109 protein-coding genes, 1 tRNA gene and 6 pseudogenes (2 of these 116 only partly in view) are annotated in these 112,085 nt (G+C 59.0%); 48 read left to right on the top strand and 68 right to left on the bottom strand.

All coding sequences use genetic code 11. The annotated features are described in order from the left end of the window. The 7 genes from AACY52_RS02815 to AACY52_RS02850 form a co-directional block, all read right to left on the bottom strand. A protein-coding gene (locus tag AACY52_RS02815) for a hydantoinase B/oxoprolinase family protein (protein WP_339416171.1) crosses the window boundary here: on the bottom strand, window positions 1-578 show its beginning. The gene continues 1,081 nt to the left of window position 1, outside the view; only the first 578 of its 1,659 coding nucleotides appear in the window; the start codon lies at window positions 576-578; the stop codon falls past the left edge of the window. 12 nt (window positions 579-590) lie between these two features. After that, on the bottom strand, window positions 591-2,669 hold the full coding sequence (locus tag AACY52_RS02820) for a hydantoinase/oxoprolinase family protein (RefSeq protein WP_339416173.1): 2,079 nt from the start codon (window positions 2,667-2,669) through the stop codon (window positions 591-593). 165 nt (window positions 2,670-2,834) lie between these two features. After that, window positions 2,835-5,477 carry a LuxR C-terminal-related transcriptional regulator gene (locus AACY52_RS02825; protein WP_339560231.1) on the bottom strand — a complete coding sequence of 881 codons (2,643 nt, stop codon included), beginning with the start codon at window positions 5,475-5,477 and terminating at the stop codon, window positions 2,835-2,837. A 222-nt stretch (window positions 5,478-5,699) separates the two neighbouring features. Further along, window positions 5,700-7,604: an FAD-dependent oxidoreductase gene (locus AACY52_RS02830; RefSeq protein ID WP_370468002.1), complete on the bottom strand. Its 1,905-nt coding sequence runs from the start codon at window positions 7,602-7,604 to the stop codon at window positions 5,700-5,702. Between the two features lie 61 nt (window positions 7,605-7,665). Next, window positions 7,666-8,613 (bottom strand): dihydrodipicolinate synthase family protein, encoded by a 948-nt coding sequence (locus AACY52_RS02840; RefSeq protein WP_339560232.1) that lies wholly within the window; start codon window positions 8,611-8,613, stop codon window positions 7,666-7,668. A 42-nt stretch (window positions 8,614-8,655) separates the two neighbouring features. Next, window positions 8,656-9,582, bottom strand: coding sequence for a 4-hydroxyproline epimerase (locus tag AACY52_RS02845; RefSeq protein ID WP_339416178.1), 927 nt, complete (start codon window positions 9,580-9,582; stop codon window positions 8,656-8,658). A 12-nt stretch (window positions 9,583-9,594) separates the two neighbouring features. Then, window positions 9,595-9,765, bottom strand: coding sequence for a hypothetical protein (locus tag AACY52_RS02850; RefSeq protein WP_339416343.1), 171 nt, complete (start codon window positions 9,763-9,765; stop codon window positions 9,595-9,597). Window positions 9,766-9,952: 187 nt separating this feature from the next. On the opposite strand from AACY52_RS02850, the gene AACY52_RS02855 reads away from it, so the two are divergent. The 4 genes from AACY52_RS02855 (at window position 9,953) to AACY52_RS02870 (ending at window position 15,074) form a co-directional block, all read left to right on the top strand. Further along, entirely contained in the window at window positions 9,953-10,720 is a 768-nt protein-coding gene (locus AACY52_RS02855) for an AraC family transcriptional regulator (RefSeq protein WP_339416179.1), read from the top strand. A 149-nt stretch (window positions 10,721-10,869) separates the two neighbouring features. Next, the gene (treS, locus tag AACY52_RS02860) at window positions 10,870-12,933 is read left to right on the top strand and encodes a maltose alpha-D-glucosyltransferase (protein ID WP_339416180.1); all 2,064 of its coding nucleotides are present in this window, start codon (window positions 10,870-10,872) and stop codon (window positions 12,931-12,933) included. 210 nt (window positions 12,934-13,143) lie between these two features. Next, complete coding sequence (locus AACY52_RS02865; protein WP_339560233.1) at window positions 13,144-13,923, top strand: GNAT family N-acyltransferase; 780 nt, start codon at window positions 13,144-13,146, stop codon at window positions 13,921-13,923. Between the two features lie 32 nt (window positions 13,924-13,955). Further along, entirely contained in the window at window positions 13,956-15,074 is a 1,119-nt protein-coding gene (locus tag AACY52_RS02870; protein WP_339416183.1) for an acyl-CoA dehydrogenase family protein, read from the top strand. Here AACY52_RS02870 and ppk2 read toward each other — a convergent pair. Continuing rightward, window positions 15,071-15,988 carry a polyphosphate kinase 2 gene (gene ppk2, locus AACY52_RS02875; RefSeq protein WP_339560234.1) on the bottom strand — a complete coding sequence of 306 codons (918 nt, stop codon included), beginning with the start codon at window positions 15,986-15,988 and terminating at the stop codon, window positions 15,071-15,073. The two genes, AACY52_RS02870 and ppk2, sit on opposite strands and share 4 nt — an antisense overlap. 184 nt (window positions 15,989-16,172) lie before the next feature. On the opposite strand from ppk2, the gene pstS reads away from it, so the two are divergent. From pstS to AACY52_RS02905, 6 genes are all read left to right on the top strand, one after another. Continuing rightward, window positions 16,173-17,201, top strand: coding sequence for a phosphate ABC transporter substrate-binding protein PstS (pstS, locus tag AACY52_RS02880; protein ID WP_339416185.1), 1,029 nt, complete (start codon window positions 16,173-16,175; stop codon window positions 17,199-17,201). 74 nt (window positions 17,202-17,275) lie between these two features. Further along, the gene (gene pstC / locus AACY52_RS02885) at window positions 17,276-18,244 is read left to right on the top strand and encodes a phosphate ABC transporter permease subunit PstC (protein WP_339427542.1); all 969 of its coding nucleotides are present in this window, start codon (window positions 17,276-17,278) and stop codon (window positions 18,242-18,244) included. Next, window positions 18,241-19,134 (top strand): phosphate ABC transporter permease PstA, encoded by an 894-nt coding sequence (gene pstA / locus AACY52_RS02890; protein WP_339416188.1) that lies wholly within the window; start codon window positions 18,241-18,243, stop codon window positions 19,132-19,134. The genes pstC and pstA overlap by 4 nt, the downstream gene beginning before the upstream one ends. Window positions 19,135-19,210: 76 nt before the next feature. After that, a complete protein-coding gene (gene pstB, locus AACY52_RS02895) occupies window positions 19,211-19,972 on the top strand; it encodes a phosphate ABC transporter ATP-binding protein PstB (protein ID WP_339416337.1) in 762 nt (253 codons plus the stop codon). A 27-nt stretch (window positions 19,973-19,999) separates the two neighbouring features. Further along, window positions 20,000-20,698 (top strand): hypothetical protein, encoded by a 699-nt coding sequence (locus AACY52_RS02900; RefSeq protein ID WP_339416190.1) that lies wholly within the window; start codon window positions 20,000-20,002, stop codon window positions 20,696-20,698. Further along, window positions 20,698-21,288 (top strand): hypothetical protein, encoded by a 591-nt coding sequence (locus AACY52_RS02905; protein ID WP_339416191.1) that lies wholly within the window; start codon window positions 20,698-20,700, stop codon window positions 21,286-21,288. The genes AACY52_RS02900 and AACY52_RS02905 overlap by 1 nt, the downstream gene beginning before the upstream one ends. Before the next feature lie 70 nt (window positions 21,289-21,358). On the opposite strand, the gene AACY52_RS02910 is transcribed toward AACY52_RS02905, so the two are convergent. Continuing rightward, window positions 21,359-21,964 (bottom strand): cysteine hydrolase, encoded by a 606-nt coding sequence (locus tag AACY52_RS02910; protein ID WP_339416192.1) that lies wholly within the window; start codon window positions 21,962-21,964, stop codon window positions 21,359-21,361. A gap of 260 nt (window positions 21,965-22,224) precedes the next feature. On the opposite strand from AACY52_RS02910, the gene AACY52_RS02915 reads away from it, so the two are divergent. The 3 genes from AACY52_RS02915 to AACY52_RS02925 all read left to right on the top strand — a co-directional run bounded on the left by AACY52_RS02915 (window position 22,225) and on the right by AACY52_RS02925 (window position 23,471). Further along, window positions 22,225-22,485: an imm11 family protein gene (locus AACY52_RS02915; protein WP_339416194.1), complete on the top strand. Its 261-nt coding sequence runs from the start codon at window positions 22,225-22,227 to the stop codon at window positions 22,483-22,485. A gap of 168 nt (window positions 22,486-22,653) precedes the next feature. Further along, window positions 22,654-22,851 (top strand): hypothetical protein, encoded by a 198-nt coding sequence (locus AACY52_RS02920; RefSeq protein WP_339416196.1) that lies wholly within the window; start codon window positions 22,654-22,656, stop codon window positions 22,849-22,851. Window positions 22,852-23,384: 533 nt separating this feature from the next. Further along, window positions 23,385-23,471: transfer RNA gene (locus AACY52_RS02925), tRNA-Leu, on the top strand. A 492-nt stretch (window positions 23,472-23,963) separates the two neighbouring features. On the opposite strand, the gene AACY52_RS02930 is transcribed toward AACY52_RS02925, so the two are convergent. From AACY52_RS02930 to AACY52_RS02960, 7 genes and pseudogenes are all read right to left on the bottom strand, one after another. After that, on the bottom strand, window positions 23,964-26,444 hold the full coding sequence (locus AACY52_RS02930) for a fimbria/pilus outer membrane usher protein (RefSeq protein ID WP_339427540.1): 2,481 nt from the start codon (window positions 26,442-26,444) through the stop codon (window positions 23,964-23,966). An 85-nt stretch (window positions 26,445-26,529) separates the two neighbouring features. Further along, on the bottom strand, window positions 26,530-27,279 hold the full coding sequence (locus tag AACY52_RS02935; RefSeq protein WP_339427539.1) for a molecular chaperone: 750 nt from the start codon (window positions 27,277-27,279) through the stop codon (window positions 26,530-26,532). A 72-nt stretch (window positions 27,280-27,351) separates the two neighbouring features. Then, window positions 27,352-27,942: a fimbrial protein gene (locus AACY52_RS02940; RefSeq protein ID WP_339427538.1), complete on the bottom strand. Its 591-nt coding sequence runs from the start codon at window positions 27,940-27,942 to the stop codon at window positions 27,352-27,354. 109 nt (window positions 27,943-28,051) lie between these two features. After that, a pseudogene (locus AACY52_RS02945) lies at window positions 28,052-28,700 on the bottom strand (response regulator). A gap of 21 nt (window positions 28,701-28,721) precedes the next feature. Further along, on the bottom strand, window positions 28,722-31,889 hold the full coding sequence (locus tag AACY52_RS02950; protein WP_339496965.1) for an ATP-binding protein: 3,168 nt from the start codon (window positions 31,887-31,889) through the stop codon (window positions 28,722-28,724). A gap of 86 nt (window positions 31,890-31,975) precedes the next feature. Continuing rightward, on the bottom strand, window positions 31,976-33,163 hold the full coding sequence (locus tag AACY52_RS02955) for an EAL domain-containing response regulator (protein WP_339427535.1): 1,188 nt from the start codon (window positions 33,161-33,163) through the stop codon (window positions 31,976-31,978). Next, window positions 33,150-35,963, bottom strand: a complete 2,814-nt coding sequence (locus AACY52_RS02960) for an ATP-binding protein (RefSeq protein ID WP_339530191.1) — start codon at window positions 35,961-35,963, stop codon at window positions 33,150-33,152. Before AACY52_RS02960 ends, AACY52_RS02955 begins: the two co-directional genes overlap by 14 nt. Before the next feature lie 66 nt (window positions 35,964-36,029). Here AACY52_RS02960 and AACY52_RS02965 point away from each other — a divergent pair. Both AACY52_RS02965 and AACY52_RS02970 read left to right on the top strand, forming a co-directional pair. Continuing rightward, window positions 36,030-36,266 (top strand): annotated as a pseudogene (locus AACY52_RS02965) (hypothetical protein); the annotation flags it as partial. A 630-nt stretch (window positions 36,267-36,896) separates the two neighbouring features. Beyond that, window positions 36,897-37,331, top strand: a pseudogene (locus tag AACY52_RS02970) (IS5/IS1182 family transposase); the annotation flags it as partial. On the opposite strand, the gene AACY52_RS02975 reads toward AACY52_RS02970, so the two are convergent. Then, window positions 37,325-38,737 (bottom strand): IS1182 family transposase, encoded by a 1,413-nt coding sequence (locus tag AACY52_RS02975; protein WP_339427611.1) that lies wholly within the window; start codon window positions 38,735-38,737, stop codon window positions 37,325-37,327. The pseudogene AACY52_RS02970 and the gene AACY52_RS02975 overlap by 7 nt on opposite strands. 262 nt (window positions 38,738-38,999) lie before the next feature. On the opposite strand from AACY52_RS02975, the gene AACY52_RS02980 reads away from it, so the two are divergent. Genes AACY52_RS02980 through AACY52_RS02990 form a run of 3 tightly spaced genes read left to right on the top strand, consistent with a single transcriptional unit; the run spans window position 39,000 to window position 39,560 of the window. Next, window positions 39,000-39,155: a hypothetical protein gene (locus tag AACY52_RS02980; RefSeq protein WP_339427533.1), complete on the top strand. Its 156-nt coding sequence runs from the start codon at window positions 39,000-39,002 to the stop codon at window positions 39,153-39,155. Continuing rightward, on the top strand, window positions 39,148-39,399 hold the full coding sequence (locus tag AACY52_RS02985) for a hypothetical protein (protein WP_339427532.1): 252 nt from the start codon (window positions 39,148-39,150) through the stop codon (window positions 39,397-39,399). The genes AACY52_RS02980 and AACY52_RS02985 overlap by 8 nt, the downstream gene beginning before the upstream one ends. Next, a complete protein-coding gene (locus tag AACY52_RS02990; RefSeq protein WP_370468003.1) occupies window positions 39,396-39,560 on the top strand; it encodes a hypothetical protein in 165 nt (54 codons plus the stop codon). Before AACY52_RS02985 ends, AACY52_RS02990 begins: the two co-directional genes overlap by 4 nt. 420 nt (window positions 39,561-39,980) lie before the next feature. Here the strand turns inward: AACY52_RS02990 and AACY52_RS02995 are convergent, their stop codons facing one another. Further along, window positions 39,981-40,133: a hypothetical protein gene (locus AACY52_RS02995; RefSeq protein WP_370468004.1), complete on the bottom strand. Its 153-nt coding sequence runs from the start codon at window positions 40,131-40,133 to the stop codon at window positions 39,981-39,983. Between the two features lie 138 nt (window positions 40,134-40,271). Here AACY52_RS02995 and AACY52_RS03000 point away from each other — a divergent pair, with 138 nt between their 5' ends. Next, window positions 40,272-40,475: a hypothetical protein gene (locus tag AACY52_RS03000; protein WP_339496967.1), complete on the top strand. Its 204-nt coding sequence runs from the start codon at window positions 40,272-40,274 to the stop codon at window positions 40,473-40,475. On the opposite strand, the gene AACY52_RS03005 is transcribed toward AACY52_RS03000, so the two are convergent. Further along, window positions 40,445-40,816: a hypothetical protein gene (locus tag AACY52_RS03005; RefSeq protein ID WP_339416198.1), complete on the bottom strand. Its 372-nt coding sequence runs from the start codon at window positions 40,814-40,816 to the stop codon at window positions 40,445-40,447. The genes AACY52_RS03000 and AACY52_RS03005 overlap by 31 nt on opposite strands. Window positions 40,817-40,875: 59 nt before the next feature. Then, on the bottom strand, window positions 40,876-41,157 hold the full coding sequence (locus AACY52_RS03010) for a hypothetical protein (RefSeq protein ID WP_339439040.1): 282 nt from the start codon (window positions 41,155-41,157) through the stop codon (window positions 40,876-40,878). A 195-nt stretch (window positions 41,158-41,352) separates the two neighbouring features. Here AACY52_RS03010 and AACY52_RS03015 point away from each other — a divergent pair, with 195 nt between their 5' ends. Next, window positions 41,353-41,826 (top strand): GFA family protein, encoded by a 474-nt coding sequence (locus AACY52_RS03015; protein ID WP_339416200.1) that lies wholly within the window; start codon window positions 41,353-41,355, stop codon window positions 41,824-41,826. Here AACY52_RS03015 and AACY52_RS03020 read toward each other — a convergent pair. Further along, window positions 41,798-42,325, bottom strand: a complete 528-nt coding sequence (locus AACY52_RS03020) for a DinB family protein (RefSeq protein WP_339416202.1) — start codon at window positions 42,323-42,325, stop codon at window positions 41,798-41,800. The two genes, AACY52_RS03015 and AACY52_RS03020, sit on opposite strands and share 29 nt — an antisense overlap. A gap of 125 nt (window positions 42,326-42,450) precedes the next feature. On the opposite strand from AACY52_RS03020, the gene AACY52_RS03025 reads away from it, so the two are divergent. After that, a complete protein-coding gene (locus AACY52_RS03025) occupies window positions 42,451-43,143 on the top strand; it encodes a tellurite resistance TerB family protein (RefSeq protein ID WP_339416204.1) in 693 nt (230 codons plus the stop codon). 76 nt (window positions 43,144-43,219) lie between these two features. On the opposite strand, the gene AACY52_RS03030 is transcribed toward AACY52_RS03025, so the two are convergent. The 4 genes from AACY52_RS03030 to AACY52_RS03045 form a co-directional block, all read right to left on the bottom strand. Then, the gene (locus tag AACY52_RS03030; protein ID WP_339416206.1) at window positions 43,220-43,831 is read right to left on the bottom strand and encodes a LysE family transporter; all 612 of its coding nucleotides are present in this window, start codon (window positions 43,829-43,831) and stop codon (window positions 43,220-43,222) included. Window positions 43,832-43,904: 73 nt separating this feature from the next. Next, complete coding sequence (locus AACY52_RS03035; RefSeq protein ID WP_339436382.1) at window positions 43,905-44,375, bottom strand: arsenate reductase ArsC; 471 nt, start codon at window positions 44,373-44,375, stop codon at window positions 43,905-43,907. Window positions 44,376-44,388: 13 nt separating this feature from the next. Next, window positions 44,389-45,672, bottom strand: coding sequence for an arsenic transporter (locus tag AACY52_RS03040; RefSeq protein WP_339436381.1), 1,284 nt, complete (start codon window positions 45,670-45,672; stop codon window positions 44,389-44,391). A 19-nt stretch (window positions 45,673-45,691) separates the two neighbouring features. Further along, the gene (locus AACY52_RS03045; protein ID WP_339416212.1) at window positions 45,692-46,048 is read right to left on the bottom strand and encodes a metalloregulator ArsR/SmtB family transcription factor; all 357 of its coding nucleotides are present in this window, start codon (window positions 46,046-46,048) and stop codon (window positions 45,692-45,694) included. Window positions 46,049-46,225: 177 nt separating this feature from the next. On the opposite strand from AACY52_RS03045, the gene AACY52_RS03050 reads away from it, so the two are divergent. The 3 genes from AACY52_RS03050 to AACY52_RS03060 all read left to right on the top strand — a co-directional run bounded on the left by AACY52_RS03050 (window position 46,226) and on the right by AACY52_RS03060 (window position 47,516). Then, window positions 46,226-46,441, top strand: coding sequence for a hypothetical protein (locus AACY52_RS03050; protein WP_025856028.1), 216 nt, complete (start codon window positions 46,226-46,228; stop codon window positions 46,439-46,441). A 71-nt stretch (window positions 46,442-46,512) separates the two neighbouring features. Beyond that, window positions 46,513-47,208 carry an AzlC family ABC transporter permease gene (locus AACY52_RS03055; RefSeq protein ID WP_339427527.1) on the top strand — a complete coding sequence of 232 codons (696 nt, stop codon included), beginning with the start codon at window positions 46,513-46,515 and terminating at the stop codon, window positions 47,206-47,208. Beyond that, window positions 47,205-47,516 (top strand): AzlD domain-containing protein, encoded by a 312-nt coding sequence (locus AACY52_RS03060; RefSeq protein WP_339416217.1) that lies wholly within the window; start codon window positions 47,205-47,207, stop codon window positions 47,514-47,516. The genes AACY52_RS03055 and AACY52_RS03060 overlap by 4 nt, the downstream gene beginning before the upstream one ends. Window positions 47,517-47,668: 152 nt before the next feature. Here the strand turns inward: AACY52_RS03060 and AACY52_RS03065 are convergent, their stop codons facing one another. Continuing rightward, window positions 47,669-47,884, bottom strand: coding sequence for a hypothetical protein (locus AACY52_RS03065; protein WP_065873020.1), 216 nt, complete (start codon window positions 47,882-47,884; stop codon window positions 47,669-47,671). 243 nt (window positions 47,885-48,127) lie between these two features. On the opposite strand from AACY52_RS03065, the gene AACY52_RS03070 reads away from it, so the two are divergent. Beyond that, on the top strand, window positions 48,128-48,481 hold the full coding sequence (locus AACY52_RS03070) for a hypothetical protein (RefSeq protein ID WP_339416221.1): 354 nt from the start codon (window positions 48,128-48,130) through the stop codon (window positions 48,479-48,481). Window positions 48,482-48,625: 144 nt separating this feature from the next. On the opposite strand, the gene AACY52_RS03075 is transcribed toward AACY52_RS03070, so the two are convergent. From AACY52_RS03075 to AACY52_RS03110, 8 genes are all read right to left on the bottom strand, one after another. Continuing rightward, on the bottom strand, window positions 48,626-49,330 hold the full coding sequence (locus AACY52_RS03075; RefSeq protein ID WP_339416223.1) for a YoaK family protein: 705 nt from the start codon (window positions 49,328-49,330) through the stop codon (window positions 48,626-48,628). A 69-nt stretch (window positions 49,331-49,399) separates the two neighbouring features. Beyond that, window positions 49,400-51,022: an ABC-F family ATP-binding cassette domain-containing protein gene (locus AACY52_RS03080; RefSeq protein ID WP_339560235.1), complete on the bottom strand. Its 1,623-nt coding sequence runs from the start codon at window positions 51,020-51,022 to the stop codon at window positions 49,400-49,402. A 124-nt stretch (window positions 51,023-51,146) separates the two neighbouring features. Next, window positions 51,147-52,184, bottom strand: coding sequence for a DNA topoisomerase IB (locus tag AACY52_RS03085; RefSeq protein ID WP_339427525.1), 1,038 nt, complete (start codon window positions 52,182-52,184; stop codon window positions 51,147-51,149). Window positions 52,185-52,262: 78 nt separating this feature from the next. Beyond that, window positions 52,263-53,342, bottom strand: coding sequence for a molybdenum ABC transporter ATP-binding protein (gene modC, locus AACY52_RS03090; RefSeq protein WP_339427610.1), 1,080 nt, complete (start codon window positions 53,340-53,342; stop codon window positions 52,263-52,265). 5 nt (window positions 53,343-53,347) lie between these two features. Continuing rightward, the gene (gene modB, locus AACY52_RS03095; RefSeq protein ID WP_339494005.1) at window positions 53,348-54,028 is read right to left on the bottom strand and encodes a molybdate ABC transporter permease subunit; all 681 of its coding nucleotides are present in this window, start codon (window positions 54,026-54,028) and stop codon (window positions 53,348-53,350) included. Next, window positions 54,029-54,787, bottom strand: coding sequence for a molybdate ABC transporter substrate-binding protein (gene modA, locus AACY52_RS03100; protein WP_339560236.1), 759 nt, complete (start codon window positions 54,785-54,787; stop codon window positions 54,029-54,031). Between the two features lie 119 nt (window positions 54,788-54,906). Beyond that, window positions 54,907-55,965 carry a nitronate monooxygenase gene (locus AACY52_RS03105; RefSeq protein ID WP_339494001.1) on the bottom strand — a complete coding sequence of 353 codons (1,059 nt, stop codon included), beginning with the start codon at window positions 55,963-55,965 and terminating at the stop codon, window positions 54,907-54,909. A gap of 109 nt (window positions 55,966-56,074) precedes the next feature. Next, window positions 56,075-56,953: an alpha/beta hydrolase gene (locus AACY52_RS03110; protein ID WP_339560237.1), complete on the bottom strand. Its 879-nt coding sequence runs from the start codon at window positions 56,951-56,953 to the stop codon at window positions 56,075-56,077. 172 nt (window positions 56,954-57,125) lie between these two features. On the opposite strand from AACY52_RS03110, the gene AACY52_RS03115 reads away from it, so the two are divergent. Further along, on the top strand, window positions 57,126-57,704 hold the full coding sequence (locus tag AACY52_RS03115; RefSeq protein WP_339416230.1) for an ABATE domain-containing protein: 579 nt from the start codon (window positions 57,126-57,128) through the stop codon (window positions 57,702-57,704). Here AACY52_RS03115 and ada read toward each other — a convergent pair. From ada to AACY52_RS03135, 4 genes are all read right to left on the bottom strand, one after another. After that, window positions 57,701-58,747: a bifunctional DNA-binding transcriptional regulator/O6-methylguanine-DNA methyltransferase Ada gene (gene ada, locus AACY52_RS03120; RefSeq protein WP_339496976.1), complete on the bottom strand. Its 1,047-nt coding sequence runs from the start codon at window positions 58,745-58,747 to the stop codon at window positions 57,701-57,703. The two genes, AACY52_RS03115 and ada, sit on opposite strands and share 4 nt — an antisense overlap. Window positions 58,748-58,822: 75 nt before the next feature. Beyond that, complete coding sequence (alkB, locus tag AACY52_RS03125; RefSeq protein WP_339416232.1) at window positions 58,823-59,488, bottom strand: DNA oxidative demethylase AlkB; 666 nt, start codon at window positions 59,486-59,488, stop codon at window positions 58,823-58,825. Window positions 59,489-59,492: 4 nt separating this feature from the next. Then, a complete protein-coding gene (locus tag AACY52_RS03130) occupies window positions 59,493-59,660 on the bottom strand; it encodes a hypothetical protein (RefSeq protein WP_098467678.1) in 168 nt (55 codons plus the stop codon). A 20-nt stretch (window positions 59,661-59,680) separates the two neighbouring features. Further along, window positions 59,681-59,983, bottom strand: a complete 303-nt coding sequence (locus AACY52_RS03135) for a DUF1883 domain-containing protein (protein ID WP_027606593.1) — start codon at window positions 59,981-59,983, stop codon at window positions 59,681-59,683. A 213-nt stretch (window positions 59,984-60,196) separates the two neighbouring features. Between AACY52_RS03135 and AACY52_RS03140 the strand changes: the two genes are divergently transcribed. Then, window positions 60,197-60,550 (top strand): hypothetical protein, encoded by a 354-nt coding sequence (locus AACY52_RS03140; protein WP_339427519.1) that lies wholly within the window; start codon window positions 60,197-60,199, stop codon window positions 60,548-60,550. Between the two features lie 11 nt (window positions 60,551-60,561). On the opposite strand, the gene AACY52_RS03145 is transcribed toward AACY52_RS03140, so the two are convergent. After that, entirely contained in the window at window positions 60,562-60,822 is a 261-nt protein-coding gene (locus AACY52_RS03145; RefSeq protein WP_339416237.1) for a hypothetical protein, read from the bottom strand. On the opposite strand from AACY52_RS03145, the gene AACY52_RS03150 reads away from it, so the two are divergent. Continuing rightward, window positions 60,821-61,051, top strand: coding sequence for a hypothetical protein (locus tag AACY52_RS03150; protein ID WP_339416238.1), 231 nt, complete (start codon window positions 60,821-60,823; stop codon window positions 61,049-61,051). The two genes, AACY52_RS03145 and AACY52_RS03150, sit on opposite strands and share 2 nt — an antisense overlap. A gap of 9 nt (window positions 61,052-61,060) precedes the next feature. Here the strand turns inward: AACY52_RS03150 and AACY52_RS03155 are convergent, their stop codons facing one another. From AACY52_RS03155 to AACY52_RS03205, 11 genes are all read right to left on the bottom strand, one after another. Further along, window positions 61,061-61,342 (bottom strand): hypothetical protein, encoded by a 282-nt coding sequence (locus AACY52_RS03155; protein WP_339560238.1) that lies wholly within the window; start codon window positions 61,340-61,342, stop codon window positions 61,061-61,063. A gap of 167 nt (window positions 61,343-61,509) precedes the next feature. Then, complete coding sequence (locus AACY52_RS03160; protein WP_339416239.1) at window positions 61,510-62,481, bottom strand: fimbrial protein; 972 nt, start codon at window positions 62,479-62,481, stop codon at window positions 61,510-61,512. A gap of 101 nt (window positions 62,482-62,582) precedes the next feature. Then, a complete protein-coding gene (locus AACY52_RS03165; protein ID WP_339416240.1) occupies window positions 62,583-63,131 on the bottom strand; it encodes a fimbrial protein in 549 nt (182 codons plus the stop codon). Window positions 63,132-63,142: 11 nt separating this feature from the next. Further along, window positions 63,143-63,622, bottom strand: a complete 480-nt coding sequence (locus tag AACY52_RS03170) for a fimbrial protein (RefSeq protein ID WP_339427517.1) — start codon at window positions 63,620-63,622, stop codon at window positions 63,143-63,145. Window positions 63,623-63,635: 13 nt separating this feature from the next. Further along, window positions 63,636-64,130 (bottom strand): fimbrial protein, encoded by a 495-nt coding sequence (locus AACY52_RS03175; RefSeq protein ID WP_339436373.1) that lies wholly within the window; start codon window positions 64,128-64,130, stop codon window positions 63,636-63,638. 10 nt (window positions 64,131-64,140) lie between these two features. Next, window positions 64,141-64,713 carry a fimbrial protein gene (locus AACY52_RS03180; protein WP_339416243.1) on the bottom strand — a complete coding sequence of 191 codons (573 nt, stop codon included), beginning with the start codon at window positions 64,711-64,713 and terminating at the stop codon, window positions 64,141-64,143. Window positions 64,714-64,734: 21 nt separating this feature from the next. Next, a complete protein-coding gene (locus AACY52_RS03185; RefSeq protein ID WP_339427516.1) occupies window positions 64,735-65,493 on the bottom strand; it encodes a fimbria/pilus periplasmic chaperone in 759 nt (252 codons plus the stop codon). After that, window positions 65,490-68,093: an outer membrane usher protein gene (locus AACY52_RS03190; RefSeq protein WP_339436372.1), complete on the bottom strand. Its 2,604-nt coding sequence runs from the start codon at window positions 68,091-68,093 to the stop codon at window positions 65,490-65,492. Before AACY52_RS03190 ends, AACY52_RS03185 begins: the two co-directional genes overlap by 4 nt. Before the next feature lie 19 nt (window positions 68,094-68,112). Further along, complete coding sequence (locus tag AACY52_RS03195; protein WP_339416247.1) at window positions 68,113-68,673, bottom strand: fimbrial protein; 561 nt, start codon at window positions 68,671-68,673, stop codon at window positions 68,113-68,115. Window positions 68,674-68,722: 49 nt separating this feature from the next. Then, window positions 68,723-69,232: a fimbrial protein gene (locus tag AACY52_RS03200; protein WP_339427609.1), complete on the bottom strand. Its 510-nt coding sequence runs from the start codon at window positions 69,230-69,232 to the stop codon at window positions 68,723-68,725. A 515-nt stretch (window positions 69,233-69,747) separates the two neighbouring features. Beyond that, window positions 69,748-69,933, bottom strand: coding sequence for a hypothetical protein (locus AACY52_RS03205; protein WP_049713265.1), 186 nt, complete (start codon window positions 69,931-69,933; stop codon window positions 69,748-69,750). Window positions 69,934-70,240: 307 nt separating this feature from the next. On the opposite strand from AACY52_RS03205, the gene galU reads away from it, so the two are divergent. Then, window positions 70,241-71,080 carry a UTP--glucose-1-phosphate uridylyltransferase GalU gene (gene galU / locus AACY52_RS03210; RefSeq protein WP_046068218.1) on the top strand — a complete coding sequence of 280 codons (840 nt, stop codon included), beginning with the start codon at window positions 70,241-70,243 and terminating at the stop codon, window positions 71,078-71,080. 105 nt (window positions 71,081-71,185) lie between these two features. Further along, window positions 71,186-72,544 (top strand): glutathione-disulfide reductase, encoded by a 1,359-nt coding sequence (gorA, locus tag AACY52_RS03215; protein ID WP_339560239.1) that lies wholly within the window; start codon window positions 71,186-71,188, stop codon window positions 72,542-72,544. Here gorA and AACY52_RS03220 read toward each other — a convergent pair whose 3' ends face one another. After that, a complete protein-coding gene (locus tag AACY52_RS03220) occupies window positions 72,545-73,552 on the bottom strand; it encodes a DNA-binding protein (RefSeq protein WP_339416249.1) in 1,008 nt (335 codons plus the stop codon). It abuts the gene before it with no gap. 170 nt (window positions 73,553-73,722) lie between these two features. Between AACY52_RS03220 and AACY52_RS03225 the strand changes: the two genes are divergently transcribed. The 3 genes from AACY52_RS03225 to ahpF all read left to right on the top strand — a co-directional run bounded on the left by AACY52_RS03225 (window position 73,723) and on the right by ahpF (window position 77,052). Beyond that, on the top strand, window positions 73,723-74,655 hold the full coding sequence (locus AACY52_RS03225) for a tyrosine-type recombinase/integrase (protein WP_339416250.1): 933 nt from the start codon (window positions 73,723-73,725) through the stop codon (window positions 74,653-74,655). A gap of 144 nt (window positions 74,656-74,799) precedes the next feature. Further along, on the top strand, window positions 74,800-75,363 hold the full coding sequence (ahpC, locus tag AACY52_RS03230; protein WP_339416252.1) for an alkyl hydroperoxide reductase subunit C: 564 nt from the start codon (window positions 74,800-74,802) through the stop codon (window positions 75,361-75,363). 123 nt (window positions 75,364-75,486) lie between these two features. Then, complete coding sequence (gene ahpF / locus AACY52_RS03235; RefSeq protein WP_339416253.1) at window positions 75,487-77,052, top strand: alkyl hydroperoxide reductase subunit F; 1,566 nt, start codon at window positions 75,487-75,489, stop codon at window positions 77,050-77,052. A gap of 51 nt (window positions 77,053-77,103) precedes the next feature. On the opposite strand, the gene gloA is transcribed toward ahpF, so the two are convergent. Beyond that, window positions 77,104-77,625, bottom strand: a complete 522-nt coding sequence (gene gloA / locus AACY52_RS03240) for a lactoylglutathione lyase (protein ID WP_339416254.1) — start codon at window positions 77,623-77,625, stop codon at window positions 77,104-77,106. A 195-nt stretch (window positions 77,626-77,820) separates the two neighbouring features. Between gloA and AACY52_RS03245 the strand changes: the two genes are divergently transcribed. Next, window positions 77,821-78,357, top strand: coding sequence for a DUF4946 domain-containing protein (locus AACY52_RS03245; protein ID WP_339416255.1), 537 nt, complete (start codon window positions 77,821-77,823; stop codon window positions 78,355-78,357). 113 nt (window positions 78,358-78,470) lie between these two features. On the opposite strand, the gene AACY52_RS03250 is transcribed toward AACY52_RS03245, so the two are convergent. The 3 genes from AACY52_RS03250 to AACY52_RS03260 form a co-directional block, all read right to left on the bottom strand. After that, window positions 78,471-78,836, bottom strand: a complete 366-nt coding sequence (locus AACY52_RS03250) for a histone-like nucleoid-structuring protein, MvaT/MvaU family (RefSeq protein ID WP_339416256.1) — start codon at window positions 78,834-78,836, stop codon at window positions 78,471-78,473. Between the two features lie 198 nt (window positions 78,837-79,034). Then, on the bottom strand, window positions 79,035-80,576 hold the full coding sequence (locus AACY52_RS03255; RefSeq protein ID WP_339439031.1) for an EAL domain-containing protein: 1,542 nt from the start codon (window positions 80,574-80,576) through the stop codon (window positions 79,035-79,037). A 98-nt stretch (window positions 80,577-80,674) separates the two neighbouring features. After that, on the bottom strand, window positions 80,675-81,544 hold the full coding sequence (locus AACY52_RS03260) for a LysR family transcriptional regulator (protein WP_339427514.1): 870 nt from the start codon (window positions 81,542-81,544) through the stop codon (window positions 80,675-80,677). 107 nt (window positions 81,545-81,651) lie between these two features. Between AACY52_RS03260 and AACY52_RS03265 the strand changes: the two genes are divergently transcribed. Both AACY52_RS03265 and hppD read left to right on the top strand, forming a co-directional pair. Beyond that, on the top strand, window positions 81,652-82,545 hold the full coding sequence (locus AACY52_RS03265; RefSeq protein WP_339416259.1) for a DMT family transporter: 894 nt from the start codon (window positions 81,652-81,654) through the stop codon (window positions 82,543-82,545). Between the two features lie 245 nt (window positions 82,546-82,790). Beyond that, the gene (hppD, locus tag AACY52_RS03270) at window positions 82,791-83,867 is read left to right on the top strand and encodes a 4-hydroxyphenylpyruvate dioxygenase (protein ID WP_339560240.1); all 1,077 of its coding nucleotides are present in this window, start codon (window positions 82,791-82,793) and stop codon (window positions 83,865-83,867) included. Between the two features lie 60 nt (window positions 83,868-83,927). Here hppD and rarD read toward each other — a convergent pair whose 3' ends face one another. The 3 genes from rarD to AACY52_RS03285 form a co-directional block, all read right to left on the bottom strand. Further along, window positions 83,928-84,809, bottom strand: coding sequence for an EamA family transporter RarD (rarD, locus tag AACY52_RS03275; protein WP_339416261.1), 882 nt, complete (start codon window positions 84,807-84,809; stop codon window positions 83,928-83,930). A gap of 214 nt (window positions 84,810-85,023) precedes the next feature. After that, window positions 85,024-86,034: an aldo/keto reductase gene (locus tag AACY52_RS03280; protein WP_339416262.1), complete on the bottom strand. Its 1,011-nt coding sequence runs from the start codon at window positions 86,032-86,034 to the stop codon at window positions 85,024-85,026. Between the two features lie 80 nt (window positions 86,035-86,114). After that, complete coding sequence (locus AACY52_RS03285) at window positions 86,115-87,017, bottom strand: LysR family transcriptional regulator (protein ID WP_339416263.1); 903 nt, start codon at window positions 87,015-87,017, stop codon at window positions 86,115-86,117. A 100-nt stretch (window positions 87,018-87,117) separates the two neighbouring features. Between AACY52_RS03285 and AACY52_RS03290 the strand changes: the two genes are divergently transcribed. Beyond that, window positions 87,118-87,822 carry an SDR family oxidoreductase gene (locus AACY52_RS03290; protein ID WP_339427513.1) on the top strand — a complete coding sequence of 235 codons (705 nt, stop codon included), beginning with the start codon at window positions 87,118-87,120 and terminating at the stop codon, window positions 87,820-87,822. Window positions 87,823-87,873: 51 nt separating this feature from the next. Here AACY52_RS03290 and AACY52_RS03295 read toward each other — a convergent pair whose 3' ends face one another. Together AACY52_RS03295 and AACY52_RS03300 are read right to left on the bottom strand one after the other, a co-directional pair. Then, window positions 87,874-88,026 carry a hypothetical protein gene (locus tag AACY52_RS03295; protein ID WP_339436366.1) on the bottom strand — a complete coding sequence of 51 codons (153 nt, stop codon included), beginning with the start codon at window positions 88,024-88,026 and terminating at the stop codon, window positions 87,874-87,876. 22 nt (window positions 88,027-88,048) lie between these two features. After that, a pseudogene (locus AACY52_RS03300) lies at window positions 88,049-88,249 on the bottom strand (MFS transporter); the annotation flags it as partial. Window positions 88,250-88,409: 160 nt separating this feature from the next. On the opposite strand from AACY52_RS03300, the gene AACY52_RS03305 reads away from it, so the two are divergent. The 4 genes from AACY52_RS03305 (at window position 88,410) to AACY52_RS03320 (ending at window position 92,439) form a co-directional block, all read left to right on the top strand. Then, window positions 88,410-89,516 carry a sugar diacid recognition domain-containing protein gene (locus tag AACY52_RS03305; RefSeq protein ID WP_339530167.1) on the top strand — a complete coding sequence of 369 codons (1,107 nt, stop codon included), beginning with the start codon at window positions 88,410-88,412 and terminating at the stop codon, window positions 89,514-89,516. 91 nt (window positions 89,517-89,607) lie between these two features. Beyond that, the gene (locus AACY52_RS03310) at window positions 89,608-90,747 is read left to right on the top strand and encodes a glycerate kinase (protein ID WP_339416269.1); all 1,140 of its coding nucleotides are present in this window, start codon (window positions 89,608-89,610) and stop codon (window positions 90,745-90,747) included. A gap of 53 nt (window positions 90,748-90,800) precedes the next feature. Next, window positions 90,801-91,865: a DUF1176 domain-containing protein gene (locus AACY52_RS03315; RefSeq protein ID WP_339560241.1), complete on the top strand. Its 1,065-nt coding sequence runs from the start codon at window positions 90,801-90,803 to the stop codon at window positions 91,863-91,865. Window positions 91,866-91,926: 61 nt separating this feature from the next. After that, window positions 91,927-92,439, top strand: a complete 513-nt coding sequence (locus AACY52_RS03320) for a GNAT family N-acetyltransferase (RefSeq protein ID WP_339416273.1) — start codon at window positions 91,927-91,929, stop codon at window positions 92,437-92,439. On the opposite strand, the gene AACY52_RS03325 is transcribed toward AACY52_RS03320, so the two are convergent. From AACY52_RS03325 to AACY52_RS03335, 3 genes and pseudogenes are all read right to left on the bottom strand, one after another. Continuing rightward, on the bottom strand, window positions 92,436-93,128 hold the full coding sequence (locus AACY52_RS03325) for an aspartate/glutamate racemase family protein (RefSeq protein ID WP_339496983.1): 693 nt from the start codon (window positions 93,126-93,128) through the stop codon (window positions 92,436-92,438). The two genes, AACY52_RS03320 and AACY52_RS03325, sit on opposite strands and share 4 nt — an antisense overlap. 107 nt (window positions 93,129-93,235) lie before the next feature. Further along, window positions 93,236-93,382 (bottom strand): annotated as a pseudogene (locus AACY52_RS03330) (cbb3-type cytochrome c oxidase subunit 3); the annotation flags it as partial. 1 nt (window position 93,383) lies between these two features. Further along, a pseudogene (locus AACY52_RS03335) lies at window positions 93,384-94,484 on the bottom strand (cbb3-type cytochrome c oxidase subunit I); the annotation flags it as partial. A gap of 199 nt (window positions 94,485-94,683) precedes the next feature. Between AACY52_RS03335 and AACY52_RS03340 the strand changes: the two are divergent. Both AACY52_RS03340 and AACY52_RS03345 read left to right on the top strand, forming a co-directional pair. Then, window positions 94,684-95,178 (top strand): hypothetical protein, encoded by a 495-nt coding sequence (locus AACY52_RS03340; RefSeq protein ID WP_339416277.1) that lies wholly within the window; start codon window positions 94,684-94,686, stop codon window positions 95,176-95,178. A gap of 76 nt (window positions 95,179-95,254) precedes the next feature. Then, window positions 95,255-95,926 carry a DUF3313 domain-containing protein gene (locus AACY52_RS03345; protein WP_339416278.1) on the top strand — a complete coding sequence of 224 codons (672 nt, stop codon included), beginning with the start codon at window positions 95,255-95,257 and terminating at the stop codon, window positions 95,924-95,926. 55 nt (window positions 95,927-95,981) lie between these two features. On the opposite strand, the gene AACY52_RS03350 is transcribed toward AACY52_RS03345, so the two are convergent. Further along, window positions 95,982-97,382, bottom strand: a complete 1,401-nt coding sequence (locus tag AACY52_RS03350) for a DUF1254 domain-containing protein (RefSeq protein ID WP_339416280.1) — start codon at window positions 97,380-97,382, stop codon at window positions 95,982-95,984. Between the two features lie 156 nt (window positions 97,383-97,538). Then, window positions 97,539-97,904, bottom strand: a complete 366-nt coding sequence (locus AACY52_RS03355) for a response regulator (protein WP_339416282.1) — start codon at window positions 97,902-97,904, stop codon at window positions 97,539-97,541. A gap of 238 nt (window positions 97,905-98,142) precedes the next feature. Here AACY52_RS03355 and AACY52_RS03360 point away from each other — a divergent pair, with 238 nt between their 5' ends. The 5 genes from AACY52_RS03360 (at window position 98,143) to AACY52_RS03380 (ending at window position 104,716) form a co-directional block, all read left to right on the top strand. Next, window positions 98,143-101,640: a response regulator gene (locus tag AACY52_RS03360; RefSeq protein ID WP_339416283.1), complete on the top strand. Its 3,498-nt coding sequence runs from the start codon at window positions 98,143-98,145 to the stop codon at window positions 101,638-101,640. Further along, window positions 101,641-102,471 carry a protein-glutamate O-methyltransferase CheR gene (locus AACY52_RS03365; protein WP_370467866.1) on the top strand — a complete coding sequence of 277 codons (831 nt, stop codon included), beginning with the start codon at window positions 101,641-101,643 and terminating at the stop codon, window positions 102,469-102,471. Continuing rightward, window positions 102,468-103,073 carry a chemotaxis protein CheB gene (locus AACY52_RS03370; protein WP_339416285.1) on the top strand — a complete coding sequence of 202 codons (606 nt, stop codon included), beginning with the start codon at window positions 102,468-102,470 and terminating at the stop codon, window positions 103,071-103,073. The genes AACY52_RS03365 and AACY52_RS03370 overlap by 4 nt, the downstream gene beginning before the upstream one ends. Beyond that, complete coding sequence (locus AACY52_RS03375; RefSeq protein ID WP_339416286.1) at window positions 103,067-104,260, top strand: hybrid sensor histidine kinase/response regulator; 1,194 nt, start codon at window positions 103,067-103,069, stop codon at window positions 104,258-104,260. The genes AACY52_RS03370 and AACY52_RS03375 overlap by 7 nt, the downstream gene beginning before the upstream one ends. Before the next feature lie 78 nt (window positions 104,261-104,338). Then, window positions 104,339-104,716 carry a response regulator gene (locus AACY52_RS03380; RefSeq protein WP_339416288.1) on the top strand — a complete coding sequence of 126 codons (378 nt, stop codon included), beginning with the start codon at window positions 104,339-104,341 and terminating at the stop codon, window positions 104,714-104,716. Between the two features lie 30 nt (window positions 104,717-104,746). Here the strand turns inward: AACY52_RS03380 and AACY52_RS03385 are convergent, their stop codons facing one another. The 3 genes from AACY52_RS03385 to AACY52_RS03395 all read right to left on the bottom strand — a co-directional run. Next, entirely contained in the window at window positions 104,747-109,489 is a 4,743-nt protein-coding gene (locus tag AACY52_RS03385; RefSeq protein WP_339560242.1) for a hypothetical protein, read from the bottom strand. A gap of 150 nt (window positions 109,490-109,639) precedes the next feature. Further along, entirely contained in the window at window positions 109,640-111,283 is a 1,644-nt protein-coding gene (locus AACY52_RS03390) for an ATP-binding protein (RefSeq protein ID WP_339560262.1), read from the bottom strand. 44 nt (window positions 111,284-111,327) lie between these two features. Next, on the bottom strand, window positions 111,328-112,085 hold the 3' portion of the coding sequence (locus AACY52_RS03395; RefSeq protein WP_339416293.1) for an ATPase domain-containing protein. Its footprint extends 745 nt past the window's final position; only the last 758 of its 1,503 coding nucleotides appear in the window; its start codon lies off the right edge, out of view — the gene reads right to left on this strand; it ends in the stop codon at window positions 111,328-111,330.

Genomic DNA, 112,085 nt, shown 5'->3' on the forward strand with positions numbered 1-112,085 from the left:
ACTGCCGCTACGCCGGCCCACAGGTCACCCTCCATGAAGTCCGGCATGCGTGTGTTGGCGCGCAAAATCTGTAATACCGAGCGGATCGGCTGGCCTTTGCTGATCAGCTTGACCGACGCCAGGCGCAGGCCTTCCTGGAAAATATCCGTGGCGTCCGTGGACAGCGATCCCGGTACTCGGCCGCCTACATCATTCCAATGGGCGATGTTGGCGGTCCAGGCAACCAACTGGCCGTCTGCAAATACGGGCATGGCCAGCACTACATCGTTGAGGTGTGTCACGGCGCCATCATGGGGGTCGTTGCTGATGAAAACGTCGCCGTCTTCAATGTCTTGGGGCAGAGGGTGATGCAGTAGGATCTTTTTTACCGCTTTGTCCAGTACCCCCACAAAAGCCGGAATGCCTGCGCCGGAGCTGGCGATCTCGCCCTGGGCATCGGTGATGCCGGTGCCCATGTCCAGCACTTCATAGATCACCGGGCTCATGGCGGCATTGCGCATTGAGGTGAACATCTCGTCGGCGATCGCCTGGAGCGAGTTCTGGATGATGTCTCGGGTGAAAATGTCGAGCGTAGTCATGGCAATGTTCCTTCAGCCGTTGATCATGATGTGCAGGTTGCCAAGGCGATCCACGTGCACGCGATTGCCGGGATGTACCACCACGGTGGTTCCGGCATCCTCGACGATGGCCGGACCGGAAAAGGTCATCAGTGGCTCAAGCAAGTCGTAGTCGTAGAGGAGCGCTTCATGGATGCCCTCCTGCGCGTAGTCCACCCGCCGCAGGCCTTTACAGGCCTCGCTGACCAGTCGACCAGTGATTGGCAGCGCCGTGGGTTGTAACTTGCCAATCTGGGCGGCAGCGACCAGGTGAAAGCCGATGATTTCCAGCGGGGCTTGCAGTTGGTAGGTGTAGTGCTGCTCGTAAACGCTGTGGAAGCGTTGTTCGATGGCTGCCCAGTCTGCGTCCAGGCGCTCTTGTGGGTTGAGCAACACCTCCACGGAATGCTCCTGGTTCTGGTAGCGCAATTTGCAATGCACTTGAAGCTCAACCTGCTGTGGGGGAATCGCTTCTGTGACGAATTGCTCGCGAGCGGCGCACATCAGCTCTTCGAGAAACTGTTGGGCTTGGTCAAGATTGTTGGAGTCTGCGGTTTCAACGAAGCGGTTGATAAACAGGTCACGGCGCAAGTCCGACAGGGTCATGCCCCAGGCAGAGAACACCGAGGCGCTTCGCGGCACGATGACTTTCTTTACGCCCAGTTCCTGGGCCAGGGCCACGGCATGCATCGCGCCTCCGCCGCCAAATGCCATCAACGTCAGCTCCCGTGGGTCGTGGCCTCGGCTCAACGAAACCAGTTTCAACGCATTGACCATGTTGTCGTTGGCCAGACGCACGATGCCGCGCGCCACCTCATCCACCGGTAACTGCAGGCGTTGGCAGAGCTCGTTCAGGCCCTGCTCCACTGCCGACAGGTCAGCTACCACATTGCCACCGCAGAAGTATTCCGGGTTGATACGCCCAAGCATCAAGTTGGCATCGGTCGTCGTGATCTGCGTCCCACCGTTGCCATAGGCCGCTGGGCCCGGCATGGCGCCGGCAGATTGAGGGCCGACGTGCAACTTCTCGAAATCGTCGACCCAGGCGATGGAGCCTCCGCCATTGCCAATTTCCACCAGGTCGACCACCGGCACCATGATTGGGTACCCCGCGTTGATCCGGTTACGCTCGATCCAGTAATCGGTCTTGATCGACACTTGCCCGTTGCGGATCAACGCGCATTTTGCGGTGGTCCCGCCAATATCCAGACCCAGCACATTGGGCTCGTCGATCAGTCGTCCCAGTTCGGCGGCCGCCCAGAATCCACTGGCCGGGCCGGATTCGACCATGGTGATCGGAATATCCCTGGCGTGCTCCACACTGTCGACACCGCAGTTGGATTGCATGATGTACAAGGGCGCCTTATAGCCACCTTCGCGCAACCCGCTCGCCAAGTCGTCGAGGTAGCGTGCAGCAATGGGCTGCACGTAGGCTGACAGCACGGTGGTGCTGGAGCGTTCGTACTCGCGCCATTCGCGGGTTATCTGATGGGAGGCCACCACCGAAACTTCTGGCCAGAGCTCACGCACATGCGCCAGTACCGCTTGCTCGTGTGCGGGGTTGGCGTAGGCGTGCAGCAGGCAGATTGCGACAGCCTCTACCTGGTCTGCGCGGAAGGCCTCAAGGATCCCGGCGATCTGCGAGAGGTCCAGAGGCTCACGCTCCTGTCCGTTGGTGTGCAGGCGCCCGGATATTTCGCGGCGCAGATAGCGGGGTACAAACGGCGCGGGCTTGACCCATTTGAGATTGAAATAATCGGGACGATTGGCCCGGGCGATTTCCAGTACATCGCGAAAGCCCTGGGTAGTGATCAACCCAGTCTTGACACCGCGTCGTTCGGTCAGCGCATTGATCACCACGGTGGTGCCGTGCGCCAGGAAGTCCACGGTGCCCAGGTCGATTTCGGCTTTACGGATAACGTTAAGCACACCCTGTGCAAAGTTCGGCGGGGTGGTGTCGACTTTGGCGGTGCGAATCCTCTGCTCTCCGGTGGCTGGGTCGTTTTCGAAATACACGAGGTCGGTGAAAGTACCGCCGACGTCGGTGGCCACGCGCACTGTTTTGCCGTCCATACCCACTGGGCATCTCCTGCTGTTTTTATGATTTTTTGACCAGGAGAGCGCCTCTCGCTGGTGTTGAGAAAGGCTAGGGCGCGCCGTCCACGGACGGCTACGCGCAGCGCGGGTAGGTGAGGGGGGAAGCAGCGTAGGGACTACCCGTGTGGGTAGGTTGGTGGCTTAACGCGAGGGGCCTACCAGTCCCAAACGCAATGCGGCCGCCATGGCTGCGGTCCGGCTATCCACGCCGAACTTGGCAAATATGTGTTTGAGGTGGAATTTCACGGTGTTCTCGGAAATATCCATACCTTGGGCAATCGCTTTATTCGATTGGCCTTCGGCAAGCAAGGAGAGGATTTGCGTTTCTTTTGCGCTGAATGGCATGCGCGGACGAACAGGGTGGGCACGCCAACCGCGCAGGCGGGTGATGATTGCAGCGAGGCGGGTATTGAGATCGGCGCTGGCTTCCAACGCTGGCAGCAAACATGGCCCGGCCTCCATTAACAGGCCTGGCAATGCCTGGGCAGGGACCGATGCGAGTGTCGCGTTGTGCTCAATCGGGTGGCCTTTGCCATATGCCGCCAAAGTCATTATATGCAGGCGCCAGGCAGGTAAATGCAAACCGCGCTGTTGCAGTGATCGAGCACCGTGCACGAGGCGATTGAGTGCCGCACTGGAGGTGCCCGTGGCGAACTGCAACCTGGCCAGCGCCAGTATCGCCGCCTCCTGATTGCGCCAATCGTCGGGACTATCTGCAGCACTTTCCAAGTGGGCGGTGCGCGATTCATGGCGTGCCTGTGACAGGAATCCCGCTTGTACCAAGAGGTCCACACGCCAAGCGCTGACCAGCCGTGTCAATCGTTGCCAATTGCGCGCCGTGGCGAGTTGCGCGACATGCTCCAACTCAAGCAGCGCTGGTTGCATGCCTTGGGACCGCAGTACCGTGCGCCATGCCACGTCGGCGGTGGCCGCGGCGATATCCAGCCAACCGTCTGTGTGGTTCAGCGAGGCCCAGCCGTCGCGAAACCAAGGTATCACTTCGGCCCAGGTGCCTTGCCAATACAGGTGTTGTGCTTTGAGACACCCCACCAAAGCCCTCACAGAGCTTTCGTTACCGAACTGGTCGACGGCAATCGATAAAGCGTTTTCGACCATCTGCGCTGATGCTGGAATATCGCCCGCCAACGCCAGGACTTGTGCTTCATGGATCCGGCAATAGTTCTCGCCCCGCGGGCTCGCAATCAGGCGCATCTTGATGTGCGCTGAACGAATGATCTGTAGCGCCAATGCCAGTTGGCCTTGGGTCAACGCCTGCAAGGCATTGACGCATTCAAGCGTGCCGGTAGCCAGCAGGTTATCGTCTGGGATGCCATCGTAGTGGGGCAGTTCGAAGCAGTCTACATAGGCGCAAGCGAGGGTCCGAACGACATAGAAATCGCCCGCCAAACGTCGATCGTTTTGAACACGTCCCTGGACAAGATCGAGGAGTTGGCCGGCGAGCGCGTGCTCGCCGAGCTTGGCGTGCAAGTACGCCTGGAGCAGTAGCAGGTCCGGTTCAGTACCCAGGGTTCGCTCGTCAAACTGCTGCAGCAGGCTTTGGGCGTACCGGATGCCGTTGTAGAGCACCACTTGCCAGCTTCCTGCGCGAACCACCAGATCCACCGCCAACCGCGTATCACGCGCACGCAGTGCATAAACGATCGCTTGAATCCAATCCTTTTCCTGGGCCAGCCATTGGGCTGCGCCATAGTGAATATCCCGTGCTGCACTCGCATCAATGCTCTGCTTGAGAAAGTCCTGAAGCAGGCGGTGATGGCGAAACCACTGACGGCCGGCATCCAGCGGTACCAATAGAGCGTCAAGGTGGGTCAGTTGCATCAATAACCGTGCACTGTCGCTGCGCCCACGCACCGCATCAGCCATTTCGGCGTTGAAGCGCTCCAGCAGCGCCATGTCGCGCAAAAAAGCCTGGCATTCTGCTGACAGGCGTTGCACCACCTGCCCAGTCAGGTAGTCGGCGATATCGGCGACGCGTCCAGAGAACGCGGTGAGACCGTACAGCGAAGCATCGCCACTGGCCCGCCACAGGCGCGCCAGCTGCACGGCCACCGCCCACCCCTCCGTTCTTTCATGCAAGTACGTGAGTTCTGCGGGGAGGATATCGGGCCCCAGTATGGCTGCGGTTTCTGCCTGCGTTAGCATCAGTGCGTGTGCGGACACTTCATGCACCCAGCCATTGGCTTTCCACTGAGTCAAGGGCCAGCCAGGGCGGATGCGCGCAGCGACTATCCACTCCAGCCAGGGGGTCGCCTGTTCAAGCAGCGCCTGTACGAGGGTGTCGAGTTGAGGATTGGCTGCTGCATGGTAGTCGTCAAGGAACAGCGTGACCTGGCTGTTTTCCCTGGCAAGTGCGTGGAGCAGGGCGGTGATCGTGCGTTGCGGTTGGGCATCCAGCGCTTGGTCTTGCGCAAGCCGCGTCAGGTGCCCGAGATCAAGGCCCGCACGGTCTAGCGTAAGGATCAAATAGGAGAGGAAGCGATTGGGATCGCTGTCGGCCTCATCCAATGAAAGCCAGGCAATGACTGGCGACGTCGTTGCTGATAGCAGGGTTTGGCGCCATTGCATCAACAACGTTGTCTTGCCGTAGCCGGCCGGGGCGACCACCAGAACCAACGGACCTTTGGTTCGCGTACTAAAAGCGTCCAGCAGTGATTGCCGAGGCAAAGCTGTCAGCAGCGTCAACGGTGGCGTCAGTTTGCCAACCCAACACCAAGCGCTGAGTGTGGCGATAGAAAGCTGTTTTTTCACGGTGGCGGGTCTCATGCAGGAGGGTCCGCTTCTGATTAAACAGCTGAGTTTTCCTGGGCGGCGCGCTGAATCGTCACGCGATGTTTATGGAGCCAGATATGTACGAGTCAGGTCCTTGCGTTCGTATAAATGGGCTGCACCACTGTAACCTGTAACCCGCATTCCAGAGGGATTGAGTTAAGCGATAGAACATATCTTGCGTGCCTTGTAGGATCCCTCTGATTTTGGGGTCATCAATCAAAATCGGCTCAGAGCGTAAGGCATGGGCGTTGGTACAAGGGTTGATGACGCCAACCCCCCAACGATCTCCGCCGTCACCGCCGCCTGCGTCAACCCCAAATGCTGATGCCCAAACGCAAGCAGCACCTTCCCGTCGCAGACCCGGTCAATCACCGGCAGCGAATCCGGCAACGACGGCCGGAATCCCATCCACGGCGTTGCACCTTCCGCACTCAGGTCCTGCCTAAACAACCCTTTACTCAACCGATGCAACTGCCAGGCGCGCTCCATATTCGCCGGGCGGTCGAGGCCGGCGAATTCCACAGTGCCGGCCAGTCGCAGGCCGTCGGCCATAGGCGTCAGGATGAATTTGCGTTCCAGGGAGGTGACGGCAAACGGCAGGCGCTGCTGTTCGTGAGGCAGCATGAGGTGATAGCCGCGCTCGGTGTCCAGCGGGACTTTTTTACCGGTCAGTGCGGCGGTGAGTTTGGCTGAGTGGGCACCGCAGGCGACCAGCACCTGCCGTGCGGTCAGCGGGCCTTGGTCGGTGGTGAGTGAGACGCCGTGTTGTTCCAAGCGTCCATCCAGCACCTGGCGCTTCAGGAATTGCACGCCACTGGCCTTGGCTGCCTGGACCAGTTCGCACACCACTTGGTAGGGGTCAAGGAAGTGCCCGGTGCTGGGAAAGAACAGCCCGCCTCGGATGTTGTCGCTCAACTGCGGTGCAGCCTGGCGTATCGCGTCGCCGGACCAGAATGCGACGGGCACCTGTTGCGCTTGCATACGCTGCTGCAAGGCATCCAGGGCGTCCCGTGAATCCGCCCGTTCAAACATCAGCAGTGAGCCCTCTTCGCGCAACAACTCCGGGCGCCCGATGCTGTGCAGCAGGCGCTGCCAAGCGCCCTGGCTGCCCTCGTTCAGCGCGCGGATACCCGCGACCGTGCGCTGATAGCTGGCCGGGCGCAGGTTCAATAACAGGCGCAGGAACCAGGGCAGGGCGCGCGGCAGGTATTTCCAATCCAGGCGCAGCGGGCCCATGGGGTCGAGCAGCATGCCGGGCAAGCGTTTGAGGATCGACAGGTCGGCAATCGGAAACACCTGTTCGGTCGCCAGGTGCCCGGCGTTGCCATAGGACGCGCCCATGCCGGGTTCCTGCTGGTCGACCACCACCACGTGCCGGCCCTGACGCGCCAGTTGCAGTGCACAGGCGACGCCGATAATGCCGGCGCCGACCACTACGATATCGGGATCGGACATGGTCTGCGCTGCACAGTTCGGCAGTCGATCAGCCGCCCTGCGGATGAAGCGATCCAGATCCGGCCCTTGTACCGCGATCACCAGCCCTGGGTTGGTACAAAATTGTCCGGCCCCCTGGGTCAAGGAACTCACAAAACCCTGGGCCAGTGCCTCACTCCGAGCCGCCAGCGCTGCCGGGAACAGGTACACCGGGTTGATCGAGCTCATTTGCGCATACACCGGAATCGGCTCGGGCCGCGCCTGCGCCACCGCCCGGCCCACCACCCCACTGGTGTCCGGGTGAGCACCATGGGCCTTGACCACTACCGGACAACCGGCGGCCAGTGCCGAAGCGGTGTCGCCACCGGCCACGGAAAACGCCAGCGGAAAGTTACTTGCACCAAACCCGGCCACCGGGCCCAACGCGATGTGGCGCTGACGCAGGTCTGGCCGAGGCAGTGGCTGACGCTGCGGCTGCGCGGTATCTACCCGCACATCCAGCCATTCCCCGGCACGCACGGTGCGGGCAAAGGTGCGCAGTTGCCCGCAGGTGCGGCCGCGTTCGCCGTCGCCGCCCAGGTAGGCGGGCTCCAGGGCTGCGTGGGTGGCGGGATTGATCGCCCGGATCGCTTCGCGATTGCCGCAAATGAGTTGCTGACCGATCAGCATCTTGCCCGTCAGAGTCATGGAATCGTCCTGGAAAAAAGTGGGTTTGGCCGCTACGAGAACCACAGCGGCGCGCAAGGGGTCAGGCGACGTTCTGTTCTGCTGACCAGTTGGCGTACCACTGGCGGAACAGCGCGTACTGGTGCTCGGCGTAACGGCGCTGGGCGTCGCTGAGGGCGTCGGTCTCGTTGAAGTGCAGCGTGTAGCCCTGGTCGCCGTTGAGCACCATCAGGTGCTTGTAATACAGCACCAGGTCGCAGCCTTCATCGAACGATGACAGCACTGCCAGCGCGGCTTCCAGTTCACGGGCCTGTCGGCGCGCCTTGGCATCGCCCTTGGCGGCTTTTTTGCTCAGCGCCACCAGTTGCAGAACTTCCCGAGGCAGTGCATTGCCGATACCGGTGATGGCGCCGGTCGCGTTGCAGTTGACGAAGCCGTGCACCACCTGGGTGTCTACGCCAACCATCAGCGTCACGTTATCGTCCTGGGAGGTGATGTGTTCGGCTGCGTAGCGCAGGTCGGCAGCGCCACCGAATTCCTTGAAGCCGATCAGGTTCGGGTGTTCGCGGCGCAGTTCGAAGAACAGGTCGGCGCGGGTGGCGAAGCCGTAGTACGGGCTGTTGTAGATCACCGCCGGCAGGTTGGGCGCAGCCTTGAGGATTGCCGAGAAGTGCGCCTTTTGCGCGGCGGCGCAGGCGCCTCGGGACAGGACGCGCGGGATCACCATCAGGCCATGGGCGCCGACTTTGGCGGCGTGGGCCGCATGCGCTACCGCTTCACGGCTGTTCACTGCGCCAGTGCCAACGATGGTCGGCACGCCCGCCGTCACCAGGCGTGCCACGCCTTCCTGGCGTTCCGCTTCGGTCAGCAGCGGCCAGTCGCCCATGGAGCCGCAGTACACCACGGCGCTCATGCCGATATCGATCAACTCGCGGCCCTTGGCGACCAAGGCGTCGAAGTCCGGTTTGCGCTCAGCGGTGCACGGGGTCATCAGGGCGGGGATGCAGCCGGTGAAAATGTTGTCGCTCATTGTTCTAACTCCTGAAGTCGATCAGTTGAATACGGTCGGGGCTTATATGCCCCAGGCAAAAGGGTCGCGCTCGTCGATCAGCAAGGTGCTGTCGGCGGTCATGTAGGCGCTGCCGGTGATGAAGGGGCGGATGCGCTCGCCGTCCCATTCGTAGCGAGCGTCGAATTGGCTGCCGGTGATGCTGGCTTGAGTCCAGGTTTCACCGGGCGCGAGTTTTCCATCGGCGGCCAGGCAGGCCAGCTTGGCGCTGGTACCGGTGCCGCAGGGTGAGCGGTCGTAAGCTTTGCCGGGGCATATCACGAAGTTGCGGCTGTCGGCCAGGTCGTCGTCGGCGAACAGTTCGATATGGTCGATCAGCGCGCCGCCTTCACCGTGGATGCCCTGGTCTTCAAGGGCCTTGAGCATTGCCCAGGTGTAATCGGTCAGCGCGTCGACGTTGTCCATCTGCAACAGCTGGCCGTGCTGCGACACCAGGAAAAACCAGTTGCCGCCCCAGGCGATATCGCCGTAGACCACGCCATGGCCCGGCACGTCCACCGGCACCTGTTGGCGAAAACGGTAGGCGGGCACGTTGCGCAGGGTCACGCTGCCGTCCTCGTGCAACGTTGCCGCAACCGGGCCGACCGGTGTGTCGATGGTATGTACGCCGGGCTGGATGCGACCCAAGTGATGCAGGGAGGCGACCAGGCCGATGGTGCCGTGGCCGCACATGCCGAGGTAGCCGGCGTTGTTGAAGAAGATCACCCCACAGACCGCGCCGGGGGTGACGGGCTCGCAGTACAGCGCACCGACCAGTACGTCATTGCCACGCGGCTCCAGCAGGCAGGCGCGGCGCCATTGATCGTGCTCGGTACGCAGGTGCCCCCGTTGTTCAGCGATGGTGTCGCCGTTCAGCGCAGGGAAGCCGCTCATCACTAGGCGCGTCGGTTCGCCGCCAGTGTGGGAGTCGATCACATGCAATCGCTTCATAAAACGCTCCAATCAATGGGTGGCTGGGGTCAGCGCGGCGACGGTGACAGGGGCGACCGCGCCGGCCGACACCGCCATCTCGATGCCCGACAGGCGAAACGGCGCGAAACCCTGGACCTGGAAGTTCGCTGGCTTGAAGAAGGTGAACAGCACGACAATTTTGAACTTGCCTTGACCTGACATAGCGTCGCCTTCTTGTGAGTTATTGGATAGTTATGCAGTGGCCCTACAATGAACTCATGGACGGCGGCACTATTGATGTTTTTTGCCCGCATCGGTGACGAAATCAGCACAGTTTGCACCGCTCGACAGCGCCCAGGGCATCGGGCAATCTGCTACGCATCGAGGCAATTTGCGTGGGGCGACAGTCATGATGCAGAGCGCGTTTGTGACCCTTTGCCAAGGGAGCGAGGCGAGTCGCCCCCACACTATCGAGCAATTATTGGCCGGTGTGATGCAGCTATTGCCGATGCTGGATGTGATCCCCAATGCGGCGATTTTCATCAAGGACACCCACGCCCGTTACGTCCTCGCCAACCGCACCCTGGTGCAACGCTGCGGCCTCAAACACCTGCAACCCCTGCTGGGCAAGACCAGCGCTGAAGTCTTCCCCGCGCAGTTGGGACCGGGTTACACCGAACAGGACCGGCGCGTGCTGGAGCAGGGCTTGGTGCTGGGGGACCAGCTTGAATTGCACCTGTACGGCACCCGAGAACCCGGCTGGTGTTTGACCCACAAGTGGCCTTTATACAACCACGCGGGCGAGATCATTGGCCTGGCGGGTATCTCCGTAGACCTGCAAACCGCCAGCGAAAGTCACCCGACCTACCAACGCCTGGCTGCCGTGGACGCGCATATCCGCGCGCACTTCAACCGCCGCGTCACGCTGGGTGAACTGACACGCATCGCCGGGATTTCTGTCGCGCAGCTGGAGCGTTACTGCAAACGCGTGTTCCACCTGACACCTCGGCAAATGATCCAGAAAGTGCGACTGGAGCACGCCCATCGGTTGCTGCATACCGACATGCCGATTACCGAAGTCGCGTTGCAGTGCGGGTATACCGACCACAGCGCGTTCACCCGGCAGTTCAAGGCCTCGACAGGGTTTACGCCGAAGCAGTACAGGGAAACCTGCTAAGTCTCCAGACGGTGCTTTTCTGTGGGTGGCTTGCCTGCCAAGCAGAGAATTCGCTCAAGTGGGCAGGGGGCTAATCCCAATGCAACGAATGGCCCACACAACCCTCATATGTTCACGAGTAATGCTTCACGACGACAGGTAACAGGCTTATGACGGCGGCTGAAAACAACCATGTGAACTGGCTGGTGGAACAATCGATGCTGCACGCGGCACGCCAGCGCGCCAAGCTCTATTCGGGGCAGGGGCGGTTGTGGCAGCAGCCTTACGCACAGACCCGGCCCCGTGATGCCACGGCTTTGTCGTCGGTGTGGTTCACCGCCTACCCGGCCTCGATTGTGACCCGCGAGGGTGGCACGGTGCTGGAGGCGCTGGGGGATGAGGCGCTGTGGCACGCCCTGTCGAAGATCGGCATTCAAGGTATACACAACGGCCCGCTGAAGAAGTCTGGCGGACTGAGCGGTACCGAGCACACGCCGACCATTGATGGCAATTTCGACCGTATCAGCTTTGAAATCGACCCTGAATTGGGCACCGAAGCGCAGTTACAGGCGTTGACGCGCATGGCGGCGGCGCACAATGCGGTGATCATCGACGATGTGATCCCGTCCCACACCGGCAAGGGCGCGGACTTTCGCTTGGCCGAGATGGCGTACGAGGACTATCCCGGCCTTTTCCACATGGTGGAAATCCGCGAAGAAGACTGGCCGTTGCTGCCCGACGTGGTCGAGGGGCGCGATGCGCAGAACCTCAGCCCAGTGCAGGTCGATGCGTTGCGTGACAAACACTACATCGTCGGCCAGTTGCAGCGGGTGATTTTCTTCGAACCCGGCGTCAAGGAAACCGACTGGAGTGCAACCAATGTCGTGCTGGGCGTGGATGGCAAGCCGCGTCGCTGGGTGTACCTGCATTACTTCAAGGAAGGCCAGCCTTCGCTGAATTGGCTGGACCCGACCTTTGCCGCGCAGCAGATGATCATCGGCGATGCGCTGCATGCCATTGACGTGATGGGCGCAAAGATCCTGCGCCTGGACGCCAACGGCTTCCTCGGTGTAGAGCGCAAGCTGGATGGCACGGCGTGGTCCGAGAGCCATCCGCTGTCGATCACCGGCAACCAGTTGTTGGGCGGCGCGATCCGCAAGGCAGGCGGTTTCAGCTTCCAGGAGCTGAACCTCACTGTGGATGACATCGCCTCCATGTCCCATGGCGGTGCCGACCTGTCCTATGACTTCATTACCCGCCCGGCGTACCAGCATGCGCTGTTGATGGGCGACGCCGAGTTTCTGCGCTTGATGCTGCGCGAGATGCACCACCAGGGCATCGACCCCGGCTCGCTGATCCACGCGTTGCAGAACCACGATGAACTGACCCTGGAACTGGTGCATTTCTGGACCTTGCATGCCCATGACACCTTCCTTTACCAGGGCCAGACCTTTCCCGGCAATATCCTGCGCGAGCACATTCGCGAGCAGATGTACGAACGCCTGGCCGGCGAGCATGCGCCGTACAACCTCAAGTTCGTGACCAATGGCGTGTCGTGCACCACCGCCAGCATCATCACGGCGGCGCTGGGGATTCGTGACCTCGACGCGATTACCCCGGCGGACATCCAGCAGATCCGCCAGATCCATCTGCTGCTGGTGATGTACAACGCGATGCAGCCTGGGGTGTTTGCCTTGTCCGGCTGGGACCTGGTCGGCGCGCTGCCGCTGGCGGCCGAAGAAGTCGAGCATCTGATGCGCGATGGCGATACGCGCTGGATTCATCGCGGTGCGTATGACCTGGTGGATTTGAACCCCGAGGCGCAGCTGTCTGCCGGCCAAATGCCGCGTTCGAAAAGCCTTTACGGCAGCTTGAACAGTCAGCTGCAGGACCCCGAGTCCTTCGCTTCACAACTGCAGAAAATCCTCGCGGTACGCCGCGCCTACGATATCGCTGCCAGTCGCCAGATCCAGGTGCCGGAAGTCGAAAACCCGGGGCTGCTGGTGATGGTTCACGAATTGCCGGCCGGTAAAGGCACGCAAATCACCGCGCTGAACTTCGGCGCCACGCCGATCACCGAAACCCTGCATTTGCCTGATATTGCTGCCGGGATGGTGGTGGATATCATCAATGAGCGGGTTGAGGGGGATCTGACGGCGGAGGGGGAGTTCACCATCACCCTGGACGCATATGAGGGGTTGGCGCTGCGGGTGGTCAGCAGTTCACCCCTCTAACGTGGCCGCATCGTGTAGTCAGCGGGCTTGCCCAGCGCCGGCAAGCCCGCTCACCACAACAGTGCGAGCAAGTGATGTTAACTATAAGGGAAGGGCGTTAACAGATCGCGAACGCTTTCAGAGTTTCCTTACCGTGCCTATATAAAACTGCATGTTAGTGTCTTGCTTACTACGTGCTGGTTAATAGCGCGGTGACTCAAAGGAACAGGAATGCGATCTCAGCCGGTCTCCCGTGATGAACATTCAGTTGCACCCGAGCAACGTGCACAGTTAGTGGTCAGTCTCGCCACGACTCAAGATGAAGTACGTGAAGTGCAACGTCTGCGTCATCGTGTGTTCACCGACACGTTTAAACTGTCCACACTGGCAAGCCCCGAGGCGTTAAACGCCGATGAGTTCGATGACTATTGCGACCACCTGCTGGTTCGCGACACCCGGACTTCGGCTGTGGTGGGCGCCTATCGCCTGATGGGCCCGGCAGCGGCGCAAAGCATGGGGCACTATTACTCGGAGAGAGAATTCGATCTCAGTGGATTAAAGTCCTTACGCCCCAGAACCGTTGAAGCCATGCATGCGTGTGTTCACCCCGAGTACCGCAGTGGCAGTGTGATCATGATGCTGTGGTCAGGCTTGGCGCGTTATATGGAGCGTGCGGGCTGCGACCATTTGATGGGGTGCGCGAGCGTGAGCCTGTCCGGTGGGGGCCACAATGCGGCAGCGTTGTACCGCAGTTTCACTCCGGAAAATCTGGCGCCTGCCGACTATCGGGTACTCCCCTACATACCCTTTCCTATTGATGCGTTCGAGCCTGGGCATATACCGCGCATACCACCGTTGCTCAAAGGTTATTTACGCAGCGGTGGCTGGGTATGTGGTGCGCCTGCGTGGGATAAAGAATTTAACGTTGCGGACTTCTTTATGTTATTGCCGCTGTCGAAGTTGGACAGTCGTTATGCACGGCATTACTTGAAGCCGCCACAGTCGTTTTGAGGCTCGGTTGATAGTTTAAGGGTTTAATGAATATGGTATTGAAAGAAGAAAGAGCTGCCGCGTTAATCTGTATTCCCGAGTTAGTGCCTGTTCTCGAAGCCGCCTCACTAATTGAACTTGAGCGGGGAGCGTCCAAACAACTGGCGACGCTGTTTCGTACGTTGGGTGCTCCCGGGCTATCCATTGCCCGAGCATTGGGCGGTGGGGGTGTCAGCGCGGCGAACCTGGCACAGGTCCATACGTGGGTCGGCGCGCATTGTCCTTCCCTGGCGGTGATGATGACGATGCATCACCATACCGTTGCCGGCATGATGGCGGCGAATCAGTTTTTCCCCGACATTCAAGGGCTGTTAAGCGTGATTGCACGCGACAGCCTGCTGGTCGCCTCGGGATTTTCCGAGGGGCGGGCGCACGCCAATATCCTGGAATCCACGTTATCCGTTGAGAAGACAGCGGCGGGCTACGTGGTAAGCGGCAGCAAAAAGCCGTGCACGATGACGCATCACTTCGACGCGATCACGTTTGGCGTCAACTACCTCGACCCTGAAGGTAAAACCCATATCGGCATCGGTATGGGGCTGGCGGGTGACCCGAATATCCAACGCAAAAAGTTCTGGTCGGTACAGCACTTGCAGGCAGCCGACAGCCATGAAGTGATCTTCAATAATCTGCTGGTGCCAGAGTCGATGATGTACTTCAGCAAAGCCGTCGATAATCAGTTGGACGATGTTCAACAGGGTACCGGTGAACACCTGTTTGCCATCTGGTTCCAGTTGCTTGTCTCGGCGTCTTATCTGGGCATGGCGTCTGCATTGGCATCCAGGGCATTGTCATCCAACAAAGGCTCGCAGGATGATCGCGCGATGTTGCTGATTGATCTGCAGGGCGCCTCCATGGCTGTGCGCGGCCTGGCGGTGTCGATCGATCAGAACCGCTTTCTGCGCGCTGACCTGGCGCGCGCGCAGGCCACCCGGTTTGCCGTGCAGGAGGCGATCAATCGCATCAGCACGCGTGCGTTCGAAATCCTCGGAGGCATGGCGTTCATGTCATCCGAGGAGGTCGCTTACCTGTTGGTTGCAACGCGGGTACTGGCATTTCACCCCACGTCCAGGCTTGCCAGTGTGCCGTTCTTGTGTGAGCAACTGAGCTAGTACCGTTGTGGCACGATGAGTTCCGGTGGCGTCGGGCTGCGCGAATAATCTTCCTGGCGCACACGCCGCGGCAGTTCGATCACCGGCAGCTCGACTTCTTCATACGGCATCTGCCCGAGCAAGTGATGGATGCAGTTGAGCCGCGCTTTCTTCTTGTCATCGGCCTGCACCACCCACCACGGGGCTTCGGCGATGTGGGTGCGTTCGAGCATGACTTCCTTGGCTTTGGTATAGGCTTCCCAGCGCCGACGCGACTCCAGGTCCATGGGGCTGAGTTTCCACTGCTTGAGCGGGTCATGAATGCGGCTGAGAAAGCGCAGGTGCTGTTCCTGGTCAGAAATCGAAAACCAGTACTTGATCAGTTGGATACCGGAGCGGGCGAGCATGCGCTCGAACTCCGGTACGGTGCGGAAGAACTCTTCGTATTGTTCGTCGTTGCAAAACCCCATGACTTGCTCGACACCCGCGCGGTTGTGCCCGCTGCGGTCGAACAGCACGATTTCGCCGGCCGCCGGCAAATGTGAAACATAACGCTGGAAGTACCACTGGGTCTGTTCGCGGTCATTCGGCGCAGGCAAGGCGGCAACCCGGCAAACCCTGGGGTTCAGGCGCTGGGTGATGCGTTTGATCACGCCACCTTTGCCGGCGGCATCACGCCCTTCGAATAGAATCACCACCTTGTGGCCGGTTTTCACCACCCAGCTCTGCAATTTCACCAGTTCGCCCTGCAGGCGGAACAGTTCGCTGAAATAAATCCTGCGGGCTGCTTTTTCGCAGCTCTCACCGACGTGCTCGTCGAACAGCGCATTCAGGTCATGGCCATCTTCGGCTAATTCCAGTTCCAGCTCTTCATCACTGTGATCAAGCAGTTCACGGTGGATGCGCTGCATCAAGGCGTCTTCTACTGAGGACATGGGCCGAACTCGCGTGGTGGGAGATGGCAAAGTCATAGACGCAATTTGTTACGAGCCAATTACACCAAAATGCGTTATTGCGGCGGGAGAGGGGGACAACAAGGCGTTTTGCCATTCCGCATTCATAAAACCGTAACAAGAATGTTGCAGAGTGCGTGAGCCCGTAATCACAAGGATTTTCTGAATGAAACGTCTGATGAAGTCTGCTGCACTCGCCGTCGCGGTTTCTCTTAGCGCCACCTCGGTATTTGCCGCCGAAAGCGTCCGCCTGACAGGTTCTGGTGCAAGTTTCCCGGCCCCTATCTACCTCACCTGGTTCAAGGACTTCAGCAAGAAGACCGAAGGTGTCACGGTTGACTACCAGTCCAAGGGCAGCGGTGCGGGCGTACAGGACTTCCTGAACAAGACCGTCGATTTCGCCGCCAGTGACTCGGCAATGAAAGACGAAGACATTGCCAAGGTGGCCGAAGGCGTGCAGCTGCTGCCGATGACCGCGGGTGAGATCGTGTTGGCGTTCAACCTGCCGGGCAATCCTAAAGAACTCAAGTTGCCGCGCGATGTTTACTCCAACATCTTCTTGGGCAAGATCACCAAGTGGAACGATCCGAAGATCGTCGCCGCCAACCCAGGCCTGAAACTGCCTGACATGCCGATCACCGTCGTTGTGCGTGCAGACTCCAGCGGCACCACCGCTGTGTTCACCAAGCACTTGTCTGCGATCAACCCTGAGTTCCAGAAGGACTTGGGCGAAGGCAACACGGTCAACTGGCCAGCCAGCGACAAATTCATCAAATCGCCGAAAAACGATGGCGTAACCGCTACCGTTCGCCAGACTCCAGGCGCAATCGGCTACATCGAATACGGCTTCGCCAAACTGGCAAAGGTTGACTTCGCCCAGTTGCAGAACAAGGCCGGTAAATACGTAGTACCTAACGCCGAAAGCGGTGCAGAAGCCCTGGCTGCGGTGAAGATGCCGGAAAGCCTGGTGGCCTGGCTGCCAGATCCGGATGGCGCCAAGTCCTACCCGATCACTTCCTACACCTGGATGATCTTCCGCAAGAAAAACGAGAGCCCGGCCAAAGCCAAGGCCATGCGTGAAATGGTCGAGTACAGCCTGACCGAAGGCCAAAAAATTGCCGATTCGATGGGCTACATCCCGCTGCCGCCATCGGTTGTCGATCAAGTTCGCAAAGCTTCCGCCAACATTCAGTAAGGCTTGCCAGACCACCCCCGGCATGGGCTGTCAGCCATGCCGGGCGTGTTCCCCTCTTGTTCCGGAATTAGCCAATGAACTCACCTTTTGTCGTACCGGTTAACCCGGACTCTGCGTGCCAGCCACCTTCTAAGAAGGACTTCCTGGTTGACCGCACCTTCCGTGCGCTTGCACGCATAGGCGTAGTGCTGGTGCTGGCGCTGGTTTTTGCGCTGGTGTTCGAAGTAGGGCGCAAGGCACTTCCCGGCATGGAAAAGCACGGTTTTGATGTGCTGTTTGGCAGTGTCTGGGACGTAAATCAAGGTAAATACGGCATTCTGCCAGCTATTTGGGGCACGCTTTACAGTGCCTTCATCGCGTTGCTGATCGCAGGTTTTTTCGGCGTCAGCATGGCGATTTTCCTAACCCAGGATTTTTTACCGGCCAAGCTGGCGGCGGTGTTTCGCACCATCGTTGAACTGCTCGCCGCGATCCCCAGCGTCGTTTACGGCCTTTGGGGCATTTATGTGGTGATCCCGGCCATCCGCCCGCTGACGGCGTGGCTGAATACCGAACTCGGCTGGATTCCTTTTTTCGGCACTTCCTTGAGCGGGCCGGGCCTGTTACCGGCAGCACTGGTACTGGCCATCATGATTCTGCCGACCATCGCCGCCGTTTCCCAGGACGCCCTCACGGCTGTGCCGATGAAAACCAAGCAAGCTGCCTACGGCATGGGCACCACCCACTGGGAAGCGATTCTCAAGGTGATGGTGCCATCTGCCGCCACCGGCATCTTTGGTTCCCTGGTACTGGGCCTCGGCCGCGCATTGGGTGAAACCATGGCGCTGGCCATGCTGGTCGGCAACGCGAACAACATCTCCCTTTCTCTGTTTGCACCGGCCAATACGCTGGCGGCCTTGTTGGCGCTGAACTTCCCCGAAGCCGGGCCGAACGAGATCGAAGTGTTGATGTACGCCGCACTGGTGCTGATGTTCATCACGCTGCTGGTGAACATCATCGGCTCGATGATCATGCTCTACGCCCAGCGGGGTACTAAGCAATGACTGACCTTTCTTCTCCTATCACCGCCATGCCGAGCCTGCAGCGCCGGTTCGAAGGTCGTGCGTTGCGCAGCTTGGTGTTGACCACCTTGGTGTGGTTCGGCGCATTGCTGGCGAGTGTGCCGCTGATTTCCGTGCTCTACATGCTGATCACCCGCGGCGGCGCTCGCCTGAGCCTGGAAGTGTTCACTGAGCTGCCACCGACTGGGTTCGAGACCGGCGGTGGCTTCGGCAACGCGATGGCAGGTACGTTCGTCATGGTTGGTATCGCTGCCGCGATCGCGGTGCCAGTCGGCATCATGGCGGCGATTTTCCTGGCGGAACTGGGCCCGGACAGCAAGCTGGCGAACGCCTCACGCTTTGCCGCAAAAATGCTCACCGGCTTGCCTTCGATCCTGGCGGGTGTGTTTGCCTACGCGCTGGTGGTGATGACCACCGGGACTTACTCGGCACCGGCGGGTGGCGTTGCGCTGGCCGTGCTGATGCTGCCAATCGTGGTACTGACGGCTGAAGAGTCGATGAGGATGGTGCCCAAGATCATGAAGGATGCCGCCTACGGTATGGGCTGCACCCGTTCGCAGGTGATCTGGAAAATCGTCTTGCCCACCGGCATGCCAGCGATCCTTACCGGCGTTATGCTCGCCGTGGCCCGCGCCGCCGGCGAAACCGCGCCGCTGTTGTTCACTGCGCTGTTCAGCAACTACTGGATCTACCACGACGGCAGCCTGGCGGTGATGAACCCGACGGCCTCCCTTGCCGTGCTTATCTACAACTTCTCCGGCATGCCCTTCGACAACCAGCTTGAGCTCGCATGGGCGGCCTCGTTGGTGCTGGTGATGATCGTGCTGGTCGTGAATATCGTGAGCCGTATTTTCGGCAAGCCCAAGTATTAAGAACGGGAGCACCTGTATTTTGAACGTATCATCTGCGCAAATAGCCGCTCCGTTTATCACCCAGGCGCCTGTGGTCATGGACTGCAAGCTGGACAAGATTTTCTACGGCAACTTCATGGCGGTGCGTGATAGCCATGTGCCGATCGAGAAAAACAAGATCACTGGCTTTATCGGCCCGTCCGGCTGTGGCAAATCAACCGTGTTGCGTAGCCTCAACCGCATGAACGACCTGGTTAAGGGCTTCCGCTTCGAAGGCCACGTGCATTTCCTGGGCCAGGACGTGTATGGCAAGGGCGTTGACCCGGTGGTCGTGCGCCGCTACATCGGCATGGTGTTCCAACAGCCGAACCCGTTCTCGATGAGCATTTTCGACAACGTAGCCTTTGGCCTGCGCCTCAACCGCTACAAGGGCGACATCGGCGACCGCGTCAAGCACGCGCTGCAAGGCGCTGCCTTGTGGGATGAGGTCAAGGACAAGCTCAAGGTCAGCGGCCTGTCGCTCTCCGGCGGCCAGCAGCAACGCCTGTGTATCGCCCGCGCCATCGCCACCGAGCCGGAAGTATTGTTGCTGGATGAGCCGTGCTCGGCGCTTGACCCGATTGCCACTCGCCGGGTCGAGGAGCTGATGGTTGAGTTGAAGAAGGATTACACCATCGCCCTGGTGACGCACAACATGCAGCAGGCGATTCGTGTGGCAGATACCACCGCGTTTTTTTCGGTGGACATCTCCCAGGGCACCCGCACCGGCTATCTGGTGGAAATGGGCCCCACCGCGCAGATTTTCGAGAATCCGCGTGAACAAATGACCGGGGATTACATCAGCGGCAAGTTCAGCTGACCCATGCACCGTTTTTCAGGATTGCCAATGACTGCAACACGTCGTCTTGATTTGCCCGCGATCGAACGCGCACTGCGTAAGGTACAGAGCCGTTTTGCCCAGCTCAGCCAGGACTTTACCGAGCCACGCGACCCGCTGACAGACGAAGTGCTGCAGAATGTGCTTGATGGCTATGCCCTGATTGACGACTATGTGGCGCGGGGTGTCGACCTGTTCGACCTTCAGCAACTGAACCTGATGCTGGAGATCAATGCCACCGTGCTTTGTGGCAAAGACCCGCTACGCCGGCAGGAATACGCACAGCACCTGCTGGCTACCGAAGTGCATTTTTTCAACAATGTCGAGGGCGGCATCAAGGACTTGTATAACTGGTACTGCAAGCACCACAGTGAATCGGTGTGGAAGCGCGCAGCGGGTGTCTACGTGCGAGTCCTCAGCAAGCCGCAATTGTTCATTGAAGGCAATCACCGCAGTGGGTCGCTGATCGTCAGCTACCTGCTGATGCGCGAGGGGTTGCCGCCCTTCGTATTGACACTGGACAACGCCGAGGGCTACTTCAACCCGTCCTCGGTTATACGCAACTCCGCCAAGCATGGCGTCATGGCGCTGTATGAGTTGCCCAAGATCAAGAAAAAGTATGCCGCGTTCCTGGAAGATAAGGCCCCTGATCCAATGGAGTTTTTCCTGAGCGACACACCAGCGCCCGTCCATCAGGGGGGGCATTAATGGGAACGTATCCAGTGCTCGATACAATCAAGCATGTGTTCAAGCGCCAGCGCATCCGTATCTCGTTCGATATCGATGACACGCTGGCTTGCCAGCTTCACCACAGCGCGGCCGAACACAGCCGTTTGCCGGCGTGTGTGCACCGATGGCTGGGCGAGCCGCTGCGCAGCGGAACCCGCGCACTGACCCGGGAACTGCGTCGCCAAGGCTGCAGCGTCTGGGTCTACACCTCATCCGGTCGCACCCCGTCCTACATACGTCGCTGGTTGTTGCTGTATGGCATCCACGTCGACGGCGTGGTCAACAGCGTGCGGCACAACCAGGCTCTCACCGAGCGCGGACTGTTGAATACTCCGTCAAAATTGCCGTCGGCGTTCGACATCGACTTGCATGTCGATGATTCCGAGGGCGTTCAGCTTGAAGGTGTCGATCACGGTTTCCGCGTCGTGGTCGTGGACCCGGAAGACGAGCAATGGGCGCAACGCGTGCTGGATGCCGTCGCACACCTGCAGGCACAACTCGCCCGGCAACAACCGCAGAGGCACAAGCTGCCAGTGCCGGCTTATCGGGGGCTGACGTTAAACGGATAAGTTGGAACGGCGGTGCATGCCGAGCGTTAAGCAAAGGGGGCGGCTGATTAATCCGTCGCCCCCTTTTTGCTTATTCGGCGCTCAACGCCCCGAGAAACGCGGTATGCCGCAATGCCTGCGAAAACATCGGCAACGTGAAGTTTTCAGCGGCCTTTTGTTGCTCATCGGTGAACGTCGCCGTGCAGTCGGTCAAGGTCACTACGTTGTAGCCCTTCTCATAACCTGATCGAACCGTGCCTTCGACACAGCAATTGGTTAGAAACCCCGCCACCACCAGGTTCTGGATGCCATTGTTGCGTAGCACAAGGTCCAGGCCGGTGGTGGCAAAGCCATCCAGTCCGCGCTTGCCTTCCACGAGAATATCGCCGGGCTCACGCGTCACGGCGTCGGTGATCTCTGCACCCCAACTGCCGGTGCGAAAGGCGCTGCCGTCGGCGACACCCTTGAGAATCCCGTAATCGCGTGTTGTCAGCTCCGGATAGCCCTCGGCGAACTGGATCGGCAGGTGGATGATCTTCACGCCCAGCTTGCGCGCTTGCTGCACGGTGGTTGCAGTGTTGGCCAGCATGTCTGACTGGTGCATCACCTCTTTGACTGCGTCATGGAACACGCCACCAGGGGTGGTGAAATCGTTCTGGAATTCGATCAAGACAAGGGCGGTGGCGTGTGGGTTCATGGTGAGTCTCCAAATAAGGGAGCGGCTGGTGTTCAACGCCAATGACTCACCACACGGTGAGTGGGGGACGTCGACGCATAAGATGATGCGTTGGGAGCGTAGAGCCATCTGAGCATATCTGCGTCCGTCGGAACAGATTTTTGAGTCACGCTGTCTTAGCGAAGTGATCCTTTTAAGCTGCGCTCGGTTAATAAAAAGGGCTATTGGAGAATACGTGTGAAGTCTTACTGGCTCAGGCAGGACATGATGATGGCGGAAAAATGGACGCTTGGCGACGATCTAACTTCAAGAAGTTCGAACCCAATGACCCTGTAAGACCCGATCTGGCGGGTGAGTATCGAGCATTCACCCGGCTTGTGATTAACCCTGGAAAAATCGGCGATCAGCACATTTTCAGAGTGAAAAAATATTCGGGCGCGATAGTCGTCAGTGAAGAGGTCAAGCACCGGCTGGAGACGGTCGGTGCCGTGGGGATGCTCTTTGAGTCCGTGTCGGGTGACGACATAGGTGGGAATGCCTGAAGCACCTGGCCGCACAAGTGATGGTCTAAAACAGTGCGTGTAGGTAGCTGGAGCAATTCATTATCGAGGAACCTGACGTCACCGTTCGTCCAGGCCTTGGCACTCGCCGTGACCGGCCCACTCTTATGTTGACGCGCGGATGTTCCGAGCCTAGAACGGAGAGCCAGCATGGAAATCGACAGAAACGCCCCCGGGAACATTTCACAGCAGGACGTAACCCGCGGCACAGATAATGAAGCAGGGTACGACCCGAAGCGTGATGGGGACAACATCCCGCTGCCGCCGGACGACGAGGCACCTCTTGAAGAAGATATGTCTGACGTGGATGCTGCCGATTCGGTAGCGAGCGAGCATCCCGACAACTGATCGGCCTCTCAGAACAACAATCCCGACGTTTGCGTCGGGATTGTTGTTTGCACGTTGAGCGCTATGAAACCTCAGTGGAGCAAGGCTTCGACGGCGGCCTCGAATTCGAAGTGTGGATGTACCTGCCAAGTATCCACTAGCCACTGCGGCCAATACGCCAGAGAAGAGCAAATCAGCCAGGCCTTCTCCGGTCTTATCGGGTGTCACACATCTGGAGAGTATTTTCACCCAGGCAGGGGCGTTATTCATCAGCCATTACATCCTTGTTGCTCTGGGAGGCCAGAAGGCTGTGGCGATTGCGAGCCCTGCGTGAGTCCATTCTGCGTTGCTTGCATTTCGTTGCGAGGGCGTGAAGATAGCAGAGTGGGCAACGCATCGAGGCACGAAAATCTCAGTTTTTCCTTCGTTATCCTCATCTAGATCACTGATCTAACGAGCTTTTTCGCCTGTGTCGTGGTGTAAGAAAGCTGCCTTGCGACCTTGCGTCGACGCGACTGGATCTATATATTCCCAACCCTGCAACACGCGCTGCCGCCCGAATGGCGAAACTGGTAGACGCATGGGACTTAAAATCCCCCGCTCGTAAGGGCGTCCCGGTTCGATTCCGGGTTCGGGCACCATGAATATCAAGGGCTTGCATGACATACCTCATGCAAGCCCTTAGTTCTTTTTTCCGCAATCAAAAAATCTTTTCCGCCATTCGTGACCGTTAGTCACCTCGTAGGGGTGACCTTCATGCCCTCTCGCATACGGATGTACCGTTCTGTCATCCCTACGGTGGTGTGCTCAAGTTGGTCTCGAGCTTCTCTGATGTTCCCTGTTGACTCCTCTTTATCCGTGGCCGCTTTTGCTGGCTGACATGTTTCGGTTCGATTGCTTCTAGAGGGGCCGGTGGCTCGTTGAAGAATAGGAGAAGATTTTTCAGTTCGCGCGCGTTGTCCTTCTGGGTGGCATGGGCTTTCGTGGGAACCACCTCATTCATATAAAGCTCGGCCACGTATGCAAAGGTAAGTATGGTTTGTGTCAGAGCTTGTGAAACGCGGCTTTTTTCGAGCTTTGCGTACTCCAAGATGGCTAGGATCTCTCTGGCAAAGATCTCGTCCGGAAAATGATTACCTAGTACATGAAAGTGAGACCTTTTCATAATTCAAAGCCTTATTACGCTCTGGCAATAAGTAAGACGCCTCGCACCGATGGCCCTGCCAACTGATGATCAGGGTACCGGTGTCGGCTTCCACCAGCGCCAGTGCCTTGCCGCCCGGATCAGAGATTGCCAGTTGCTTGCCGGCGCTGTCTTCTAGCGAGGCGCCAAATGGGATCGGCTGGTTCTGCGCGTCGAACAAGGCGAACTGCACGCGGCGTCCGGTCTTGCTGGTGTAGCGCGCCAGCACCACGGCACCGCGGCGTGGCACCACTTGCCGGGTCGCATTGTCGATCTCGACATCGCCGCCCAGATCGCGGGTGTCGAGATTGATCCAGTTCACGCGATAGGGCTGCGCATTGGGCACCACGGCGAAGCCGTTACTGCCGGTCTTGGCCCCGGTGAAACTGCCGATTTTCACTCCTTCCACGCCTTCGACCTGGGCCAGTGCGAACGTCTCGCCCACGGTTTGTCCGAGGTTGATCCCGCCGGCATGGCCGACGATCGAACCTGCCAGGTTCAGGTTCTGCGAGTGGTAACCGCGGCCCTGACTGTAACCGGCACTGATATCCATCATCGAGGTGCGGGTGCTGAGGTTGACCGAACCGGAGCTGCCACCGGTGCTGCTGTTGCCGGCTTGTACCGAGTAATAGGTGTCGCTGTCTTCCGACAGATAGCCGTTGATGCCCATTTGCGTGGTGTCGCTGGATTTCTGCGTGCTGGCCGAGACAAACGCCCGAGGAGCGCGGGGCTTGGAACCCAGCGGGAACGACACCGACAGGTTGACCAGTGTGTCGTTGTTCGCCGGTCCGTAATTGCCGACATCCTTGGTATACGTCGCGCCGAGGTTGTAACTCACATCCCCCCAATAGTTGCTGTAACCGGCCGACAGACTTTGTGAACCTCCGCGCCCCCAGTAACGCTGGTCGCTGGCGTTCACGTAGACGCTGCCATATTCCTGGTTGCGCCCCAGGCTCTGATTGACGGTCAGGTCGGTACGGGTTTTCGAGTTGCCGGTACGTTGCTGGCCATCGCGGCTCAACTCCTCGACGTGCTCGGTGAGGGTGCGATAGCCCTCGGTCGAGTAGCGGTAGGCGGCGAGGGTGAAGTTGGTGTCGGTCCCAGTGAACGTCTTCGCATATAGGGCACGCAAGCTGTTGCCGGTGACCGTTTCGCCGAAGGTGTTGCTCATGGAGTGGGTCAAGTCCAGTGAGATCGCACCGATAGCGGTATTGCGGCCAGCGCCGACGGACAGCGCCTTGAAGTTGTCAGTGGCCTGCACCCCGACAATCCCGGACAAGTTGCTGCTGATGCCATACGCCAGTGTGCTGCTGACAAACTGCGGGGTCTTCTGATCTTCGCTGTTGCTGTTGTACTGGCCGGCCGAGACGCTGTACTTCAACTGGCCCTGGCGGACCATGATCGGCAGGCTGGAAAACGCTTGCACCGTCACTCGGCGCCGACCATCGGCTTCGATAATCGTCACTTCCAAGTCGCCGTTGGAGCCGCTGGGATAGATATCGCTGATCTCGAACGGCCCCGGCGGCACGTTTGCGCTGTAGAGAATGTAGTTGTTCTGGCGAATCTCCACGGTCGCGCTGGACTGCGCAATGCCGCGAATCACTGGCGCATAACCGCGCTCGCTGTCGGCACGCATGCCGTCGTCGGACGCCAGTTTCACGCCGCGGTAGTGCACGCTGTCGAACAGGTCGGCATCGGAGAAAATATCTCCGGCGCTGAACTGGCCTTTCACGGCGGTTACGTCATGTTGCAGGTAACTGCGGTTGCTTTTGAACGTGCTGGGGCGGCCGGTGCTGCTGTTGAAGTTCGATTCGTTGCGCAGGCGCCAGCCACCGAGGTTGATCCCGTTGCGCAAGCCGAGGTTGTTGGACACGGTATTGTCGGCCTGGGTGCTGTTGCGGCTGCTGCTCAACTGATAATTGATGAACGCAGCGGGTACGCCTTCGTCCCACAGCGCCGGGTCGACGTAACCCCGTCGGCCACGCTCCATGGCGCTTTGCGGGACACTGACCATCAGCCGCAGACGCGGCACGTCATAACGGACGGTAGCGTGATCGATCAACGCGGGCAGATCGACGCAGGCGTTCGGGTCATCGCCGAGCAGCTTGCCAGCGGCCTGCAGTTTGCCGATGTCGACACCCAGTTGCTGCACCATCTCCAGGGTCAGACAGGCCTCGACCTTGCCCGTACCGGGATGGCGACGGAAATCGATACCGCGTCGGCCAACCAATGTGTTGTTGCCGTAGAGGTCGACCCGGTAAATGCCGGGCAGCACGCGACTGCTGGCGAGCAGCGATTGCAGGTCGACAGAGGAGGAAGCACCTTGCAGAAACGATGTATTGAATTGTTCTTCGTCATCGGCAAGGCAGGTGCAACTGATAACCAGTGCGACTGAAAATGGCGCCCATCTGTCGCATTTGAGTAAAAACATTCAGGAACCCTATATCACCTCCGATACGAACTAACGGAGCGAAGAGAAATACAGTGAAAGTGTGGCCATGACAGCGGCGCGAAAGTTATGGTGCTTCTTTATTCAAACGGGCTCGAGTATCGGCGCTGCTGGAAAGTTGCGCGCTATAACGGTCTTGTGCGCCGTAGTCATTAATGCTGCTGAATAACAGGCGTGCTGTATTGGTGTTATGAAGTTGTTTTAGGCTGAACTCTTTCTGTTCGCCGGGCGCGATCATCATTGAATCAAAGGGCTGTTCGTTGATTGCGCCGGATTGCAGATTGATATCGGCAATCGACACGTGATACTGGCCGGGATTGTTCACCACCAATAGGCTCTTTCCGGCGCGTTCGGTCAGGCGCCAGGTCAGTTCACTTGGTGCCAGATACGCGTTGTTTTTCAGTGCCGGCGGGCGGAAGAACACCTTGATGCGCTGGCGCACAGCCAGCTGAAAAGTGTTGGCGGATTTCGCAGATTGGGGGATTTCCTGCACGTTGAGCCAGACCACCGACTCGCGGTCGGTCGGCATGCCAGCGCCTTCGTAGATCACACGCAAGATCTGCTGTTCGTCGCCGCTGACGCGCACCAGTGGTGGGGTGACGGCAAACGGTACGGCGGCGGTTTCGCTGGAATCGGTGTCGATCCATGACTGAATCAATACATCTGCACCGCTGTTACGCACGGTGATTCCGGATTCCTTGTGCTGGCCGTCGAAGACCAGGCGGGTACTGCTCAAGGAAATGCCGGCCATGGCCTGATTGGTCACGAGCAGGCCCAAAAGGCCCGCGCAAAGGGACAATGAGTGACGATAAAACATAAGGGCTACCGCGCTGTTGATTGAGGGTGCAGGGCCGGCCGGCCCTGCACCAGGTGTGAGTGTTCGCGCGGGTTATTCGTATTGCAGCGTGAACGGCAGGGTGGCGTCACCGCGACCGGCAACGGCGGTTTTCACGTCGCCAGTGGTAACGTAGGCGGCCGAGAATTTCAGCGTGGTGTTGCTGTCTTGCAGAGTATTTTCGATCTTCGCAGTGGACGGCGAGCTCAGGTCGATCAACGCGCCGTTGGAGTCGAGCAAGGCGATACCGATGTTCTTCGCAGCGCCAAGACCGTCGATCAGCTTCAGCACTTTGGTTCCAGCAACGATGCCCGAACCTGCGCCCTTGGTCGGTTCGAAGATCATTGCAACCTTGGTCCCGGCATTGCAGTTGATCTTCATGTCGAAGTTCTCGACGCTCAGGGTGCCGTTGCCTTTAGGCGCAGTGGCGGTGCCCATGTCCTTGATCGACACTTCGCCCATGTCGACCGAAATGGTTTTGTTTTTGCCGATGCCTTCAACCGAGCAGGCATCGTTGTTGATGTTGCCGGTGAAGTTGATCGTGCCGCTGCCAGCCTTGGTGGGTGTAACCGGATCGGCTGCCAGTGAATGACTGGAAGCGGCGATGAACGAAAGTGCGAGAAGTGCGCGAGTCAGCTTTTTCATGTTGTTTTCCAATGGTTGGGATTCAAGCAACAACACGATATAACGCGAACTTTTTCTGGAGCATCAGACGATTCCTAGAAGTCGTCTTTAACTGGCGAATGATTGCCAGTTAGTTGAACAAGTTGCGTTCTATGCAATAAACCAGCAAGTCCTGATCGCTGCTGACTTCAAGTTTGCGCATGGCCGATATTTTTTTGCGTGCTGATGGTCTTGGCGCTTCTGTTCAAATTCCGGGCTATATCATTGACGCCCATTCCCGAAACGAACAAACGCAATATTTCATGTTCCTTGGGTGACAGTCGGGTAAAGCGTTCGTCGAGATCAGCGTTGTCGACGAGCACCGAAGTCGGCGGCGGGCCGTTGCTGCGCACCGGATTACCCCGGGCAATAGACTTTAGCGCTGTTTCGATTTCGTTGTGCAGCTGGTTTTTCTGAATGATCGCCAGCACCCCGAGTTCTTGCAGGCGCGTCAGGATCAGCGGGTTGGAAATCATCGTCAGCACCAGCACGCGGACGCCGGGGTAGTGCCGCGTCAGGTACTCCACCAGTTTCAGGCCGTCGCCGTAGGTCGAGTCGCCGGGCATGTTGAAATCGGTGATGACCAGATCCACCTGGCGGGTTTCGAGTAGGTTGATCAGTTCGCTGGAGCAAACGGCTTCGCCCACCACGCGAAAGCGTCGGTCACGCTCAACCAGCTCACGCACCCCCACAAGAACGATGGGATGGTCATCGGCAATGACAACGTTGAGCGTTTCCATGGGTGATTATCCAGAGTGAAATTATTCAAGGGTATCCAACAGATCGTTCAATCGAGCCAGATTCTGGCGGACTTCCAGGTCCAGGGCGCTGGTCACGGCCATGCCGTGCAAACGGCACTCCAGCTCGACAAAAATTGTGGCCATGGCTTCGATCTGCACTGCACCCAGCGCGCCAGCCATGCTGTGCAGTTGCTGCGCCACGCGATGGGCGTCGGCGCTGTCCAGTGCCGTCAGGGTGGTGTGAATGTCCTGACGCAGGGTGGTGACAAACAGTTCGCGCATTTTCGCCGACAGCTGGATCGGTGCCGTGGCTGCTTCCGGCAAGGCGATTTTGCAGTGTTTTTCCAGATGCGTGCGCAAGGTAGCCAGGTTCAGCGGTTTGACCATCCAGGCGTTCATGCCGACAGCGGCGCAGCGTTGACCTTCTTCGCGCAGGGCATTGGCGGTGACGCCGATGATCGGCAGGGTCTGGTCCAGTTGGCGTAGCGCCGTTGCCAATTGATAGCCGTTCATGATCGGCATATTGACGTCGGTCAGCAGCAGATCGAAGCGCCCCGGTGTCCATTGCGCCAGAGCCTGTTCGCCATTGGCCGCGACGACCACCGAGCAGCCCAGCACCTCCAGTTGCTCCTTGATGATGGCCGAGTTGATCACGTTGTCTTCTGCCACCAGCACGTGCAACTTCAATGGTCGGGGCTTTTCCGCCGCTGCAGGCTGACTGTCGCTGCTAGCGCCGTGTTGTGCCAGATAAACCACCCAGGCGATCGCGCGCACATCGTGGGCGTCGACGTGATGATCGATCCCGCGTAAGTGCGCTGGATTGGGGCCATCCGTGGTGGCGATGATCCTCGGCCCGGACCAGGCGCTGGTGCTGGCCAAAGGTGCGAGCTCGACCAGCAGCGCCGATGACGCTGAGGTATCGGGCGTCAGCGGCCGGCAATCGACGCCGAATCGGTTGAGCCAGGCGATCAGGTGTTGCGCCTGCTCAGCGACCTGCGCACGCACGTAGACAGCGGGGGAGGCGGGGCTGAACGGCGGGCAATCGGCCAGCTCGCCGGGCGCGTGTTCCAGCGCAAGTTGCAGAGTGAAACTGCTGCCGAGTCCCGGTTCGCTGACCACGTTCAACTGGCCTTCCATCAGCTCGCACAGCCATTTGCAAATGGCCAGACCCAGTCCGGCACCCGCCTGCTCGGTGGCGTCGTTGACCTGATAGAAGGGATCGAACAGCTGCTGTTGTTGCGTCTGAGAAATCCCCACACCCGAGTCGCTGACCTGCCACTGCACGCTGGCGCGGCCGTCGACACTTTCCAGCATCCGTACCCGCAGTAACACGCGACCGTTATCGGTGAACTTGATCGCGTTGCTCAGCAGGTTGTTGAGAATCTGCCGAATCCGTATCGGGTCACCGCGCAACCGATCCGGAAGCGTCGCGTCGATGCAGGCATACAGTTGCAGGCCTTTGGAACGGGCGAAGGCGCTGTAGGTGCGCACGCTGTCTTCGGTCAGTTCCAGCGGGCAGAATTCCTGCAGTTCGAGGGTCATCTGCCCGGCTTCGATTTTCGACACATCCAGCACATCGCTGATCAGTTGGAACAACGTCGCGGATGAGCGCTGGATTGTCTGCAGGTAGTTCTCCTGACGCGGGGTGAGCGGGGTCAGACCGAGCAGTTCCAGAGTGCCGAGTACACCATACAGCGGTGTGCGGATTTCATGGCTCATGGTGGCGAGGAAACGACTCTTGGCCTTATTCGCCGAGTCGGCGGCTTCGCGCGCGTCCTCCAGTGCTGCGGCATCTTCGACATGCCGGGTGACGTCATGCAACGCACATAACCAGGCATCCTGGCCCAGGTAGCGAGTGGGCACGAAGGCGACGTGCAGGTGGCGCCCGTGGAGCTCAAGGTCGGCGTGACCGGGGTCGGTGCGTGAGGTGAGCAGGCTCATCAACTGGCCGTTGTCATGCCACTGTCGGGCGCGCTGGTTTTGCAGCAGTACATGGTGATCGCTGCGGCGGATAACGCACAGGCCGGTTGGCGCCGTGTCGATTACTGCGCGGCTGAACGCCTCGCTTTCGGCGATGCTTGCGAGCGCACTTTGTGCGGGCATGATGACCCGCGTCTGGTACCAGCGATTGATCGCCCGGCTGCAACCGAGCAGTGCCAGAACCAGTGCAACCAGACATAGCATAGGCCACAGTGCGTAATCGAGGAAACTGCGCACACTGATAACGTAGATTGCCGTCCAGTGTTGCTCGCCGGGGCTGCTCAGTTTGAACACCAGGCCGTCACGCTTGAAGTTCACCCCTTCATCCAGCAAATCGTCGGGTTTCACGGCGCCGGTCAAGACTACGCCGCGTGGGCTGATCAAGGTGAAGTCGTCGTAGATCGACCATTGCATCAGCCGCTCGATGTTATTGACCTGAGATAGGTTCATCAGCGAGCCCAATACCACCCAGGTATCGGCACCTTCGACGGTCAGCGCGGTGCTGGCCAGATTGATATTCACGTAGGCCAGCAGGGGCGGCGCGCTCTTGTCATCCTCGGCAGAGACATAGGGTTCCCAGCGCACCTGAAGATCCGGCGGCGGCAAGTTCTGCCCGCGCAGACGCTTGTTCAGTTGGGTCATCACGTCGACCAGATGGCCGATCTGCGTCTGTCCGTTACCGCGCAAGCGCCCGGCAGAAGGTACGGCAAGATCAAAATTGTCGGGTCCATTGACCAGTAAGACCTGTGGCGACTGATAATGCGACGCTGACCAGAACGCGCTGTAGTAAGCGGCCAGGTGGGTGCCGAGTGCAAAGATTTTCCGGTATTGGCTGGGGGCTATCCTGTCCGGATTGATCTTCAGGCTGTAAGGCAGCGAAAACGGCAGGCCGCGGCCCTCATAAATGTTCCGCCCTTCATCAGGCAGAGGCTTTTGTGTGTAGGGCGGCAAGAGGGCCGCGGGCAGTCGCTCACCCTTGGCGCTTTCCCGGGCGATATCCTGCAGGAAAACTTCCTGTTCGCGGACATTCTCCATCAGTCGGGTAAAGTGAAACTGCACGGTATCGCGCCGCTCCTCAACCATGCGCTTGACCCCCACGTAACTGATGCCCAGCAACAGCAACAACAGGGCGCCGAGCACCAGCAACGTCTTGTTTAGGCGCGATGAGCTGTTGGCGAGCTTTTCCATGAAAGCATTGGGATGTGGCATCAGTGGACCTGGGCAGTAGAGATAAGCGGGCCTTTGAGCACAGTGACTTCGATAGCAAGTGACAGTTGTCAACACCCGCTTGCGGGTCAGTACGCGTTCGCCGGCCCGTCATGGGTCAGCAACTGCTGGAATTGATCCGAAGACACGGCGTGGGAGATCAGGAAACCCTGAACCTGAGTGCAGTCGATTTTACGCAGCATAGCAAGTTCTTGCGCGGTCTCGACGCCTTCGGCCACCACCGTCAGACCCAACTGCCGTCCTAGGCTGACAATGCTGGTCAGGGCCTGGGCCAGCTCCTCATTGGCGTTGCAGCCTTGCACCAACGTGCGGTCGATCTTCAATTCAGTGAACGGCGCTGACACCAGATTCATGTACGAGCTGTAACCCTTGCCGAAATCATCCTGGGACAGGTCGAACCCCTTGATCCGCAAGCGGCAGGCACCGGCATAGAAGTTGCTGATGTCGTCGGGCACCGAGCACTCCATCAGTTCGAAACAGATCCGTGCCGGCAAGCCTTGATGGGCCAGCACGAACTCGTGGATACGGTCGGGCAAGTCGTGGCTGTTGAGCAGGTGCGTCGGCAGGTTGATCGAGACCGGAATGTCATAGCCCTGCTGGCGCCAACAGGCCTGGGCGGCAAGCGCTTGTTCTAACACTCGCCACAACAGTTGCTCTTCGAAGCCACACGCGGCCAACTCCGGGAGGAATTCGCCTGGCAGCAACGTGCCATGCTCGGGATGAATCCAGCGCACCAGGGCTTCGGCGGCGACGATGCGGCCATTGTTCAGGGCTTTCTTGGGCTGGAACCAGGCTTGCAGTTCACCGTTGTCCAGCGCGTGTAAAATACGCTCGCAGTCGATGCCTTCGCGGGCCTCGACCGGAACCGACTGGCGCAGTGCCTGCAGTTGATTGATCAGGCAGAACAGAGCGGCGGTGGTCACCGGTTTGGAAATCAGCCCGATCACTTTTACCTGCAGATTACTCGCAACCAGACTGGCGCCCATCAACATCCGTCGCGAGGCCGCGCTCATGATCGCCAGTGCGGGGCGCGAACGTTGCGCAGCGAGGCCCTGAATGAACTGCACGCCGTCCATGCCGGGCATTAGCAGGTCGGTGAGTACCAGGTCGAAGTCACGCTGTTTCAGGCAGGCCAGTGCGGCTTCGCCGTCTCGGGCGCCGAGTACCTCAAAATTGCCCAACTCGTTAAACAGATTCTGCAAATATCGGTGCTGGAAAGGGTGGTCTTCGACTATCAAAATGCTATAGGGCTTCATGAGCGACTCTTTCGTGAGGAGCCAGGGCCGCAAACAAGGCTCGCAACGTAAAAGGTTTGACCAGACAGTTATTCATTCCGGCCGCCAGACACAGGGCATCTTCGCCGCGCAGAGCGTTAGCGGTGGCACCGATGATCGGAGTGACGCAACCCGCGCCGCGCAGGGCTGCGGTCAGTTCGTAGCCGTTGAGTTGAGGCATGTTGATGTCGGTGAGGACAATGTCGAACTCACCCTCACGCCAAAGCGACAAGGCCTCTTCGCCATTGCGGGCCAACGCCACCGCGCAACCCAGTTCTTCGAGCTGGTCGCGCAGGATCAGTTGATTGATGACGTTATCCTCGGCCACCAGAATGTGCAGGTGTAATGGACGCAGCATATGGGGTTCGCGTTGTTCGGGGGGAGGGAGAATCTGACCGCCTTGCGCTTGGCGTACGGCGCGCTGGATCGCCACCAGATCGTTCAGATTGACCTTCCAGCCACCTGCGCCGAACTGCGGCTCATGGGCGCCATCGCCACTGGCCAGCACCCGCGGCCCGTCCCATGCCTGGCCGGGACGTTGCTCGAAGGGCGTGGGATACAGCTCAAGCAGCACAGCGCTGGTGTCGGGTTCCGTGCAATCGGGTGCGCCAATCTGCGGACGGGCGCCCCAGCGCCGCAACCACCCGCTGAGACTTTCTGCCAGTTCGCGCACGGGCGAAACCACGTAAATGAGGTCCGGCGCCAATGCCGGCACGACGGCCGGTGAGGTTTTGTTTGAGGGTTGTTCCAGCGGTACGCTCAAGGAAAAACTGCTGCCCAGCCCCGGTTCGCTGACCATGCGCAGGGTGCCGTTCATCAAGTGCGTCAGCCGCTGACAGATGGGTAGACCCAGGCCCGTGCCGGCCACCACGTTGGTGTTGCCTTCAGTCTGGTAGAACGGTTCGAAAATGAACGCCTGATCATCATGAGCGATGCCTTTGCCGGTGTCCGAGATCTGCCATTGCAGGAACACCCGTTCGCCTTCTCGACCAAGCAATTTGACCCGCAGTACCACACGCCCGGAATCGGTGAACTTGACCGCGTTGCTCAGCAGATTGTTGAGGATCTGCCGCACACGGCTAGCATCGCCGATCAACCGTTCCGGCGTTTGCGGGTCTAGGCAGGCGTACAGTTGCAGGCCTTTGCTCTGCGCCGCTGCCGCGTAGCCTTGTACCACTTCCTGTACCAGCGTCGTCGGGCGGAACTCGATCAATTCCAGCGCCAGTTGCCCGGCTTCGATTTTCGACACATCAAGCACGTCGCAAATCAATTGCAGCAGGGTGGCGGATGAACCTTCGATGGCTTGCAGGTAACTTTTCTGCTGGGTATCGAGTTGAGTGCGCGCGAGCAATTCCAGGGTACCCAGCACGCCGTACAACGGTGTGCGGATTTCGTGGCTCATGGTCGCGAGGAACAAGGTCTTTGCCTCATTGGCGGCGTCGGCCGACTGGCGAGCCTGTTCCAGCGCCGCTTCGATTTGCCTGCGTGCGCTGATGTCGCTGAAGGCACAAAGCAACACGTCTTCGCCTTTATAGCGTGTCGGCGCGCAGCTCAGGTATAGGTGACGACCATCGGTGCTCGCGAAGTAATCAGTGAGAGTGGGTTCATGCTCGTCAAACGCCGCGCGAATCCAGCCCGGCCCCAGTTGTTCGCCACGGCAGCCCAACCATTGTCGGGCGAGGGTGTTTTCCAGCACCACCCTAGCGTCGGTGCGGCGCAGCACGCACAGTGCCACCGGGGCGGTCTGGATCACGTCGCGGCTGAACAGCTCACTTTCTACCAACGCTTGGATCCGGTGAATCGCCGGGTTGATAACGCGGTGTTCCAGACGCCGGATCAGCAGGTACACCAGGCTGATGCTCAGCAGGCAGAACAGCAGCGCGCCAAGTATTTGCGGCCACAGTGCTCCCAGTACCGCCAGCAGATCGATGGAGTAAATGAGTTGCCAATCCGACGATTTCAGCTGCTTGCGTAACACCAACTGTTCAGGCAGCCAGCCGTCACCGACAAAACCGAAAAAATCCTTTTGCTGCACCAACGGCAGGTTCTGCCCCGGCGGCGGGTTGTGGCTGTTGCTGAACAGCGGCATGCCCTGCGAATTGAACATGGTGAACTCGCCGGCGCTGTGATCGCTCAAGGCGCTGGATATTTCACGGTCGTCCATTTCCAGACCGAGCCAGCCGGAGTTGATGTCACGCTCGTCCAGACGGATGAATATGTATAACTGCGAGTGCCCGTCGGAGGCGTGGGTCAGCCAGAGTTCCTTCAGGTTGTCGCTGTTGGGGTGCTCGAGGGTCTGCAGATGCTCAAGCGTGGCCCGTCCAAAAGCACTGGTCACCGACGTCGCGTTGTACAGGCGCCACACTTGAGGCTGGGGGCCGCTGCTGACATAGACCAGGTTGAGTTGCCGAGCCTTGAGATTGTCGCGCATGCGTTGGGTCAGCCAGATGCTCCATTGGTGTCCCGGCGCTTGGCCAAGGAGCAGGCGGATTTCTTCTTCGGAGACTGGCAGGTTCATGTTGGCCATACGCGTGGCCGACAGGCTGAGGCTTTCCAGCAGCGCTTCCCGGGTGGTGAAAAAGGTATGCGCTTCGGCGATTGCGCTGCTCATGTAGCTGCGCCGCTGGGACACTTCATTCTTGAAGGTAAAGAGTAGGAAGCTGTACACGCCGCCGAGAATACCTACCAGCAGCACCATAGCAAAAATGCGCAGCAGACGACGCGCGGCATTGGGCGAGGATAGGATCGGGCTGATCTGATGGAGGTAGTTTTTTAATCTCATTCCGGCACTTTAGGGGAGGCCAGATGCTGGAAAAATCAGACGAACCTTATTATTCACATGAAGTAGATTGGTTACAAAAAGTCCAAGAGGGAACCCAGGCCAGATAACTCCCAATCCAAGATCGCTACGGCGGATGCGCTGACTTTGTTGCTCACCATCAGCATGCCATCGGTGCAGTGATAGACGATTTCACCAAATGGCTTTTAAAGAATGGCGTCGGGGATGTTGCATTAAACACAAGCATTACCATGGAAATGTTTGAAGCTAACGCTCAGGCATCTAACGGACGCAATCTTGCGACTGTGCAGTCGAAGTGAGTCACCTCAGTGTTTTGTGGGCCATGTGGTAACGATTACGTGTAGTCATAGGGGGGTATAAACTACAGGCCGCATTAAGCCGCGAACATAGAACGTTTCTGAGTTTTAATGCTTATCCCACACGTTTTTAACTTCAATGTATATCTTCGCTGCCTTCCTATGGTTTTACAGATTGATGGCATGACGCCGAGCAGGGACCATGGTCGGGCGCTGTTGCCCTGTGAAAAGACCATCGTCATGTTTGCACCTCGTGCCTAGGATCTGCATCGCATGAGTCCTATGCGAGGTTTGTCCTGGGGTTAGAACCAATCGGGGCGCTGAATTCTGCAAGTGATGGTTTGAACGGCGTCTTCGACGAAGCGGCCATGACGCGCCGACTGGTGGATGCACAGTGATCGCTGACGGTGTTCACGAAAAATCTTGCGTGCCCAAGTCGAATAATATGCCGTGCGTGAATGTCTGGGCGGCCGTATGGAAGGTGGTCCCGACTGGGGCCTGTCGATCCCTTGGGTGGCCACGACAATCGTTGGGCACCGATGCACTCTCGGCGTGCGCTCCTATTTACCTGAGCCACCCTGACGTCCGTAGGGCGTTTTGCTGAAGCCGTTGGGCCTATTTCAAGACTATCGCCAACTTCCGAAAAGACAACAGCAAGGCCATCCGAGATGTCTGCCGCCAGTTCGTGGTGCTGTGCCAGCAACTAGGACTGTTCGAAGAAAATCTGGTCGCCATTGACGGCAGTAAATTCAAGGCCATCAATAACCGCGGCCGCAATTTCACCAGTGCTAAGCTGAAACGGCGGATGGAAGAAATTGAATCGAGTATCAATCGCTGCCTGACTGCGCTCGACGAAAGCGATCGGGAAGAACCCTCGGTCGCTCAGCCCATGGCTACTCGGCTGCAAGAGCTAATCGACTAGCTCAAAGCTCAGATGAAAAAATTGCAGTTCATTGAAAGTCAGCTCAACGAATCATCGGATAAATCGGCCTCACTGACCGATCCAGACGCCCATTCCATGATGACACGCGGCATTGGAGTCGTCCGTTACAACCAGCGATAGCGCTTCGAACTGCCAAGATAATCCAGTCCCGTGACTGGTGGCCCTTGAGATGAAAATTTGGCCAGCCGTCGCAGGTTCTGCACCGCAGCGGCCAGCGTGAACTCATCCGTCGCGCCACTCATGCGACGTAGCCGCAGGCGATCCAATTTCAGGATGCGCTTGAGATGGGCAAACAACATTTCGACCTTTTTACGTTCGTGACGAGAGCGCTGATATGCCGGCGTTGCGGCAATGAACCGAGCCACATCGCGAGCGGCTTCATGGACGCTGCGAGCGATCTTGCGAATCGAAGTGTTCGGGCAGCACCTGGCTTTCATCGGACATGTCGCGCAGTCGGTCTGTCTGGATCGGAAGATGATGGTGTTGGCTTTAGTGACGTGCGAACGTTCGTTCTTGAAGGCTCGCCATTCGCTGCGCAATGGGTTGCCGGCTGGGCAGCGGTATTCCTCCGCCTCTTCATTCCAGTGGAAATCGTTACTCGAAAAGCTGTCGTTCTTGCGCTCAGTTTTGTCCCACACCGGCACATGCGGCTCGATGCCTTTTTCCTCCACCATCCAGGCCAGCATCGGCGCGGTACCGTAAGCGGTGTCGCCAATGAGGCGTTCCGGCTTGATGTCGAACTGCGCTTCGACCCGATCGATCATCGTCTTGGTGCTCTCGACTTCTGCGGTTCGATGAGCCGGTGTGGGTTCCACATCCATGATCACGCCGTGCTCGGTATCGATCAGATAATTCGTGGAGTAAGCGTAGAAAGCAGGGCCGCCTGGAGCAGCCGTCCAGCGTGCCTGAGGATCCGTCAGCGACAGGCGTTTCGGTAGCGTTTCGGCCAAAGCCTCCTCATCGAGGCCTTCAAGGTACTCACGCACGGCGCGAGTGCTCAGGGCCGGATCGCTCCAGTTGATCTGTTCATCACCCGGTACGCCGCGCTGCCGACTCGCATCCGCCTTGATGATGCTGGCGTCCACGGCAAAGCCTTCACCTTTGACCAAGCCTGCGTCCATGCAACGACGCAGCACTTCATTGAACAACCAGCGAAACAGATCGCTGTCCCGAAAACGGTCGTGTCTATTTTTGGAAAACGTCGAGTGGTTGGGGACTTCATCTTCAAGGCTTAATCGGGAGAACCAGCGATACGCCAGGTTCAAATGGGCCTCTTCGCACAGCCGCCGCTCTGAGCGAATGCCGTAGCAATAGCCCACGATCAGCATGCGGATCATCAGTTCAGGATCAATCGACGGACGCCCGATAGGGCTATAGAAATCGGCGAGGTAATGGCGCAGGTCACTCAGATCGAGACACTGATCAATGCTGCGCAGAAGATGATTGGCTGGGATGTGATCTTCAAGGTTGAACGAGTAAAACAGTCGCTCCTGCCCACTCGATAATTGTCCCATCATGCTCTGTGATCCCCCACCGGCCAATGAAGCAATTTTGCCGCAGGTCAAACAGGGGAGCTACTTTTTCAACAGAATCGGTCGATAGCGGCCTTTGACGGCTGATACACGGAATTCCAGCCTATGTTCGATCGGCCCCCACACCTGCCTCAGGTGTGGGGGCCTTTTCGTTGGGGTACGGGAGCCACCGACGCCTAAACTGGCCTGCCGACCCTGGGTACTGTGGTCTCACGCACAGGCACTTACTTGAACAAAAACTCTCACCATGTCGACACCCAAAGAATGCAGTTACCCGTACCCGATCCCGACCGCCGCAACGCGAGGCGTCACCCCAGTTGAGCACCTGTCGGTCATGGCCGGGTACACCCCGGAGTTCGGCACGCTGAATACTCCGGATTGCTGGGTGGCAGATCATGAGTGAGGATTATGGGCAGGTCTCATTGGCGGCGCTGAACCTGACAGGCGCGACCCGCGCCCAGGCCGACAAGCTGCTGCAGACTATTCTCAGTAGCGCAACGATCCCCGCCACATTGCGCGCGATTGATCGTGCTGAAGGGTTCATTCTGGGCTTGGAGACCGTCGGTGCGCTGAGCGCCGATGCGATTGAGCGGCTGTACCTCGCCTTCTATGATGCAGCGCAGACGCGGCTGACGGAGCTCACATGATCAACGAGTCAATCCATGAAGAGGTGCTGCGCGTCCTGGTGCAGCAAAACGTGGTGCGCGAGTGCCTGGTGGCAAAGATCGATGGCGCATCACATTGGAGTCTGTCGATTCGCCTGGGCGGCAACGGTGCGCGCTGGGTGCCGGTACGCTCTCGACGTTAACGGCTACGCACCTGGGCCAGCCTCACAGCGGTGAGGCGCTTTGCCGACAGCGTGGGGATCAGAGGATTCAGTGTCGGGCTGTAACCGGTAATAGCTTCGAGGCCATTTCTGCAGACCTATATCCGACTGCCTTCGCTTGAAATACGGGATTCCGGCGACCCGAATTCTTTCCGCAATTTGTTTTGTAGTCCTGGTTTCACTACCCTAAAACGAACAGAGAATTTGTTTGAAGCGGAAAAATAACCACAATAAGGCTATGATTTATAAGGAAAAAATAATGGACTTAAAATCCCCCGCTCGTAAGGGCGTCCCGGTTCGATTCCGGGTTCGGGCACCATCTAAAATCAAGGGTTTGCGGGCGAAAGCTGATGCAAACCCTTGTTTGTTTCCGGTCCGCAATTTCAAATGTTGCTCCGCAACTCACTTAGTTGGCGTGACCTTTTTGTCGATCCGTTTGTGGATGTAATACTCGGTCATCACCACGGTGGTGTGCCCAAGTGGGTCCCTCGCTTTTAGCATGTCTTCACTGGATTGTGCTTTGTCGGTACCAGCCTTTGCACGTAAGTCGCGCATCTGAAAGTCTACTTTTCAACACCGGCCGCCTCACGGACCGCATCAAACAGTCCTCGCAACTTGGATGGTGGCAGTTTGGGTTGGGTTGGGTTGGGGTATTGCGGGTGACCGGCATGGAGTCGGATCAAGGAGGTATGTATGCGTGATGACGACTACGAAGCAGGCCTTCAACTTGCAAAGGACGAAGCTGAGGCAGCGGCGAAAGACTTCTACAAGAACTACTGGCCGTTCCAGGCTGATGAGACAGCCGCTCAGTACGGGGAGCTGCAGTTCACGGCGGTTATCATGCTCGCCGAGTTTGAACGATTCGCTCAGCAAGGCAGCATTAAGCCCGCACGGTAACGCTTCTTAAGGTGCGTTGTCCGGCGGTCTTCCCGATAGCGCTGCGCGCCGCTGATGAATCGGCGGTAGCCATTGCAATTGAACACCATCATTTTTGGCCCCTTCGGCTTGGCCAGCTTGATACCTGTGCCGCGCAGGGCGTCTTTGATATTTACGTCGTCACGCTCAACAAGGCGTCGGGCTTGGGCATCGATGTAGGCCTTTGGCCACGGAATGTCGGTGTCGCGGTGATCACAAGCACCGTCCTTGGTGAACACCTCGGCCTGGGCCTTGGTCAGATCAGTGACATATCCAGAACCACCGAAGCCCCAGAACGACAAACCTTCGAAACAGTGGCGCACAGTGATGATCGACTAACACCCAAGCGCCCCGGTTTTGCCGGGGCTTTTGTTTGTGTGGCTTACACGAAGGGCTGACCGCTGAAGCCCCGTGGCAAACGCTGCATACCGGGCAGGTCGGTGAGGCGTTGCGTCCACGTGCTGCGCCAGTCGATCACGGTGCGGGTCTTGGCGTTACGATTGGCGCGGCGGGCAGCATTGCGCTGGGTGCGGCGCGCTTCCTTGTAGGCATCGGTGTTGCGGCAGGTACGGCACTTGACTCGGTTCAGCTCGACGCTGGAAGGGAGGTTGGTGCCGTGATGGCCACAGGCTAAATGACCTGCGACCTTGAAGTGAATGACCATGTAAGCGTCTCCTTCTCGGGGTACGCGCATCGGTAGACTCCCAATGCACGCGGGGAGGGCGGGTGCAGCAAAAATCCCGACACCTAAGGTTTACGACCCCAGTGACGATGCAGCGTTCGGTTTTGGGGCTGGCCTGTTCAACTCTGCGCCCGGACGCTAACCTGCCACGCTACCCATCAATAAAAGGAAGCAATGATGAGCGTCGACACCCTGCCGTACGAAGGCAGCTGCCGTTGTGACCGTGTGCGCTTCAGCGTGAGTGCAGCCCCAGTGATCACCATGGCCTGCCACTGCACCGGTTGCCAGAAGATGTCTTCCAGCGCCTTCTCCCTGAGCGCATTGATTCCGGCCAGCGGTTTTACGATCACCCAGGGCTGCCCGGTGATCGGCGGCCTGCAGGGGGAGGACCGCCACTACTTTTGCCCGCATTGCATGAGCTGGCTGTTCACCCGCCCTCATGGCATTGATGAGTTCGTCAACGTGCGCGCGGCGTTGCTGGACAATGCCAGCAGTTATGTACCCTTCATGGAGACCTGGACCAGCGAGAAATTGCCTTGGGCCTCCACCCCGGCCGTTGAACGCTTTGCGCAGTTGCCAGAGCCCGCGGCGTTCCCGCGCTTGATGCAGGCGTACGCCGAGTTCAGTCGATTAACGCCAGCAAATCCGTAGTGCCCACGTCCAGCCCCGCCTGGCTCAGCAAGGTGGTTGCCTGGCCCCGGTGGTGGGTCTGGTGATTGAAAAAGTGCACCAGCAGGCTAAAGCAGTTTTTATCGGCGGCCACACCGCGCATGTCGCGGTAATGCAGGCGCTGATCCAGGTCGGGCGCCTCTACGGTCTGCGCCCAGTCGAGGATGAGTTGATCCAGCCAGGCTCGGCGGGCGGCCAGTTCTCGGACGTTGGCAAAGGCCAACTGCGTCAAATCAACAGGTGTGGCGACCGCGTTCAGCGGAGCCAGTGCCGCATAGCCAGCAGGATGCAGGGCAAAGCGCTTGAGCCAGACGGTGTCGCCTAATACCAGGTGGTTCAACGTGCCGAGAATCGAGCCGAAAAACGCCTTGCGGTCCATGAGCAACTCCGCGTCCGACAGCGTGCCGGCCGCTTCATAGAGCTTGCGGTTCATCCACTGGTTGTAGCGGGCCATCAACACGACATGCTCAATTCGGTTCACTTGGGTTTTCTCTCAGAGGCACGGTGACGCCATGATAGGCCGTGCCCGCCCGGCGGTCATGGTGTTCCGGCAGGGCCGGGCTATGGTTGTTAGACGCCAACGTTGCGCCCTGGGAGGGCGAGATCATGAACACCAGCGACTTACTGGAACAACTGCTGCGCGCCGGGCAAGGGGCCAGTGCCTCCTCGGGTGGCGGTTTGGGCGGACTGCTCGGCGGCTTATTGAAAGGCACTAGCACCGGCAATGCCTCGGGCGGTGCTGGTCTGGGTGGCTTGTTGGGTGGGCTTGGCGGCCTCTTGGGCGGTGCCGCTGGCGCGCGTCCAGCCCAGGGACGTGCTGGCGGGATGAACTACGCGGCGCTGGCTTCCTTGGGCATGGCGGCGTTCCGGGCCTACCAAGCCTGGCAACGCCAGCAAGGCAGTGCTCCGCAGCAAGCCTTCCAGACGGTCGACCAGCTTGACGGTCCCGCAGCCGAAGCCCACAGCCATGCCGTTTTGCGTGCGTTGATCGCCGCCGCGAAAGCTGATGGCCACATCGATGAAAAAGAGCAGCAACTGATTTCCATTGAACTGGGCCGGCATACCGACGATTCGCAACTGCAAGCGTGGCTCGACGCTGAAGTCGCCAAGCCCCTGGACGCTGCGGATTTCGCCGAGTTCGCCAGCGACCCGGCAGTGGCGGCGGAGGTTTACCTGGCCAGTGTGATGTTGGTGGACGATCAGCAGGACGCCGAACGCAATTACCTGGACGACTTGGCAGGTCAACTGCAAATCGATCCGCAATTGCAGCTGCACTTGGAACAACAGGTCAAGGCCTGATTGGACGCTGACCCCCAGGTTTGCGAGAGTAGGCCCTCGATAAGGCCACCCACACCGATAACACGTTGCTATAACGTCATATCCCTTGCGCGGCCAGAATTGCCAGATAGATCAATACCACACCGCAAGAGCCATAACTGATGCGCTGCCCCAACGGTGATGCGTTCTTGCGCAGCACGTTGACCAGCGCTGCAATCAGAAAGCATGACAACACTGAAGCCAGCATGAACCCGGCGAAAAACATCAAGGTTTGCCCATGGCTGGGCGTGGCGCCGACGATGCCTGACAACGCGCTGCCCAGCGCGCCCCAGTAAACGATATTCTTCGGGTTGGCCAGGGAGATCGCTGCGCCGACCGCCAGCGCATTTTGCCGAGTGCTGGCGGGTGCGGCGTCTGATTCAGGCAGCGTCCAGGCATCGATCAGGCTGCGCACACCCAGCCAGGCGAGGTACAACGCACAGACTACCGTTAGTGGCACGCGCACTGCGTCATGCTGGATCAGTAGGGCGATCCCGGTCAGGCCGATCACCGCCCACACCGCGTCGCCCACCAGCGAGCCAAACTGCACCAGAAGGGCCGGCGTGAAGCCATGGAGCAAACCACGGCGCAGGGTCTCCGCCAGCACGGCGCCGGGAGAGAGGCAAAACACGAAACCGAATATCAGTGCGTAGAAAAAGATCGTCAGCATGCCCGCGTCCTTTCAGGAAAGTGCGAAAGCATACGCTGGCACCAGCAGGCGAATCCACATCGCTAAGCGATGCTCACATCAGCGCAATACGGTCGAACTCCGCTTTGATTTCAGCAGGGCTAAGGCAATCAAAAGGCACGGCGAAAAACGCCCTGCAGCGTTTGGCGATAATGTCCAGGGTTGTGTTGAAGGCCGCCTGGATGTCTGCGTCGTTGCCCTTTACATCAGATGGATCTTCCAACCCCCAATGCGCCTTCACTGCCGGCCCGAAATACAGCGGGCACGCTTCACCGGCAGCCTTGTCGCACACGGTGATGACCACGTCTGGCGGGCTACCTTCGAAAGCGTCATTGCCTTTGCTGTACAGCCCTTCAGTGCTGATACCCGCCGCCTGCAGCGTACTGAGGCTGCGCGGCAGGACCTGGCCCTTGGGAAAGCTGCCGGCGCTTATCGCCGCAAAACCTTGCGGCGCCAAATGGTTGAACACAGCTTCGGACAAAATGCTGCGGCAGCTATTGGCGGTACACATGAACAGGACTTTCATTGGGTTATCTCCTTCAAAGGCTCAGGCGAAAGGCGAGGGCGGCGAGCGTGATCAACAACACCGGTAGCGTGAGTACGATCCCGACCTTGAAGTAGTAGCCCCAGGTGATGGTGATGCCCTTGCGCGCCAGGATGTGCAGCCACAGCAAGGTGGCCAGGCTGCCAATCGGGGTGATTTTAGGGCCCAGGTCGCTGCCGATCACGTTGGCGTAGATCATTGCGTCCTTGACCACGCCCACGGCATGGCTGGATTCGATGGACAGCGCCCCGATCAACACCGTCGGCAAGTTGTTCATCGCCGAGGACAGCAGCGCCGTCAGCACTCCCGTGCCCATCGCCGCGCCCCACACGCCGTAAGTGGCGAACGTATCGAGCCAGGTCGCCAGGTAGGTGGTGAGGCCGGCGTTTCGCATGCCGTAGACCACCAGGTACATTCCCAAGGAAAAGATCACGATTTGCCACGGTGCTTCCTTCAGCACTTTGCGCGTGGAGATCGCGTGGCCCTTGGCGGCGATGACCAGTAGGAGCACGGCGCAGACGGCGGAAATCGCGCTGATGGGAATGCCCAGCGGCTCCAGGGCAAAGCAACCGACCAACAGGATGCCCAACACCCACCAGCCGGCGCGGAAGGTGGCGCGGTCGTGGACAGCACTGGCGGGGTCTTCAAGGTCGGCCGGGTCGTAGGTCTGCGGAATGTCGCGGCGAAAGAACCACAGCAGCACCGCCAGCGTCGCCGCGACGCTGACGAAGTTCACCGGCACCATCACCGCGGCGTATTCGTTGAAGCCGATCTTGAAGTAATCCGCCGAGACGATATTCACCAGGTTCGAGACCACCAGTGGCAAGCTGGCCGTGTCGGCGATAAACCCTGCGCCCATGACAAAGGCCAGGGTCGCCGCCGGGGAAAAGCGCAGGGCCAACAGCATCGATATCACGATCGGCGTGAGGATGAGCGCCGCGCCGTCATTGGCAAACAGCGCCGAGACCAATGCGCCGAGCAACACCATATAGGCAAATAAACGCCGGCCGCGCCCACGCCCCCAGCGCGCTACATGCAGGGCGGTCCAGGCAAAGAAACCGGCTTCGTCGAGCAGCAGGCTGATGATGATCAGTGCGACAAAGGTCCCTGTGGCATTCCAGATGATGTGCCACACCACCGGGATATCCGCCAGGCTGACCACGCCAGAGGCCAGGGCCAGAATGGCGCCCAGGGTTGCGCTCCAGCCAACGCCCAGGCCCTTGGGTTGCCAGATGACCAATACGATGGTGAAGATAAAAATCGCAAGTGCGACAAGCATGAATGAACGCTCCGAGGATTCAGCAGCAGGTGTTGGTCCGTTGTGGTCTGTCGCCCATTGTATTCAGACGCTGTGCGTCGTTGTGCAACCAGGGCTGGTTGGCTTGCAGGGTGGTGTGCAGCACGTCAGTCACCCAATCGGGTAATGCCGGGTTGATGCGGTAGTAGATCCATTGGCCTTGGCGACGGTCCAGCAGCAACCCGCCACTGCGCAATTGCGCCAGGTGGCGGGAGATTTTTGGCTGGCTGTCGTCCAAGGCATGGATCAGTTCGCACACGCAAAGTTCGCCTTCACGCAGGATCAATAACGTCAGGCGTGCCCGGGTGGCATCGGCCAGGCATTTGAACAAGGTGGGTGGGGAGAGGGGATCCAGCATGGCCAAGGTCTTTGTATATGGGGTTATGCGAATATACGTATTTCCATATATATCGGTCAAACGCTGTTTCAATTGATATGGATCAAATGCCTTGAAAACCGCCACAAGTGTTTGAAATTAAAATGAAACATGAATGTCCTAAAGTGCCTTCCCATTGCTGATCAAGGAATAACCCGCGTGACCCGTGCCACTCGCAACCTGCGCAAGACCCTGGATTCCGTCGCGGAAAATAACGAAACCGCGGCCTTCGACCTGATGCGTGCCGTCGAAAAGCTCGGCGATGAAGTGTTGCGCCAGCGTTTGCTCAACACCATTCACCGGCTTAACCAGGACGCCCACGAACTGCGCGAAGCGCGCGATTCGGTGGAGCAGGTGTCGGTAAGGCTCGCCTGAGCAAGATCGTTCAAGACAATCCCCTTGTTGCGCTGGCATGCTTGTCGACTGTCTGTCGATGAGCCGTTTCCATGCCCACTGCCTTACCTCATTACGCTTTCGCTCGCGGCGCCATCGCCGTCATTCCCTTGTCCCTGGCCTGCGCGCCGTGGGGACTGCTGGCCGGTTCGATGGCCATTGATGCACAGTTCACCCCGTTGCAAGCCCAAGGTTTGTCCGCCATCGTGTTTGCCGGAGCCGCGCAACTGGTCGCCATCGGTATGGTCAAGAGTGACGCCAGCCTGATTTCCATCGTGCTGACCACCTTGCTGCTGACGTCCCAGCATTTGCTGTACGGCATGCATGTGCGCCCGATCCTGTCGCCCCTCAAGACCCGCTGGCGCATGAGCCTGGGCTTTTTGTTGACCGACGAATTCTTCGCACTGATCAGCCATTTTGACCGCGAGACGTTCAACCGCTGGTACGCCCTGGGCGTCGGCCTGACGTTCTATATTATCTGGAACCTGTTCACACTGGCCGGTATCGTGCTCGGCAAAAGCATTCCCGGCCTTGATCAACTGGGGCTGGAGTTTTCCATCGCTGCTACGTTTATCGCGTTGATTACGCCGGTGGTGCGTGACATCCCCACGTTGGTTTGCGTGGCCGTATCGTTGCTGTTTTCGGTGTGGTTGAGCTTTCTGCATTGGGAGTCGGCGGTGGTGGTGTCCGGGGTGTTGGGCATGAGCGCGGGGTATGCCTGTAAGCGACTGGGAGTAGGGCAGCGATGATCTACATCATGATTGTGGCCATGGGCCTAGTGGTATTTCTCAACCGATACCTGTTTATCGAGCCGCGCCTGCCGGTGCGCCTCAACCGTGGCGCGCGGGAGTTTCTGGGGTTCGCCGTGCCTGGCATGCTCACGGCGATTTGCGGGCCGATCATTTTCCTGGCCGACCATCAACTCAACTTGAGCCCGGCCAACCCTTACCTGCTGGCGGGGCTCAGCGCGGTGGCGTTGATGTTCTGGACGCGCAATGTGTTGATCACCGTACTGTTGAGCATGGCGTTGTTCTACCTATTGCGCTGGTTGCTTTAACACTCGGACGAAAAAAAGCCCGCGGGAGGGCGGGCAGAAGGGAGGTTTCTAAAAATGAGCGTGGCCAATATAGGCAGCCCAGGCGCCCTTCACAGTGAAACTAAATTCATGCTGCACACAGCAAGGCAGCCCGATAGGGCTGCCCAGGCACATCAGCTTTTTGCGTTGAGCTTGCGCAGTTCTTCATAGGTGGCCGACTGGACGAACCAGAAGCCGGAAATGATGCACCACGTCAAAGTACCGCCCACCAATACCGCCAGGCCCGACAAAAAGCTTGCGCTGAACATCGTCACCAAACCCATCAGCCAGACGAAGGCCAGTGCGATGTAGAGAACGGAGTTGTTGACGCTGATGACGAAATCTTTCATGACGCTTCCTTGTTGAGGGTATCCCGTTGATCTCCTCAGTGAGATCAACCGCGGCATCATAATGCCATGTGTCAGCAGGCGCCACCTTCAAGCACCCAGTCAGTTGGGCGTGCTCCCGCCCTTGACCGTACGCTTGCCCTTGAGCATGCAGCGAATCCACTTATAGGCGCCTGCGTGACGTAATAGTCCTTGGGTGTCGCCTGCTAATGATAGAGTCGCGTTTTTTTCCAACGGAGCAATGGCATGCACAAGGTGGTAATTGGCGCACTGGTACTGGCGGCCCTGGCCGGTTGTGCAGGTTCGAAGATGAAAGAGGCGCGCGCCGGCACGCCCTACAAAACCCTGGCTTCAGACAAGGCCACACTGGTGGTTGCCGAATGCGTGCAGTTCGGCTGGCAGGATGAAAGCGTGTTCGGCGTTGACGCCGGCGGCTTCAAGGAACCCATCGGCGCTAGCGGCTTTACCGTGTACACCACCGCCGGCGACTACTTTGTCGATGTGCAAAGCGCGGGGGCCGGTTCCACCATCAAGTACTACGCGGCAGAAGACAATATGCCGGCCAAGCGGCGTTTGGCCGCACTGGCGACTTGCCTGTAATCCATTGCTTTAGTCGTTTTAGGAAATGCCTGTCACGACGGCTGCGAGGCATTTGGATTATGATTCACCCGCCCGTCCGACACGATGGCTCTTTACCAGTACACGGACGTCGAGGCTTAAACGTCGGGCGAGCACCTTTTTTCCTCAGCGCGGCATGTAGCCAAGGTGCCAGCGCCGGGGAATCTTCAGCCACACCAGCCCCAGCACGCCTGCCAAGACGCCGCTGACCAGCAGCGCCCTCAAGCCCATCTGCTGCTCCAGCACCGCGCCAATCACCGCCCCCACGAACATCCCGGCCCATGGGATCAGTTGTACGCGCCAGCCGCTGCGACGCTCCCCGAGCAGCCAGCGACCCAGCCCGCGACCGAACCGTGAAAGCGCGCCGGTGACGTAAGTCAGGCCTACCGGCAATCCGTTAACCTCTTCCACAGCGGCATTCAGCATACCCATCGCGATGATCGCCGCCAGCAGCGCGGGCAACGTATCGGCGAAGGGCAGCACGGCAGCGCCGCACAACAAGCCGGCAATACACATCAGCAAAGGCAGTGCATGGCGGCGGCTCAGCCGGCTGACCACGACGCCGAAGGCGTTACCAACGATAAAGGTCGCGACCAGCAACAGCAGCCGTCCGGTCAGGCCAAGATCCCCGGCGCTGATCGCCACCGCCAGGCGTGTGGTGTTGCCGCTCATGAACGACACAAAGTCACCGCTGGCCATGAAGCCGATGGCGTCAGTCATGCCCGCCAGCACCGACAGGCTGGCCACCAGCATCAGCCCGACCCGGCCACGCCAGCGCTGTCGATGGGCCAGTGCAGCATTGGCGTTGGGCTTGCGCGGCGAAGGCAACATAGAGCCGGGTTCCTCTGTGAGATTATCCGGCCACTACCGTAGGGCGCTTTTAGGGCGCGCGCAATGACCTCAGACACACTCTAGGCACCAGCCCGTAGGCTGCCAGGTGAAAAAGTGGGTCGGCCTGATCGCTTGCACGAAATCCGCATCATGGGACACCACCATCATCGCCCCCGTAAAACCTTGCAGCGCCTGTTCAAAGGCCATCACCGATTCCACGTCCAAGTGGTTGGTCGGCTCGTCCAGCAATAACAGTTGCGCCGGCACTTCGCGCCACAAGGCAATCGCCATCGCGGCCTTCAAGCGCTCGCCGCCACTGAGTTGCCCGGCGGGTTGGGTCACGCGCAAGGCGTCCAGTTGCAGCAACGCCAGGCGCGTGCGCAATTCGGCTTCGGCCAGTGGCGAGTCGAGCAGATTGAGGTGCTCGACGATGGAACGCTGGTCGTCCAGCAGCGCAAGAGGCTGGTCGATATAGGCACTCGGCACCTGCACGCTGCAGACGCCATTGACCGCTTGCCATTCACCCGCCAGCACCTTGAGTAACGTGGATTTGCCGCACCCGTTCGGCCCACGCACAGCGACGCGTACCGGGCCGGCAAGGTGCAGGTTGAGGCAGGTCGAGGGCAGCCATGGCAATTGCGCGTCGACCAACGCCAGCACCTTCCGGCCATAGGGCACCGCTGAGGCGGGCAATGCCAACAGCGTTGGCGTTTCATCCAGTACCTTTTCGTAGGCCTGGCGCACCTGGGCATCCAACGCCTGTTTGTGTTGCCCATGCGCGCTGCGCACGCTGCTGAGGATTTCCGTGGCGGCGCCTTTCCAGCGGGCTTTTGTGAAACGGTCGACGTTGGCTGTTTCCGCCTGTTTGCGTGAGTGGGCGGCATTGCGTTGCAGGTTGTCATGGTCCTTTTGCAGGCGCCGCCGTTCGCGGCTGCGCGCCAGGCGTGCGTGTTCCAGTGCGGCGACGGCAGCCTGTTGCCCGGCATCGCGCTGAAGGCGATAAGCATCGTAGTTGCCGCCATACACTCGGACGCCGAGGGATGACAGTTCGATGATGCGCCCCATGGCGTTGAGCAATTGCCGATCATGGCTGACCACCACCAGGCCGCCACGCCAATCAGCGAGCACTCGCAGCAGCCAGGCACGGCCGTCGCTGTCGAGGTGGTTGGTGGGTTCGTCGAGCACCAGCAGGTGTGGCGCGGCCAACAGCGCTCCGATGACCGCGACGCGGGCGAACTGGCCGCCGCTGAGTTGGTCGACAGGGGTATCAACATTAAGCTGAGAGAGACCCGCCGCATCCAAGGCGCTGCGCAAACGCTCGGCGAGGTTCCAGCGGTCGTCGATCAACGCCAGGTCGTCGTCCTGCGCGGCGCCTTGGGCCATGCGTTCGAGGGCTGCCAATGGCGCAGCGGTCCGGGTGAGATGAGCGACTGTTTCGCCCGGCGCCATCACGACATTCTGCGCGACGTAAGCCACATCGGGCGGTCGATTCAGCGTGCCAGAGGAGGGCGACAGCTGCCCGGCGATCAACTTCGCCAGGACACTTTTGCCGCGGCCGTTACGCCCCACAATGCCGGTGGGCGTGTGATCGATGGACAAGTTCAGGTCGTCCAGCAAGGTTTCGCCATTGGCGAACTGGAAACACAGGTGTTGCAGGGAAACGAGGGCGGGCAGCCGGTTGACGTCAGTCATCAGCACCTCCAAAAAAATGTCGGACACGCCAACAAGCGCGCCAGGCGGCCTGTTGCAGATACATTTTGGAAGGCTTAGTTGTTCACGTCGGCGCTCGTCCCGTGAGTCAGAAGGGAGGCAGAGCCTAACCCACCTTGGCCTTTTTCGGCAAATCCGCCGCCAGTTGCTCAAGGAACATCGCCAATGCCGCTTCTTCGGCCTTGAGCCCTTTACGCAGCCGTGGCTTGGGCAGCTTGGAGAGTTCGCCGAGGCTGAAATGATCCAGCACCGCAGGATGGATATAGCACTTGCGGCATACCGCCGGGGTGTTACCCAACTGCTTGGCGACGTCCTTGACCATTGCCACCACGTGCCGTTTGGCATCGGACTCGGGCTGCCACTCCAATTCCCGCAACACCGCCAGCGCCATGGCGGTGCCCGCCCAGGTGCGGTAATCCTTGGCGGTGAAGTCCGCACCGGTGAGGCTGTGCAAGTATTCATTCACGTCCTGTGAGCTCACGGTGTGCCGCTCGCCGCTTTCGTCCAGGTACTGGAACAAGTTCTGCCCCGGCAATTCCAGGCAGCGCTTGACCACCGTCGCCAAGCGCCGATCTTTAACGCTGATCTGGTGTTCGACGCCGCTCTTGCCGCGAAACTGGAACTTGATCTCGCTGCCTTTCACATCCACATGGCGGGTACGCAGCGTGGTCAGCCCGTAGGATTTATTGTCCCGCGCATATTGAGTATTGCCGACGCGGATTAGCGTAGCGTCCAGCAGCATCACCACGGTGGCCAATACCTTTTCGCGGGTGAAGCCAGGTTCGGCGATTTTTGCTTCCAGCTGTTTGCGCAATTTTGGCAGGGCGATGCCGAACTGCTGCAGCCGAGAGTACTTGTCGCTGTCACGCACCTCACGCCAGCGCGGATGGTAACGGTACTGCTTGCGCCCACGGGCGTCGCGGCCGGTGGCTTGCAGATGGCCGCGCGGGTCAGAACAGATCCACACATCGGTGTAGGCCGGCGGTACGGCCAGGGCGTTCAGGCGCTTGATCTCGTCGGGATCGCGGATGCGCTCACCCTTAGGGTCGAAGTACTGGAACTTGCCCCGCAGCGTCTTGCGGCGGATGCCGGGCTGGGTGTCGTCAACATAATGCAGGTCGCGGGGTAGCGCAGAGTCGGACATGGTGCGGGTTCCTTGGCAACAAATCAGGCCGGTATGTCTGATTGACCGCAGCCGTTTGCGGTCGTGCCAAAAGGTTACTTACGCCAACACAGCCACCGCCTTGATCTGCGCCCACAGTGTCTGGCCAGGGTGCAATTGCAACTGGTCGCGGGAGAACCGTGTGATACGCGCCAGCAACGGCGTGCCACCTGCGTCCAGGCGCACCAGCACATGTGCGCTGTTGTCCGCCGGAATTTCCTGGGTCACCGTCACCGGCAGGCGATTGAGGATGCTGCTGTGTTCTTCTGCCTGCAGGCTGAGGCTCACATCACGTGCCTGGACTTTGATGCGCAACGCTTTGCCCACGGCCAGCGGTGCGTGGGCCACGCGCATGTGCAGGGCGCTGTCGGGCAGTTGCAGCGTGAGCAACTGATAATGTTCGTCGTAGGCACTGACCGTGCCGTTGATCACCACGCCAGCGTCGTCGCCCCGTGCCAGGGGCAGGTCGAGGCGCGCCAGGGTTTCGCCAATGGGGCCGCTGGCCAGGGCTTTGCCGTCGCTGAGCAAGACGATGTGATCGGCCAGGCGCGCGACTTCATCCTGAGCATGGCTGACATACAGCACCGGGATATCCAACTCGTCGTGCAGACGTTCGAGGTACGGCAGGATTTCACCTTTGCGCTGGCTGTCGAGGGCGGCCAGGGGCTCGTCCATCAACAGCAATTTCGGGCTGGTGAGCAAGGCGCGGGCGATACCGATGCGTTGGCGCTCACCGCCGGAAAGGTGCTGGGGGTTGCGGTCGAGCAGGTGGCCGATCGCCAATAACTCCGTGGCCTGGGCCATGTCCACACGGCGTTGCTGGCGGGGAATGCGCTTGAGGCCGAACTCCAGGTTGGCCCGCACCGACAAATGCGCAAACAGGCTGGCCTCCTGAAACACGTAACCCAATGCACGCTTATGCGGTGGTACAAACACCCCGTTGCGGCTGTCTTGCCAGACCTCATCATTGACCTGGATGAAACCGTCTTCGGCGCGCTCCAGCCCGGCGATACAACGCAGGCAGGTGGTCTTGCCGGAACCGGAATGCCCGTAGAGCGCGGTCACGCCGCGACCTGGCAGGTGAAGGTCTACCTCAAGGGCAAAGCCCGAATACTTGAGTTGCAGGCGCACATCAATCATTGACATCAGCTCCAGCCCATCTTTGTTTTACGGCTGGAGTAGAGCGCCAGCAACACCAGGAAAGCGAACACCACCATGGAGCCGGCCAGCCAATGAGCCTGGGCATATTCCATGGCTTCGACATGGTCGTAGATTTGTACGGAAACCACCCGGGTTTTGTCCGGGATATTCCCGCCGATCATCAACACCACGCCGAATTCGCCGACGGTGTGCGCAAAACCCAGGATGGAAGCGGTGATAAATCCTGGTCGTGCCAAGGGCAGAGTCACCGTGAAAAACGTATCCCAAGGATTGGCGCGCAGGGTCGCGGCCACTTCCAGCGGGCGCGTGCCAATGGCGGAGAAGGCGTTCTGCAAGGGCTGCACTACAAACGGCATGGAATAGATCACCGAACCGATGACCAGCCCAGCGAAGCTGAAGGTGAGGGTGCCCAGGCCCAGCCATTGCGTGAACTGGCCAAAGTAACCATTGGGCCCCATGGCCAACAGCAGGTAAAAACCAATCACCGTGGGTGGCAACACCAACGGCAAGGCGACGATGGCGCCGATGGGGCCGCGCCACCAGGAGCGGGTTCGCGATAACCACAAGGCAATGGGAGTGCCGATGATCAGCAGGATCACGGTGGTCAGTGACGCCAGCTGGACGGTCAGCCAGATAGCGGAAAAATCGGCACTCGAAAGCGGCATTTATTTGACCAGCTCGTAACCATAGGACTTGATGACGGCAGCGGCTTTAGGCCCTTTGAGGTATTCAACCAGCGCCTTGGCAGCGGCGCTGTCTTTGCCCTTGTTGAGGATGACCGCGTCCTGTTTGATCGGGTCGTGCAGGGAGGCTGGAACGATCCACGCCGAACCGCTGGTGACTTTGCCGTCTTTATAGATCTGCGACAAGGCCACAAAGCCCAACTCGGCGTTGCCGGTGGACACGAACTGATAGGCCTGAGTGATGTTCTGGCCTTCAACGAGCTTGTCTCTGACCTGCTCGGTCAGCCCTTGCTTGGCCAACACTTGGGTGGCAGCGAGGCCGTAAGGTGCCGCTTTCGGGTTGGCAATCGACAGATGTTTGAACTGGTTTTTCTTCAGCACTTCACCTTTGGCATCGACATAACCTTCCTTCGCCGACCACAGGGCCAGGGTGCCAACGGCGTAGGTAAAGCGTGACCCCTTGACGGTATCGCCTTCGGTTTCGAGTTTTTGCGGGGTGGTGTCGTCGGCGCTCAGGAACACTTCGAACGGCGCGCCATTCTTGATCTGGGTGTAGAACTGGCCGGTGGCGCCGTAGGCAGCGACCAGTTTGTGGCCGGTGTCTTTTTCGAAGTCGGCGGCAATCGCCTGGATCGGTGCGGTGAAGTTGGCGGCCACGGCTACTTGGACTTCATCGGCATGCGCCGAACCAAAGACGAGGGCTGCGGCCAGAACGGCCAGGCGTGAGGCGTGAATCTTCATGAAGCAGCTCCTTTGAGGGTGTGCGGCTTGTTGTCGGTAGAAAGCTTAACCGCTATGTATCGGAATATATAGCGGTTGGCCAGTGCCGGTACAGTGCAAAGTTGCCACGGATGGGGGCTCTACTTGAGCTTGGCCAGGGCCTGCTCCGCCAGTTCGCGTGTCAGCTCATACGTGGTCGTGTCTTTGCCCAGGCGCAGTGCCTGACCGGACCACAGGTTGCTGAAGCCCGCTTCATCCTTGGCCTTGAGCGGCATCAGCGCACCGCCCGAGGTCGGGAACGCCGGAGCGGCCGGGTTGATCGCACCCAGCTCACGCATCACGCGGTTGACGATGCCGCGTGCCGGGCGGCCGGTAAACAGGTTGGTCAGTGCCGTTTCGCTGGCCTGGGCATGACGCAGCGCATGGTGGTGCGAAGCCGTGACGTTGGCTTCTGGGGTAAACAGGTACGCCGTACCGATCTGCACCGCCGAGGCGCCCAGGGCAAATGCTGCAACCATCCCACGTGCATCGCCGATCCCCCCGGCAGCAATCACCGGCACGCGGACGGCGTCGACGACTTGTGGCAACAGCGCGAACAGGCCGATCTGGGTGTTGAGGTCTTCGCTGAGAAACAAGCCGCGATGCCCGCCTGCTTCAATGCCCATGGCAATGATTGCATCGCAGCCATGGTGTTCCAGCCAGATAGCTTCCTCCACCGTGGTGGCCGAGGACAACACCTTGGCGCCGGTGGCTTTTACCCGATCCAGCAGGGACTTTTCCGGCAGGCCAAAGTGAAAACTGACGACCTCGGGGCGGAATGCTTCGACCACCTGGCAGGCGGCGTCATTGAAGGGGGCACGGTTGGACACCGGTGTTGGCGCATCAAAGTCGGCCCCCAATTCGCGGTAGTAGGGTTCCAATAATTCTTTCCAGCGTCGATCGCGTGCGACGTCAGGTTCCGGGGGTTGATGGCAGAAGAAATTGACGTTGACAGGGCGCGGGCTGGCCTGGCGGATGGCGGTCAGCGCTTCGCGCAGTTGCTCGATACTCAGTGCGGCGGCCGGCAATGAACCTAGCGCGCCCGCATTATTGGCGGCGATCACCATGGCAGTGGTAGTGCCTACCGCCATTGGGGCCTGGATGATCGGCACTTCGATGCCCAGCAGGTCGAGAAGGCGGGTGTCTGGCCAGGTGCTCATGGGATGCGTCTCCAGCGTTAGTGAGGCTTCACGCTGTTTTAACAGGGCCCTTGGCACCCGGCCAGTCTGTTTTATTCACTGGACGAACGTGCAGTTTCGTGATGTGCCATCAGTCGATGGCGTGGCCCACGACGGCGTGAATTCGCTCGGCGATATGTGCCGCATGGGTTTCCAGGGCGAAGTGGCCAGTGTCGAGCAGTTCCACCACGGCGTGGGGGTTGTCGGCCGTGTAGGCGTGTGCGCCTGGCGGGATGAAGAACGGGTCGTTCTGGCCCCAGATCACCAGCGTTGGCACTTGCGTCGCCTTGAAAAAGGCCTGGAACGCCGGGTACAGCGTCAGGTTGTTACGGTAGTCGAGGAACAGGTCCAGCTGGATCTCGTCATTGCCGGGGCGCTGCATGAGCAGGACATCCAGCATGTAGGCTTCCGGCGCCACGCGCTCGGGTTGGTTCACACCGTGCAGGTACTGGTAGCGCGTGCCTTCCAGGCTGATCACCGCGTTGCGGATGACTTCGCGGTTGGCCTGGCTCGGTTCGGCCCAGTAGGCGCGGATCGGTGCCCAGGCGTCGCCCAAGCCCTCCAAGTACGCATTCCCGTTTTGCGAAACCAGCGCGCTGACCCGTTCCGGGTGCGCCACCGCCAGGCGCAGACCCACCGGTGCGCCGTAATCGAAGACATACAGCGCGTAACGGCTCAGGGCCAGGGCATCGACAAAATGCCCAACCGTGATTGCCAGGTTATCGAAGCTGTAGTGGTAATCGCGCTCGGCCGGCACCTCGGTGAAGCCGAAGCCCGGTAAATCCGGCGCGATGACCCGAAAGCGCGTGGCGAGCAGGGGGATCAGGTCGCGGTACATGTGGGACGAGCTGGGGAAACCGTGCAACAGCAACATCACCGGAGCCGACGGTGCGCCGGCCTCACGGTAGAACATGCGTACGCCATCGACATCGATGTGGCGGTAGTGAACAACGGGGTCTGGAGTGGTCATGATGAGACACCTATGTAACTTGATTGGGTTGATATACGGGTTACCGTTTTCAAAAGCTGCGCTGAAAAATGTAACCTGTCAAATTGTTTATTATGGTTAGCTAATCGTTCGTGGTAACTACCAGGATGAATTAATAGCGGTTACGATAGGGTCGCGCCCAAGAGGATTGAACATGACCACCCATGCACCCCTGGAACCCTATGTCCTTGCCGATCACCCGGTACTGGACATGCTCAACACCTGCGCCAACGTCGACGGCGAGCCCTTCGAGTTCTGGCAGGCTGACGCCGATGTTGCGCGCTGGTTGGTACGCTTGGGCTGGGTCGAGGAGGGGGCGACGCCTGCGTTCGAGGACGGGGCGTTACTGGCAACGGCGAAGACGCTGCGGGAAGTGATCCGGGCCTTGCTGGAGGCACGCAAGGCGGGCGAGCAGGCTGATCCGGCTGCGCTCAATGGCTTTTTGCGCAAGGCCGTCAGCCATCCACAATTGTCCTGGTCGGCACCGTGTGAATTGCACTTGGTGCGTCAGCGCAAACTGCAAACGCCGGAGCAGTTTCTTTCGCCGATCGCCGAAGCTGCCGCTACCTTGCTCGTGGAGGCAGATTTCAACCTGATCCGCACCTGCGAACACCCTGAATGCGTGCTGTGGTTCTACGATCGCACCAAGGCGCATAAGCGTCGGTGGTGCAGCATGGCGTTGTGTGGCAATCGCCATAAGGTTGCCGAGTTCCGCAAGCGCAAGCAGGGTTAGACATTGCTCTCACGCTCCAGCAGCTGCTGCTTGCGCTCCACGCCCCAGCGATAGCCCGAGAGGTCGCCATTGCTGCGCACTACGCGGTGACAAGGGATTGCCACCGCGAGGCTGTTAGCGCCACAGGCCTGGGCCACCGCGCGGAACGACTTAGGCGCACCGATCCGCGCTGCAATCTGCGCGTAGCTGGCCGTGCTCCCCGGTGGAATATCGCGCAAGGCTTGCCACACCCGCTCCTGAAACGCGGTACCACGCAGATCCAGCGGCAAGTCCAGGCCAAGCGCGGGCGCTTCGATAAACCCCACGACCTGGGCGACCAACTGTTCGAAGTGCGGGTCGGCGCCCACCAGCTCGGCGTTGGGAAATTGATCCTGCAGATCACGCGCCAATCGATCCGGGTCATCTCCGAGCAAAATCGCACACACACCACGGGCACTTTGCGCCACCAGAATTGCACCCAGCGAGCATTGCCCGATGGCAAACAGGATCGCAGTGTTAGTGCCGCCGGCTTTGTAGTCGCTGGGCTTCATGCCAAGCAGCTGGTCGGCCGACTCATAAAAGCGGCTATTGGAGTTGAAGCCTGCGTCATACAGCGCATCTGTCACCGAGTGCGGGCCCTTGAGGCCATCGCGTACTTTGCGTGAACGATGGGCGCTGGCGTAGCCCTTGGGGGTCAGGCCGGTGACGGCTTTGAACACCCGGTGAAAATGGAAGGGGCTCAGTTTGGCTTGCGTGGCCAGCGTGTTCAGGCTGGGCGGGGTGTCGGCCTGTTCGATATGCCGGCAGGCGTCGGCCACCAGTTGTGCATGGTGTGCTGCCAGTTGGGTCTGGTCGCCGGCAGCGCGTTTGCTGGCGCGATAGCCCGCGGCTTCGGCCTGTGCCGCTGTGTCGAAGAACTCGATATTTTCCGGGCGTGGCAAGCGTGAAGCGCTGCTCGGGCGACAGTACACGCCGGTGGTCTTCACTCCATAGACGAACAGCGTATCGGCTTTGGGGTCACGGGCCAGAATGGCTGCCCAGCGGGGGTCGTGTTCGGTGGTCATGGTTGGCACTCTTGACGGGGCCAGGCCAGATTAGTCGCGCCGCGAGCACCTGGCACTCTGAAGCTTGCGGTCAAATCAGCCGGCAGTGCGAAAGGTGAGGTTGATGCGTTGCGCGCCCATGACCGAGTGCACGCTTTCCTTGATCGGCATCACCCCATGAAAGCGCAAGCGGTCCACGCCGCCCCACACCACCACATCGCCATGGAACAGCGAGACTTTCTGGGGCTTGTCACTGCGCTCGTGCCCGCCAAACAGAAAAATCGCCGGCAACCCAAGAGAGACCGACACCACCGGTTCGCTGTAGCGGCGCTCATCCTTGTCTTGGTGCAGGGCCATTTTCGCGCCGGGTACATAACGGTTGATCAGGCAGGCGTCGGGCGCAAAGTTGAGAAAACCGGCTTCTGCCGCTGCCAACACGGCCAATTGGCGCAAGGCGTCCGGCATCTGCGGCCATGGCTGCAGGTTGCGCGGGTCCAATGGCGAGTAGCGATAGCCCGAGGCATCAGTGGTCCAGCCCAGATCGCCGCAACTGCTCAATGCAGCCGACAGGGTAAAACCACCAGGTGTCACCATGTGTCGAAACGGTGATTGAGCCAGGACCCGGCGCAGTTCCGGCAGAAGACGCTCAACCCAAGGCAGGGCATAGCCTCTTAGCACGTAGGACTGTTCGCCAATCTGCTCGCGCCCTGCGGGTTGCTGCAAGGCGTCATCGGCGAACAGATCGGTCGTGGGGCCAGGCATCGGCTTACAGTGCCTTGCTCACGTTGATGTCGGTGATTTCATCACTGGCATCGTGAATTTTCGCCAGGGCTTGCTTGGCTTCTTCCACGCTGTTGGTGTGCAGTTGAGCGAACTCGAAGCGGCGTTCGCCGTTGAGCTTGTATTTGATTACGTACTTGGTGGTAGCGGTCACGGCTATTTCCTGTCGAGTGTTCAGCTCAGTTTGGTGCTGGTACGGCGCACAATGCGAATCTTGTGGGACAGCGCGGGTTTGCGGGTCACGCTGATTGCGCGGCGCGTGACCACGTCCAGGGTGATGTTCCAGAACCCGGTGCTCGGTGCGGTGATTTTGGCCGGGAACGTGTCGAAGGCGCCGCCGTGATAGGTGTGGCGACCGCCGTTCTTAAAGCTGCGAAAATTCGCGTCGCTCATCAGACGAATATTACAAGTCTGCGAGCATTCGATGACGACAATGTCTCCCTCGTTGAGGTGCTCGCGCTGGTGGATGAATTTCATGAGGGTGTCTCCAGAAGGGCTTTTTCTGAAAAATCAGAACGATACGTAGGTTAAGATGGAGTTTATCAGCCCCAGCGCGTTTATTATCGGGTCGTCTTCAACGACGTCGACAATTTAAAACAGTTATTTACCGAGTTATCAGGGATAAATCCTACTTGGGCGGGAGAAATTTACTATCCCCGCTGTCGTAGGGTCTTTATCGGAGGTTTTAGTATGAAGTGGAGTGTGTTGGTTCTGGCCCTGGCGATTGGTGGGTGTGCTTCGGTTGCAGATATCAAGCAGACCCCTCCGACCTTGGCGGTCATTTCCGGGAAGAAACCGCAGGAATATGCCGCGTGTGTGGTGAAGAAGCTGTCGGCGACCCGCCGGCCGTCGCAGATCGAGCCGCGTAAGGAAGGAGGAATGGAAGTCATTGTGCCGCAGAAGTTTTCGGCCGACCCTTCGGCAATCTTCGAGATTGATGAACGTTCCAGCGGTAGCAGCATCAAGCTCTACGAGAGCATGTCCAATGTGCCGATCCGTCCGGGTGATGTGAAGAAGGCCGGCGAGGATTGCATTTCCGGCTGACCTGGCCCGTTTCACCGCATAACTTTCCATCCGATGAAAAAGCCTGGCCCCCAAGTGTGATGCTGATTTTTTACCGCGCGTTGACGGGCTAGGGCCGTGGGGAGAAAACCTGGGTCAAGTTGCCCACCAATGACGGTGTCAATTTCTACGGTCAGATCGTAGGGGCGTGCTGATAGGGCAGGGCATACGTTAAACTGTCTGCCGATCAATGCAAAAATGCCGCGCAAACCCTCGGTTTGTGCGGCATTTGTCTTTTTGGGGAAGTCTTTCATGAAGCGTGAACACGTCAGTGCTCGCCAGGCCGAAGGCCAGATATCGGCCACTCACATCATCCAGAACCCTGCTGCCCTGGGGGAGTGGATCGTATTTTTCAAGAAAAGCGGCGGCCGCAGTTTTTTCCTGGTGGACGATCAAGATGAAGTCGAATCCTTTGCGCGCCTGGATGATCTGGTGGAGACCATTCGCGGCCTGGGTATCAAGTTTGCTGACATTCAGATGTAGGCGTAATGCCTACTTGCAGACCACCACCACGCTGCGGTTTTTGTAGTTGCCAACGTCCTGGCCCAGGGTTTTGTCACTTTCCTTGAGAGAGGGTGTGCCTTCGGTGCCGATGATACGGTAGCCGGTGCCCGCACAGGAGGCGTCAGCTTTTTCGTAGCAACTGGCCCAGGAATTGGCCTCGCCCGAGCAGTCGATGGTCAGGCCTTGCTCACCGTTTTTGAGGTAGACGTCAGAGGTGGTGGTGCACCCGGCGAGCGCCAGTACCGCTATCAGTGCCAGAAACTTGTTCATATGGGTTCATCGTCGAGGGTGTTGGAGGGAGCGCAGACACAGTCGTGAGGCGTTGGCGCAAGTTTATAGCTAAATGCCACCTTATGCGCAGTCGCAGAAATAATATCTGTGACTGCGTAGTCCATAAAGTGACGCAAGAGGCCTTCGGTTTCAGCCTTGTGCGTGGGTTATGGCACCCCCATTACGAGCACACCGCTTCCCGTTATGGGCCCTGCCGCGGGTAGGGTTCCAGCGCGCGAGACGAGAGAAAAGATCACGTCATCGCCCCCCACGCTGTTGGTGAGCTGGGTCAGGAATGAACCGTTGACCGGAACCGCTGACCCCGCCCGGATCAGGGCCGTGCCGACGTCAGGATTGGTCATCGTCAAAAGCCGTGTGTCGAACGACGACGGGATACCTTTGTAGGTAATGGTGATCGGCGTGGTGATGCCGCCGGTCGGGCATGAGTAATTGAGCCTGCGGTTGCTGTTGATGGGCGTCGTCAGTGGGTTAGTGCCTATTTCCCTTTGATTTACGTTGCCGAAATTTATCTCGATTGGATTGTTATTGTTGATCGTGCACGTAGAGGGTGAGACTGAGAAGTTATTGGCGGCCGTGTACGTGAGCATGAGCCCCGTCCGCTGTGTGTTGTAATTGTTTGTCTGGTTTAGACGCAACACACCAAGGACGTCCCCTATCCGAACGTCGATAGGGTTTGTTGGGTTATTGCGTATCAAAATATAGGGCGTTACATCCACGGGTACACCCACAGCGTTGTTGCGCATGGTCGAAATCCGAATGCCATCCGGAACCGGGGTGTTTCGGAAAACCCCGTTTATACGCAAACCTGTGCCTTGGCTGACGAATTTTGGGCCGGGCGTCCAGGCGGGGCCGGCTTGTATGGACGTCGCCCAATAGTCTTCCCACCAAGTCGGGGTGCTGGGGTAGGGCGTGAATCTGCACTCCAGCCTCACGCCATCCAGGATGATGCGGGTTGCGTCAGAACCGAGTTGGACCGTTACGGGAACCTGGAGATTTAGCGTCCCGCCATTGTCTACTTGCTGCCATGGGCCGTTATTCACACGGCATTGAGCTGCCTTCACATTCATCGCAGCAGCCATCAGGACGAAAAGCGCCATGGCGCCATAGAGTCGTTTCATTTTGATCTCTCGCTGCTCCTCTATCCAGGCACCGCCCGACGAACTTTCGGTCCGTGCGCTAAAGCCGCCCAGGAAATAGAGTTGAGGTTTATCTGAGGCGGTTATGGATAGTCCAGCGTAAAAGTCGAGGTCACCGTGAACCTGCCGTGCCCGATGGTTTGATCCCTGATCGCTTCCGGCTCACCCTGCACATAGGCCTTGAGCTCGATCACATTGCTGCCATCGCTCAACACCTGTTCGTCGCTGGCTGTATTCAGGGGTAACGGTTTGTTGTTCGGCGTCTCTATACCAAGCCCAATGCCTGAGGCCCCGCTGGCAACATCGAGCGCGAACAATCCAGGTAGCGCCGCGTTCTCCCTACCGCCAAGCGTGATGGTGACCGTGTTGCCAACCGTGGTGTCACAGTCCTCCAGGTGAACCTTGAAACCCTTACCCTGTGTGCGCGTATTGATGTAGAGGTGCTTGCTGGTCACGTCCCAGAGTTCCAGGGTGATTGCCTCGTCACCCGGGCGGATCGTGCAAGCCTCTTCAACCAGGTTGCCTTTGAAACTCAGGTTGTCCGCCGCATGCCCCGCGGGCACCAGGCTGAAGCTCAGCAGCAACGCCACGCCGGCATATGGCCGTCCTTTAGGGTTCATCGCATGTTGCATAAGCTCAGCTCCTACTCGTATTCGGCCAATAACGTGGCCACCGCGGTAAAACTCGCGGGGGTCAGCACGGCACCGGGCTGCTTGACGGGGACGACTTCCAAGGTCGGTGGGGACGACAGGGTTATGTCCATTGGCGTGTTGAGTAGGAACGGCACGTTATTCTGAAAAACCCGAATACCCAGGTCAGGTACGTTGGTCTGCACCGCCGAGCCATCAAACGCTGTTGCTGTAGCGTTGACGCTCAGTTTCAGCTCCCAGGGGAGTGTGTCGGTGCCGCAGTTGATGGTGTAACCAACACCCCTGCGGTACTGCACGCCGTCGATTCGCCTGATCCCGACATCGCCAAAGTCGACCTCTATCGTGTTGCCTGCATCAATCGTGCAGGGTGGCGGTTCGTTCAATGTTCCGCTGAACGTCAGGTTGGCCGATGCACCCGTGCACAGGCCTATGGAGCACAACGCGAGCAATGCTCGCTGCGGCCAACATGTCATTGATCTTTCCTCTTCATTGATAATCGACCACCAAGGTGGCGGCCGCATCAAAGGCGCCTCCCGTGAGCTCGCTGCCAGCCCGCTTGACGGGCACCGCCTGCACCACCGGAAAGTTCGGATAGGTAAAGTTCACCGCTGTATTGAGTGGCCAGTCGGCACCATTTACGAACAGCTTTACCCCAAGATCCGTTTTGCGAGTCATCAGCACGCGATGGTCAAACGCAGCCGCCGTGCCTTTCAGTTCGAGTGTCAACGCATTGCTGAACGGGGAGTTGCAGGTAACGGTATAAGGCACCCCTCGACGATAATTAATCCCGTCGACCCTGGATGTCAGAAGGTCGTTTCCGAACGGCACATCAAGCGTACTGCCGCCGTTAATGACGCAGGGTGGAGGCGCAATGATGACCGCGCGGATCGCCAGGCTGGTCTCGGCCTGTACGCCCTGGTTGGCAACCCACAGCAGGCCGCCACTGATAAAAATGGCCCGCAGGCCGGTAGGCTTAACCATTATCACGCCCTTACTCATAGTTGAGCCTGAAATCCACCACGGCCCGAAATGCCCCGCTTGTCAACGGTGCAGAGGTGCGTGTGGGCTGAACAGTCCACGTCTGGGTATTACCGCCCAGTGGCAAAAACAAAGGTTCGCCCCTCGATCCCAACTGAACATCCCGCCCCAGGGCATCGGTCAAGCGCAAACCCATGCCAGTGATGCCTTGCACCTTGACCAGCCGTGGGTCATCGGCATCGGCGGGCGCATAGAACGCGACCGACAGCACCGGTTGAAAGGCGCTCCACGTCAGGTTTCCCGTACGTTCGCTGCGGATGCTGCCGGCGGTGCGTTGGCAATCGGTAAAACGCAACTGGAATGCCACGGGCCTGGCTTGATCGCCGGGGCGTTGCAGTTGACTGGTCGATACGGCGCCCAGGTCGATGGTTTGATGGAGGGAGGTCATTTCCAGCACGCAGGGGATTTCGTGCAGGCTCCCGGAAATGTTCAGCATCCCATTCATGCCCTCGACATCCTCGGCGTGTGCGCCTTCCACAGAGGCCAATAGCAGTCCGCTCAGGACCTTCACGGTGTGCGACTTCATGGCTTTCTCCCACGGCATGCGCTACTCACCTGATGTCGATGCTTGCGAGTTCACCTTGCAGGTGCCGCCGCTGCAGGTGAAGGCTATCAACGGACGCCCACCGTAATCGTTCACGTAGGCCAAATAGGGGGCAGAGCCGAGCGCCTTGGCGGTTGGCCCCAGGGTCAGCGTGCCTTTGGGCGGGACCATCAAAGGCTCAAAGCCCGACGCGGTCTTGCCGTCCTTGGTGCTGCGTGCATCCACCAGGGTCACGTAGTAAGGCGTGGGGTTACTCACCCGGTAGTGCTCGCCGTCGCGCGTCAGGGTCAGTTTTTCCTGCCAGGGTGTGGACAGGTCTTGCTGGCTTGGCGCAATGGCTTGCGGTCGGTAGAACAATTTAATCCGGGTTTGCAGCGCAATTTGCAGGGTGTTGGACTTATCGCTGCGCGGCGGAATTTCCCTCAAGTTGAAGTAGTAGACGGTCTCTCGATCCTGTGGCAAAGACTTGGCCGCCGGTAATGCCTGAACTTTCACCTGGCTTTGTTTGCCGGGCTCCACGCGTTGAACCGGCGGTAGCACGATCAAGGGCGTGGTGATTTTCTCGCCGGCTTCATCCTCGATCCAGCCTTGCGCCAAATACGGTAACTGGGTGTTGTTGTTGGTGATGTTCACGCTGGTGGCATCCTTGCCACCATCAAAAATCACTCGGGTGCGGTCCAGCCCGATGGCGGCGTAGGCGCTCTGGCTCAAGCCGAGAGCCAGCATCACGCAGGTTTGTGTGAAGCGCGTGTTGAGCATCATGAAGGGGTGTTCTCCGTATCGTTACGCTGGCCGGTCAGTGCATCTGGCTCGGGCAGGGGTTGATCAATGGCTACCGTCCGGCAGCCCAATTGCAGGGCATCGGTCAAGCTGTCAGCGGGCAGGACGACGGGAAGCGTGAGGATGCAACGCTCGGAACCGCCCCAGCTGACAGTCATCTCTGCGCCAGGCTGTATGCCGCTCAGATAGACATTGCCGCCGTCATTCACGATGCCTGTGTCCTGCTGTTTCAGGTTTTTCACTGTCGCGCCGAAGGGTGGCGAACTGCCGTCTGGCAGGCGCAGGACAGCCATGGCCTTTTCGCCGGAAATCACCGACAGGGAGCGATAGCCGATGGCGCCTTCGGTGAGCGTCAGTTGCGTGACTGATTGAGTGGCTTCGACAGTGCGCGGCAAATTCTCCAGATCCACACTGGCTGCCATGCGTTGATAGCTGCCGATATCGGAAATGACCGCTTTGCCAAAGGCGTTGCTGCGGGTCGGTGTGCCGTAACCCCGCACAGGTACGTCGGGCACCCCGCCGGTATCGACCATCAGGCGGGTGCCGCCCGTGCTATTGGTCCGATGCAGTGCGCCACCGTAAGGCGTGAGCGTGCCGCCGCCGCGCGCAGACACACTGAGCGTGGTGTAACTGCCTTCTTGCGTGCTGGCAGCGATATCGATGTCTGACTGGTCACCGATATGGCTCAGATAACCGCTGGCAGCGTTGTTGCTGGCACTGAGTTGGTAGCTGTTACGCTCATCCAGCCGATCGCTGTAGCGCGTAGCAAAGCGGTTATCGCCTGCGGCCCTGTTAGCGTCCATAGACAATGTGCCAGTACGCCCCAAGGGCAGGCTGACCGTCAGCGCCACGCCGTTATCTTTATAGTTGTATTCCAGGGTGCGGTGAATATTCAGGGACATGTTTATGTTCTTGACGGTGCCGACATTAAAATAACGTGACACTGATAAGTTCCAGCGCTGAGTGGGCGGCCGCTCCCAATAGGTTTGTTTGTTGTAACTGGCATACACGGTGGCGCCTAAATCACGAAACTGCTTGTTGATGGTCGCCGTATAAAGTGCCTTGCTGCCGCCGATAGGTTTCCAGTCTTGCGTGTAGCCATCGTACCGATAGCGCCCCGCAAGCTCGCCGTTCTTTCCATAATGGCGCGCGTCCAGGTATTCACTCATGCTCAAGTAGTTCTTCTCAGAGAACCGGTAGCCGGCAAAGGTGATCTGGCTGTCGTACTGTTCAAAGTTCTTGGAGTATTGAAGACGGTAGGACTTGCCCGACAGTGTCTCATTCCACACATTTGCGCGGGCCTGGGTAACATCCAGCGAGAGTGCGCCAAATGCCAACAGATCACGGCCTATCCCAACAGACAACGCGCGGTAGTTGTTATCCGTTATGCCGCCGCCAAACAGCGACCAGCCATTGCTGACACCCCACGAGAACTCGCCCGTACCGAACAAGTCGCCATCGCCGCCGTATTGAAGATTGGAGGGCCGCCCAGTGGCCATTTTGTAGCGAACGTGACCCGGGCGCGTCAGATAGGGCACGCCTGCTGTATCGATCTGGAAGGTATGGGCCGAACCATCCTGCTCTTCCACCCGTACATCCAGCCTGCCGGACACGGCGTCGTTAAGGTCCTGAATCCGAAAAGGGCCTGCGGCGACCAGCGTTTCATACAGCACACGTCCTTGCTGGCTGATGATGACTCTGGCGTTGGTTTTGGCGACGCCGACCACTTCTGGCGCATACCCACGCAAGTTGGGTGGCAGTTGGCTTTCATCCGAGTTGAGGGCAGCACCGGTAAAGCGAAAGCTGTCGAACAGGTCCGAATACAGGTAGTTCTCTCCCACCACCAGACGTGCTTTCAGTGCAGGGAGTGCGCGATAGGCATAGTAACGACTCCACTCCAGCCTCGAGCGCCTGGCTGACACTTCGCGGTCCTGGTCCACACGGCCCTGCCAATCGGCGCGCAAGCGCCAAGCCCCGGCATTGGCCCCCAGTGTTCCGTTACCACTGATGTCATTGCGAGCACTGCCTTTCTTCTGGTGACTCGATTGCGCTGTCATGTTGTAGTCAAGCAACAGGCCGGGCACCCCTTCATCCCAGCGAGAGGGTGGGTCCCAATTGATAGCGCTGTACTCAAGGTAGGCTTGGGGAAGGTTGATGTTCAGCGTGGCGGTGGCCAGGTCTGCGCTGACCTCCATACCTGGCAGGCTCTGAATATCCAGGCACGCTCCGCCTTTCCACCACGTCAGTTCGGCGGCGCCGGATTCCTTCAGGCCTAACTGGTCCACAAGATCGGCAGATAAACAGGCTTCGCTCCCTTTGGGGTCGTCGTCGGGAGGGTAGAATGCTACCGATTGCTCGGACAGAGACTGGTTGTTTATGTGCACAACCATTGAATAGGTGCCGGGCAGAATAAAACCGCTGCGGGCAAACTGAGACAAGTCAATATTGGTGCGGTCATTGAGGTCTAGCACATCAGTATTAAACTCAACGTCCCCGGCACCTAATGCAGTTCCCGCCACGGATATCAACCCGCCAAACAGGCTTGGGCGGAGGGTATTTTTGATCTTCGACGCATTCAGCATGAAAGCAACCCATCAATGTTCAAAAGTAGTCCAACGTGAATCGCACCGCGGCACTGTGAGCCCCTGGCACAAGTTGCAACCCGTTGCCGACCAGGCGAACCGTGTAATGAAGGGTCATGTCACCTTCAGTCAGCGGTACCAGCGCCATGGGCTCACCCGGAATACTTTCCTGGCCCGCCGCATCCCAAATATGAAAAGCGACCCCTTGTGAAAAACCTGAGGCGGCAAAAGAGCGGCCCTCTCGGTCACGAGCCCCGTCAAACGTCACCCGCAGATGTTCCCAATCAGGCAGGCTGACGCCAGGGCGCAGTGGGTCCGGCCGACTCAGCGAACAATTGACCAGGCGCAACTGGAACGGGTGTGGATCTCCGATCGTATTGCGCAAAATCCGCCCGATTGGCTCGGCGGGCATCTCAATGGACTGGTCGGCGCTGGCCAGCTCCAACCCGCATGCTGAGTCAACGACTTCACCGCCCAGCGTGACCACGCCATCGCCTTGCGCAGGCGTCTGCGAGAGCGCGTAAGGGCTGATGAGCATTGCCAATGAAGAGGTAAATGCGAGGTTTATGAGTGTTTTCACCGTTATCTCCCGTCAGCTTCCCCCGCCACCTGAATGACGGGGGAGAAACTTACTGGTAAGCCAAGGTGAAGTTGGTGACCGCGCTGAAATCACCCGGAATGATGGGGTCCGTAGCCGCGCCTTGTACGTAGGCACCGAACTGGAGTGTGTTGTCACCGGCGACAATCGCCTGCGGGGTCGTCGCCACACCCAGCTCAATGGGTTGGCTGCCGTGTGTCATCATGATGCCTATGCCGCCCGCGCCGCCGATGGTGCCGATCGCACCTGGAACCACAGAAGATGGCGCAGCCGTGAAGGTAGTGGTCACCGTATTGTCGGTAAGGCCGGTGAGATCGCAGCCTTCAAGTTCGATCAATACAGAACGCGGCTCGGATTTTCCTCCCGTTTGCAATTGATGCTTTGCAATGGCGCCCAGGTGAACTGTCTGATCCACGGACTCAGGCTTGATGGAGCAGGCCCCCGAGTGAACCGAACCCAGGAACGTGACCGTTCCATCCGCTGCTTGAACCGCGGACATCGAACCCACCAGCAAGCCGATAGACAGCAACGCAGTTTTCATTTCAACTTTCATCAGCAAAGACCCATCTGTTAACAACGTCATATAGGAAACCTGCAGGCAGACGTGGATTGAACCGTCGCTTCTTTTATATAAAGAACGTGCAGGGAACTCAGCTCGTTGCGCACCCAGTTGCAACCAGGGAAATAACTTAATTTTCCAACTAATTGTATTGCTTCTCTGGAGCACGCTTGAACTCAGGCAATTGTCAGGCTTGTAGTGAAGAAAGTAAGTCGTCTAAGTCGCCTGGTTGCGTAGCCTGGACATGTCGAAATATGTAAGAGGGATATGGCAATTTGCCAAAAAACGCTAATTGTCTGTAAGAAATAAACTACATTTGATTTGGTGGGCGTTTCCAGTTGTTGTAATGACTGTAAGAATAGGGCTACATTTTTCCGAAATACAGCAGTGTCCCGTATCGCCCTGTAACGGCGTGACCGAAATTAAAGTTGGCGCCAAAGAGTGGCGCCCACAAAAAAGCCCCGTACAACGGGGCTTCATGCGCAGCGCAGCGGAACTTACTTGCCCTTCGGCCGTTTGCTCGACGCGTGACCCGCTTCATCTACAAATACTTCGGCTACCGCAATCGCTTGGCTTTCGGTGGCGAAGGCCCCGGCGACGCTGTCGCCGTGGAAATTGATCAGGTGCCAACCGTCCGCTCGCTGCGTGATCAGGTAGCCGTTTACGCCTTTTGGTTCTGACATCTATCAATCTCGTGGTGTGGTTCAAGGGCATAATGATAGCGCCAAATGTCGCAGGGCCGGGCAAGTTATTCTAGGTCAGTGTTCTGATCGCAAAAGCATGCTAAAAAGGATGCAGCCCATAGAAGCTCTGAGGTGCAAGCGTTTTTTGCTGTGTCGGTGGAGGCGCTCTTCACAACACCAGTGGAACTTACGCTGACATTTTTTCTCTATGATGAAATCGCAACGCCAGCAGGACCCATTGTAAGGTGCCTGCGGCCTCATTAGACTGCGCCGAATTCCGTACGCACAGCCCTCTGTAAGGACCCATATGATCAAGAAATGCTTGTTCCCAGCAGCCGGTTACGGCACTCGCTTCTTGCCAGCGACCAAGGCCATGCCCAAAGAGATGCTGCCGGTGGTGAACAAGCCACTGATTCAGTACGGCGTCGAAGAGGCACTGGATGCCGGTCTGAACGAAATCTCCATTGTGACCGGCCGTGGTAAGCGCGCGCTGGAAGACCACTTTGACATCAGCTACGAGCTGGAAAACCAGATCAAAGGCACCGACAAAGAGAAATACCTGGTCGGCATTCGCAAACTGCTGGATGAGTGCTCGTTCTCCTACACCCGTCAGACTCAGATGAAAGGCCTCGGCCACGCCATCCTGACCGGCCGCCCACTGATCGGTGACGAACCTTTCGCTGTGGTACTGGCGGATGACCTGTGTGTGAACCTCGACGGCGACGGCGTGCTGACCCAGATGGTCAAGCTGTACCAGAAATACCGCTGCACCATTGTTGCGGTCATGGAAGTCGATCCATCGCAAACCAACAAATACGGCGTGATTGCCGGTGACGATATTGGCGACGGCCTGATCCGCGTTCGTGACATGGTCGAGAAGCCAGCCCCTGAAGATGCGCCGTCCAACCTGGCGATCATCGGTCGTTACATCCTGACGCCGGACATCTTCAAACTGATCGAAGAAACCGAGCCAGGCAAAGGCGGCGAGATCCAGATCACTGACGCCCTGATGAAGCAAGCCAAAGATGGTTGCGTGATTGCCTACAAGTTCAAAGGCCAGCGTTTTGACTGCGGTGGTGCTGAAGGCTACATCGAAGCCACCAACTTCTGCTTCGAGCACTTCTACAAGACCGGCAAGGCTTACTGATCTACGTTAGCCCGCCTGTTGTAAGAGAAAGCCACCTTCGGGTGGCTTTTTCGTTTTTCAGCCCCATCTAAGTCGGTATGCTGATGTTCTGCCGAGGAGAGTGAAATGGCCTACGATTTTGACCTGTATGTAATTGGCGCCGGTTCCGGCGGTGTTCGCGCAGCGCGGTTTGCCGCTGGTTTTGGTGCCAAGGTGGCCGTGGCGGAAAGCCGCTACCTGGGTGGTACCTGCGTCAACGTCGGCTGCGTGCCGAAAAAACTGTTGGTGTACGGGGCACATTTTGCCAAAGATTTCGAGCAGGCCAGCGGGTTTGGCTGGTCCTTGGGGGAGGCGAACTTTGATTGGGCGACCCTGATCGCCAATAAAGACCGTGAGATCAACCGTCTGAATGACATCTACCGAAACCTGCTGGTCAACAGCGGCGTGACCCTGCATGAGGGGCATGCACGCTTGGTTGATCCGCATCAGGTGGAAATCAACGGTGAGCGCTTTACCGCCAAACATATTCTGATCGCCACCGGTGGCTGGCCGCAGATTCCTGAGATTCCAGGGCATGAGCACGCGATTGGCTCCAATGAGGCGTTCTTCCTCAAGGCGTTGCCCAAGCGCGTGCTGGTGGTTGGCGGCGGTTATATCGCGGTTGAATTCGCCGGGATTTTCCACGGACTGGGCGCCCAGACCTCGTTACTGTATCGCGGTGACCTGTTCCTGCGCGGCTTCGACGGTTCGGTGCGCACGCACCTGAAGGAAGAGTTGACCAAGCGCGGCCTGGACCTGCAATTCAATGCCGACATCGCGCGCATCGACAAACAGCCGGATGGCAGCCTCAAAGCCACGTTGAAGGACGGTCGCGTGCTGGAGGCTGATTGCGTGTTTTACGCCACGGGTCGCCGTCCGATGCTGGACAATCTGGGGCTGGAGAACACAGGAGTCAAACTCGACATGCGCGGTTTCGTTGAAGTGGATGATCTGTACCAGACCGCCGAAGCCTCGATCCTGGCCATCGGCGACGTGATCGGGCGCGTGCAACTGACACCGGTTGCCCTCGCCGAAGGCATGGCCGTGGCGCGCCGTCTGTTCAAGCCTGAGCAATATCGCTTGGTTGATTACGCGATGATCCCGACCGCGGTATTCAGCCTGCCAAATATCGGCACGGTCGGCCTGAGCGAAGAAGAAGCGAAAGAGAAGGGCCATAAGGTGCAGGTCTTCGAAAGCCGTTTCCGGCCGATGAAGTTGACCCTGACCGAATGTCAGGAAAAGACCCTGATGAAGTTAGTGGTCGACGCCGACACCGACAAGGTACTGGGTTGTCACATGGTCGGCCCGGATGCTGGCGAGATCGTCCAGGGGCTTGCGATTGCGCTCAAGGCGGGCGCGACCAAGCAACATTTCGATGAGACCATCGGCGTGCATCCCACGGCGGCGGAAGAGTTCGTCACCATGCGCACGCCTGTGGCGAGCTGATCAAGCGTCGGGTGTTGCCTCTGGCGCCGCTGCAATGGCGGCGGCCAGGCGCAACGCCTCAATGCTTGCCTGAGCCTTGATCAGGTCCAGTTCCAAGGTGTTGTTGGCGTGCTTGTGTTCGGTCAGCGCTTCCTGGCGTGACTGGCTCTCCAGCACGGCAACCCGCAGGCGCTCCTGAAGCAGGGTGCGCTCGCTTTCAATCAGGCTTACCTGTTCGCTCAGCTTGAGCTGCTGGGCCTGATCTTTTCGCAATTGCTCCTGCAGCGCAGCCAGGTCCTTCGCGGTTACGCGATGTTCGATCAACAACCGCTCATTGTCGCGATGCAACTGGGTGATCTCATCCTGACGCACCATCGCGCTCTGCTGGGCCTGGCGCAATTCGGCTTGCACCTGTTGTAGCTGCCCTTCGTGACGGCGCTGTTCCTGTTCGCGCTGTTCCTTGATCGCATTGCGGTAGTGCTCCAGCGCATCGCGGGCGTGCAGGTGCTTTTCTTCCAGTGAGCGAATCTGTTCGTCCTTGTCGTTAATCCGTAGCGCGTAATCGCTGCACGCCTGGCTCAGCCCGGCGTTACGGGTTTGCTCCGCCTGCAGGCTGGTGCTGGCCGTTTGCAGCGCTGCGCTTTCTTCTGCCAGGGCCGCGGATTGGATATCGAATTGTTGCTTGCGTTGGGTGTGAGCCTCCTCGAGGGCTTCGATCTGGGCGAGTAGGGCGGCTTTCTGCTGCTCGAATTGCACAAGGGCCAGGTCGATAGGCTCCTGGGCTTTCTCCTTCAGGCGTTGAGCGAGCCGCGCCACCAGTTCGCCAAGCTCGTCGTCTATCGGCGCTTCGGTGATGGTGAGGCGGGTTTCGCTTTCGTCCAACTCCTTTAAATACCGATGAATCGTGGTTTTAGAGCCCGTGTTGCCCATTTCGATGCGTACGGCGTCGATGCTGGGGTTTTCGCCGCGGGCGAGGAGCGCCAGGCGTGCTGTTTGAACTACTGCTTTATTGATGCCGCCGCGAGCCATGGGGTCTCCGTCGATTTAGTACTGTGGTACGTAGTATGTATTTACGTACTATATCATGCATTAAAACGTGTTGAAAATCATGAGTTAACAGATGGGATATTGGCGTATTATCCCGTGTCATTAGCTTTTTAACCGCGAATCCACCTGTCAGCAGTACGAATAGGCCTTCTATGAGCGATCTCGATCGTTATCTCAACGCCGCCACCCGCGACAACACGCGACGCAGTTATCGCGCCGCTATCGAGCACTTTGAGGTGAGTTGGGGCGGGTTCCTGCCTGCGACCAGCGACAGCGTGGCGCGTTACCTGGTCGCTCACGCAGGCGTGTTGGCCGTCAACACCTTGAAGCTGCGCCTGTCGGCATTGGCGCAATGGCATACGAGCCAGGGGTTTGCCGACCCAACTAAAGCGCCAGTAGTGCGCAAGGTGCTCAAGGGCATTCGTGCCGTGCACCCGGCGCAGGAGAAACAAGCCGAGCCGTTGCAGCTCAAGCATTTGGAACAGGTGGTTGCATCTCTTGAGGTCGACGCGAAAGAGGCAGCCCAGGCACAGGATCAGCCCCGGTTGCTGCGTGCCAAGCGCGACACTGCGCTGATTCTGTTGGGTTTCTGGCGTGGCTTTCGCAGCGATGAGCTGTGTCGCCTCGATATCGAGCATGTGCAGGCCACACCCGGTGCTGGCATTAGCCTTTATCTACCGCGCAGCAAAAGCGACCGCGACAACCTTGGCAAGACCTATCACACCCCGGCGCTGCTGCGTTTGTGCCCAGTGCAAGCCTACAGTGAATGGCTCAGCGCCTCGGCCCTGGTCCGTGGCCCGGTGTTTCGCGGCATTGATCGCTGGGGCAACCTGGGGGCGGAGGGGTTGCACCCCAATAGCGTGATTCCATTGTTGCGCCAGGCGCTGGAGCGCGCCGGCATTCCCGCCGAGCAATACACCAGCCACTCATTACGCCGAGGCTTTGCCACGTGGGCGCATCGCAGTGGTTGGGATTTGAAGTCGTTGATGAGTTACGTCGGCTGGAGCGACATGAAATCTGCCATGCGCTATGTTGAAGCGACGCCCTTTCTTGGCATGGCCTTGGCGACGCAACCGCTGCTTTGAGATTTCTTCTATTAATACAGCCACCTGATAGGGAAAACCAATCGTCAGCATGAGGTTTGCCAATGAGCCATCGTCAGAGAGAGTCGGTAGGATTCACTTCATCAACTTACTAAGCCCTTTTACAAACCTGACGGAGAGTCAACGATGCCTATCATCAACAGCCAAGTAAAACCGTTCAAAGCGACCGCCTACAAAAACGGCAACTTCGTCGAAGTGACCGACGCTGACCTGAAAGACAAATGGTCCGTTGTGTTCTTCTACCCAGCCGACTTCACCTTCGTTTGCCCAACCGAACTGGAAGACCTGGCTGACAACTACGCCGAATTCCAAAAGCTGGGCGTTGAGATCTACAGCGTTTCCACCGACACCCACTTTGCCCATGCTGCCTGGCACAACACTTCGCCAGCCATCGGCAAAATCCAGTACACCATGATCGGCGACCCAACCCTGACCATCTCCCGCAACTTCGACGTACTGATCGAAGAAGCTGGCCTGGCAGACCGCGGTACGTTCGTGATCAACCCAGAAGGTCAGATCAAGATCGTTGAACTGAACGACGGTGGTGTTGGCCGTGATGCTTCCGAGCTGCTGCGCAAAATCAAAGCCGCTCAGTACGTGGCTGCCCACCCAGGCGAAGTGTGCCCAGCCAAGTGGCAAGAAGGCGAGGCCACTCTGGCTCCGTCCCTGGACCTGGTCGGCAAGATCTAAGTCTGTGAAGCATCAAGGGCGGTATTCCGCACCTACCCAGTAAGCTGCAACCGCCCTCAAAAACGCCCGGGCGAGATTCGCTCGGGCGTTTTTTTATACCCAGAATTCAAGGAAATCGCCCGTATGTTGGACGCCAATCTTAAAGCTCAGTTGAAGTCATACCTGGAGCGGGTTACCCAGCCGATCGAGATCGTTGCCTCCCTCGACGACGGCGCGAAATCCCAGGAAATGCTTGCTCTTCTGCAGGACGTCGTCAGCCTCACTACGCTGATTACCCTGAAAACCGATGGCGATGATGCGCGTAAGCCTTCGTTCTCCATCAACCGCCCGGGTGCCGAGATCAGCCTGCGTTTCGCCGGTATCCCCATGGGCCATGAATTCACTTCGTTGGTGTTGGCCCTGCTGCAAGTCGGTGGTCACCCGTCGAAGGCCAGTGTCGAAGTGATTGAACAGATTCGCGCCCTTAAAGGCGAGTTCAGCTTCGAGACTTACTTCTCGCTGTCGTGCCAGAACTGCCCGGACGTGGTCCAGGCGCTGAACCTGATGGCTGTGCTTAACCCGAACATCCGCCACGTCGCCATCGACGGCGCGTTGTTCCAGGCTGAGGTCGACGAACGCCAGGTCATGGCAGTGCCGAGCGTGTACCTCAATGGTGTGAACTTCGGCCAGGGCCGCATGGGCCTGGAAGAGATTCTCGCCAAGCTCGACACCAGCGGTATGGAAAAAGCCGCCGAGAAAATCAGCGCCAAAGACGCCTTTGACGTCCTTGTTGTCGGCGGTGGCCCGGCCGGCTCTGCGGCTGCGATCTACGCCGCACGTAAAGGCATTCGTACCGGCGTGGCGGCTGAGCGTTTTGGTGGGCAGGTGCTGGACACCATGTCCATCGAGAACTTTATCTCGGTACAGGAAACCGAAGGCCCGAAACTGGCCAGTGCCCTGGAAGCCCATGTCCGTCAGTACGACGTGGACATCATGAACCTGCAGCGTGCCAGCAGCCTGATCCCTGCGAAAAACGCCGGTGAGTTGCATGAGATTCGCTTCGAAAGCGGTGCGACCCTCAAGTCCAAAACCGTGATCCTGGCCACCGGTGCTCGCTGGCGCGAAATGGGTGTGCCGGGTGAGCAGGAATACAAGGCTAAAGGCGTGTGTTTCTGCCCGCACTGCGATGGTCCGTTGTTCAAGGGCAAACGTGTGGCAGTGATCGGCGGCGGTAACTCCGGCGTTGAAGCGGCCATCGACCTGGCCGGGATCGTCAGCCACGTGACCTTGCTTGAGTTCGACAGCAAGTTGCGCGCCGACGCTGTATTGCAGCGCAAGCTTTACAGCCTGCCGAACGTTGACGTGATCACCAGTGCACTGACCAGTGAAGTGAAAGGCGATGGTCAGAAAGTCACCGGTTTGGCGTACAAGGATCGCGACAGCGGCGAGTTCAAGACTATCGACCTTGAAGGCATCTTCGTACAGATCGGTTTGCTGCCCAACACCGACTGGCTCAAAGGCACCGTGGAGCTGACGCCCCGCGGTGAGATCATCGTCGATGCGCGTGGCGAGACTTCATTGCCAGGTGTGTTTGCTGCCGGCGACGTAACGACTGTGCCCTACAAGCAGATCGTGATCGCAGTGGGCGAGGGCGCCAAAGCTTCGCTGAGTGCTTTCGATCACCTGATTCGTACCTCTGCGCCAGCGTAAATTCCAGCCCGAAAATGAAAAACCCCATGAGCGATCATGGGGTTTTTTCGTTTACATCGGTGCTGGCTGAATGATCTCAACCCAGTACGCATCAGGGTCCTTGATGAACGCTAGGCTTTTCATGCGGCCATCGCTCAGGCGCTTCTGGAAGTCACAGCCCAGAGCTTCGAAACGCTCACAGGCCGCGACGATATCCGGTACCGAGATGCAGATGTGGCCAAAGCCACGCGGGTCGGTGTTGCCGTTGTGGTAGGCGAAGTCGGCGTCGTTTTCGGTGCCGTGGTTGTGAGTCAGCTCCAGGATACCTGGGATCGACTTCATCCACTGGGTACGTTCGGCAGCGTCGGCCGGGATCTGGGATTTGTCCACCAGGGCCAGGAAATACAGGCTGAACTCGGCTTCCGGGAAGTCGCGTTTCTCAACCAGCGAAAAGCCCAGGACGCGCGTGTAGAAGTCCAGCGACTTGGTGATGTCCTTGACCCGCAGCATGGTGTGGTTGAACACAAAGTTCGTGGTGGCGGTGTCAGGTTGGGCAGTGACGCCCGGGAAAGTGTTCAGTTCGTGCAGGCTCATGGGCCCTCCAGAAAAAATGGGGCAAACGCGGCTCTAAGATGTGAGCAGGTCCTTGGCTTGCGGCTGGCATCCGTGCAGCCAGGCCATGATACGCAAGGCCTGCGCCGCGCGCCAAATGAAAAAGGCCACGCAGGCCTTGCGACCAGTGGGGCTGGGGCTCAAACTTTGGCGCTTGAACCTTGGGTGTTTTTCGCAATGATCGAACTTCGTAAACCGTTGTTGAGCGCTGTGTGTTTGCTGTTGGGCAGTCCTTTCGTACTGGCGGCCGGCCCTGAGGTCCATTGGCCCAGCGGCTGGCAAATCGAAGAGGTGACGCACGATGGCGACACGCCCGGTAAACCTCGGCCTGTCTCTCGGCAACGGGCGATCAAGAACGATGAAAATGGCGCGACCTTGATGGTCATGGAGTTGACCGGCACGCCGATTGAAGCGGGGCACAATGTTAATCTTCAAGGTGTGCTGCTGGAGATGCGCAAGTCGATTCAGAAAGATTTTGCCAAGGGCGGTTATCAAAGTGTATGCAGCAAGATGCGCCCTACAACATTGAGCCGTCTGGAAGCGCTGGAAACTACTTGTGTGATAACCGAAAACGGGCGTCACGTGCTTTCGCAAACATTGGTCGGCGCGGTTGATGCCGATAAGGCGTATGTTTTTTCATACGCGGGGCAGGCCGAAGCATACGAAGCAAGCAAGGACGAAGTCAGTTCGGTGCGCGATAGCCTGAAACTTTAAGTATGTAGTGCCCATCGATCATGAACATGATGAAACGTTATTTAAGTTCGGTTTCGAACCGCTGAAATAAAAAAGGCCCCGCCTAAGCGGGGCTCTTTGTTAGTGCGGTGTGATCAGCCGCGCAGCCAGGCATCTACAGTGGTGGCGCCGTACTGTTCTTTCCAGGCCTTGAGGCCACGGTGGTTACCGCCTTTGGTTTCGATCAGCTCACCGGTGTGTGGGTTCTGGTAAACCTTGACCACGCGTGCACGGCGCTGTTTTGGTGCGGTAGCGGCAGCAGCGCTGGACTTGCCAGGGTTTGGATCAAGGATGGAAATGATGTCGCGCAGGCCTTTGCCATAGCTCTTCATCAGGGCTTGAAGCTTTTCTTCGAATTCGATTTCTTTCTTCAGGCCGGCGTCGTTCTTCAGGGATTCCAGCTGGGCAAGCTGCTCTTGAAGGGCTTTTTCTGCTGCGCGAAATTCGGCGAGTCTGGACAAAATCTGTACTCCAATAATGTTGTTGGCTGATATCAACTGCAGACAAAGCTATAAGCCAAGCGCTTTAAGGCGACCCAAGAAAGAAGTCGTCCTGCGAGTTCTGCACAGGCAGGAAAAATTGTAGTAGTTAATCCGCTGCGAGTAAATCATGTCTTTTGTCTAAATAACATTATTTCAGTGCGTCGCGTGTGTGGTTATTCAATGGCTGGCCAGGGATTTAATAAATTCATCGCAGGGCAAAGGCCTTCCGAACAGATAGCCCTGCAGGAAATCCACACCTTGAGTGGCTAGATAATCACGCTGTTCAGCGGTTTCCACACCCTCTGCAACGATGCCCAAGTCGAGCTTGCCAGACAGTTCTATGATGCTGTCCAGAATATGCCGTGATAGTGCATCGGCGCCGATCATGGCGACAAAACTCTGGTCGATCTTCAAGTAGTCCACATTGAAGTTGCGCAAGTAACCCAGGCTGGAATGACCGGTGCCAAAGTCGTCGATGGCAATCATCACGCCCAGTTCATGCAGCGCGTCGAACAAGCGCCGAGTGATATCGCTGGGCTCGATCAACTCACGTTCGGTCAGTTCTAGCACCAGCGTTACCTGGCCCACGGGGAACGCGGCGAGAAACTCCCGACAGTCATCCACCAGCGCCAGGTCCTGGCAATGGCGTGAGGTGATATTTACGCCGATATGAAAGCCAGGGCTGAAGCGCGCGGCGTGCGGCGCCAATTGCGCGGCGGTCTGGCGCAACAGGGCGCGGGTCATCGGCACGATCAGGCCCGAATGCTCGGCCAGGGGGATGAACAGGTCAGGACGCACCAGGCCTTCCTTAGGGTGTTGCCAGCGCATCAACACTTCGCAGCCGGCCCACGCGCGCGTATCACCGCGCACCACTGGCTGGAAATACGGAATGAATTCATTGGCGCCCAGCGCCCGTTGCAGTTCCTGGGTCGGCGCTGAAGAGCGCTTTTGCAGCCAATGCGCCAGTGCGCCCGCCAGCACGCCAAAGAACACCACCAGGCTGAACAAGGCCGCATACCGGGCCTGCATGTACCGCCACACTTCACCTTTCGGCATGCCAGCGGTGACGCGGTAGTGATAGCGATCGGATACCAACTCATGATGCGCCACCGCAAAAAAGGGTATGGCGGTGTTATGCACCTTGCCATCAGCCCCTAGCCAATTCGGGCCAACTTGCAGGACCAGGTAGGCGTAACGGCTGATCAAGCGCAGAGCGTTGGTCAGGTGATAGCCATCAATCGACGCAAAAGCGGCCTTGTCGCCGTCGACCAACCGGTAAACCAGTAGAGCGGTATTCGGCGTCACCGGGTTGCCATTCATCAGCCATAAGCGGCCGTCGACGTAGTCATCCGGATTGACCGGTGACGGGTATTTATCGCCAAACAGCGAGCTGCAATAGATATTTTTCTGCCAGGACAAGGTGGTCGCGCGCACAAACGGCCGACGCGTGACCTGTTCGCGCAGGGCCAACTGCGCACTGCTGTCACAAGGTTGCCCCGCCAAAGGCAGCAAGGCCTGGGCGGCGAGTGCGGTGTTATCGAGCATCAAGTCGAATTGGCGCAGGGCTTCCTGGGCTGTCTGGGCGGTGCTTTGCTGCAGGGTGCGTTCGGCTTGCCAGTGCAGGATGACCACCCCGAGTGCAATCGGCAGCAAGGCACTCAAGGACGTGATCAAGTAACGCGTGGCGCGTTTTCGCGGGCCGTTAACGGTCAGGGGCATGAAGTGAACGGCCTGTTGCCTGGGTCAGATTCAGTCGATGATAGTTGGCTTGGCCCAAATAAGCTCGTGGTGCCTAGCCATTTGGCCAGTAGCCAGCGCTACAGTTCCAGGCCTTGGGCAATGCGGATAAAGGCGAGGGTTGCGGGGGAAGACTGGCGCCGGTCCAGTACCGCCAGGCCCACGTGGCGTGGCACACGCGGTGACAGCGCGCACTGCACATAACGCTGGTCGCTCCCCGCCGGCAAGGAGGCTTGTGCCACCACGCTCACGGCCTCACCCCGGCTGACGGTTTCCAGCGTGCTCAGCAACTGTGAGCAGCGATAGCGCACGTTTGGCGTCAGCCGCGCCTCGTTGAACAGCCGCACCACCATTTCAGTGGAGCCGGCCTCAGTCAGGGCGAACGGTTCGTTGCACAAGTCCTTGAGGCTAACCTGTTCGCACGCGGCCAGATGATGGTCGGCGGGCAGCAGCGCAACCATCTGGTCCTCGAACAGGGCGAAGGTATCAAAGCGTTCCTGTTCCAGCACCACAAAGCCAATATCGATACGGCGCTCGTCGAGCCATTGGATAACCTGCCTGTCCGGCCCTTCGTCCACATGCACTTCAATGCCTGGGTACGCCAGGCGGAACTGGCTGAGGATCTTCGGCAACAGGTGATTTGAGGCCGTCGGTCCAAAGGAACCGATGCGCAGCGTCCCGCGTTTCATGCCCCGCGCATCCGCCGCTTCCTGTTGCAAGGTGTTCGCCAGGCCAAGCATTGCCCGGGCGCGTCCGAGCAATTGCGCGCCAATATCACTGAGTTCCACCTGAGCCTGGTGACGTCTGAACAACGCCACACCGAGTTCCTGTTCCAGGCCCTTGATTGCATGGGATACCGCCGACTGGCTGATACCCAGTCGGTGGGCCGCGCTGGTAAAGCCTTGCAGCTCGGCCACCTGGGAGAATATTTCGAGTTGGGTCAGGGTCATGAGTAATTACTCATTTTACGATGATTATGTATTACCAGAAGAATGGGCCAACCCTCAAGCCATTAGAGCCTCAGCCTGTGCATTTACCCCCGGATCGCATCACTTATATGAAGCTCGCTGCCGTCACCATGATTTGGGGCGGTACCTTCGTGGCCGGTCGCTACCTGGGCGCGGCGGTCGACCCTCTACTGGCGGCCAGCCTGCGGTTTCTGCTGGCCAGCCTGGCATTGCTGGCGTTCATGGGATTTGCGCGCATCCCATTGGCCCGTCCAAGCCCAAGGCAGATGGGACAACTGGTGATGCTGGGTTTTTTCGGTATCTTTTTCTACAACGTGTGTTTCTTCTACGGGTTGCACTACATCAATGCGTCGCGAGCTTCATTGATCGTCGCGTTGAACCCGGCGGTGATCGGCCTGGCGTCCTGGTGGTTATTCAAGGATCGCCTGAACACCCGCAAAATCCTGGGTATCGCGTTATGCCTGACGGGCGCCGCCCTGGTCATCGTCAGTCGCAATCCTCACGTGCTGGGCGAAGCGAACAACACTTGGCGCGGGGATTTGCTGATCTTCGGGTGCGTAGTGGGGTGGGGCGTCTACTCGCTGTTTTCCCGTGGATTGAACCAGAGCCTCGGGCCGCTACAGACGGTGACTTGGTCGATACTGTGGGGCACCCTGATGCTCACCGCGAGCACGCTGATCATGGGCCGCTTCTCGGTCGAGGCGATTGGCAGCCTGCATGCCCCGCAAGTACTGAGCCTGGCGTACCTGGGCGTGCTGGGTTCAGCGCTGGCCTATATCGGCTATTACGAAGGCATCCGCCAAATCGGCGCGACACGTTCCGGCGTATTTATCGCGCTTAACCCGCTAACAGCCGTGATCTCTGGCGCTTTGCTGCTGGGCGAGCCATTGACTGCGCCGATGCTGGCCGGTGGCACGGTGATCCTGCTCGGCATCTATCTGTGCAATAAACCCCTTGCACGTGCCAGGGCGTTGGGGATTTGATAAGAGTACGGACAAATACGGTTACGCTGTGTAGAATCGATTTACGCATACAAGAATATGACTTGCGCTCACGCAAGCCTCGGCCGTCAGAGACTGATGACACCATGAAGCTACTCGGCTCCCCCCTCATCTTCGGTGATTTCCTCGCCCGCAGTGTGCGAGGCCTCTCCTGTGCGCCGCCCGTGCCTCTCATCCTTGCTGGCAATTGAAACCGTCACTAAACAAGAATGATGAGGCGCCAAATCATGGCAGATCTATACGAAAACCCAATGGGCCTGATGGGCTTTGAATTCATCGAATTCGCGTCGCCGACGCCAGGCACCTTGGAGCCGATCTTCGAGATCATGGGCTTCAGCAAAGTCGCGACCCACCGTTCCAAGAACGTGCACCTGTACCGCCAGGGCGAGATCAACCTGATCCTCAACAACGAACCCAACAGCATTGCCTCGTACTTTGCGGCCGAGCACGGCCCGTCGGTGTGCGGCATGGCGTTCCGCGTCAAGGACTCGCAACAGGCCTATAACCGCGCGCTTGAGCTGGGGGCGCAGCCGATTCATATCGAAACCGGCCCGATGGAATTGAACCTGCCGGCGATCAAAGGCATTGGCGGTGCGCCGCTGTACCTCATCGACCGTTTCGGCGAAGGCAGCTCGATCTATGACATCGACTTTGTGTTTCTCGAAGGTGTTGAGCGTAACCCGCAAGGCGCCGGTCTCAAGGTCATCGACCACCTGACCCACAACGTTTATCGCGGGCGCATGGCCTACTGGGCCAACTTCTACGAGAAACTGTTCAATTTCCGTGAAGCGCGCTACTTCGACATCAAGGGCGAATACACCGGCCTGACCTCCAAGGCCATGAGCGCGCCGGACGGCATGATCCGCATCCCGCTGAACGAAGAGTCGTCCAAGGGGGCCGGGCAGATAGAAGAGTTCCTGATGCAGTTCAATGGCGAAGGCATCCAGCACGTGGCGTTCCTCTCTGAAGACCTGGTCAAGACCTGGGACGCATTGAAGAAGATCGGCATGCGCTTCATGACCGCGCCGCCGGACACTTACTACGAAATGCTTGAAGGCCGCTTGCCGAACCACGGCGAGCCAGTGGATCGACTGCAAGCACGCGGCATCCTGCTCGATGGTTCTTCGGTTGAGGGCGATAAGCGCCTGCTGCTGCAGATTTTCTCGGAAACCCTGATGGGCCCGGTGTTCTTCGAATTCATCCAGCGCAAGGGCGACGATGGATTTGGCGAGGGCAACTTCAAGGCGTTGTTCGAGTCGATCGAGCGCGACCAAGTACGCCGTGGTGTGTTGACCGCCGACTAAGTGTAAAAAAGCCCGGCCGAGGACAGGACAGCCTCGGCCGGGCTTTTTATTGCCTGCCAATCAGGCTCCGCGATGACGTACCAAGTGCTTGAACCCTTCAAACACCAGCACCATCACCGCCAGCCAGATCGGAATGTAGGTCAGCCATTCGCCGCCCTTGATCCCTTCGCCCAAGATCAGCGCCACACCGAGCAACAGTACCGGCTCTACGTAGCTGAGCAGCCCGAACAGGCTGAACGCCAGCAAACGACTGGCGATGATGTAGCTCACCAGCGCCGACGCACTGATCAGCCCCAGCAGTGGAATCAACGCGTACAGCTTCGGGTAGGCATCCAACACCGCAAAACCTTGCTCGCCACTCTGCACAAACCACCAGGCAACCGGCAGCATCAGCGCCATATCCAGCCAGAGCCCACCCAGATGATCGGTCTTAAGGTATTTGCGCACGACGAAGTACACCGGGTAGCCGATGACCACCACCAACGTTGCCCAAGAGAAACCACCGGCCTGGTACAACTCGTTGAGCACCCCAAGGCCTGCAAAAAATACCGCGACCCGCTGCAAGTACGAAAGCTGTTCGCCCCACACCAGGCGGCCGGTCAGCACCATGGTGAGTGGCAACAGGAAGTAACCCACCGACACATCCAGGCTGCGCCCGTTCAATGGCGCCCACATGAACAGCCACAACTGCACGCCCAGCAAGGCCGAAGACACCAACACACCGGCAATCAAGCGCGGCCGGTCCGCCAACATCCGCACCAACTCCCACACCCGTCGCCATTCGCCGCTGACGATCATGAATACCGTCATGCAGGGCACGGTGAGCAACATGCGCCAGCCGAAAATTTCCAGGCCGCTCAAGGGGGTCAGCAATGATGTGAAGTAATACATCACGGCAAACAACACCGAGGCCAAGACCGATAACACAACACCTTTAGACACACTGTCCTCGCGAAAACCATTGATACACAAGAGGGGGGGATTTCAGGAGGGAGATTATGGTGCTTTTGGCGGGAGAGGGTTGCTCTGTTTTGGGGCGGTTTTCAGGAAAATTTCTCGCGGCGGTCCATAAATTGAGCCCGATCTTGCGCGCGAAGCAGGTGAAATGTGGGAGCTGTCGAGCCCCCACATTTGATCTTGTGTTCACCACAAAAGCCTAGGCGCGTGCCACGCGGCCCGAAACAAAATGCCCCACATCGTTGAACCCCGGTGTCGACGCATGCCCCGGCGTCACCAGCGAATCAATGAACGCTTCATCTTCCGCCGTGATCTTCACATCCAGGGCGCCTATGTAGGCATCCCACTGCGCCTCGGTGCGTGGCCCGACAATCGCCGAACTCACCGCCGAGTTGTTCAACACCCAGGCAATTGCGAACTCGATAATCCCGACGCCGCGCCCTTGGGTGTATTGCTGGATCTGCTGGGCGATGCGCAGTGACTCCGAGCGCCATTCTGTTTCCAGGATGCGTTTGTCCTGGCGCGCCGCGCGGCTGCCGACCTCGGGGGCCACGTCCGGGGCATATTTGCCGCTGAGCACGCCCCGCGCCAGTGGGCTATAAGGCACCACGCCCAAACCGTAGGCCGCCGCGGCGGTGATCTGCTCGACTTCGGCCTGGCGGTTGACGATGTTGTACAGCGGCTGGCTGATCACGGGTTTGTTTACGCCCAGGCGTTCGGCCATGCGAATCACTTCGGCAATGCGCCAGCCCCGATAGTTGGACAAGCCCCAGTAACGGACCTTGCCCTGGCGGATCAGGTCGCCAATCGCCGACACCGTCACGTCCAGCGGCGTGTTGTGGTCCTCGCGGTGCAGGTAATAGATGTCGAGGTAATCAGTGTCCAGGCGCGTGAGGCTGGCTTCCAGTGCGTTGAAAATGTGCTTGCGACTCAGGCCGCTGCGGTTGGGAAGGCCGTCCGGCGGGCCGAACCCGACTTTGGACGCCACGATCCAGTCTTGACGTTGCCGGGTGATAGCGTCGCCGACGATTTCCTCGGAGCGTCCGCCCGTGTAGACGTCGGCCGTGTCAATAAAATTGATGCCCTGGTCCCAGGCCTTGTCGATGATGCGCAGCGAGTCTTCGGTGTTGGTCTGTTCGCCAAACATCATGGTGCCCAGGGTCAAGGCGCTGACCTTTAAACCGGATTGGCCCAATGTGCGGTAAATCATGGGTGACTCCTCAAGGCGGGAAACGTGCCCCTTGCAATACCAGACTCAAAGGCTCTGCGACAAGCCCTCTCCGCGTTTCTTCATGTGCTCAGCAAGGCCTGACAACGCACATGTAAAAAACGATGCAGTACCTTCACCCGTTCCGATACTTGCAGGCGGTGGGGGCACATCAGGTTGAACGGCGTCGGTTCGCCTTGCCAATCAGGCAGCAAGGGCACCAGCCGACCGGCTTTGATGTCGCGGGCAATATCCAGATTGGCTTTGTAGGCGATGCCGTGACCGGCCAACGCCCAGCGCCGGACGATTTCGCCGTCATCGCTCAAGTAATCGCCCGTGACCTCGACCTCCTGAAGCAGCGCGCCCTGGCGAAAGTACCAGGTACTGTTGGCCCGGCCCTGACGCATATAGCGCAACGTGTTGTGTTGCGCCAGATCGGCTGGTGTTCGGGGCGTGCCGTGGCGTGCCAGGTAATCCGGGCTGGCACAGGGGATGCGGTGGTGATCGGGCACCACTGGCAGTGCCACGAGGCTGGAGTCTCGGGGTACGCCAAAACGCAAGGCAATGTCCACGGTGTCGCGGAACAGGTCGGCATTGCTGTCGTTGAGCAGCAATTGCAGGCGGATAGTGGGGTGTTCGAGCTTGAACTCATCCAGCCAGCCCAACAGCACATTGCGCCCGAAATCCGACGGCGCCGCCAATTGCAGCAGACCGCTGAGGCTGTGGCCCTGCTGCCTGATGGCCTGTTCGCCCTCAGCCAGTGCTTCCAGCGCCACGCGCACGCTTTCGAGGTAGCGCCGGCCTTCCTCGGTCAGCCGCATGCTCCGCGTGGAGCGCGCCAGCAACCGGATGCCCAACCGGGTTTCCAGGCGCTTGAGGGCGATGCTCGCTGCCGCTGGAGTCAAGCCCAAGCTTCGTGCCGCGGCAGACAGGCTGCCGGTGTCAGCGGTGCGCACGAAGACTTCAAGGTCAAGGGTCGAGCTCATTTGTAAACATCCTTTAAAGATCTTGTCGTTTTACCGGGATTTTTCGCTGATTGCCAAGCTGGGAAGATGAACGCTCACTTTTTAATCAGGAATCTTCCCCATGGCTTCTTCCTTAAACGGCAAAACCGTCATCGTCATCGGCGGCAGCAGCGGTATTGGCGCGGCAGTCGCCAAGGCCGCCGCCGCGCGTGGTGCACAGGTGGTAGTCGCCGGGCGCCGCTTGGCGTCCGGCATCGAAAACGGCCTGCGCAGCGAACCGGTGGACGTCACCGACACGGCGTCGCTGCAACGCTTGTTCGAAAGCGTGGGGCGCTTTGATCACCTGGTCTATACCTCCGGGCCGAGCGTACGCGCCAGGACCTTGCTCGAAACTGACTTGCTCGAGGCTCAGGACAACTTCAACGTGAAGCTGTGGGGCTCGCTGCGGGCTATCCAGCAGGCACTGCCGTTTCTCGACGAACACGCCAGCATCTGCCTGACCTCCGGGCAGTTGGGTCGAAAACGGGTGCCTGGACAGTTCATCAAGGTCGGCATCAACGCCGCGACCGAAGCGCTGGGCAAGCAATTGGCCAAGGAATTGGCACCGCGTCGGGTCAATGTGATCAGCCCCGGGGTGATTGATACGCCAGCGTATGCAGGGTTGGCTGAAGACCAGCGTCTGGCCATGTTTGCCAAGGCGGGCGGTGGGTTGCCGGTCGGTCGGGTAGGGCAGGCGGAAGAAGTGGCGGCGGGGTATGTATTGGCCATGGAAAACGGCTTTCTGACCGGCGCCGTCATCGACATCGACGGCGGCGGCCAGCTGTGAACGCCGGACCAACATGTGGCAGCAGGCAAGCCTGCTCCCACACGGACTGCATTAGGCCTTCAGGGTTCGCGTCATCTGCAACGCCAACACACTACCTGCAACAATCACCGCCGCCAGCAGGTACATCGCCATGTCCGTAGACCCGGTGGCATCCTTCACAAACCCAACGATATACGGGCTGAGAAAGCCAGCCATCTGGCCCATGGAGTTGATCAACGCCAACCCGGCCGGCGCCGAGGCCGTACACGGTTTCGCTGAATTTCAAGGCATCAAGCATCTGCAATTTGGCAAAGCCAACGTTTACCCGGTCGAGGTAATTGAGCAGGTAGCAGATGAAAATGAAGGGGATCAAGCGCAGGGTGATGCGTTTGTAGATGGCGTTTTTATCGTCATCGGTGGCCAGTGCGGTAGCGGCGCTCTGTGATATGGCGTTCTCTCTTTATTATGATTTTTCGCGACGCGAGGGTAACGTTGATCGCCCAAAGAGTCTCGGCCACCTGGCAGGCTGCTGTCTTTGTGCTTGCGCACAGCCAACCCTGCTTTGCGCTGTGCCTATGAACAACCCGCTTTCTAAGGAATTTAGCCCCATGTTCGAGCTGGATCATGACTTGGCGCAGAATATCGTCGATCGGACCATGGCGATTCTGCCCTACAACGTCAACGTCATGGACAGTCAGGGCCTGATTCTCGGCAGCGGTGAGCCTGAGCGTATCAACACCCGCCATGAAGGCGCGCAACTGGTGCTAGCCAATGGGCGCGTGGTGGAAATCGATGGTCAGACCGCCAAGCACCTCAAGGGCGTGCAACCGGGCATCAACCTGCCGCTGATGCACGACCAGCGCCTGATTGGCGTGCTGGGCATTACCGGCGAACCGGAAGGCCTGCGCACCTATGCCGAACTGGTGCGGATGACCGCCGAAATGTTGGTGAGCCACCGCCACCAGCAGGCCGAACAGCAATGGCGTCGTCAGCGTTGTGATGACTTGCTCGCCTTGCTGTTGGCCGAAACCGGCGACTCGCCGCGCCTGGTGGATGAAGCCCAACAGTTGGGCCTAAAACCGCAGCTAGCGCGCACGCCATATCTGTTTGAGCTGGGCGCGGGGCAATCGGCAGAGGCCTTGAGTGCCTGGCTGATCTCGCGTTATCCGGACAGTTGGTGCGTCAGCTTGGCGCAATACTCATTGCTGTGGTGCCGGCCGGCGTCGTTACAGGTCGATAACCCTCGCTTGCTGGAAAAACTCGAAGGGCTGGGCTGGAATATCCTCCGCGTGGCCGTTGGCGGGCAAGCGGACGGGCTGGCTGGGTTGCGCCGCTGCTATCGACGCGTGGGAGACCTGCTCGCCTATGGTCGCGATGTATTGCCGCAGTCGCGCTTGCTGACGCTCAACCGTTATCGCCTGCCGGTGATGCTCTGGCGCCATCGAAATGATGATGCGCTCGATGAGTTGCTCAACCCGCTGCGCAAAGTCCTCGCCAAGGACAGCAACGGCCAACTGCTGGCAACGCTGCGCAGTTGGTGCGAACACGACGGGCAAAGCCAGGCCTGTGCCGATGCGCTGGGCATTCACCGCAACAGCCTGCGTTACCGCATGGAGCGCATCGCCGAACTCAGTGGTGTCGACCCGCTGACCCTCGACGGCATGCTCGCGCTCTATCTGGGCGTGCAACTGCTGCCCCAGGCTTTGTCGCAATGAACAACAAAGCGCATCCGTACTTGTGCATTGGACTGGCGTCAGCGGCGCTGCCAACTGGCAGCATGGGCGTTATAAAAACCGGAGAAAGCCCATGAAAATCATCATCGCCCCCGACTCGTTCAAGGACAGCCTGAGTGCCGAGGGCGTCGCCCTGGCCATTGCGGCCGGGTTGGCTCAGGTCTGGCCGGATGCACAGTTGATCCAGTGCCCGATGGCGGATGGCGGTGAAGGCACGGTGGATTCGGTGCTTGCGGCCTGTAATGGCGAACTGCGTCGCCAACGCGTGAAAGGCCCGCTGGGTGGCACGGTTGAGGCGCGCTGGGGCTGGCTGGCCGATAGCCATACCGCGATCATCGAAATGGCTGAAGCCAGCGGCCTGCAGTTGGTACCGCCAGGCCAGCGCGATGCGTGCTCCAGCAGCACCTACGGCACCGGCGAACTGATCCGCGCTGCGCTGGACCTCGGCGCCCAGCGCATCATCCTGGCGATTGGCGGCAGTGCCACCAACGACGGTGGCGCCGGTGCGATGCAGGCCCTGGGTGTGCAACTGTTTGACGCTGAGGAACACGCCTTGGCGCCGGGTGGCTTGGCGCTGTCCGGTCTGGCGCAGATTAACCTTGAACAACTGGACCCACGCCTGGCCCAGGTACGCTTTGAAATTGCCGCCGACGTGAACAATCCTCTGTGCGGTCCCCAGGGTGCGTCTGCGATCTTCGGCCCGCAAAAAGGCGCCAATCCCCAGCAAGTCCAACAGCTGGACGCCGCCCTCGGTCACTTTGCCGACCACTGCGCCAAAGTGCTGCCCAAAGACGTGCGCGACGAACCCGGCAGCGGCGCCGCCGGCGGCCTGGGCTTTGCCGCCAAAGCGTTCCTGGGTGCACAGTTCCGTGCCGGCGTGGACGTGGTTGCCGACCTGGTGGGCCTGGACACAGCCGTACGTGGCGCCGACCTGGTGATTACCGGCGAAGGCCGTTTCGACGCCCAGACCCTGCGCGGCAAGACGCCGTTCGGCGTGGCGCGGATCGCCCGGCAGCACAAAGTGCCCGTGATCGTGATTGCCGGCACCTTGGGCGATGGCTACGAGCAGATGTACGCCCACGGCGTGGACGCCGCATTCGCCTTGCCTTCCGGGCCGATGAGCCTGGAGCGGGCGTGCAGTGAGGCGCCGCGCCTGTTGAGTGAGCGGGCGGCAGACATCGCGCGGGTGTGGCGCACCGCTTCCAGGCACTGACGTAACGCCTCCTACATGGGACAATCCGCGTCTTTTCGACACGGAGAGTCCCCATGCTGCGCCCCGCACTCCTGGCCCTGATACTGACCGGCGCCACCGCTCCAGCCTTCGCACAAGCCCCCTCGGAAACCGTACCATTGCTGCGAGAAATCAAGGAATGGGTGGTCGGTTGCGACAACTTGCGCAACTGCCATGCCCTCAGCGCACCCAGCGGCGTTGATGAAGAGGCCTACAGCTCGCTGACGTTGCACCTCTGGCACCAAACCGGTCCTCAGGGGTATCTGCGCCTGCGCTTGGATCACCGTGGTGAACCCGTGGACCTTTCCACCTTGCTGCTGGACGGTCAGCCGCTGGGCCTGGCGTTGACCCGCAATTTGCACGTTGAGTTGGACGATCAGGGCGGTGATCCCGAGGTGCAGTCCTATGGGGTGATTGAGGACGCTTCGGCGCGGCGCTGGTTACGGCGTTTGCGCAACGGTCAGCAACTGCAGTTGCCAGGCGATGAGCACGCGCATGTGTCATTGAGCGGGCTGAGTGCTTCGCTGTTGTTGATGGATGCGGTGCAGGGGCGCGTGGATAACGTGACGGCGCTGGCCCGACCCGGTAAGGGCGCGGCCAATGAGGTGCCGCCACGCCTGCCGACGCCGGTGCTGCGCACATTCGTTTCACCGCCGCCGTTAAACGCGCAGGAGCAGGCGGGCCTGGTAGCGGTCGCGCTGAAGGCGGCCACGCCCGAGGAGGGTGACTCTGAAGCACAAGCAGGTGCCTTGACGGCGCAGCAAGCGATGACCGTGGTCAGGTACGACTGTGCGGCCTACAACTGTGAGTACGACGTCAACAGCCGCCAGCGACAAGCGCCCTACGCAGAAACGCCTCTCAATGTGCAACCGTTGCCCCTGGATGGCGCCGCGCTGCAAGGCTCGGTGTGGTATGACGAAGCCTCCGGCACCCTGAGTTATTTCTACAAGCAGCGTGGAATCGGTGATTGTGGTGGCGCAGGCTCCTGGGTGTTTGACGGCGAGCGTTTCCAGCTCAGCGAGTTTCACATCATGCCGCGCTGCACCGGGGTCGCTTCGGGGGATTGGCCAGCATTGTGGTCGACCACGCCGGCGCCCTAGCCATCGGGCAGGCTTGACCCCTACACTGGCCGGCCACGTGTTTTTCAAAGGATGAAACGCAATGCACACACCTGAACCCCATATCGTCATCCAGCGCTTCACCGAGGCTCACCTTGAAGGCGTCGCTGCGCTCTATAACGAACCGGCTGTATGCCGTCAGGTGCTGCAAATGCCTTTCCAGTCGGTCGAGGCGTGGCGTAACAAGCTGGTCCAGGACAATGAGCGCCGGCTACAGTTAGTGGCGGTGCATGGGGGTGAAGTGATCGGCCAGCTGGGTCTTGAGCAGTACCTGCGTGTACGCCGGGCCCACGTCGGGTCCTTCGGCATGGGCGTCGCGACGGCGTGGCAGGGCAAGGGGGTTGGCTCCCGGTTGTTGACTGCCGCGTTGGACGTCGCCGACAACTGGATGAACCTGCGCCGAGTAGAACTTACCGTGTACGCCGACAACGAAGCGGCGCAAGGGCTGTACCGTAAGTTCGGTTTCGAGGTCGAAGGCGTATTGCGCGATTACGCCCTGCGCGATGGCAAACTTGTCGACACCGTGAGCATGGCGCGTCTGCGCAAGTCGGCTTAATTCCCTAAAGCAAACGCCGCCGCAGCGGCTGCATGCAGCTCGGTGGTGTCCAGCAACGGCAGGTCGCTGTGTTCGGGCTTGATCAGCAGGCTGATTTCCGTGCAGCCGAGGATGATCGCCTGGGCGCCACGTGCGGCCAGGGACTCGATCACACCTTGGTAAACCTTGCGTGACGCATCACTGATCACGCCAACACACAATTGCTCATAGATGATCCGGTGCACGGCCTGGCGCTCGTCCGCCTCAGGCACCAGCACGGTCAAACCCTGGGCGGCCAGGCGCGACGTGAGGAAATCCTGCTCCATGGTGAACGCGGTGCCGAGCAGCCCGACCGTCAGCGTGCCAGCTTCCACGGCCGCCGCGCCCGCCGCATCGGCAATATGCAGGAACGGAATCGACACCGCAGCTTCAATACGTGGCGCCACCAAATGCATAGTGTTGGTACACAGCACTACACATTCAGCACCGCCCGCCTGCAAACGGCGCGCGGCCTCTTCGAGGATCAGCGCGGCGTCGTCCCAGCGGCCGGCGTGTTGGGCCTGTTCCACCGGGCCGAAATCCACGCTGTACATCAACAGTTGCGCCGAGCGCAACGGGCCGAGCGTGTCGCGCACGCGTTGGTTGATGAGGCGGTAGTACTCGGCGCTGGACTCCCAGCTCATGCCGCCGATAAGGCCGATGGTGCGCATGCGATGCTCCTGACACGGGAAGTCGCTTCACCTTACGCATTGACGCCTGCATAGTCATACGCAGTTGTCCGCGAAATGACCGGTGCAGTTTCACATGTTCTGGTTGACCAGCCCGGCTTGGCCTCTTGCGGCGCCACCTCCGGGTCATCGGCGAAAGGCATCAAGCTGGCGTCATCCAGGCTCTTGTCCGACTGACCGCGCAAGCAGTACTCCACCGCGTCATACAGGCACACCACCATCAGCAAGCCCCGCATATCAGGCGATCCGCGCATCAAGCTGGGCCAGTTTCAAGTCCGCGACGCGTACCGTGCGCCAGGTGTTGGAGGCCATCAACACCATCCCGGTGAGAAAGAACACGCCACCGGCAAACCGCACCACAAACCCCGGATGACTGGCCTGCAAGGCTTCGACAAACGAATAAGTGAGGGTGCCGTCATCGTTGATGGCCCGCCACATCAGGCCCTGGGTAATGCCGTTGACCCACATCTAGGCGATGTACAGCACGGTGCCAATAGTTGTCAGCCAGAAATGCAGGTTGATCAGCGCCACGCTGTGCATCTGCTCGCGGCCGAATACCTTGGGGATCATGTGATACAGCGAGCCGAAGGTGATCATCGCCACCCAGCCCAGCGCTCCGGCGTGCACGTGGCCGATGGTCCAGTCGGTGTAGTGGGAGAGGGCATTGACGGTCTTGATCGCCATCATCGGGCCTTAGAAGGTCGACATGCCGTAGAACGCCAGGGACAACACCAGGAAGCGTAGGATCGGGTCGGTGCGCAACTTATGCCAGGCACCCGACAACGTCATCATGCCGTTGATCATCCCGCCCCAGCTCGGTGCCAGCAGAATCAGCGACATTGCCATGCCCAAGGACTGTGCCCAGTCCGGCAGGGCGGCGTAGTGCAAATGGTGCGGCCCGGCCCAGATATACAGGGTGATCAGCGCCCAGAAGTGCACGATGGACAAACGATAGGAGTACACCGGCCGTCCGACTTGTTTCGGTACGAAGTAATACATCATTCCCAAAAAGCCAGTCGTCAGGAAAAACCCTACGGCGTTATGCCCATACCACCACTGCACCATGGCATCCGTCGCCCCGGAATACACCGGGTATGACTTGAACCAGTCCACCGGGATCGCCAGGTGGTTGACCACATGCAGCATGGCGATCACCAAAATGAATGCGCCGAAAAACCAGTTGCCCACATAGATGTGTTTGGTTATGCGCCGTACCACGATGGTGAAAAACACAATGGCATAGGCCGCCCACACCACGGTCATCCACACCGCGCCGGAGAACTCGATCTCAGCGTACTCGTTGGTGGTGGTGTAGCCCAGCGGATCAGTTGCCAAAATGCCTGCAGTCTATGGCCCAGAAATTCCAAGGCCTTGGCGTCAGTACGGCTCATGCCCAATGGGAATGGCGAGGTGCTGACCGTTAAGTCAGACACGCCGGCCACTGCACTTCGTTGTTTTGCCGGCGTTAGTCGCGCGGCCGGCCACCGCATCTGCCATGATTGAGCTTCGCAACCTGGCTCACCGGAGGAGATCCGCAATGGACGATGTACAGCAACTGGGCGAGATGCTTCGTCATTACGCCGATAGCGAGGCGCATAAAAAACAGCAATTCGACCTGCAGTCGGCCCGCTGGGCGCAAAAACTCGACGCGTTGTTCGGGCAAATCGAGCAATGGCTGGAACCCGTGAAAACGGTTGGGTTGCTTGAAGTGCACCGTGAGCCTTACGTGGCCAGCGGCCCAAGCATCCCGGTGGAGACGTCGACCTTCAAGACCGAGAAACTGACCGTGCAGATCACCGGCAAACCGGTGGAGTTCGTGCCGGATGTGATGGGTGTGGGTGGGTTGATCTCCGTCTCCGTCATGGGGTTGACCGCCGCGCGGCATGGCAGCGTTTCCCTGGTGTTGCCTGCGGATAAAAACGATTGGCTGTGGAAGAAGACCAATGGCCTTAAAGACCCGGACACGTTCGGCTTTGACGCAAACTTCCTGTCGTTGCAGTTGCAGAGCCTGATTCCTCGCGAACGCGGCTGAACGGCAGGGCTATTTGCCCAGGATTAGCTATACCTAAAGCTCAATGTTCCAACGCCGACCGCCAGGGAGTTCAATAATGAGATTAAGGCAAGTCATTACCGTGCTGTGTGTCGCTTCGCTTGGATTGGCGGGCTGTGCCAGCAAGATTACGCAACCCGATGAATACTCGGGTTTTCTCTCGGACTACAGCCAACTGAAGGAAGCCCAGTCGCCTTCGGGCGCCGAAGTGATGCGTTGGGTCGACCCAACACTGGATTTGAGCCGCTACCATGCGGTGTTCGTCGAACCGACACAGTTCTACCCCAAGCCCCAGGCCACTGCGAAGATTCCGCAGAGCACCCTGCGTGGCATCAACGATTACTATAACCAGGCGCTCAAGCGTGAACTGGCCAAGTCGTTGCCCCTGGCCAATGGCCCAGGCCCAGGCGTCATTGTGGTGCGCGCGGCGATTACGGCGATCGGCAGCAAGACCGAAGGCCTCAAGCCCTATGAGTTTATTCCGGTCGCCCTGGTGGCGGCGGCGGTCAGTACCGGTACCGGCATCCGTGACCAGGAAACCACCCTGGGCACCGAAGCGCAGTTTCTCGACAGCGCCAATGGCAAGGTACTCGCCCAAGTGGTACGCAAAGGCACCGGCAAGCCGTTGGCCAATGATTCCCAAGTGATGCAGTCCAGCGATGTGAAAGGCGTTATCGACGGCTGGGCCTCGGACCTGCACCAGTCCTATATGAAGCTGAAAAAGCACTGAACCTCAACCCCGTCCTGGCCGGGTCGTTGTGGTCACAACTGCCGGCCAGTCGCTGCTACTTCAGGGGGGTCAGGGGTGGGAGCTTCCATTGGCCATTAACCGCTTCCGGCTTGGGCAGGTAAATGCGCAGGACCGCGTAGAAGGGCGCGGGCGGCGCGGGCAGCCAATTGCTCTGTTCAGCCTTCGGCGGTTCGTGGTGTTGCAGCGCCAGTGTCACGCCGCCGTCGGCGTCGCGCTTGAGGTTGGGCAGCATCCGTGAATTGATCAGGTGGCGTTTCTTGTGGTTGGGCACCAATTGCCCGTTCTTGGCTTCATACATCGTCAGCGACCAGAACGCATCGGCCGGTGGCAGTTGGTCTTTGGCAAAGTGGACGGTGTAGCTATGACGCGCACCATTGGCCGGTTTGCCTTCGCTGTCGACGGAGTACGTCATGTAGCTGACTTCTTCGGCCGAATTGCCGAACAAACGCTGCATAGCGCCGGCGTAGCGGTACAGGTAGTTGTTTTTCAGGCGATCACGGCTGCCATGCAGTTCGCCATTGGTGACCTGAAGGGTGTCGAGCTTGTCTTTCTTGAATGCTGCAAACTCGGCTTTGCCATCTGCGATGCCTTGTTGCAGGGCTTTGCGTTGTTCCGCGCTGAGTTGGCTGACCTTGAAGGGCGCGCCAGGCGCGATGCCGATGGTGGCAAAGCGGGCCAGCAGGTCTTTCTCGCTGTCCTGAGGTTTTGCGTAGGCGAGCATAAAGTTGAGGTAGCGAAACAGTTGCGGGCTGTCTGTCATGGCCGCCGTGGGCTTGGGCCACTCGATCTTTGCCACCTTGGCCGGTGCGGCTTGCTTCACATAGCCGCTCAGCGGCTGCACCTTGTAGCCGTTCTGGATTTGCTTGACCTTGTTCAGGTCTTTTTCATCAAACAACTGCGTGCGGTAGAGCGCGTAGACCAGATTGCTTTCGCTGTAGATCACCCGGTCCACATCCACAGGCTGCTGGCCCTTCCAATCAGGACCCGCGACCATGTAGTGGCCGCCATGATTGCCGGTGCTGCGAGTGCCCAGGTACGCAATGTTCTGGCTATAAAGGTCGATCAACTGCACCGAGTAATAGCGATCGTCCTCAATCCCGGGCAACGTCAGCACCATCGGCTCCCTGCGCAGGTCCATCCAGACGAAGGAATAGGGCGTGTCAGGGGTCGCGTTGGCCTGCGTGGTGTGTTTCGGGCTGAGCACTTGGGCGGAATGCCCCAGTCGGTTGATCGGCGCCTTGAAGTTGGCGCCGCCTTGATCAACAGCCTGGGTATAGAGCGTCTTGTACATCTCCACCACCGGGTAGCCATACAGGTAGGCTTCCTTGGCAATCGCCCGGGCCTCACTCGGTGTTGCCGTGAAGTCAGCCCAGGCGCCGGTACTCATGAGTATCGAGAGGCTCGCCAACAGCAGGCGCGTCGGTTTTCCAATCATGTTGTTGCGTCCTTCGTGAGTGCGTTTTGAAGAATGAGTAGGGTTGGCGCGGGGAAACGCCGAGTTTCCGGTTTTATTCGTCGAAGGTCACGTTAATCTCTGAGCATCTGACGCAAAAATGCCGCCCATGAAGGCGGCACTGAAGACAAGCCGGGATTACAGCGCAGGCAACATCGATTTGACTTTGTCGCGCAGTTGATCGATGGAAAATGGCTTGGCGATGACCTGCATGCCTGCAGACACGTCGATATTCTCGGCATAGCCGCTGGCGAACAGGATTGGCAGGGCAGGGCGCAGTTCGCGGACCTTGGTCGCCAGTTGCTTGCCATCCATGTCTGGCAGGCCAACATCGGTCATCATCAGGTCGATCACCTGGTCAGTGTTTTGCACCAGTGCCAGCGCCTCTTGCGCATCGGCCGCCTCTACCACACTGAATTCCAACTCCTCCAAGACATCGACGATGAGCATGCGCACGATGGCATCGTCTTCGACGACAAGGATGGTGGAGGTGACTGCAGACATAATCGAATTCCCAAAAAAGGCGAGGGTTTACACGCGGCCGTTCTGACAGGCCTCTTCCTTGAGTAAGCGGGCACTTATGACAAGTTCCCGCTGGCCGTAAAAACAATGCGATAGGAAAGACTAGAGAGAATAGCGGGTTCCTTCGCAGGAATCTGTACAAAACCGTTCTAGAAAAATAGTCTTGCCCGCCACTTTGCGGCAAACTCCCGGTTTTTCCACCTTTGGCCAAGGCATTTCCATGACTCCCGCGTCGTCCGTCGATGAAAAGAGCTTTCGTAACCTCCTGAGCCGAAACGTTGCACTGCCCCTGGGTGTGGGTGTGCTCAGTGCAGTGTTTTTCGTCATGCTGATCACCTATCTATTGTCGGTGATCCAGTGGGTGGAACACACCGATCGGGTTATCAATAACCTCAATGAATCGTCCAAGCTGACGGTGGACCTGGAAACCGGCATGCGCGGCTTCCTGATCACCGGTGACGAGCATTTCCTCGACCCCTACGAAGTGGCCAAGCCGCGAATCCTCGCCGACCTGCGCAATTTGCAGGCGCTGGTGGCGGACAATCCGCAGCAGGTGGACCGTCTCAAACGCTTGGAAGCATTGCAGGCCGAGTGGAACAACTATGCCCAGTCGATGATTGATCTGCAGCGCACGAGCGGCGACTACCGCGGTGCGATCAAGGCCGGCCGCGGCAAGCGCCTGACTGACGAAATCCGCAAGGAATATGACGACGCGGTGGCGATGGAGCAGCAGTTCCGCATCGCCCGTAATGAAGATGTCACCCGCACAACGGTGATCAGTGTCACCCTGTACTTGGCCTTCGTGTTGGGGTTAAGCGGCTTCCTGGCTTATATCGGCCGTAAGAATCTTGTTTCATTATCAGACAGTTACAGCGAAAACCTTGCGTCGCAACAGAAGATCGCACGACGCCTGGAACGGCAAGCCTGGCTGCGCAATGGCCAGACCGAACTGGCTGAACAGGTCCTCGGCCAACTCACCGTGAACATGCTTGGCCGCAATATCCTGCAATTCTTTGCCCAGTACATGGGCTCGGCCGTGGGCGCGTTGTACGTGCGCGAAGAACACGGCGGGCTCAAGCGCGTGGCCACTTACGGTTTCTCCCGCGAGCAAGAGCAACGGGAGCAGGCCATCTACAGCGATGAAGGCATCGTCGGGCAGGCTGCCCATCTGGATCGCCTGATTCGCCTAGACGACGTGCCGGTGGATTATTTCAAAGTCAGCTCCGGCCTGGGCGAGGGCGCTACCCGCAGCGTGCTGGTGGTGCCGACCAACAATGACGAGCGGGTCAACGGGGTAGTTGAGCTGGGTTTCCTGCGCCCGTTGGAAGAGCGTGACGTAGAGCTGCTGGAGCTGATCTCCAGCAATATCGGCACCTCCATCGAAACCGCTCGGTATCGTCAACGCCTGCAGGAAGTGCTGGCCGAGACCCAGCAGCTCAACGAAGAGCTGCAAGTGCAACAGGAAGAGCTCAAGACCGCCAACGAAGAGCTGGAAGAACAGTCACGCATCCTCAAGGAGTCCCAGGCCCACCTGGAAACCCAGCAGGCTGAGCTGGAGCAGACCAACGAGCAGCTGGCCGAGCAAACCGAAACCCTCGCCGAACAGCGCGACGCCATGGACCGCAAGAATATCGAGCTCAACCAAGCCCAACTCGCACTGGAAGATCGCGCCGAAGAGCTGCAGCGCTCCAGCAAGTACAAATCTGAATTCCTCGCCAATATGTCCCACGAGCTGCGCACACCGCTGAACAGCTCGCTGATCCTGGCCAAGTTGCTGGCCGAGAACCCCCAGGAAAACCTCAGTGCTGAGCAGGTCAAGTTTGCCGAGTCGATCTATTCCGCCGGCAATGACTTGCTCAACCTGATCAACGACATCCTGGACATCTCCAAGGTCGAAGCCGGCAAGCTGGAAGTGCGCCCGGAAACCTCCAGCGTGGCGCGCCTTGTAGATGGCCTGCGCGGGATGTTCGAGCCGCTGGCGGCCGATCGTAAACTGGGTTTCCAGGTGGACGTGCAGGAAGGTACGCCGACCCTGCTGTTTACCGACCGCCAGCGTCTGGAGCAGATCCTGAAAAACCTGCTGTCCAACGCGCTCAAGTTTACCGAGCAAGGCGAGGTCAGCCTGTCGGTGTCACGCGCACCCCGGGAGGGCATTGCTTTCACGGTGCGCGATTCCGGCATCGGTATCGCCCCGGACCACCAGGAAAGCATCTTCGAAGCCTTCCGGCAGGCCGACGGCACCACCAACCGCCGTTATGGAGGCACCGGCCTCGGGCTTTCTATTTCCCGCGACCTGGCCACCCTGTTGGGCGGTTACATCAGTGTGACCAGCGAGCCAGGCAAGGGCAGTGTGTTTACCCTGGTAGTGCCGGAGCAGTATGTAGAGCGCGAAGCAGACGCGGCACCGATCGAACAACCACGCCAAGCAGTAGTGGTGCCTGCGCCAGTGCCGGTCAAGGTGTCACCGCTGCCGGTGGCGGATGCCAAGCAGATCCCGCGTTTCGCCGACGATCGCGACAAGGCCCCGTTCACCACGCGCTGCATCCTCGTCGTGGAAGACGAGCCGAACTTCGCCCGCATCCTGTTCGACCTCGCCCACGAGCTTGGTTATAACTGCCTGGTGGCCCATGGCGCAGACGAAGGCTACAGCCTGGCCGAAGAGTACATCCCTGACGCGATCCTGCTGGATATGCGCCTGCCGGACCATTCCGGGCTGACCGTGCTGCAACGCCTTAAAGAACACGCCAACACCCGCCATATCCCGGTGCATGTAATTTCCGTGGAAGACCGCGTCGAGGCGGCCATGCACATGGGCGCCATCGGTTATGCCGTCAAACCTACCACCCGCGAAGAGCTCAAGGACGTCTTTGCCCGCCTGGAAGCCAAGCTGACTCAGAAGGTCAAGCGCGTACTGCTGGTGGAAGACGATGACCTGCAGCGCGACAGCATTGCCCGCCTGATCGGTGACGATGACATCGAGATCACCGCCGTTGGCTTCGCCCAGGAAGCCCTCGACCTGCTGCGCAACCATGTCTACGACTGTATGATCATCGATCTCAAGCTGCCCGACATGCTTGGTAACGAGCTGCTCAAGCGCATGGCCACTGAGGATATCTGCTCGTTCCCGCCGGTGATCGTCTACACCGGGCGCAACCTGACCCGCGACGAAGAGGCCGAACTGCGCAAGTATTCGCGCTCGATCATCATCAAGGGCGCGCGCTCGCCGGAGCGCCTGCTGGATGAGGTCACACTCTTTCTGCACAAAGTCGAGTCCCAGCTGTCCCATGATCGCCAAAAGATGCTCAAGACTGCGCGCAGCCGCGACAAGGTCTTCGAGGGGCGCAAGGTCCTCTTGGTTGACGACGATGTGCGCAACATCTTCGCCCTGACCAGCGCCCTGGAGCACAAGGGCGCCGTGGTGGTCATTGGGCGCAATGGCCGTGAAGCCATCGACAAACTCAACGAAGTCGAGGATATCGATCTGGTGTTGATGGACGTGATGATGCCGGAAATGGACGGTTACGAGGCTACCGCCTTAATCCGCCAGGACCCGCGCTGGAAGAAGTTGCCGATCATCGCAGTGACGGCCAAGGCGATGAAGGACGATCAGGAACGCTGCCTGGCCGCCGGCTCCAACGATTACCTGGCCAAGCCGATTGACCTGGACCGCCTGTTTTCTTTGATTCGCGTGTGGCTACCGAAGATGGAACGCATTTAAGTGGAGCGACGTTTTTTGGAAACAAGCAGTGACATTGAGTTGCGCCTGTTGATTGAGGCGATTTACCTCAAGTACAGCTACGACTTTCGCGACTACTCCGGTGCGTCGGTCAAGCGCCGCGTGGCCCACGCGTTGCGCCAGTTCGACTGTGCGACCATTTCCGCCTTGCAGGAGCGTGTGCTGCACGATCCGGCGGCGTTCATGCAGTTGCTGCAATTTCTGACGATCCCGGTGAGCGAGATGTTTCGCGACCCGTCTCACTTCCTGGCGATCCGCCAGGAAGTGGTGCCATTGCTCAAGACCTACCCGTCGATCAAGATCTGGATCGCCGGCTGCAGCACGGGCGAGGAGGTGTACTCCATGGCCATCCTGCTGCGTGAAGAGGGTTTGCTGGAGCGTACGATCATCTACGCCACGGATATCAACCCAGCGTCGCTGGATAAGGCCAAGCAAGGCATTTTCTCCCTGGAAAACGTACGAGCCTACACGGCCAACTATCAACAGGCGGGCGGGCAACGTTCATTTGCCGACTACTACACGGCAGCCTACGATTACGCGATCTTCGATAAGACGTTGCGCGAGAATGTCACGTTCGCCGACCACAGCCTGGCGACTGACAGTGTATTCTCAGAAACTCAATTAATTTCGTGTCGTAACGTGTTAATTTACTTCAATAAAAGGTTGCAAGATCGCGCGTTTGGATTGTTCCATGATTCGCTGTGCCATCGCGGCTTTCTGGTGCTGGGCAGTAAGGAAACCCTGGATTTCTCCGCGTACGGCAAGCAGTTCGAGCCTTTGGTCAAACAGGAACGGATCTACCGAAAACTATGAATCAAGCGGCTGCGAGCCCGGCATCGGTCCGGGGCATAGAGGCTATCGTCATCGGTGCGTCTGCCGGTGGCGTGGAAGCCTTGTTGACGGTCTTCAGCGAGTTGCCAGCGGATTTCGGCTTGCCGATCATCACCGTGCTGCACTTGCCGGATGAACGTCGCAGCCAATTGGCCGAGGTGTTCGATCGGCGTGTTGCCATGCGAGTGGTGGAGGCCCGTGACAAGGAAATGCTCAAGCCCGGCACCCTGTACTTCGCCGGCCCCGGCTACCACCTGTCGGTGGAGCAGGATCGCAGCCTGTCCCTGAGCCAGGAAGACCGTGTGCACCACTCGCGACCGGCGATTGATTTCCTGTTTGAATCGGCCGCCGATGCCTACGGCAAAGGCTTGATGGCTATCCTGTTGACCGGCGCCAACCATGACGGTGCCCGGGGCCTAGCCCACGTCAAGCAGCAAGGTGGAACGACTGTGGTGCAAGAACCCACTGAAGCACGCATTGCTGTGATGCCCCGTGCAGCGCTGGCGCTGCACACACCCGACCACATTCTAACGTTGGGCCGGATTGGCTCACTGCTGGCTTCCCTGGAATATTCCCCATGTTAAGTACTGTCGAGGCCAAACTGCTGATCGTCGACGATCTGCCGGAAAACCTGCTGGCCCTCGAAGCGCTGATCAAGCGCGAGGACCGGCAGGTGTTCAAGGCATTGAGCGCTGACGAGGCCTTGTCCCTGTTGCTGGAGCACGAGTTCGCCCTGGCGATTCTCGATGTGCAGATGCCCGGCATGAATGGTTTCGAGCTGGCCGAATTGATGCGTGGCACCGAAAAGACCAAGAACATCCCGATTGTGTTTGTCAGTGCTGCCGGCCGTGAGCTCAATTACGCCTTCAAGGGCTACGAAAGCGGCGCCGTGGACTTCCTGCACAAGCCGCTGGATATCCATGCGGTCAAGAGCAAGGTCAACGTGTTCGTTGACCTGTACCGTCAAAGCAAAGCAATGAAGCTTCAGGTAGAAGCGCTTGAGCGCAGCCGTCGCGAGCAAGAATTGTTGCTCTCGCGCCTGCAGGCCACGCAGGCCGAGTTAGAGCAGGCGGTCCGTATGCGTGACGACTTCATGTCAATCGTCGCCCACGAAGTGCGCACGCCTCTCAATGGCCTGATCCTCGAGACCCAACTGCGCAAGATGCACCTTGCCCGGGATAACGCCGCCGCATTCACCCTGGACAAGATGCACGCCATGGTCGACCGCGACGAGCGCCAGATCCAGAGCCTGATTCGCCTGATCGAAGACATGCTCGATGTGTCGCGCATCCGCACGGGCAAGTTGTCGATACGCCCGGCGCGTTTCGACCTGGCGCAGCGTGTGAGCAACCTGGTAGAGAACTTCGGCCCCCAAGTGGCGGCGGCGGGCTCTTCCATGGAACTGATCGTCGACGGCCCCGTGGAAGGCAACTGGGACGAGTTCCGCATCGAGCAGGTGGTCACCAATCTGCTGACCAACGCCTTGCGCTATGGGGCCAAGAGCCCGGTGGAGGTGCGCGTGTACAGCGAACACGGCGAAGCTCGCGTGGAAGTGCGTGATCACGGGATCGGTATCAGTGAAGACAACCAGAAGCGCATCTTCCAGCAGTTCGAGCGTGTGTCTGCCAGTCAAGTGGCCGCCGGCCTGGGCCTTGGGCTGTTCATTTCCGAGCAGATCGTAGCGGCCCATGGCGGCACTATTGAGGTCGAGAGCCAGATAGGCGAGGGCGCCTTGTTTCGGGTGTGTTTGCCCCTTGAGGCATTGGCATGAAATCAATCGTCACCTTGACGCAACCTCTGCGTGACCCCATGGTCGTAATTGCAGCAATTGACCGGACAAAGGCTTCCCATGAGTGAAGATGCGCAAGATGTCGTTCTGATCGTAGAGGACGACGAATCCATTATGTTTGTGCTGGGCGAGTACCTGGCCGGCCTGGGTTATCGGGTATTGAAGGCCGTCGATGGGGAGCAGGCCTTCGAAATCCTCGCAACCAAGCCGCACCTGGACCTTATGGTGACCGACTACCGCCTGCCTGGTGGGATTTCCGGGGTGCAGATCGCCGAACCCGCGATGAAGCTGCGACCCGAGCTGAAAGTGATCTTCATCAGCGGTTACCCGCAGGAAATCCTCGACTGCAACAGCCCCATCACGCGCAACGCGCCGATCCTGGCCAAGCCGTTCGACCTGGATACGCTGCAAGCGCATATCCAGCGGTTGTTGGCTTAAGGGCACGGCGCGCGCCGCGCATTTCAGTGGTTAATGGGACAGTTTCTGCACGTTCGCATTGAGCACACTGGCGGGTGTAAACGCGAATTGCCAGCCCTGCTTTCCATCGAACCCGTCGAGGAACGCTTGAAGGCCTTTACCGTTGGCTTTATCGAGGTGGTATACCGTCATCCCGCCGCTGACCTGCGGTGGGTTGCCATGGCGGATCATTGCCACGTCCAAGTCCGGACTATTGGTGTTGAACAGAAATAATTCATTGTGTTTGGTCTTCTGAACATAAACCGTGTGGCCGAAATCCCCACCGTCATTGGCATGCTTGAAGTTGATAAGCCCGGACTCCTTGATGTCGGCGGCGTTGAAAGTGGTTTTCAAGTTGTCGGGTTTGATGCCCATGATGTCCAGGTAACTTGGCGAATAATTGGTGGCCGCCAAGGTATCCATCCTAGCCAGAACAGCGTCATACACCTTGGTTGAGAGTGTTCTCTCGGCTTGCCCTACGCGCAGGGCCGCCCTGTAACAGATCAAACCCTTGTTGGCCGGATGGGTATGAAGTACCTCCCAGTTCTTTTTCAACTCAAGGTGGGAGAGGCTACGGGGCACTCCGGAGGGGATAATCGGGTCTTCATACAGCGTTTTGAAGTCTGCTGAGAACACACTGTTCCTGGCCTGCCAGGCATCGTCATGATCGAAGACCTTGAACTCCAGCTTATTGGCGTCTGTGCTGTGCGTTTTATAGTGCGGCCCCAGTTTTTTGTCATGAAAAACCTTTTTCAGGCCCGCTTCCATTGCGTCTGCGCTGGGAAAGGTGGCGACGCCGAGATTAGGGTCATAAAAGTAAAAGTTCTTTTGCCCGTTTTCGATTCGGACGCCGGCCGCCATTGCATGGTTGGGCGAGTCAATCATGAGGGATTTTGATGCGGTTGCCGCATCCAATTCCTTGACCATGTTTTGATAGGACACCTGTCGAATGGGCATGCCCGCATGGAAAGACGTTTCACCGCCGACCTGAGCCTGAAGCTTGCGTAACCTCTCGATAAATCTGCGAGAAGCCGGATCAGCCGGGAAGGCAGCAGCGGTATACAGGTTTTTGATCAGGGTTTTTTCCTTGCCGTGCGCCATGGCGGTTGCCATGGCGCGCGAAAGGGCGGCGCACTGCCCGTCTGACAATTGCGCGGTCTGACTGAAATACACCACTTGAGGCACAGGCACGACGTTACCGAATCGGGGCTCTATCCTGTTTATAAACCGCGTGGACCTGCTCTTGCCGACTCCGTAGGCGATGTCATCGTAGCGTCGGACGAGAACCCCTATCTGTTCCGCTGTCATGCCCCGTTTAGTGGCCAGACGCATAATGTCTTCAATGGATGAGGTGCTGGAGAGTTTCTCAACGATCTTCGGGTCACCCAACGTGTAGCCATCGTCAAACCTGGTTTTTTCTGGGCCGCTGCGATATTCACCGACAACGCGCTTCCAATTGTTGACCATGGCCTCATCGATACGCCTGGTGGGGTCCGATGCTCTTGTCCACGCTCCGAAATGATCCACCTCGATGCGTGCCGCCGGTAAAAAGTCCTTCAGTGGCGAACCATAGGGCTGTTGCGTAATGGGGTTATAGGCGTACCACTTGTCTTGTTTTAGAACCGCTGGACCCTCTATGAAGTCGTTGTTGAACTTGAATGTGCCATAAGACGAAGCGTCGACGTTTTTACCGGCCTTGAGCAGTTCGTAACTGTCAGTGCTGCCGGCCAAGAGTTTGTAACCGCCGACAGCGCCTTTTTGCAGGCCTTTGAGGGGGAGGGCCACCAGATTTGCGAAGGCGTCGAGGGGGTTGAGCGTAGACATCGCTGTTCGCCCGAATACTTTCGTAAGCCTGCCCAGCGTATTCAGGGATGACACCCCCGCTTGCACGCCCTTGGCGGCTTTGGCGGCAGCGCCCAGACCGACCATGAAACCGAAGGCATCAAATGCCAAGTCGACGATTCCCGCACCAATGTCCCCGGCCTGGAAGCTTTTGATCGCTGGATATAACGGAAGAAAGTTCACGACGAACGCGCTGGCATGCTTGTACCAAGGCAGCCGCGTATCGAAGGTAGTCTGGCCCCTGGCTTGATTTTCGAATGAGCGTATATCCGCGTGGCTCACCAGTGCATCGGCAATGTAGGCGGTACGGTCACTGTTGAAACTGTTGGGGATACTGTCGGACGCGGTTTCATCCTTGACTGTCGCTGCGTGGTTTTTCTTGGGCAGTACCCTTGGGTATTCAGAAACTGAAAAACCCGCTCGGTATGGCGCCACCATCGCTCCCGGAACCACGTTTTTCAAATCATCGCGCCGACTGAGCGTATTTTTTTCCAGGTTGATCTCATATACGGTAACAACGCCCTGGCGTTCGGTCCGGATCAGCAGGCCGGTGCGGTTGGTCAACGTGCGTCTTTTGGTTTCTCCGTAATTGTCAGTGCTTACCTGCACCTGTTTGAAGGTTTCAAGCGTGCCTTGCTCAATATTCTTACGCGCTTCGAGTGGCAGGGTGGCGATCAGGTGCTTCACCTGTGCACCCATTGCCTTCTCCATCTGCGCGGCATAAACCGCAAACGCTTTGGCGAATACGACATTGATATCGGGCAGGTCCTTTACAACGTTCAGGCGGTTAATGGGCACGCTGGGGTCGTTGGACGTCCAGCCCCGGCCAAGTGCCCCGGTGAATCCCCCGTTCATGTAAATATCCACGACCGAATGCGGGCCTACGTCATCTCGGCCCTTAGCCACCGCCTCAAGGCTTTGCTTTTCAAAGTCGATGCCTTCACCGAATGCCTTTTTCAAGGCCCCGAGCGCCAATGCGCGACGCGTCGGCATTTCACGGGAGAACGCCTGAGACCCTGCGCTCAACTCTTCAAGTTGTGCGTTGTAGGCCGTGCGTACGCTGTCCATCTGGAGCGCGGCGTACTCATCCTTGGCGTTGGCGGTGATGACGCCATTGGCGATGCCCCAATCCATGAGCGCAGCCTGTTGCGCTGAGGCCGCGACCATTCGATCTTCAACGGTAATGGGTGCCCGTTCCGCAAGAGTGATCACTTGCACATACGTCATAAGCGCAGTCGACCCCGGTGCCTTGGCTTCCAGGCGTGCCACTGCGACCTCAAGGCTGACCCAGGAGTGGGAGCCGCAGGTGACGCCGGCGGGAATGTCCTTCACCAGGTAAGCCGGCGCCCGGCGTGATAACAACAAGTAAGCGGCCACAGGAGCCAGTTCCGCAGTGGCTTTTTGCTTGTCCTCTAGATGATCGGACAGCGCCGTGACAACCGTTGAAGGGTGTTTGCCGACGTGCTCGGAATGCGCCAGGTCGAAACCGGCAACCTTATTACGACTGGGGGCGCCGGAGCGGTCCAGCAAGGTTTCCTGGTCCAGGGACAATTGCAGGGCCGTCAACAGCCAATCGGCAACACTGGTTTCGCTCGAGAGGCCTGCGAATTTGGCTTCAAGTGACGTGCCCACCCGCTGCCCTTCAGTCGAGTTGATGATGCTCTCGATAACCCTGCGGGGCTGGGCCAGCGTCGATCGATCCAGGACCAACTTGCTGGTCAATTGCCTGAATAGGCCGTATTTGGCGCCTGGCAGCATCGCAAGCGGTTGGTAACTGCTCAGCTGATCTTGATGGCTCGGTGGTAGCGGCCAGGACAGTGCGCCGCCCAGATTGCCATGCGGCGGCGACAGGGGGGCGGCGGCAGTGGTGCTTGTGGCGAGGTTGCGCAACTCTGCCAGGGTGGTTGGCATCATCCAACCGTTGTCTTCTATAAATCGCTTGAGGCTGGCACTGCCTGCTGCCGCTAAACCCTGGTCGCGATAGTAGGGCGAGTGTGGATCGATAGGCAGAGTGATGACGCCCAGAAGCTGTTCCAGATCGTTTTTTACCCTGGCCTTGAATTGATCGGGACTAATATAACCCACAGAACCGGGCGGTAATTGCGCCTTCTCCTGAGCATCCAGGTACAACGGCACAAATGCGGCCAATACCCGATTAATGATCTGGTTGCTGAATGTGTGCCGGTTATTGACGTCGGCCATCTGAGTCTTTTGGTGTTCGAGCGCATCGCCGTGGTTCAAGTGTGCGCTGCCTGCGAAAACGTTCTGCTGCTCCAACTGCGCAGCACGGTCGTTCGCAGCATCAACGGTTGTTGGCAGGGCTTCGCCGTAAAACGCCGCCACCTCCTTCACCTGCGCCATGTCGCCCCTGGGCGCGACGATGTAGGTTTGACCGTTCGCCAGAACAGCCGCTGCCTGCATGATGAGGGACCAAGACAAAGGCAATGCGTGGCTCCTGTCCCCGACGAAACTGCCGAAATACTTGGACGTCACCGACTGGCTCCGCGCACCAGCAAGAGGCTTGACCCTGAGCGCGGCGAAACCCGGGGTATTGCCTTGCGGCGGGAACAATGAGATGGGTTTTGGAAGGTCGATCCGATTTTTCTGGGCCCAGTCCTTGAGGTCCGGGGACTGGAGGAGGGCGCTTAGCTGTTGGCGCCATTGCCCGAACGTCGAATCAGGCGGAATCGGCCCAATCGGCTGATCGCCGATAGACCAGGGCTTATCACTGTGAGTGCGCAAGCTATTGACATACAGTTCGGCCAGTTGACGGTCACCATCAACGCTTGGCGGCTGTACAGAGGCGTCGGTTTGCAGAGCCGACAGCGACAGGCTCGGTGCTTGGATAAGCGGGGGGGCAAGTGGGACAAAATGGGCAAGCGACGGCGTGGAGAGGTGTGCAGACAGGGTCATCAGTGCGTTCTCAGTCGGGACTGTCGAATAGGTTCGCAGCGTCGTTCTGCGAGGGTTTCCTACCTGTTCGTGTACCGAAGGAACTAAATGATTCCACGATTACCCTGCCGACCAATTACCAAGTAATGCAGGACGGGTGACAGTTGCTTGTCAGTGATCCCTCATGTCGACTGACTGCTTGATCATCTCCCGGACCTTCGCCGTCAACAGATCAAAGGTGAACGGCTTGGTGATCAACTGCATCCCGGGATCAAGGAAACCGCCACGCACCACCGCATGCTCGGCGTACCCGGTGATGAACAGCACCTTGAGATCCGGGCGGATCTGCCGGCCGATTTCCGCCAGTTGGCGGCCATTCATGCCGGGCAGGCCAACGTCGCTGATCATCAAGTCAATACGTTGCTCCGACTCGATGATCGGCACCGCCGTGTTGGCGTCACCCGCTTCGACATAGCCATAACCCAACTCTTTGAGTACCGCGCTGACCAGCACACGCACGGCGGGGTCGTCCTCGACAATCAGCACCGTTTCCCCCGCATTGGCGCAAGGCAGAAGCGCTGGGTCAGCCGCCACCTCGGCGGCGACGTCGCCGATGAACCGTGGCAGAAACAGACTGACCGTCGTGCCTTTGCCCACTTCGCTATGGATGATCACATGGCCACGCGACTGGCGGGCAAACCCGTAGATCATCGATAAACCCAGCCCCGTGCCCTGGCCGATGGGCTTGGTCGTGAAAAATGGGTCGAACACGCGGCCGATCACACTTTCCGAAATGCCACAGCCCGTGTCGCTGACGCGCAGTTCAACGTAGTCACCAGGCAGCAGGGTGCCGTAGGCGGCGGTGAATACACTATTGAGGTGGCGGTTAGTGGTCTCCACGGTCAGGCGGCCACCGTTGGGCATCGCGTCACGGGCATTGATCACTAGGTTGAGCAGGGCGTTTTCCAACTGATTGGGGTCGGCCTCGGCGGTCCACGGCTCGTGGGTGAGTTGCATGTCCAGCGCGACACTTTCGTTGATGCTGCGTTTGAGCAGCTCACCCATCGAGGTCACCAGATGGTTGATCTCCACGGGCTTGGGGTCAAGTGATTGCCGGCGCGAAAACGCTAGCAGCCGATGGGTAAGGCTCGCCGCACGGTTAGCGGAGGTCACGCCCAGATCGATGAGGCTGTCCAGGTCGTCCAATTTGCCCCGGGAAATACGCCTTCGCAGCATTTCCAGGCTGCCGATGATCCCAGTCAACATGTTGTTGAAGTCGTGCGCGATACCGCCGGTGAGCTGGCCAACGGCTTCCATTTTCTGGGATTGGCGCAGGGCTTCCTCGTTGCTTCGCAGCTGCAGGGTGCGTTCTTCGACCTGCTGCTCCAGGGTTGCCAACGTACGTTGCAGGCGCAGTTCGCTCTCACTTAAGTCAACCAGGCGGTCGCGCGCATCATACTGCCGGCGCCGGCTGCGCACGGCAGTAGTGACCAGGCTGATCAGTGTGGAGGGGTGAAACGGTCTTTCCAGAAAGGTCACGTTGCCAAGCAAATTGCTCAGGTGAGACGAGCCGCTTTGCTCCTTGCCGCCATGGTGAGTCATCAGCACGATGGGCAAATCGGACCAGGGCGGCTGGCGACGCAGGCATTCAAGCAACGCATTGAGGTCAACACCACGCAAGGCTTCGACGGCCACGATCAGCAGGCCGGCGCCTTGCTCCAGCGCCTCGCACAGTCGTGGCAAGTCGCTGGCAATCAGGCTGCCATACCCCGCTTCTTTAAGCATCATTGACGCAATTACGCTATCACGTCCCATCGGCGCAAGAATGATTGCTCGCTCGGATACCGTTAACTGCGTACTCACTCTGACGGGTCCGCGAGCAGCGGGGCTTCAGTCCCCATGTAAGTCGGCACCCCGCGCAATACGCCCTGGAACGACTCGAGTGGGTCACCAACAGCCACACCGCCCGCGCCGATGCGGTACTCACGGATGGTCGACTCGTGGGTACCGGTACGTTTCTTGATCACGGAAATAGCCCGTCGGACTTTGCCGAGTGCCTCGAAGTAACGCAACAGGATCACCGTGTCTGCCAGGTAAGTAAGGTCGACGGGCGCCTGCATGTCACCGACCAGGCCGTGCTGGGCAACGGTCATGAAGGTCGCGGCACCGCGCCGGTTGAGGTAAAGCAACAGTTCGTGCATGTGTAGGATCAGCGAGTTCTCTTCCGGCATGGCGGCCTGGAAACCGTTGACGCTGTCGATCACCACCGTCTTGATGCCGCGCTCGTCCACGCAGCGCCGCACACGGTGAGAAAACTCGCCCGGTGACAGCTCGGCGGCATCCACCTGCTCAATGAAAAGATTGCCGGTTGCCTGCAGTGCTGGAAGATCGATGTTCAACTGCCGCATGCGTTCGAATAGCAGGCTGAGTTCTTCATCGAAAATAAACAGCGCGGCTTTCTCTCCACGCGACACGGCGGCAGCAGCGAACAGGATCGAAATCAGCGACTTGCCAGTGCCGGCTGGGCCCAGGATCAACGTGCTGGAGCCGGTCTCGATACCGCCACCCAGCAATGCATCCAATTCGCCAATGCCGCTGGTGAGTGTTTGACGGACAT

This window comes from Pseudomonas sp. EA_65y_Pfl1_P113, assembly GCF_963970525.1.
Lineage (GTDB): Bacteria > Pseudomonadota > Gammaproteobacteria > Pseudomonadales > Pseudomonadaceae > Aquipseudomonas > Aquipseudomonas tritici.

Bases quoted from the DNA above. Each gene is read 5' to 3' on its own strand.
- AACY52_RS02820 (WP_339416173.1), bottom strand. From the start codon at position 2,669: ATGGACGGCAAAACAGTGCGCGTGGCCACCGACGTCGGCGGTACTTTC.
- AACY52_RS02825 (WP_339560231.1), bottom strand. From the start codon at position 5,477: ATGAGACCCGCCACCGTGAAAAAACAGCTTTCTATCGCCACACTCAGC.
- AACY52_RS02830 (WP_370468002.1), bottom strand. From the start codon at position 7,604: ATGACTCTGACGGGCAAGATGCTGATCGGTCAGCAACTCATTTGCGGC.
- AACY52_RS02840 (WP_339560232.1), bottom strand. From the start codon at position 8,613: ATGAGCGACAACATTTTCACCGGCTGCATCCCCGCCCTGATGACCCCG.
- AACY52_RS02845 (WP_339416178.1), bottom strand. From the start codon at position 9,582: ATGAAGCGATTGCATGTGATCGACTCCCACACTGGCGGCGAACCGACG.
- AACY52_RS02850 (WP_339416343.1), bottom strand. From the start codon at position 9,765: ATGTCAGGTCAAGGCAAGTTCAAAATTGTCGTGCTGTTCACCTTCTTC.
- AACY52_RS02855 (WP_339416179.1), top strand. From the start codon at position 9,953: ATGATGCAGAGCGCGTTTGTGACCCTTTGCCAAGGGAGCGAGGCGAGT.
- treS (WP_339416180.1), top strand. From the start codon at position 10,870: ATGACGGCGGCTGAAAACAACCATGTGAACTGGCTGGTGGAACAATCG.
- AACY52_RS02865 (WP_339560233.1), top strand. From the start codon at position 13,144: ATGCGATCTCAGCCGGTCTCCCGTGATGAACATTCAGTTGCACCCGAG.
- AACY52_RS02870 (WP_339416183.1), top strand. From the start codon at position 13,956: ATGGTATTGAAAGAAGAAAGAGCTGCCGCGTTAATCTGTATTCCCGAG.
- ppk2 (WP_339560234.1), bottom strand. From the start codon at position 15,988: ATGTCCTCAGTAGAAGACGCCTTGATGCAGCGCATCCACCGTGAACTG.
- pstS (WP_339416185.1), top strand. From the start codon at position 16,173: ATGAAACGTCTGATGAAGTCTGCTGCACTCGCCGTCGCGGTTTCTCTT.
- pstC (WP_339427542.1), top strand. From the start codon at position 17,276: ATGAACTCACCTTTTGTCGTACCGGTTAACCCGGACTCTGCGTGCCAG.
- pstA (WP_339416188.1), top strand. From the start codon at position 18,241: ATGACTGACCTTTCTTCTCCTATCACCGCCATGCCGAGCCTGCAGCGC.
- pstB (WP_339416337.1), top strand. From the start codon at position 19,211: ATGGACTGCAAGCTGGACAAGATTTTCTACGGCAACTTCATGGCGGTG.
- AACY52_RS02900 (WP_339416190.1), top strand. From the start codon at position 20,000: ATGACTGCAACACGTCGTCTTGATTTGCCCGCGATCGAACGCGCACTG.
- AACY52_RS02905 (WP_339416191.1), top strand. From the start codon at position 20,698: ATGGGAACGTATCCAGTGCTCGATACAATCAAGCATGTGTTCAAGCGC.
- AACY52_RS02910 (WP_339416192.1), bottom strand. From the start codon at position 21,964: ATGAACCCACACGCCACCGCCCTTGTCTTGATCGAATTCCAGAACGAT.
- AACY52_RS02915 (WP_339416194.1), top strand. From the start codon at position 22,225: ATGGACGCTTGGCGACGATCTAACTTCAAGAAGTTCGAACCCAATGAC.
- AACY52_RS02920 (WP_339416196.1), top strand. From the start codon at position 22,654: ATGGAAATCGACAGAAACGCCCCCGGGAACATTTCACAGCAGGACGTA.
- AACY52_RS02930 (WP_339427540.1), bottom strand. From the start codon at position 26,444: ATGTTTTTACTCAAATGCGACAGATGGGCGCCATTTTCAGTCGCACTG.
- AACY52_RS02935 (WP_339427539.1), bottom strand. From the start codon at position 27,279: ATGTTTTATCGTCACTCATTGTCCCTTTGCGCGGGCCTTTTGGGCCTG.
- AACY52_RS02940 (WP_339427538.1), bottom strand. From the start codon at position 27,942: ATGAAAAAGCTGACTCGCGCACTTCTCGCACTTTCGTTCATCGCCGCT.
- AACY52_RS02950 (WP_339496965.1), bottom strand. From the start codon at position 31,889: ATGCCACATCCCAATGCTTTCATGGAAAAGCTCGCCAACAGCTCATCG.
- AACY52_RS02955 (WP_339427535.1), bottom strand. From the start codon at position 33,163: ATGAAGCCCTATAGCATTTTGATAGTCGAAGACCACCCTTTCCAGCAC.
- AACY52_RS02960 (WP_339530191.1), bottom strand. From the start codon at position 35,963: ATGAGATTAAAAAACTACCTCCATCAGATCAGCCCGATCCTATCCTCG.
- AACY52_RS02975 (WP_339427611.1), bottom strand. From the start codon at position 38,737: ATGATGGGACAATTATCGAGTGGGCAGGAGCGACTGTTTTACTCGTTC.
- AACY52_RS02980 (WP_339427533.1), top strand. From the start codon at position 39,000: ATGTCGACACCCAAAGAATGCAGTTACCCGTACCCGATCCCGACCGCC.
- AACY52_RS02985 (WP_339427532.1), top strand. From the start codon at position 39,148: ATGAGTGAGGATTATGGGCAGGTCTCATTGGCGGCGCTGAACCTGACA.
- AACY52_RS02990 (WP_370468003.1), top strand. From the start codon at position 39,396: ATGATCAACGAGTCAATCCATGAAGAGGTGCTGCGCGTCCTGGTGCAG.
- AACY52_RS02995 (WP_370468004.1), bottom strand. From the start codon at position 40,133: ATGCGCGACTTACGTGCAAAGGCTGGTACCGACAAAGCACAATCCAGT.
- AACY52_RS03000 (WP_339496967.1), top strand. From the start codon at position 40,272: ATGCGTGATGACGACTACGAAGCAGGCCTTCAACTTGCAAAGGACGAA.
- AACY52_RS03010 (WP_339439040.1), bottom strand. From the start codon at position 41,157: ATGGTCATTCACTTCAAGGTCGCAGGTCATTTAGCCTGTGGCCATCAC.
- AACY52_RS03015 (WP_339416200.1), top strand. From the start codon at position 41,353: ATGAGCGTCGACACCCTGCCGTACGAAGGCAGCTGCCGTTGTGACCGT.
- AACY52_RS03025 (WP_339416204.1), top strand. From the start codon at position 42,451: ATGAACACCAGCGACTTACTGGAACAACTGCTGCGCGCCGGGCAAGGG.
- AACY52_RS03030 (WP_339416206.1), bottom strand. From the start codon at position 43,831: ATGCTGACGATCTTTTTCTACGCACTGATATTCGGTTTCGTGTTTTGC.
- AACY52_RS03035 (WP_339436382.1), bottom strand. From the start codon at position 44,375: ATGAAAGTCCTGTTCATGTGTACCGCCAATAGCTGCCGCAGCATTTTG.
- AACY52_RS03040 (WP_339436381.1), bottom strand. From the start codon at position 45,672: ATGCTTGTCGCACTTGCGATTTTTATCTTCACCATCGTATTGGTCATC.
- AACY52_RS03045 (WP_339416212.1), bottom strand. From the start codon at position 46,048: ATGCTGGATCCCCTCTCCCCACCCACCTTGTTCAAATGCCTGGCCGAT.
- AACY52_RS03055 (WP_339427527.1), top strand. From the start codon at position 46,513: ATGCCCACTGCCTTACCTCATTACGCTTTCGCTCGCGGCGCCATCGCC.
- AACY52_RS03060 (WP_339416217.1), top strand. From the start codon at position 47,205: ATGATCTACATCATGATTGTGGCCATGGGCCTAGTGGTATTTCTCAAC.
- AACY52_RS03065 (WP_065873020.1), bottom strand. From the start codon at position 47,884: ATGAAAGATTTCGTCATCAGCGTCAACAACTCCGTTCTCTACATCGCA.
- AACY52_RS03070 (WP_339416221.1), top strand. From the start codon at position 48,128: ATGCACAAGGTGGTAATTGGCGCACTGGTACTGGCGGCCCTGGCCGGT.
- AACY52_RS03075 (WP_339416223.1), bottom strand. From the start codon at position 49,330: ATGTTGCCTTCGCCGCGCAAGCCCAACGCCAATGCTGCACTGGCCCAT.
- AACY52_RS03080 (WP_339560235.1), bottom strand. From the start codon at position 51,022: ATGACTGACGTCAACCGGCTGCCCGCCCTCGTTTCCCTGCAACACCTG.
- AACY52_RS03085 (WP_339427525.1), bottom strand. From the start codon at position 52,184: ATGTCCGACTCTGCGCTACCCCGCGACCTGCATTATGTTGACGACACC.
- modC (WP_339427610.1), bottom strand. From the start codon at position 53,342: ATGATTGATGTGCGCCTGCAACTCAAGTATTCGGGCTTTGCCCTTGAG.
- modB (WP_339494005.1), bottom strand. From the start codon at position 54,028: ATGCCGCTTTCGAGTGCCGATTTTTCCGCTATCTGGCTGACCGTCCAG.
- modA (WP_339560236.1), bottom strand. From the start codon at position 54,787: ATGAAGATTCACGCCTCACGCCTGGCCGTTCTGGCCGCAGCCCTCGTC.
- AACY52_RS03105 (WP_339494001.1), bottom strand. From the start codon at position 55,965: ATGAGCACCTGGCCAGACACCCGCCTTCTCGACCTGCTGGGCATCGAA.
- AACY52_RS03110 (WP_339560237.1), bottom strand. From the start codon at position 56,953: ATGACCACTCCAGACCCCGTTGTTCACTACCGCCACATCGATGTCGAT.
- AACY52_RS03115 (WP_339416230.1), top strand. From the start codon at position 57,126: ATGACCACCCATGCACCCCTGGAACCCTATGTCCTTGCCGATCACCCG.
- ada (WP_339496976.1), bottom strand. From the start codon at position 58,747: ATGACCACCGAACACGACCCCCGCTGGGCAGCCATTCTGGCCCGTGAC.
- alkB (WP_339416232.1), bottom strand. From the start codon at position 59,488: ATGCCTGGCCCCACGACCGATCTGTTCGCCGATGACGCCTTGCAGCAA.
- AACY52_RS03135 (WP_027606593.1), bottom strand. From the start codon at position 59,983: ATGAAATTCATCCACCAGCGCGAGCACCTCAACGAGGGAGACATTGTC.
- AACY52_RS03140 (WP_339427519.1), top strand. From the start codon at position 60,197: ATGAAGTGGAGTGTGTTGGTTCTGGCCCTGGCGATTGGTGGGTGTGCT.
- AACY52_RS03150 (WP_339416238.1), top strand. From the start codon at position 60,821: ATGAAGCGTGAACACGTCAGTGCTCGCCAGGCCGAAGGCCAGATATCG.
- AACY52_RS03145 (WP_339416237.1), bottom strand. From the start codon at position 60,822: ATGAAAGACTTCCCCAAAAAGACAAATGCCGCACAAACCGAGGGTTTG.
- AACY52_RS03155 (WP_339560238.1), bottom strand. From the start codon at position 61,342: ATGAACAAGTTTCTGGCACTGATAGCGGTACTGGCGCTCGCCGGGTGC.
- AACY52_RS03160 (WP_339416239.1), bottom strand. From the start codon at position 62,481: ATGAAACGACTCTATGGCGCCATGGCGCTTTTCGTCCTGATGGCTGCT.
- AACY52_RS03165 (WP_339416240.1), bottom strand. From the start codon at position 63,131: ATGCAACATGCGATGAACCCTAAAGGACGGCCATATGCCGGCGTGGCG.
- AACY52_RS03170 (WP_339427517.1), bottom strand. From the start codon at position 63,622: ATGACATGTTGGCCGCAGCGAGCATTGCTCGCGTTGTGCTCCATAGGC.
- AACY52_RS03175 (WP_339436373.1), bottom strand. From the start codon at position 64,130: ATGGTTAAGCCTACCGGCCTGCGGGCCATTTTTATCAGTGGCGGCCTG.
- AACY52_RS03180 (WP_339416243.1), bottom strand. From the start codon at position 64,713: ATGAAGTCGCACACCGTGAAGGTCCTGAGCGGACTGCTATTGGCCTCT.
- AACY52_RS03185 (WP_339427516.1), bottom strand. From the start codon at position 65,493: ATGATGCTCAACACGCGCTTCACACAAACCTGCGTGATGCTGGCTCTC.
- AACY52_RS03190 (WP_339436372.1), bottom strand. From the start codon at position 68,093: ATGCTGAATGCGTCGAAGATCAAAAATACCCTCCGCCCAAGCCTGTTT.
- AACY52_RS03200 (WP_339427609.1), bottom strand. From the start codon at position 69,232: ATGAAAACTGCGTTGCTGTCTATCGGCTTGCTGGTGGGTTCGATGTCC.
- AACY52_RS03205 (WP_049713265.1), bottom strand. From the start codon at position 69,933: ATGTCAGAACCAAAAGGCGTAAACGGCTACCTGATCACGCAGCGAGCG.
- galU (WP_046068218.1), top strand. From the start codon at position 70,241: ATGATCAAGAAATGCTTGTTCCCAGCAGCCGGTTACGGCACTCGCTTC.
- gorA (WP_339560239.1), top strand. From the start codon at position 71,186: ATGGCCTACGATTTTGACCTGTATGTAATTGGCGCCGGTTCCGGCGGT.
- AACY52_RS03220 (WP_339416249.1), bottom strand. From the start codon at position 73,552: ATGGCTCGCGGCGGCATCAATAAAGCAGTAGTTCAAACAGCACGCCTG.
- AACY52_RS03225 (WP_339416250.1), top strand. From the start codon at position 73,723: ATGAGCGATCTCGATCGTTATCTCAACGCCGCCACCCGCGACAACACG.
- ahpC (WP_339416252.1), top strand. From the start codon at position 74,800: ATGCCTATCATCAACAGCCAAGTAAAACCGTTCAAAGCGACCGCCTAC.
- ahpF (WP_339416253.1), top strand. From the start codon at position 75,487: ATGTTGGACGCCAATCTTAAAGCTCAGTTGAAGTCATACCTGGAGCGG.
- gloA (WP_339416254.1), bottom strand. From the start codon at position 77,625: ATGAGCCTGCACGAACTGAACACTTTCCCGGGCGTCACTGCCCAACCT.
- AACY52_RS03245 (WP_339416255.1), top strand. From the start codon at position 77,821: ATGATCGAACTTCGTAAACCGTTGTTGAGCGCTGTGTGTTTGCTGTTG.
- AACY52_RS03255 (WP_339439031.1), bottom strand. From the start codon at position 80,576: ATGCCCCTGACCGTTAACGGCCCGCGAAAACGCGCCACGCGTTACTTG.
- AACY52_RS03260 (WP_339427514.1), bottom strand. From the start codon at position 81,544: ATGACCCTGACCCAACTCGAAATATTCTCCCAGGTGGCCGAGCTGCAA.
- AACY52_RS03265 (WP_339416259.1), top strand. From the start codon at position 81,652: ATGAAGCTCGCTGCCGTCACCATGATTTGGGGCGGTACCTTCGTGGCC.
- hppD (WP_339560240.1), top strand. From the start codon at position 82,791: ATGGCAGATCTATACGAAAACCCAATGGGCCTGATGGGCTTTGAATTC.
- AACY52_RS03280 (WP_339416262.1), bottom strand. From the start codon at position 86,034: ATGATTTACCGCACATTGGGCCAATCCGGTTTAAAGGTCAGCGCCTTG.
- AACY52_RS03285 (WP_339416263.1), bottom strand. From the start codon at position 87,017: ATGAGCTCGACCCTTGACCTTGAAGTCTTCGTGCGCACCGCTGACACC.
- AACY52_RS03290 (WP_339427513.1), top strand. From the start codon at position 87,118: ATGGCTTCTTCCTTAAACGGCAAAACCGTCATCGTCATCGGCGGCAGC.
- AACY52_RS03295 (WP_339436366.1), bottom strand. From the start codon at position 88,026: ATGGGCCAGATGGCTGGCTTTCTCAGCCCGTATATCGTTGGGTTTGTG.
- AACY52_RS03305 (WP_339530167.1), top strand. From the start codon at position 88,410: ATGTTCGAGCTGGATCATGACTTGGCGCAGAATATCGTCGATCGGACC.
- AACY52_RS03310 (WP_339416269.1), top strand. From the start codon at position 89,608: ATGAAAATCATCATCGCCCCCGACTCGTTCAAGGACAGCCTGAGTGCC.
- AACY52_RS03315 (WP_339560241.1), top strand. From the start codon at position 90,801: ATGCTGCGCCCCGCACTCCTGGCCCTGATACTGACCGGCGCCACCGCT.
- AACY52_RS03320 (WP_339416273.1), top strand. From the start codon at position 91,927: ATGCACACACCTGAACCCCATATCGTCATCCAGCGCTTCACCGAGGCT.
- AACY52_RS03325 (WP_339496983.1), bottom strand. From the start codon at position 93,128: ATGCGCACCATCGGCCTTATCGGCGGCATGAGCTGGGAGTCCAGCGCC.
- AACY52_RS03340 (WP_339416277.1), top strand. From the start codon at position 94,684: ATGGACGATGTACAGCAACTGGGCGAGATGCTTCGTCATTACGCCGAT.
- AACY52_RS03345 (WP_339416278.1), top strand. From the start codon at position 95,255: ATGAGATTAAGGCAAGTCATTACCGTGCTGTGTGTCGCTTCGCTTGGA.
- AACY52_RS03350 (WP_339416280.1), bottom strand. From the start codon at position 97,382: ATGATTGGAAAACCGACGCGCCTGCTGTTGGCGAGCCTCTCGATACTC.
- AACY52_RS03355 (WP_339416282.1), bottom strand. From the start codon at position 97,904: ATGTCTGCAGTCACCTCCACCATCCTTGTCGTCGAAGACGATGCCATC.
- AACY52_RS03360 (WP_339416283.1), top strand. From the start codon at position 98,143: ATGACTCCCGCGTCGTCCGTCGATGAAAAGAGCTTTCGTAACCTCCTG.
- AACY52_RS03370 (WP_339416285.1), top strand. From the start codon at position 102,468: ATGAATCAAGCGGCTGCGAGCCCGGCATCGGTCCGGGGCATAGAGGCT.
- AACY52_RS03375 (WP_339416286.1), top strand. From the start codon at position 103,067: ATGTTAAGTACTGTCGAGGCCAAACTGCTGATCGTCGACGATCTGCCG.
- AACY52_RS03380 (WP_339416288.1), top strand. From the start codon at position 104,339: ATGAGTGAAGATGCGCAAGATGTCGTTCTGATCGTAGAGGACGACGAA.
- AACY52_RS03385 (WP_339560242.1), bottom strand. From the start codon at position 109,489: ATGACCCTGTCTGCACACCTCTCCACGCCGTCGCTTGCCCATTTTGTC.
- AACY52_RS03390 (WP_339560262.1), bottom strand. From the start codon at position 111,283: ATGGGACGTGATAGCGTAATTGCGTCAATGATGCTTAAAGAAGCGGGG.